Annotated in this window: 90 protein-coding genes and 3 pseudogenes (2 of these 93 cut by a window edge); 63 read left to right on the plus strand and 30 right to left on the minus strand. The window is 57.9% G+C overall.

The features are described from left to right. The 3 genes in view from BLU07_RS01775 to BLU07_RS01785 are tightly spaced (at most 5 nt apart) and all read left to right on the plus strand, a layout consistent with a single transcriptional unit that may run on beyond the window. Positions 1 to 1,582, plus strand: partial view of an HlyD family efflux transporter periplasmic adaptor subunit gene (locus BLU07_RS01775; RefSeq protein WP_231701715.1) — the 3' portion only. 527 nt of this gene lie to the left of the window's left edge; the window shows 1,582 of its 2,109 coding nt (coding positions 528-2,109); its start codon lies off the left edge, out of view; it ends in the stop codon at positions 1,580 to 1,582. Positions 1,583 to 1,587: 5 nt separating this feature from the next. Continuing rightward, positions 1,588 to 3,513: a sensor histidine kinase gene (locus BLU07_RS01780; protein ID WP_231701716.1), complete on the plus strand. Its 1,926-nt coding sequence runs from the start codon at positions 1,588 to 1,590 to the stop codon at positions 3,511 to 3,513. Beyond that, positions 3,506 to 4,195: a response regulator transcription factor gene (locus BLU07_RS01785; RefSeq protein WP_172830083.1), complete on the plus strand. Its 690-nt coding sequence runs from the start codon at positions 3,506 to 3,508 to the stop codon at positions 4,193 to 4,195. The genes BLU07_RS01780 and BLU07_RS01785 overlap by 8 nt, the downstream gene beginning before the upstream one ends. Before the next feature lie 25 nt (positions 4,196 to 4,220). On the opposite strand, the gene BLU07_RS01790 is transcribed toward BLU07_RS01785, so the two are convergent. Beyond that, positions 4,221 to 6,221 carry a peptidase U32 family protein gene (locus BLU07_RS01790; protein WP_092383554.1) on the minus strand — a complete coding sequence of 667 codons (2,001 nt, stop codon included), beginning with the start codon at positions 6,219 to 6,221 and terminating at the stop codon, positions 4,221 to 4,223. 289 nt (positions 6,222 to 6,510) lie between these two features. Here BLU07_RS01790 and BLU07_RS01795 point away from each other — a divergent pair, with 289 nt between their 5' ends. From BLU07_RS01795 to BLU07_RS01810, 4 genes are all read left to right on the plus strand, one after another. Then, on the plus strand, positions 6,511 to 7,926 hold the full coding sequence (locus BLU07_RS01795; protein ID WP_092383556.1) for a hypothetical protein: 1,416 nt from the start codon (positions 6,511 to 6,513) through the stop codon (positions 7,924 to 7,926). Positions 7,927 to 8,356: 430 nt separating this feature from the next. Next, positions 8,357 to 10,522, plus strand: coding sequence for a glycosyl transferase family protein (locus BLU07_RS01800; RefSeq protein WP_092383558.1), 2,166 nt, complete (start codon positions 8,357 to 8,359; stop codon positions 10,520 to 10,522). 29 nt (positions 10,523 to 10,551) lie between these two features. Further along, positions 10,552 to 13,536 carry an NfrA family protein gene (locus tag BLU07_RS01805; protein WP_157719053.1) on the plus strand — a complete coding sequence of 995 codons (2,985 nt, stop codon included), beginning with the start codon at positions 10,552 to 10,554 and terminating at the stop codon, positions 13,534 to 13,536. Then, on the plus strand, positions 13,533 to 14,366 hold the full coding sequence (locus BLU07_RS01810; RefSeq protein ID WP_157719054.1) for a DUF4434 domain-containing protein: 834 nt from the start codon (positions 13,533 to 13,535) through the stop codon (positions 14,364 to 14,366). Before BLU07_RS01805 ends, BLU07_RS01810 begins: the two co-directional genes overlap by 4 nt. 92 nt (positions 14,367 to 14,458) lie before the next feature. Here BLU07_RS01810 and BLU07_RS01815 read toward each other — a convergent pair whose 3' ends face one another. Genes BLU07_RS01815 through BLU07_RS17940 form a run of 3 tightly spaced genes read right to left on the minus strand, consistent with a single transcriptional unit; the run spans position 14,459 to position 16,149 of the window. After that, complete coding sequence (locus BLU07_RS01815) at positions 14,459 to 14,824, minus strand: response regulator (protein WP_092383564.1); 366 nt, start codon at positions 14,822 to 14,824, stop codon at positions 14,459 to 14,461. A gap of 25 nt (positions 14,825 to 14,849) precedes the next feature. Further along, on the minus strand, positions 14,850 to 15,386 hold the full coding sequence (locus tag BLU07_RS01820) for a hypothetical protein (RefSeq protein ID WP_092383566.1): 537 nt from the start codon (positions 15,384 to 15,386) through the stop codon (positions 14,850 to 14,852). After that, complete coding sequence (locus BLU07_RS17940) at positions 15,364 to 16,149, minus strand: methyl-accepting chemotaxis protein (RefSeq protein ID WP_157719055.1); 786 nt, start codon at positions 16,147 to 16,149, stop codon at positions 15,364 to 15,366. The genes BLU07_RS01820 and BLU07_RS17940 overlap by 23 nt, the downstream gene beginning before the upstream one ends. 156 nt (positions 16,150 to 16,305) lie before the next feature. Here BLU07_RS17940 and BLU07_RS01830 point away from each other — a divergent pair, with 156 nt between their 5' ends. Further along, positions 16,306 to 18,327, plus strand: coding sequence for an ATP-binding protein (locus tag BLU07_RS01830; RefSeq protein ID WP_092383568.1), 2,022 nt, complete (start codon positions 16,306 to 16,308; stop codon positions 18,325 to 18,327). Here the strand turns inward: BLU07_RS01830 and BLU07_RS01835 are convergent. From BLU07_RS01835 to BLU07_RS01870, 8 genes are read right to left on the minus strand one after another with little or no spacing between them, the layout of a single operon-like run. Next, entirely contained in the window at positions 18,324 to 19,973 is a 1,650-nt protein-coding gene (locus tag BLU07_RS01835; RefSeq protein WP_092383570.1) for a proton-conducting transporter transmembrane domain-containing protein, read from the minus strand. The two genes, BLU07_RS01830 and BLU07_RS01835, sit on opposite strands and share 4 nt — an antisense overlap. Continuing rightward, complete coding sequence (locus tag BLU07_RS01840) at positions 19,970 to 21,487, minus strand: complex I subunit 5 family protein (RefSeq protein WP_092383572.1); 1,518 nt, start codon at positions 21,485 to 21,487, stop codon at positions 19,970 to 19,972. The genes BLU07_RS01835 and BLU07_RS01840 overlap by 4 nt, the downstream gene beginning before the upstream one ends. Continuing rightward, complete coding sequence (locus BLU07_RS01845; RefSeq protein WP_092383574.1) at positions 21,484 to 22,908, minus strand: complex I subunit 5 family protein; 1,425 nt, start codon at positions 22,906 to 22,908, stop codon at positions 21,484 to 21,486. The genes BLU07_RS01840 and BLU07_RS01845 overlap by 4 nt, the downstream gene beginning before the upstream one ends. Continuing rightward, positions 22,905 to 23,183: an NADH-quinone oxidoreductase subunit K gene (locus BLU07_RS01850; RefSeq protein WP_092383576.1), complete on the minus strand. Its 279-nt coding sequence runs from the start codon at positions 23,181 to 23,183 to the stop codon at positions 22,905 to 22,907. The genes BLU07_RS01845 and BLU07_RS01850 overlap by 4 nt, the downstream gene beginning before the upstream one ends. Further along, positions 23,180 to 24,091, minus strand: a complete 912-nt coding sequence (locus tag BLU07_RS01855; RefSeq protein WP_231701668.1) for a hydrogenase subunit MbhD domain-containing protein — start codon at positions 24,089 to 24,091, stop codon at positions 23,180 to 23,182. The genes BLU07_RS01850 and BLU07_RS01855 overlap by 4 nt, the downstream gene beginning before the upstream one ends. Next, positions 24,078 to 24,383 (minus strand): cation:proton antiporter, encoded by a 306-nt coding sequence (locus BLU07_RS01860; protein WP_092383580.1) that lies wholly within the window; start codon positions 24,381 to 24,383, stop codon positions 24,078 to 24,080. Before BLU07_RS01860 ends, BLU07_RS01855 begins: the two co-directional genes overlap by 14 nt. Next, complete coding sequence (locus tag BLU07_RS01865) at positions 24,376 to 24,624, minus strand: monovalent cation/H+ antiporter complex subunit F (RefSeq protein ID WP_092383582.1); 249 nt, start codon at positions 24,622 to 24,624, stop codon at positions 24,376 to 24,378. The genes BLU07_RS01860 and BLU07_RS01865 overlap by 8 nt, the downstream gene beginning before the upstream one ends. After that, on the minus strand, positions 24,621 to 25,127 hold the full coding sequence (locus BLU07_RS01870; RefSeq protein WP_231701669.1) for a Na+/H+ antiporter subunit E: 507 nt from the start codon (positions 25,125 to 25,127) through the stop codon (positions 24,621 to 24,623). The genes BLU07_RS01865 and BLU07_RS01870 overlap by 4 nt, the downstream gene beginning before the upstream one ends. A gap of 161 nt (positions 25,128 to 25,288) precedes the next feature. Here BLU07_RS01870 and BLU07_RS01875 point away from each other — a divergent pair, with 161 nt between their 5' ends. After that, on the plus strand, positions 25,289 to 26,569 hold the full coding sequence (locus tag BLU07_RS01875; protein WP_092383584.1) for an ABC1 kinase family protein: 1,281 nt from the start codon (positions 25,289 to 25,291) through the stop codon (positions 26,567 to 26,569). Here BLU07_RS01875 and BLU07_RS01880 read toward each other — a convergent pair. Beyond that, positions 26,566 to 28,206 (minus strand): methyl-accepting chemotaxis protein, encoded by a 1,641-nt coding sequence (locus BLU07_RS01880; protein ID WP_092383586.1) that lies wholly within the window; start codon positions 28,204 to 28,206, stop codon positions 26,566 to 26,568. The two genes, BLU07_RS01875 and BLU07_RS01880, sit on opposite strands and share 4 nt — an antisense overlap. 251 nt (positions 28,207 to 28,457) lie before the next feature. Here BLU07_RS01880 and BLU07_RS01885 point away from each other — a divergent pair, with 251 nt between their 5' ends. The 4 genes from BLU07_RS01885 to BLU07_RS01900 all read left to right on the plus strand — a co-directional run bounded on the left by BLU07_RS01885 (position 28,458) and on the right by BLU07_RS01900 (position 35,765). Beyond that, positions 28,458 to 31,103, plus strand: a complete 2,646-nt coding sequence (locus BLU07_RS01885; RefSeq protein WP_092383588.1) for a sensor domain-containing protein — start codon at positions 28,458 to 28,460, stop codon at positions 31,101 to 31,103. Positions 31,104 to 31,283: 180 nt separating this feature from the next. Then, complete coding sequence (locus BLU07_RS01890) at positions 31,284 to 33,317, plus strand: sensor domain-containing diguanylate cyclase (RefSeq protein ID WP_092383590.1); 2,034 nt, start codon at positions 31,284 to 31,286, stop codon at positions 33,315 to 33,317. A 107-nt stretch (positions 33,318 to 33,424) separates the two neighbouring features. Continuing rightward, the gene (locus BLU07_RS01895; protein ID WP_092383592.1) at positions 33,425 to 34,603 is read left to right on the plus strand and encodes an acyl-CoA dehydrogenase family protein; all 1,179 of its coding nucleotides are present in this window, start codon (positions 33,425 to 33,427) and stop codon (positions 34,601 to 34,603) included. 19 nt (positions 34,604 to 34,622) lie between these two features. Further along, positions 34,623 to 35,765 carry an acyl-CoA dehydrogenase family protein gene (locus tag BLU07_RS01900; protein ID WP_092383594.1) on the plus strand — a complete coding sequence of 381 codons (1,143 nt, stop codon included), beginning with the start codon at positions 34,623 to 34,625 and terminating at the stop codon, positions 35,763 to 35,765. 102 nt (positions 35,766 to 35,867) lie between these two features. On the opposite strand, the gene BLU07_RS01905 is transcribed toward BLU07_RS01900, so the two are convergent. Beyond that, positions 35,868 to 38,378, minus strand: coding sequence for a bifunctional diguanylate cyclase/phosphodiesterase (locus tag BLU07_RS01905; protein WP_092383596.1), 2,511 nt, complete (start codon positions 38,376 to 38,378; stop codon positions 35,868 to 35,870). A 162-nt stretch (positions 38,379 to 38,540) separates the two neighbouring features. Between BLU07_RS01905 and BLU07_RS01910 the strand changes: the two genes are divergently transcribed. Together BLU07_RS01910 and BLU07_RS01915 are read left to right on the plus strand one after the other, a co-directional pair. Then, positions 38,541 to 38,906: a CidA/LrgA family protein gene (locus tag BLU07_RS01910; RefSeq protein ID WP_092383598.1), complete on the plus strand. Its 366-nt coding sequence runs from the start codon at positions 38,541 to 38,543 to the stop codon at positions 38,904 to 38,906. Beyond that, positions 38,899 to 39,624, plus strand: a complete 726-nt coding sequence (locus tag BLU07_RS01915) for an LrgB family protein (RefSeq protein WP_092383600.1) — start codon at positions 38,899 to 38,901, stop codon at positions 39,622 to 39,624. The genes BLU07_RS01910 and BLU07_RS01915 overlap by 8 nt, the downstream gene beginning before the upstream one ends. Positions 39,625 to 39,649: 25 nt before the next feature. On the opposite strand, the gene BLU07_RS01920 is transcribed toward BLU07_RS01915, so the two are convergent. Together BLU07_RS01920 and BLU07_RS01925 are read right to left on the minus strand one after the other, a co-directional pair. Then, complete coding sequence (locus BLU07_RS01920) at positions 39,650 to 42,934, minus strand: acetyl-CoA carboxylase family protein (protein WP_092383602.1); 3,285 nt, start codon at positions 42,932 to 42,934, stop codon at positions 39,650 to 39,652. After that, entirely contained in the window at positions 42,934 to 44,625 is a 1,692-nt protein-coding gene (locus tag BLU07_RS01925) for an AMP-binding protein (RefSeq protein ID WP_092383604.1), read from the minus strand. The genes BLU07_RS01920 and BLU07_RS01925 overlap by 1 nt, the downstream gene beginning before the upstream one ends. 170 nt (positions 44,626 to 44,795) lie before the next feature. Between BLU07_RS01925 and BLU07_RS01930 the strand changes: the two genes are divergently transcribed. After that, positions 44,796 to 45,746: a LysR family transcriptional regulator gene (locus BLU07_RS01930; RefSeq protein ID WP_092383606.1), complete on the plus strand. Its 951-nt coding sequence runs from the start codon at positions 44,796 to 44,798 to the stop codon at positions 45,744 to 45,746. Here BLU07_RS01930 and BLU07_RS01935 read toward each other — a convergent pair. After that, on the minus strand, positions 45,704 to 48,103 hold the full coding sequence (locus BLU07_RS01935) for a penicillin-binding protein 1A (protein ID WP_092383608.1): 2,400 nt from the start codon (positions 48,101 to 48,103) through the stop codon (positions 45,704 to 45,706). The two genes, BLU07_RS01930 and BLU07_RS01935, sit on opposite strands and share 43 nt — an antisense overlap. A gap of 184 nt (positions 48,104 to 48,287) precedes the next feature. On the opposite strand from BLU07_RS01935, the gene BLU07_RS01940 reads away from it, so the two are divergent. From BLU07_RS01940 to BLU07_RS01995, 12 genes are all read left to right on the plus strand, one after another. Continuing rightward, positions 48,288 to 49,352, plus strand: coding sequence for a pilus assembly protein PilM (locus BLU07_RS01940; RefSeq protein WP_092383610.1), 1,065 nt, complete (start codon positions 48,288 to 48,290; stop codon positions 49,350 to 49,352). After that, a complete protein-coding gene (locus tag BLU07_RS01945) occupies positions 49,352 to 49,927 on the plus strand; it encodes a PilN domain-containing protein (RefSeq protein WP_092383612.1) in 576 nt (191 codons plus the stop codon). Before BLU07_RS01940 ends, BLU07_RS01945 begins: the two co-directional genes overlap by 1 nt. After that, on the plus strand, positions 49,924 to 50,547 hold the full coding sequence (locus tag BLU07_RS01950; RefSeq protein ID WP_092383614.1) for a type IV pilus inner membrane component PilO: 624 nt from the start codon (positions 49,924 to 49,926) through the stop codon (positions 50,545 to 50,547). The genes BLU07_RS01945 and BLU07_RS01950 overlap by 4 nt, the downstream gene beginning before the upstream one ends. Continuing rightward, positions 50,544 to 51,071, plus strand: coding sequence for a pilus assembly protein PilP (locus BLU07_RS01955; protein ID WP_092383616.1), 528 nt, complete (start codon positions 50,544 to 50,546; stop codon positions 51,069 to 51,071). Before BLU07_RS01950 ends, BLU07_RS01955 begins: the two co-directional genes overlap by 4 nt. Before the next feature lie 56 nt (positions 51,072 to 51,127). After that, complete coding sequence (pilQ, locus tag BLU07_RS01960) at positions 51,128 to 53,290, plus strand: type IV pilus secretin PilQ family protein (RefSeq protein ID WP_092389512.1); 2,163 nt, start codon at positions 51,128 to 51,130, stop codon at positions 53,288 to 53,290. A gap of 5 nt (positions 53,291 to 53,295) precedes the next feature. Continuing rightward, the gene (gene aroK / locus BLU07_RS01965; protein ID WP_092383618.1) at positions 53,296 to 53,814 is read left to right on the plus strand and encodes a shikimate kinase AroK; all 519 of its coding nucleotides are present in this window, start codon (positions 53,296 to 53,298) and stop codon (positions 53,812 to 53,814) included. 73 nt (positions 53,815 to 53,887) lie between these two features. Continuing rightward, complete coding sequence (gene aroB / locus BLU07_RS01970) at positions 53,888 to 54,970, plus strand: 3-dehydroquinate synthase (protein ID WP_092383620.1); 1,083 nt, start codon at positions 53,888 to 53,890, stop codon at positions 54,968 to 54,970. 12 nt (positions 54,971 to 54,982) lie between these two features. After that, entirely contained in the window at positions 54,983 to 56,521 is a 1,539-nt protein-coding gene (locus tag BLU07_RS01975; RefSeq protein ID WP_092383622.1) for an AAA family ATPase, read from the plus strand. Between the two features lie 273 nt (positions 56,522 to 56,794). After that, positions 56,795 to 61,243, plus strand: coding sequence for a glutamate synthase large subunit (gltB, locus tag BLU07_RS01980; RefSeq protein ID WP_092383624.1), 4,449 nt, complete (start codon positions 56,795 to 56,797; stop codon positions 61,241 to 61,243). Between the two features lie 78 nt (positions 61,244 to 61,321). Continuing rightward, positions 61,322 to 62,740 (plus strand): FAD-dependent oxidoreductase, encoded by a 1,419-nt coding sequence (locus tag BLU07_RS01985; RefSeq protein WP_092383626.1) that lies wholly within the window; start codon positions 61,322 to 61,324, stop codon positions 62,738 to 62,740. 539 nt (positions 62,741 to 63,279) lie between these two features. After that, positions 63,280 to 64,362, plus strand: a complete 1,083-nt coding sequence (gene hemE, locus BLU07_RS01990; RefSeq protein ID WP_092383628.1) for a uroporphyrinogen decarboxylase — start codon at positions 63,280 to 63,282, stop codon at positions 64,360 to 64,362. A gap of 27 nt (positions 64,363 to 64,389) precedes the next feature. Beyond that, positions 64,390 to 65,163 (plus strand): ParA family protein, encoded by a 774-nt coding sequence (locus tag BLU07_RS01995; RefSeq protein ID WP_092383630.1) that lies wholly within the window; start codon positions 64,390 to 64,392, stop codon positions 65,161 to 65,163. 22 nt (positions 65,164 to 65,185) lie between these two features. Here the strand turns inward: BLU07_RS01995 and BLU07_RS02000 are convergent, their stop codons facing one another. Beyond that, positions 65,186 to 66,019: a universal stress protein gene (locus BLU07_RS02000; RefSeq protein ID WP_092383632.1), complete on the minus strand. Its 834-nt coding sequence runs from the start codon at positions 66,017 to 66,019 to the stop codon at positions 65,186 to 65,188. Between the two features lie 147 nt (positions 66,020 to 66,166). Here BLU07_RS02000 and BLU07_RS02005 point away from each other — a divergent pair, with 147 nt between their 5' ends. After that, complete coding sequence (locus tag BLU07_RS02005; protein WP_092383634.1) at positions 66,167 to 67,441, plus strand: bifunctional O-acetylhomoserine aminocarboxypropyltransferase/cysteine synthase; 1,275 nt, start codon at positions 66,167 to 66,169, stop codon at positions 67,439 to 67,441. Positions 67,442 to 67,790: 349 nt separating this feature from the next. Here BLU07_RS02005 and BLU07_RS02010 read toward each other — a convergent pair whose 3' ends face one another. Beyond that, positions 67,791 to 69,587: an SLC13 family permease gene (locus BLU07_RS02010; protein WP_092383636.1), complete on the minus strand. Its 1,797-nt coding sequence runs from the start codon at positions 69,585 to 69,587 to the stop codon at positions 67,791 to 67,793. 298 nt (positions 69,588 to 69,885) lie between these two features. Between BLU07_RS02010 and BLU07_RS02015 the strand changes: the two genes are divergently transcribed. Both BLU07_RS02015 and BLU07_RS02020 read left to right on the plus strand, forming a co-directional pair. Next, on the plus strand, positions 69,886 to 71,676 hold the full coding sequence (locus BLU07_RS02015; RefSeq protein ID WP_092383638.1) for an acyl-CoA dehydrogenase C-terminal domain-containing protein: 1,791 nt from the start codon (positions 69,886 to 69,888) through the stop codon (positions 71,674 to 71,676). A gap of 253 nt (positions 71,677 to 71,929) precedes the next feature. Next, a complete protein-coding gene (locus tag BLU07_RS02020; RefSeq protein WP_092383640.1) occupies positions 71,930 to 73,717 on the plus strand; it encodes an acyl-CoA dehydrogenase C-terminal domain-containing protein in 1,788 nt (595 codons plus the stop codon). A gap of 219 nt (positions 73,718 to 73,936) precedes the next feature. Here BLU07_RS02020 and BLU07_RS02025 read toward each other — a convergent pair whose 3' ends face one another. Both BLU07_RS02025 and BLU07_RS02030 read right to left on the minus strand, forming a co-directional pair. After that, a complete protein-coding gene (locus tag BLU07_RS02025) occupies positions 73,937 to 74,845 on the minus strand; it encodes a TauD/TfdA dioxygenase family protein (RefSeq protein WP_092383642.1) in 909 nt (302 codons plus the stop codon). A gap of 57 nt (positions 74,846 to 74,902) precedes the next feature. Then, a complete protein-coding gene (locus BLU07_RS02030; protein WP_157719056.1) occupies positions 74,903 to 75,685 on the minus strand; it encodes a 2-keto-4-pentenoate hydratase in 783 nt (260 codons plus the stop codon). 239 nt (positions 75,686 to 75,924) lie between these two features. Here BLU07_RS02030 and BLU07_RS02035 point away from each other — a divergent pair, with 239 nt between their 5' ends. From BLU07_RS02035 to BLU07_RS02060, 6 genes and pseudogenes are all read left to right on the plus strand, one after another. Further along, entirely contained in the window at positions 75,925 to 76,995 is a 1,071-nt protein-coding gene (locus tag BLU07_RS02035; protein WP_092383646.1) for an AraC family transcriptional regulator, read from the plus strand. An 82-nt stretch (positions 76,996 to 77,077) separates the two neighbouring features. After that, positions 77,078 to 77,656: pseudogene (locus BLU07_RS02040) on the plus strand (ABC transporter ATP-binding protein); the annotation flags it as partial. Further along, positions 77,653 to 80,142: an FtsX-like permease family protein gene (locus BLU07_RS02045; RefSeq protein ID WP_092383650.1), complete on the plus strand. Its 2,490-nt coding sequence runs from the start codon at positions 77,653 to 77,655 to the stop codon at positions 80,140 to 80,142. The pseudogene BLU07_RS02040 and the gene BLU07_RS02045, both read left to right, overlap by 4 nt. Continuing rightward, on the plus strand, positions 80,135 to 81,220 hold the full coding sequence (locus BLU07_RS02050; RefSeq protein ID WP_092383652.1) for a lipocalin-like domain-containing protein: 1,086 nt from the start codon (positions 80,135 to 80,137) through the stop codon (positions 81,218 to 81,220). The genes BLU07_RS02045 and BLU07_RS02050 overlap by 8 nt, the downstream gene beginning before the upstream one ends. Positions 81,221 to 81,307: 87 nt before the next feature. Further along, a complete protein-coding gene (locus BLU07_RS02055; protein ID WP_092383654.1) occupies positions 81,308 to 82,087 on the plus strand; it encodes a DUF2889 domain-containing protein in 780 nt (259 codons plus the stop codon). Beyond that, positions 82,080 to 82,607, plus strand: coding sequence for a CIA30 family protein (locus tag BLU07_RS02060; protein ID WP_157719057.1), 528 nt, complete (start codon positions 82,080 to 82,082; stop codon positions 82,605 to 82,607). The genes BLU07_RS02055 and BLU07_RS02060 overlap by 8 nt, the downstream gene beginning before the upstream one ends. A 161-nt stretch (positions 82,608 to 82,768) precedes the next feature. Here BLU07_RS02060 and BLU07_RS02065 read toward each other — a convergent pair whose 3' ends face one another. Next, a complete protein-coding gene (locus BLU07_RS02065; RefSeq protein ID WP_092383656.1) occupies positions 82,769 to 83,605 on the minus strand; it encodes a CvfB family protein in 837 nt (278 codons plus the stop codon). Positions 83,606 to 83,732: 127 nt separating this feature from the next. Between BLU07_RS02065 and BLU07_RS02070 the strand changes: the two genes are divergently transcribed. Beyond that, positions 83,733 to 84,419 carry a spermine/spermidine synthase domain-containing protein gene (locus tag BLU07_RS02070; protein ID WP_092383658.1) on the plus strand — a complete coding sequence of 229 codons (687 nt, stop codon included), beginning with the start codon at positions 83,733 to 83,735 and terminating at the stop codon, positions 84,417 to 84,419. A gap of 40 nt (positions 84,420 to 84,459) precedes the next feature. After that, the gene (locus tag BLU07_RS02075; RefSeq protein ID WP_231701670.1) at positions 84,460 to 84,789 is read left to right on the plus strand and encodes a YajD family HNH nuclease; all 330 of its coding nucleotides are present in this window, start codon (positions 84,460 to 84,462) and stop codon (positions 84,787 to 84,789) included. Between the two features lie 41 nt (positions 84,790 to 84,830). On the opposite strand, the gene BLU07_RS02080 is transcribed toward BLU07_RS02075, so the two are convergent. Continuing rightward, complete coding sequence (locus BLU07_RS02080; protein ID WP_092383662.1) at positions 84,831 to 85,871, minus strand: M48 family metallopeptidase; 1,041 nt, start codon at positions 85,869 to 85,871, stop codon at positions 84,831 to 84,833. Beyond that, positions 85,849 to 87,261: a YjgN family protein gene (locus BLU07_RS02085; protein WP_092383665.1), complete on the minus strand. Its 1,413-nt coding sequence runs from the start codon at positions 87,259 to 87,261 to the stop codon at positions 85,849 to 85,851. Before BLU07_RS02085 ends, BLU07_RS02080 begins: the two co-directional genes overlap by 23 nt. A gap of 426 nt (positions 87,262 to 87,687) precedes the next feature. On the opposite strand from BLU07_RS02085, the gene BLU07_RS02090 reads away from it, so the two are divergent. Next, positions 87,688 to 88,038: a DUF1801 domain-containing protein gene (locus BLU07_RS02090; protein WP_092383667.1), complete on the plus strand. Its 351-nt coding sequence runs from the start codon at positions 87,688 to 87,690 to the stop codon at positions 88,036 to 88,038. Between the two features lie 16 nt (positions 88,039 to 88,054). Here the strand turns inward: BLU07_RS02090 and BLU07_RS02095 are convergent, their stop codons facing one another. Further along, on the minus strand, positions 88,055 to 88,822 hold the full coding sequence (locus BLU07_RS02095; RefSeq protein WP_092383669.1) for an MBL fold metallo-hydrolase: 768 nt from the start codon (positions 88,820 to 88,822) through the stop codon (positions 88,055 to 88,057). A gap of 99 nt (positions 88,823 to 88,921) precedes the next feature. On the opposite strand from BLU07_RS02095, the gene BLU07_RS02100 reads away from it, so the two are divergent. From BLU07_RS02100 to BLU07_RS02135, 8 genes are all read left to right on the plus strand, one after another. Then, positions 88,922 to 89,857: a GlxA family transcriptional regulator gene (locus BLU07_RS02100; RefSeq protein ID WP_092383671.1), complete on the plus strand. Its 936-nt coding sequence runs from the start codon at positions 88,922 to 88,924 to the stop codon at positions 89,855 to 89,857. 142 nt (positions 89,858 to 89,999) lie between these two features. Further along, a complete protein-coding gene (locus BLU07_RS02105) occupies positions 90,000 to 90,545 on the plus strand; it encodes a hypothetical protein (RefSeq protein ID WP_092383673.1) in 546 nt (181 codons plus the stop codon). Positions 90,546 to 90,653: 108 nt separating this feature from the next. Then, positions 90,654 to 91,034, plus strand: a complete 381-nt coding sequence (locus BLU07_RS02110) for a hypothetical protein (RefSeq protein ID WP_092383675.1) — start codon at positions 90,654 to 90,656, stop codon at positions 91,032 to 91,034. Positions 91,035 to 91,173: 139 nt separating this feature from the next. Beyond that, complete coding sequence (locus BLU07_RS02115; protein WP_092383677.1) at positions 91,174 to 91,884, plus strand: aspartate/glutamate racemase family protein; 711 nt, start codon at positions 91,174 to 91,176, stop codon at positions 91,882 to 91,884. Positions 91,885 to 92,237: 353 nt separating this feature from the next. Then, positions 92,238 to 94,184 (plus strand): CASTOR/POLLUX-related putative ion channel, encoded by a 1,947-nt coding sequence (locus BLU07_RS02120; RefSeq protein ID WP_092383679.1) that lies wholly within the window; start codon positions 92,238 to 92,240, stop codon positions 94,182 to 94,184. 174 nt (positions 94,185 to 94,358) lie between these two features. Beyond that, positions 94,359 to 94,721 (plus strand): hypothetical protein, encoded by a 363-nt coding sequence (locus BLU07_RS02125; protein ID WP_157719059.1) that lies wholly within the window; start codon positions 94,359 to 94,361, stop codon positions 94,719 to 94,721. An 8-nt stretch (positions 94,722 to 94,729) separates the two neighbouring features. After that, positions 94,730 to 95,146: a DUF2784 domain-containing protein gene (locus BLU07_RS02130; protein ID WP_197675044.1), complete on the plus strand. Its 417-nt coding sequence runs from the start codon at positions 94,730 to 94,732 to the stop codon at positions 95,144 to 95,146. Between the two features lie 105 nt (positions 95,147 to 95,251). Further along, the gene (locus BLU07_RS02135; RefSeq protein ID WP_092383685.1) at positions 95,252 to 96,301 is read left to right on the plus strand and encodes a mechanosensitive ion channel family protein; all 1,050 of its coding nucleotides are present in this window, start codon (positions 95,252 to 95,254) and stop codon (positions 96,299 to 96,301) included. A gap of 84 nt (positions 96,302 to 96,385) precedes the next feature. Here BLU07_RS02135 and BLU07_RS17820 read toward each other — a convergent pair whose 3' ends face one another. Both BLU07_RS17820 and BLU07_RS18005 read right to left on the minus strand, forming a co-directional pair. Continuing rightward, the gene (locus BLU07_RS17820; RefSeq protein ID WP_231701717.1) at positions 96,386 to 98,530 is read right to left on the minus strand and encodes a molybdopterin oxidoreductase family protein; all 2,145 of its coding nucleotides are present in this window, start codon (positions 98,528 to 98,530) and stop codon (positions 96,386 to 96,388) included. Positions 98,531 to 100,033: 1,503 nt separating this feature from the next. After that, positions 100,034 to 100,195, minus strand: a pseudogene (locus BLU07_RS18005) (DUF362 domain-containing protein); the annotation flags it as partial. Between the two features lie 115 nt (positions 100,196 to 100,310). Between BLU07_RS18005 and BLU07_RS02145 the strand changes: the two are divergent. From BLU07_RS02145 to BLU07_RS02185, 9 genes are all read left to right on the plus strand, one after another. Continuing rightward, a complete protein-coding gene (locus tag BLU07_RS02145) occupies positions 100,311 to 101,366 on the plus strand; it encodes an AraC family transcriptional regulator (protein ID WP_092383687.1) in 1,056 nt (351 codons plus the stop codon). A gap of 68 nt (positions 101,367 to 101,434) precedes the next feature. Then, positions 101,435 to 101,980, plus strand: a complete 546-nt coding sequence (locus BLU07_RS02150) for a ferritin-like domain-containing protein (protein ID WP_092383689.1) — start codon at positions 101,435 to 101,437, stop codon at positions 101,978 to 101,980. Between the two features lie 181 nt (positions 101,981 to 102,161). After that, positions 102,162 to 102,968: an alpha/beta fold hydrolase gene (locus BLU07_RS02155; RefSeq protein ID WP_092383691.1), complete on the plus strand. Its 807-nt coding sequence runs from the start codon at positions 102,162 to 102,164 to the stop codon at positions 102,966 to 102,968. A gap of 9 nt (positions 102,969 to 102,977) precedes the next feature. Next, on the plus strand, positions 102,978 to 103,901 hold the full coding sequence (locus BLU07_RS02160) for a sensor domain-containing diguanylate cyclase (protein ID WP_092383693.1): 924 nt from the start codon (positions 102,978 to 102,980) through the stop codon (positions 103,899 to 103,901). A 43-nt stretch (positions 103,902 to 103,944) separates the two neighbouring features. Further along, positions 103,945 to 104,481 carry a DUF924 family protein gene (locus BLU07_RS02165; RefSeq protein ID WP_092383695.1) on the plus strand — a complete coding sequence of 179 codons (537 nt, stop codon included), beginning with the start codon at positions 103,945 to 103,947 and terminating at the stop codon, positions 104,479 to 104,481. A gap of 65 nt (positions 104,482 to 104,546) precedes the next feature. Continuing rightward, positions 104,547 to 104,954 carry a GFA family protein gene (locus BLU07_RS02170; protein WP_092383697.1) on the plus strand — a complete coding sequence of 136 codons (408 nt, stop codon included), beginning with the start codon at positions 104,547 to 104,549 and terminating at the stop codon, positions 104,952 to 104,954. 69 nt (positions 104,955 to 105,023) lie between these two features. Next, positions 105,024 to 105,542 (plus strand): YcxB family protein, encoded by a 519-nt coding sequence (locus BLU07_RS02175; RefSeq protein ID WP_092383699.1) that lies wholly within the window; start codon positions 105,024 to 105,026, stop codon positions 105,540 to 105,542. Positions 105,543 to 105,720: 178 nt separating this feature from the next. Then, positions 105,721 to 106,740, plus strand: coding sequence for a sodium:calcium antiporter (locus BLU07_RS02180; RefSeq protein WP_092383701.1), 1,020 nt, complete (start codon positions 105,721 to 105,723; stop codon positions 106,738 to 106,740). An 84-nt stretch (positions 106,741 to 106,824) separates the two neighbouring features. Further along, entirely contained in the window at positions 106,825 to 107,637 is an 813-nt protein-coding gene (locus BLU07_RS02185) for a CHAD domain-containing protein (RefSeq protein WP_092383703.1), read from the plus strand. Here the strand turns inward: BLU07_RS02185 and BLU07_RS02190 are convergent. Beyond that, positions 107,625 to 108,374, minus strand: a complete 750-nt coding sequence (locus BLU07_RS02190) for a MauE/DoxX family redox-associated membrane protein (RefSeq protein WP_092383705.1) — start codon at positions 108,372 to 108,374, stop codon at positions 107,625 to 107,627. The genes BLU07_RS02185 and BLU07_RS02190 overlap by 13 nt on opposite strands. 116 nt (positions 108,375 to 108,490) lie before the next feature. Between BLU07_RS02190 and BLU07_RS02195 the strand changes: the two genes are divergently transcribed. The 6 genes and pseudogenes from BLU07_RS02195 to BLU07_RS02220 all read left to right on the plus strand — a co-directional run bounded on the left by BLU07_RS02195 (position 108,491) and on the right by BLU07_RS02220 (position 113,578). Next, positions 108,491 to 108,853: an MmcQ/YjbR family DNA-binding protein gene (locus BLU07_RS02195; protein ID WP_092383707.1), complete on the plus strand. Its 363-nt coding sequence runs from the start codon at positions 108,491 to 108,493 to the stop codon at positions 108,851 to 108,853. A 68-nt stretch (positions 108,854 to 108,921) separates the two neighbouring features. Then, complete coding sequence (locus BLU07_RS02200) at positions 108,922 to 109,233, plus strand: hypothetical protein (RefSeq protein WP_092383709.1); 312 nt, start codon at positions 108,922 to 108,924, stop codon at positions 109,231 to 109,233. A gap of 73 nt (positions 109,234 to 109,306) precedes the next feature. Continuing rightward, a complete protein-coding gene (locus BLU07_RS02205; protein WP_092383711.1) occupies positions 109,307 to 109,681 on the plus strand; it encodes a hypothetical protein in 375 nt (124 codons plus the stop codon). A gap of 131 nt (positions 109,682 to 109,812) precedes the next feature. After that, positions 109,813 to 111,345, plus strand: a complete 1,533-nt coding sequence (locus BLU07_RS02210; RefSeq protein ID WP_092383713.1) for a glutamate synthase-related protein — start codon at positions 109,813 to 109,815, stop codon at positions 111,343 to 111,345. A gap of 118 nt (positions 111,346 to 111,463) precedes the next feature. Continuing rightward, positions 111,464 to 112,332 (plus strand): annotated as a pseudogene (yghU, locus tag BLU07_RS02215) (glutathione-dependent disulfide-bond oxidoreductase). 109 nt (positions 112,333 to 112,441) lie between these two features. Then, positions 112,442 to 113,578, plus strand: a complete 1,137-nt coding sequence (locus tag BLU07_RS02220; protein ID WP_231701672.1) for a glutathione S-transferase family protein — start codon at positions 112,442 to 112,444, stop codon at positions 113,576 to 113,578. Here BLU07_RS02220 and trmA read toward each other — a convergent pair. Together trmA and BLU07_RS02230 are read right to left on the minus strand one after the other, a co-directional pair. Beyond that, entirely contained in the window at positions 113,575 to 114,660 is a 1,086-nt protein-coding gene (gene trmA, locus BLU07_RS02225) for a tRNA (uridine(54)-C5)-methyltransferase TrmA (RefSeq protein ID WP_092383715.1), read from the minus strand. The two genes, BLU07_RS02220 and trmA, sit on opposite strands and share 4 nt — an antisense overlap. Continuing rightward, positions 114,660 to 115,343 carry the 3' portion of an NCS2 family permease gene (locus BLU07_RS02230; RefSeq protein ID WP_092383717.1) on the minus strand. 609 nt of this gene lie beyond the right edge of the window, so 684 of the gene's 1,293 nt are visible here — the last part of the coding sequence; its start codon lies off the right edge, out of view — the gene reads right to left on this strand; it ends in the stop codon at positions 114,660 to 114,662. Before BLU07_RS02230 ends, trmA begins: the two co-directional genes overlap by 1 nt.

Consider the following 115,343-nt stretch of genomic DNA (forward strand, 5'->3'; position numbering starts at 1 on the left):
GCATTTCTTCAGTTGGCAAGGTCTGCTGGGCTATGGCATCACCCTGGTACTGGTAAAAAGCGCCCATGAGTTGGGTCATGCGCTGGTGGCCAGCCGACTGGGTTGTCGGGTCTCCTCCATGGGGGTGGCCTTTCTGGTCATGTTCCCGGTGCTCTACACCGATACCACCGATGCCTGGCAGCTTCGCTCCCGGGTCGACCGCCTGCGGATTGTCACTGCCGGGGTTCGCACCGAACTGTATCTGGCACTGATTGCGACCCTGCTCTGGAGCTTGTTGCCCGATGGTGTTGTGCGCAGTGCGTGTTTCTTCGTCGCTACTACCAGCTGGGTGACTTCGCTACTGATCAATATCACCCCTTTTATGCGCTTTGATGGTTATTTTGCCCTGTCCGACCTGATGGGAGTGGAAAACCTGCAACCCCGTGCCTTTGCCCTCGGCCGCTGGCAGCTGCGTCGCTGGTTGTGGGGGCTGCAGGACCCCGCGCCTGAGCCGCTGCCCAGACAGCGGGCGCGCTGGATGATTCTGTATGCCTGGGGGACCTGGATTTATCGCTTTTTCCTGTTTATCGGTATTGCCTTGCTGGTTTACCACTTTTTCTTCAAGGTTTTGGGCATACTCCTGTTTGTCGTTGAAATTATCTGGTTTGTTCTTATGCCTGTGGCCAAGGAAATGCGTGTCTGGTGGGAACGGAAGGCGGACTTTTCCTGGTCCTGGCGCCGACGATTCTTGCTGGCAGTGCCGGTTATGCTGCTGCTCTGGCTGGCCCTGCCGTTAGCGGTTGATGTACAGGCGCCGGGCCTGCTGAAAGCGCAGCAACACCAGCGCGTCTTTGCTCCTGAAGCCGCCCAGGTGAGCGGCCTGCAGGTATCTCTGGGGCAGCGGGTTGTTGCGGATCAGGCGCTGCTTGAGTTGACCTCCCCGACGCTGGAAGAGCGTTGGCAGCTGGCCAGCCAGGAGCAGGCGCTGCTCGCGGTCAAATTACAGCGCCAGGCGGCCTCGCTGGAAGAAAAGGCTGCGCAGACGGCTAACCGACAGCGTTATCAGCAGTTGGAAGAGCGTCTGCGGGCGCTGGCGGAACAACGCGAGGGTCTGACTCTGCTTGCTCCCTTTGCCGGGCAGATCAGTTGGCTGGAAAGCCTGCAGCCCGGCCAGTGGGTGATGGCCGATCAGCCCCTGTTCAGCGTCACCCAACAAGGCAGTGCCCAGCTTGAGGCCTTTGTGCCCGAGCGTTATCTGGAGCTGCTGGAACCCGGCCAGCAGGCATTTTTCATTGCCGATCATGGGCAGCTACCCCGACTGCCGGCAGAACTGACGAGCATCGATCTTGGCGCCCTGCATGTGTTGCCCTATGCAGAGCTGTCCTCATTGTCTGGTGGGCCTATTGCGGTGCGGGCCGGGGCGCAGGGTTTGCAGCCACAGGATGCCTATTACCGGGTGCGCTTCGAGTTGCTGGATCCGGCTGTCGATCTCAGTAGCCTGCGCCTTACCGGCGAGCTGCTGATCAAGGGCAAGTCGCGCAGCTGGCTGGGCTTGCAGCTTCGACGTGTGCTCTCGGTATTGGTCAGGGAGGGTGGTTTTTGATCAGAGTGCTTTGCGCCCTGGCATTGCTGGTACTGGTATGGTCTGAAGCAAGCGCCACAGTCACAGTGCTGGATCAGCGTGCGCTGACGCTGGATAGCGGTCAATTGTCAGTGCTTGAAGACCCAGGCAATGCAATGGATCTTGCGGCTGTCATGCAGGCCTATGCTGCCGGTGACTTCATCCCGATTCCCGCTGGGCTGTCGGCCGGTTATAGCGATTCGGCATTCTGGATCAGTGCGAGGGTGCTCAGGCCGGCAGATGCAGCGCCCTTCTGGGCGCTGATGGCACAACCCTCCTACCTTGACCAGGTAGATGCCTACTGGCTGCAGCATGGCCGGCTGGTAGCCCACTGGGCTGCCGGTGACATGCAGCGAGACACGCAACATGACCTGCATCCACGGTTACACCTGGTCGGCGGCGAGTTGCCCACGGGCGAGCTGCAGTTGCTGGTCAGATTAAAGACAACCAGCACCTCTATTCTGTTGTTGCAGTTGATTCCGCAGGAAAAGCTGGCTGCAGTGTTGGACAGCCGGGTGTTTTCCGAGGGCTTTTTTATCGGTTTGCTGGTTGTCATCCTGCTGATCAATCTGCTCAATGGCTTTTGGTTGCGCAAGTCGATATTTCTGTACTTTGTTGCCTATGAGGCAGGCCTGATCAGTGTGGTTTTACTTGCTTCTGGTCTGATTGAGAGCTGGTTTGTATCGGTGGATTCGGTCACAGCCAACAAATGGATGCAGTACGCGCTGGTGATCAATGGATTTCTGGCGTTTGTTTTCTTCTATCGTTTGCTGAGTTTTGTCAGTCGCTACCGACGCCTTATTGCCTCACTGTTCATGTGCGGAATAGGGTTGGTGGCTTTGGCACTTTTTATGGTGCTTCAGGAGCGCTTTACGCAAGGTATGGCCTATGCCAGCTGGGGGCTGATGGTCCTGCCACCCCTGGTTATCTTGCCGCTCGCACTGCAGTGGCGAGTGTTTGATAGCGAGCAGATCGCGCGCGTATCGGGTTTTCTGGTGTTCAGCCTGCTGGTTGTGGCCAATGCTCTCTATGTCAGCGGACTCATTCCAATGTCCCGCTACAGCATCATGATCGCGCCATTGTTGATACTCTCATGTCAGTTAATCCTGCACTTCGTATTGATGTTCAGTGTGCGCAAATCAGAACGGGTGCTTGCCCAGACTCTATTGGAGGCACGTCAGGCGGAAGATCAGGCCAGCCTTGAACGGCAAACACGCAAAATGCACGAAACCTTTACGGCGATGTTTTCCCATGAAGTGCGTACCCCTTTGGCCATTATTGACAGTGCCGCTCAGTCCTTGCTGCGCCTGGAGGACAAGGCGGACGCCAGGCGGCAGCGAGAATTACGTGTGCAGCGTCTGCGTGATGCGGTGAAGCGTATAGGCGATCTTTTGCAGATCAGCATTATGCGCAATCGCTTCGATCCGGCCGGGGATGAGGCAAGTATCGGCCATGATTATGACCTGCTTGCCCTGACAGAAAAATTGATCGACAGCTTCCCGGCTCTTCAGCAGGAACGGATACGCTTCAATACCTCTTTGAGTGAGTTGGAACTGCACACGAGCATTCCCGAAGAGCTGCTGGGTGTAGTGCTGCGCAACCTGCTGGACAATGCCCTGAAATACAGTCCCAGCCTGTTTCCGGTTCAGGTCTATATTGCCCGGGAGGAAGGTGGGGTGTGCTGGGCAGTTCGCGACTTCGGGCCGGGGCTGAGTGAGCATGTGCGCAAGCATATGTTTGATCGCTATTTTCGTGCCAATGAGGGTGCACAGGTACCAGGTCTTGGCCTGGGTTTGTATATTGTCAATGAACTGGTCTGGCGCTATGCATTGAAACTTGACGTTGATAGCGGTACGGAAGGTACCCGGATAGCTTGTTATATCCTTGATGCTGAGGAGGGCGACAATGCATGAAAGCCATCGCATTGCGGTACTGGAGGATAACCCTCCCCTGCGAGAAGAGTTGCTTGATCTGCTGAACGATCAGGACTGGCAAGCGGTGGGCTTCAGTAGAGCAGCCGATTTCATGCAGGCACATCGAGCCAGTGCCTTTGATGTCTTGCTGCTTGACCTTGGTCTGCCAGATGCCGATGGACTTGAGGTGGCACAACAACTGAGTCGGCAACAGGATCCAATCGGGATTATCATTCTCAGTGCCCGTGGCAGCCTGGATGACCGTGTACGCGGACTGATGGATGGTGCTGATGCCTATGTCGGAAAGCCGTTTGAGCATGCAGAGCTCTTGGGTTACATCACTGCCTTGCTACGTCGCAAGAGGCGGCAGCAGACTGAAGGCGCATGGTGTTTACAGCCCTCACGGATGCAGTTGTTGAGCCCGGAAGGGCGTATTGCTGTGGCGCTGACGGTTCAGGAAGTGCGGCTGATCAACGCCCTGGCAGCAGAACACCCCGAATCACTCTCGCGACAACAGATGATCCATGCTTTGGGTGAAGACTATCGCCTGTACGATGAGCGCCGTCTGGAGAAGCTGGTCAGCCGTTTGCGGCAAAAGTTGCTTGAATACTGTGATGACTGTCCGATCAAGGCGGTTCGCGGCAAAGGGTACATTTTTGCTGAACTTATCCGTAGCGAATAGCTGGCAGGTCGCGCTTTTATTTCCGCTATCGCGGCTGCGCTTTGATCGTCTTGCGCAGCTCATCCGGAGTAATCGAGCCCACAATAGTGGCCTGACTGCCGGGTAACGGCTGGCGCAGGATATTGCCCTTGATCTTGCCGATCACATGCATCTCGCAGGGTTTGCAGTCGAACTTCAGCGTCAGGGTTTCGTTGTCGTGCACCAGCTGCATGGGTTTGGCGTTACTGCGTACGCCGGTCACGCCCTTGGCCTGTTTCGGGCACATATTGAAGGAGAAGCGCAGGCAGTGCTTGGTGATCATCACTGGTACTTCGCTGGTTTCTTCATGTGCCTCGAAGGCGGCATCAATCAGCTCGACGCCGAAACGCTGGTAGAAGGCGCGCGCCTTGTGGTTATACACGTTCGCCAGAAAACTCAGGTGTGAATCCGGGTAGATCGGTGGCGGTACGCTGATGGCTTGGCGGCTGCCACGTGGGTGGGCGGCCAGGCGAGCGTTATCCAACTGTTCGATCAGTGCGCGGCGCAGCGCCTTGAGGCGCGACAGCGGCACGAAGGGTATTTCCACCAGTGCCAGTTCAATGCCTGCGCAGTGGTAGTGCGTATTACCCAGTTGGGTCAGCAGATCTTCGATCTGGCTGCGCGCCCGTTCGGTATTCTGCGCCGCTTCGAAGGGGCCTTCCAGCGTCTGGTTGACGGTCACGCCCTCTTCACTGCGTGCGTTGAGTTGCAATGCATTGGCGTCACCACCGAGTAACCAGCGCAGGCCAACGCGGCGTTCAGCGGAGGGTTTTTGCAGTGCCTGCTGCCAGTTGTGGTCAAGATTGCGGTTGAGCGTCTGGCCGGCGCGCGCGCGACGCAGCGCTGCAGGCAGTTCGTTGGGCTCGATGCGGTAATGCCAGCGCGGCTGGCCGCTCTCGTCCTGATGCTGGCTGAGCAGTTCCGCGATGTTGGCGCGAAAGCCCACTACCTCGCGCTTGACCAGCACATTGAGACCATCGCCGTTGTTCAGCGGCTCCTGGCTGCTGACCAGCAGGTCGTGCTTGCGTACCTGTTGCAGTTCACCGACCGGCAGTCCGGTAAAGGTCGGGGTATCGAAGGCGCCGATATCCAGCTTGCGTTCAGTCACGAAGTAGTCGGTGCTGCCACGATGGAAGGTCTTGTCCGGGTCAGGCACAAAGAAGTGCTCACTGCGGCCGCTGGAGGCGCGCGCCAGATGCGGGCGTTCGGCGAGAACGGCATCCAGTTGCTGGCGGTACCAGGCAGTGATGTTCTTCACATAAGCGGCATCCTTGTAACGGCCTTCGATCTTGAACGAGCGGATGCCGGCATCCACCAGAGCACCCAGGTTGGCGGTCTGGTTGTTGTCCTTCATCGACAGCAGGTGTTTTTCATAGGCGACTACGCCGCCATGCTCGTCGGTCAGGGTGTAGGGCAGGCGACAGGCCTGCGAGCAATCACCGCGGTTGGCGCTGCGCCCGGTTTGTGCATGGGAGATATTGCACTGGCCGGAAAAAGCCACGCACAGGGCGCCGTGGACAAAGAACTCCAGCGGGGTGTCGACCGCCTGATGAATGCTGCGGATCTGTTCCAGGCTGAGTTCGCGTGCCAGTACCAGTTGCGAAAAACCGGCCTGGCCAAGAAACTTTGCTTTCTCCAGACTGCGGATGTCGCACTGGGTACTGGCGTGGATCTCGATCGGCGGGATGTCCATCTCCATAATGCCCATGTCCTGCACGATCAGCGCATCCACTCCGGCATCGTATAGCTGGTGGATCAGCTGGCGCGCAGGTTCCAGTTCCTCATCGTGGAGGATGGTGTTGAGGGTGACGAAGACTCGCGCATGGTACTGGTGGGCAAAGGGCACCAGCGCGGCAATGTCGGCCACGCTGTTCGCCGCGTTGTGCCGCGCGCCAAAGCCGGGCCCGCCAATGTACACCGCATCGGCGCCATGCAGGATGGCTTCGCGGGCAATGGCGGCATCACGCGCTGGACTGAGCAATTCGATATGGTGGGCAGGCAGGGACATGGCAGCAACCGTGGACAGATAAAGAGCGCATTGTAGCCGCGCCGCTGATTCACTGCATTACCCGTGCTGCCTTTCGCCGGCTCCGGGGAGCGGTTGGATGAGACTCTGATGCTGTGAAAAGCAGAATAACGGGTTGTGCCGGGACAATAATGCTGTTCGTTCTAAAGGTGGCTGTCTCTTGATTAAGCAGATTAATGAACTAAAGTTCATTGTGTCTCCTGGTCAGGCGTATTCCGTAAGTGTATTGGCTGGCTGGAGAGGAAAAGCATAACAACAACAGGAGTTTACGATGTCCAGGCTGTACGCGTACAACATGCCCAAAGGGCGTTCTTTACCTTCACTGGTGATGCTGGCAGTGTCGGCCCTCACCTTGTCTGGTTGCCTGAGTGGTTCGTCCGGCAGCTCTTCCTCTGACGAACTCGCACCGGCAATGCCTGAGCTGGATGCCGAGCGGGTCCGCCCGCTGGTTTTTGTGCATGGTCTGGCGGGTAGCGGGTCGCAGTACCAGACTCAGGCGCTGCGTTTCGCCAGCAACGGTTATCCCGAAGATCTGGTCCATGCTTTCGAGTACAGTACTGCCAGTCTTCCTGAAGTCATTGCTGCCGCAAGTGGCAGTCAGGCGGCCCCTCTGGACGCCTTTATCGATAATCTGTTGGCAACCCACGACCAGGAACAGGTTTATCTGGCTTGTCACTCGCTGGGTGTTACGGTCTGCAGTAATTATCTGGGCAACCCCGATCACGCGGCCAAAGTTGCCGGTTTTGTCGGTATTGATGGTGCCACTAACGAGACCTGTCCGGGTGATGTGCCCTGTATGGGCGTCTATGTGAATGAGGCTGCCGAGTTGGGAGAGAACAATCTGTACCTGCCGGATGAAACGCATGTGCAGGTAGCTACCTCCGAGGCTTCCTTTGCCGGTCAGTTCGAATTCTTTACCGGAGTAGAGCCGGCTCGGACACAGATTCTGCCGGTTGACGGTGACATCAGCGTGAGTGGCAGGGCAGTGCTGTTTCCGGCCAACAGTGGTGCGGCGGGTACTACCTTGAACGTCTGGTCCATTGATCCGGCCACCGGGGACCGGCAGGGGAGCGATCCACTGGCTACAGCGGACATCGACGCTACTGGTGAGTGGGGACCCTTCAATCTTCAGGCGGGCGATCATTACGAGTTCCAGCTGCTGCGTCCTGGCCGTGCCGAACACCACTTTTATCGCCAGCCATTTTTGCGCAATGCCAATCTGGTGCGTTTCAATACGTCACCAGCCGGTTCGGATATTGAGACCAATACGCATACCGGGTCGGACCATGCCGCTTTGGTCATCAGCCGGGACATGGAGTGGTGGGGTGATCGTGGCGAGGACACGGATCGCCTGGAAATCGCCACCACCAGCGCACTCTGGCCGGATGAAGAGCCTTTTGACGTGCTGACCAATATAGATGTGAACAACGTCATTGGCATTCATGTACATGACGCGGAATCACATCCTGCGATCACCTCTGGTGAGCTGTTGCCCTACTTCCCGGACCAACCCTTTCAGTCCGGGGTGGATGTGAACATGCCGGCAACCTCGCCACCAGACGGGGTGATAACCGTGACCAGCTATCCACGCGGCGACAGCAGCCGGCCACAGGTATTCAATGTACCCAACCGGGCGTCAGCGAGTCATCGCGTGTCGTTGATCTTCAACGATTTTGTGCAGGACTAGCCGAGGCGGTTTGCCAGCACAATCCTTACCTTCACAGCAACATCGCCGATACTTGGCTATGTTGCTGCTTCTAAGGTGTTGCTGGTGTGTAGACGTTCAAGTGACGAAGAAAACAGCAATTCCAGCTTCAATTGCCCGACACAATCAGGAATCGTGCAAGCCCTCGAAGCATACGCCCCGATAGTGTCAAAATAATATTCTTGTGGCATGCTCTCTTCATTTGTGTCAGGATTCAGTCGCATCCTGCGTCAAAAATGCTGAGGAAGTATGCCATACAGTATTCTAGTGGCTTTCGGGGTGAGTCCCGGGATCATTAAGATGGTTTTGCTTGTCCGCCTGTTGGGTCAATGTTGTGCTTTTGGGCCGATATCATCTATTACCCGTCAGTGTATTGAGCATTGCTTGAAGCCCTTTCTCAAGGGCGTAAATCATGAGTCTTGAATGGGTCGAGCTGCTGGCGTATGTCCTGTTCGGCTTTAAATGGCTTGCGTTTATTCTGGCTTGCGCGCTGTTGCTGATGGGGCTGGATGACCTGTTCATTGATCTGTCTTACTGGTTGCGGACATTGTGGCGGCGTTTGCGAATTTATCGGCGCAACCCGTACGCCGATGAGCAACGGTTGTTTGAAGCTCGTGAGCAACCTCTGGCTGTTATGGTTCCTGCCTGGCAGGAAACCGGTGTTATCGGGCAGATGGCGCGGTTGGCTGCCAGTACTCTGGATTATGAGAACTATCAGATTTTTGTTGGCACCTACCCGAATGATCCAGCGACCCAGGCCGAGGTGGATGAAGTCTGTCAGCGCTTCCACAATGTGCATAAAGTCGTCTGTGCCCGTCCCGGTCCGACCAGCAAAGCTGACTGCCTGAACAACATAATTGATGCAATTTTGCGGTTTGAGCAGCAGGCCAGGATAGAGTTTGCAGGTTTTATTCTGCACGACGCGGAAGATGTCATATCGCCGCTGGAACTGAGATTGTTCAACTATCTTCTGCCGCGCAAGGACTTGATTCAGGTCCCCGTTTATCCATTTCCGCCCGCATGGCACGAGTTTACCGGCGGGCACTATATTGATGAGTTTGCTGAACAACATGGCAAGGATGTCGTGGTGCGTGAGGCCATGGTTGGCCAGGTACCCAGTGCGGGTGTTGGTACCTGCTTCAGCCGCAGAGCAATCGCGGCTCTGTTGCAGGAAAAAGACGGTATCGCATTTGATGTGCAAAGCCTTACGGAAGATTACGAAATCGGTATGCGACTTGCCGAAAAAGGCATGTCGGGGATTTTTGCCCGTTTCATGGTCAGCGACCCGCGCTATGCGACTCATCGTGAGCATAAATTCGGGGTAGTGGCTCGCGCCAGTAAAGTGATTTGTGTACGAGAACACTTTCCCCGAACGTTCAGTCAAGCGGTTCGACAGAAATCACGATGGATCATAGGCATTGTATTTCAGGGAATGCGTTCGATGGGGTGGAGTTCTCGTCCGCTGCTTAACTATTTTCTCTGGCGAGATCGTCGCGGCGGGATAACCAACTTGATCGGTTTTCTTGTCAATCTGGTTTTTCTCGTGGTGTTGTTGATGTGGCTTGTCGGCTGGGTGGTCGACGATGCCTGGCAGTTCCTTTCCTTGCTGGGTGGAAGCGACCTGCTGCGGTGGTTACTTATTTGCAACGGCATACTGTTGTTGAACCGGCTCTTTCAACGCTTTTATTTCGTCACTTCCTACTACGGATTGTGGCAGGGCTTGCTATCTGCCCCACGCATGGTCTGGAGTAATGTGGTGAATTTCTTCGCTAACATCCGCGCCATCCGCCAGGTTCTGCTTGAAGGAGACCCACGCCGAGTGGCCTGGGACAAGACGGATCATGAGTTCCCTGAAATTGGCGAGCCAAAACGCATCCCGTTGGGTCAACGGCTGGTGGCTATGGGGGCAATAAGCCAATCTGACCTGCAAGCCGCCTTGCTGGCAGGTGCTGGTCGACGCATTGGACGTGAGCTACTGTCGCGCGGTTTGATTACCAGCACACAATTGGCCAAGGCATTGGCCGATCAGGCGGGGGCTGAATATTCCGAGTTATCGCCATTCAAACTGGATTCCGGCTTGATTGCGAGGTTGCCTGCCAGGTTGGCTCTGCGTTATGCAGTCTTGCCAATGGCTGAAGAGGGAAGAACTCTGGTGCTGGCGTCTGAGCGTGCTTTGAGCGAAGTGTCGATAGGTGCTCTTGCCCGCCAGTTAAGGCGTCCAGTCAGTTATCGCATTGTGCCGCAGGGGCGGGTAACTCTGGGGCTGCGGTATTGGTATGTCCAGCAGGCCAAAAAAGATGAACGGCTTGAAAGGCTGGCACAGCAGAGTTCGGATGAGACCTTGATGGAGGCTGTCTGCCGGCATCAGGTTATGCTGGGTGACCTGGTGCAGGAAATGGGTATGTTGCCATCAACCCTGTTTGCACAGGCGATGTTTGACTTTGACCCACTGCAACAATCGCTGGGTGAGTATCTGAAGCAGCGTGGACTGATCAGTAGTGAGTTGCTTGAGCAGGCGTTGCAGGAGCAAAAGGCTCAGCAGGCGTTGTCATGGCGAGCGCTGGAGGTTTTGCCATGAGGATAATCCTGCTACTGCTGGTGTTGATAATGACTGGCAGCCCACTCACTGCTGCGAGTGATCTGAGTAACTTTCAGCAGTATCTGAGCCACCCTTACATGCATCGTGCCTATCAAGCGGTAGAGCAGAATGACTGGCCTGAAGTTCAGCGTCTTACTGAATATCTGGTTGGCCGTGTACCGGAGCATGAGGAGGCACGCTGGCTTCTGGTTGAGTCATTGCTTCGCCAGGAGCAGATAGATTCTGCCTTGATCGAACTGCAGGGGTTACCTGTCTCCGAACGCAGGCTTGAAACCGAGGTAGAACTGAAAATTCGTCTGGTTGTTCGCGGAAGGGTTGATCAGCCAGAGCTGCTGGCTTGGTTGGCCGAGGCTGATGACAGTGCCCATGTTCGTCTATGGCAGGCAAGAAATCAGTATATACAGCGTGCTGAAGGCAATCAGGCGGCTTTGCAGTGGCTTGCATCTGCGCCGCTGCGTGATGGCCAGGCGTTACGCATGTGGCGTGCCGTTCTCGCAGAGCAGGTTGAAGATCATCAGCAGGTGATCAGTGACTTGTACCCCTTACTTGTTGCAGAGCAGTTGGATGAGGAGCAGTGGCAACGTCTGGGTATGGCGCTGCTGGCGGTGGTTGATTTCGAGGCTGCGACTGAACTGCTTGAAATGGCGCCCAATAGAGCGGTACGCCATGAGTTCGTTGACATGTTGATAGATAGAGCAATTGCTGTGCGTCGACATGAAGTGGCATTGCATTGGTTGTCGCAACGTCAACAGCTCACTGATAGTGAGAGTCAGGTGCTTTGGGAATTGGCTCGAGTCGAGGAGAATGTTGACCTGGTTGTCACTCTGGCCGAGACGCATGAGCAGGATTGTTTTGATACCGTCGAGTGGCTGTCTGTGCGGGCTGTTGATCAGGCTCGACAGGTTTTTCTGCGCTGCCGGGCGCAAGAGCACCCCCAGCGTTGGCTGGTGCTGGGTCTTGCCTTGCAGCTGCATGAGACGATGGCCAGTCGACCTTTGACAGGCCAATGGGAAGGTATTCGCCAGGAAGAATTGGTGCGGCATTGGCTGGCTGCTGATCAATCCTCGCAAGCGTTGACATGGTTGCAAAATCAGCCGGTTGTCAACGGTACCCGTGAGCGTCGCGCGCTGTTGCAGCAGCAGCTTGGCTTGCTTGATCAGGCGTTGGTCTCATGGTTGGCAATTTATCGCCGACAGGCAACTTCACAGGCATTGGAGCAGGCTTCCTGGCTGATGGTGGAGGCTGGTGATCGTGAGGAGGCTCTGGCGTTGCTGCTGGATGCCTTCGAAAATCAACGGCAGAGCATGTCCGAGGCATCGCTGGGCCGTCTTGGCGAGCTGTTGGCTCAGCATCCCGGACCGCTTCCAGATATACAGATGTTGCTCCCGCAGCTGCCGTTGACCAGTCGGTTGCTGTTGCTGGATCGGCTTGCTGACAGTGGTCGTTGCGACGAAGTTATCCCACATATTTCAAAGGTCCAGCGCCAACCAGCTGAATGGCGACTTCTGGGTCAATGTGCGCATCCCGGTCGCCCCGGAGCAGCTGTCGTGTACCTGCGCAAGGCGGTTAATGGTGGTGATGCACTAGCCAAAAGGGCCCTGGCCTATGCGCTGTTCGAGGCTGGCGACGCCGACGAGGCCTGGCGGTTGTGGTTACAGTTGTCGCCGTCTTTAAACGCCCCGGAAGAATACATGGCCATGCTGCGGAGTGGTTTGGCTGCAGGCAACATTCTGCAGGCAGAACATAAATGGCAGCAGCTTGCACTCAATGCCGAGGTTGAATATTGGCGTCTTGGGGCCGCGTTGGCTCTGTCTGCTGGCGAGTATCAATTGGCTCTGGAGCGAGATCGGCGCGCGCTTTCGTTGCAGGAATCTGCCGAGGGTTTGCATGCAGCTGCCGCTTCCGCTCTGGCGGCGGGCGAGGATCGGCAGGCGTTAATCTGGCTGCAGCGAAGTCGCGAGCTTGCCCCCGATCAGCCGGCCTATCTGCTGGAACACGCGTATTTGCTGGCGCGTCAGGCTGAGCACCAGGAGCGTGCGCGCGCAATACCTTTGTTGCAGCGAGCTGTCGAATTCTATCCGGAAGACTTCATGTTGCAGCAAACGCTGGCACAGTTGTTGAACGAACAATCTGAGCCGACGCTGGCCCGCGCCAGCCTGCGGCAAGCGATTGACCTGGTTGAGCCAGAGTTATGGGTGGCTGATCAGGATGGTAGTGAGCTGGCTCAGCGCAAATATGAGCTACGCCGAAGTCACGAGAGTTTGAGCCGCCGCAACAGTTTTACCGTGGCCAGCAGTTGGTCGCCCTTCAGTGTAGCCTCAGCAGGGCAGCCGTTGAGGGGAGAGAACTATCAGCTAGTGCTTTGGGATCATGCGCTCGGAGAAGAGCCCGTCAATAATGGCCGCACCCTGTCCGTTTATGGCAGAGCACTGACAGCAGCGGGACGTCGAGACAGTTATTTTGAAACTGCTGGTCTGGGGGTTGGTATACGCAGCAAGCCGCTGAGTAACCAGAATCTCAACCTGTACGCTGAGCTGTACAATGAGTCCGGGTTGCGGGGGCAAGGTGGACGTGGTTTTGACCTGTTGCTGCGGGCTACCGCTTCGTTGTTCGATCAGGGTGACTATCGCAATGACTGGCGTCCGGCAGAGCAGGGCTGGCATGAACGTTCTTTGTATCTGGACGCAGCCTGGTTCGTCGATGCCGGAGAGCTTCAGCTGTTGGGGCGCTTCCAGCAAGGTTACAACTACAAGCTTGCAAATGACTCACCGCAAACCTTGATGCCCTATGGCTTTGTCCAAGGGGTAATGGATGGAAAGGATGAGGATCTGCGCATCGGTGCCGGCCTGCGCTGGCAGTATTGGTTTGACGATGATCGATACAACGCCTGGCGTGGGCGCTTTGCGGTTCGTGCAGAGTATCATCAGGGCTTGTCTGGCAGTCTGTATGATCGTCGCGGTGGTTGGTTGCTGGGTATGGAGGTGAACTGGTGAGAACACTATTGTTGTTGGCCTTGCTGTTCAGTCTCGAATTGAATGCAGCGCCTGTAATGTTCTATCAGCCGCTGAATCAGGATGCTGAGCTCTCCATATCTCAATGGCAGCAGCTCTGGGTTGCCACGCATGAGGCGGGTGTTGAAACGTTGATCGTCCAATGGACCCGGCATGATGACAGTGAATTTGCCAACGAGGACGGCTGGTTGATACCAGCCTTGCGGCAGGCAAATCAGGCAGGACTGGAGTTGGTGCTTGGGCTGCATTATCGTCCTGATTATTACAGTGTGATCCATCAGGCGGATGACGATCGCTTGAAGTTTGCCTGGCACCGGTGGCTGGCTGAGGCTCTGAGCCGGTATCGGCGTCTGCGAGAGGTTAGCGACTTATCGGTGCATGGCTGGTACTTGCCACTGGAACTGGATGACAGGACCTACGCTAGTCGTCAAGCGCAGATTGAGCTGGTTGCCCAGTTGCAGTCTTTTGTAGGCCATCTCGACGCTCCATTGCACTTGAGCAGCTATAGCAATGCCAGCTTGACGCCTCGAACTCACGCACAATGGCTGGAGCGGTTGTCTGCGGTCGCGCAGGTCTGGTGGCAGGACGGCATGGGCGCTGGTGTTCTGGACGAAGAAATATTACAAGCCTATCGCAAGGCATTGCCGTGCGATATCGGAATTGTCCATGAGGCCTTCAGTCGAGACAGTGGGCTGCACGAATCTTTCTCCGCTTCGCCGCGTGAGCCACAATCAAGTGCTGGCTGTAACCCGGCAGCATTGTTTTCTCTGCGCTATATGCCCTGGAGTAGCAAGATTCTTCGGCTTCCATGATTCGAATGTAACCAGTATATCCGTTCGAGACGACACATGGCGGCAGTGCGCATCATGTGCGCACTGCCGAAGATGAGGTGACTGGTCAGCCTTCAGGCCGTCACCAGCTTCTGGATGGCGCCAATAATCCCGGGGCCGTTGAAAGGTTTGACGATCCAGCCCTTGACGCCGGCCGCCTTGCCGCGCTCTTTCATCTTCGGGCAGCTTTCTGTGGTCAGCATGATTATCGGGACCTTGCTCTGCAGCTCGCTGCGTGATTTTTCGGCCATGGTCAGGCCATCCATATGCGGCATGTTGACGTCGCATATCACCAGTTTGATATGGGTATTGCGCTGCAGTTGTTGCAGACCATCACGGCCATCATTTGCGGTAATAACGGTCAGGTTCTGTTGCCGCAGGAAGCTGGCAACGTCATCGCGTACAGTGGCAGAATCATCAACTACAAGTATGGCAGACATGGGGTAATCCTCGGGGCTGTGGGAGTCAGAACAGTTCCAGTTCGCCGGTGCTTTCCGCATCATCAACGGTTTTAGTCACCAGTTGCAGTTCAAAGTCTTTGGGTAGCAGCAGCCAGCCGGTAATGCTCAGGCCGCGGCTGTCGTGGCAGCCGGCAACCAGCGGCAGGCGGCAACTGTCCAGCAATGTGGGCAGGCACTTGACGGACAAGGCGTGAGGGGTAGACATGCCCAGATTGGGCAAATGCTGGCCCAGTTGGCGTTTCAGGCTGCCGCAAAAGGTGTTGCCCATTTCCAGCAGGTGATCGTCCGTTACTTCGCAAGTCGCCCGAGTACTGTCGGTAATGACCAGCACCAGGCTGTGAAACTGGTAGCTGCTCAAACTGAGCAGGGTCAGGCTGGCGTTGTCGTTCGTCAGGTCGGCTGGCCACGCCTGAGCAGAGAGCGTCTGCGCACGGTGCAGGCTGGTGGTGCTGTCGTCCAGGCTGCGGCAGAGCATGCTGTCCAGTTGCTCCCGGGTTACGGCATCCAGATGGCTGGTTTCAGGCTGCGCGTGCGTGAACATGCTGAGCCTCCAGTTCCCGGGTGGCTTGATCCAGGGATTGGCACTGCAGGCGTAAATCCTGAATGGCAGTGTGAATCATCCGGCTGGATGCCTGAATATCCTGAAAGGTGGTGGTGGTCACGGCTGCACTTTGCAGCAGGCGTTCGGCATAACCGCTATTCAGGGTCTCGGAGCGGTTGGCCAGACTGCGTACTTCTTCGGCGACAATGGCAAAGCCGCGGCCATGTTCACCAGCGCGGGCGGCTTCGATACTGGCGTTCAGCGCCAGCAGAATGGTTTGTTTGGTGATGGCAGCAAAGGCCTGACTTTCTTTCTGCATCGCCTGGTTGTGTTGCAGCATGACATCCAGATTGGCATTCCAGCGCTCGAAGGTATGCACGATCTGCCCCAGTTCATCTATCTCGCTGCTGAGCTGCTGCCAGCGTCGATTCAATGTCTGTATATCCTGCATACCTTGCTGCAGGTTGTTGAGCCGGTATTCATTGTGGCGGTCATCGGCCTGCTGATCATTCTGCAGTCGGCTGCGTTCCTGTTGCCATTGTCGCTGCTGTTGCTCCAGTTGTTGCTGTGCGGCGATCAGTTCGGTCTGCAGGCTGGCTTGCCGTTCCTCGCTGTGGGCACTGTGTTGCAAAGCGGTCTGTTCTGCCTGAGCCAGTCGGGCGATCTGCCCTTGCTGGCCGGTTACCAGCTGATGCTGCCGATACAGGCGCCACAGACTCAGGCCCAGCAGACTGGTCAGAATAATGGAAAGAACAATAAACACGGCAGCCTCCAAAACAGAATGCGTCTAGAGTGGGAATGCTAGCCGGGTATGATGTCGTTTTGATGACGCCATAAATTCAGCGGAATGTCATCAGACAGCAACAGCCGGCTTCTAGATTGAAGGCACTTTCCCATCATTGATACGAGAGCTGCCTTTATGCCTGTTCAAGCCACTACCGCGATGAAACACGCAACTGAACTGCCCCAACCAAATCGGCGTTTTCATGATCCGCATGCCTTGCTGAAGAGCCTTGAGGGGCAGGGTAATCCGAGTATCTGGCGTGGGCTGGAAGTTATTCGTCCGATCCTGGTCAGTACGGATATGCTGCAGGTACTGGAGGTGTTCCGTGACTACCAGCAGGAGCATTTTTTCCCGGTGCTGGATGCGCAAGCGCAGCCTCTTGGGCTGGTTTGCGAGCGCAGCCTGAAAGGTTATGTCTATTCACGCTTCGGCATGGCGCTGTTGGCCAATCGCGGGCAGCCCAAGCTGCTTGAGCATTTTCTCTCGGCATGCCCGACTGCCGAGCTGGATGACAGCACCGAGCAGGTATTGGAGAAGGTACATGCGCAGCCGAATGCCGAAGGCGTCATTATCACCTGGCAGAGCATCTATATTGGATTTCTGCGCGCCCGCGCCCTGGTCGAACTGGCCCATGAGCAGCAGCTGGCGATTGTGCACCAGCACACGGCAACACTGGATGCGCGGAATCGTGAAATTCAGGCCGTTCTGCAAAACATGCAGCAGGGGATCTGTATCATCCAGCCGGACCTGACCCTGCATCAGGACTACTCGGCCCACCTGACCAGTATTCTGGCCCAGGATAACCTGGGTGGGCAGTCAGTCATGTCACTCCTCTTTGCGCGCAGTGCGCTTGGGGCTGATCAGCAGCAACAAATCGAGGCGGCGTTGATGGCTGTACTCGAGCAGGACGCACTGCTTTACGAATGCAATGCCCATTACCTGCCCACCGAACTCAGGGTGGATTTCCCCGCAGAGAGCAAGTTGCTGGAGTTGCATTGGCGGCCGTTGCTGGATGCTGATGAGTGCGTCGAGCGCCTGATGCTGGTGGTTCGGGATGTTACCCGGATGCGGGCGCTGCAGGCTCAGGCCGATGAGCAACAGCGCGAACTGCAGTTGCTGGAAGAGATTCTTGGCGTAGCGCCTGATCGGTTCGCCGCTTTTCTGCAACAGTCCAGTCAGTGCATCGCGGCGCTGTTACAGACGGTTCCGGGCTGGCAGCCTGAAGACAATCAGCCGAAATGGCTGGCGGCCTATCGCGATGTGCATACCATCAAGGGTAACGCCCGCACTCTGGGTCTGTTGGCGGTAACCGACAGCTTGCACGCTGCTGAGCAGGCGTTGCAGGCACAGGACTGTCTGCAATTGCAGGCCGAGCTGGATCAGGTAATACAGGTCCTGGAGCGCTACCGGCGGGTACATGCAGAGCGGTTGTCTGGCTATAACAATGCGTCAACCCATTCGGGCAGGCAGATCGATGCAGTGCTCTGGGATCAGTTGCAATTACTGGCAGCACAGCAGAAAAGCCCGGTATTGAGTGAGTTGCTGGCACAGGCGGGTGTGCCCCTGTTGCAGGACTGGCTACAGGAAATTACAGCGGATTTACCTCGTCTGGCAGATGAGCTGGGCAAGCCGGCTCCGACTGTCCGTTTCTCCGGACGGCTGGACCGCACCCGTTTGCGAGCTGATTGCCTGCCGGCTTTGGCGGGCGCATTGACGCATATCATGCGCAACAGCCTGGATCACGGTATCGAACCTGCCGAAGAACGAGCCGATGCGGGCAAACCGCCTGCCGGTGCGCTGCACTGGCATGGCGATGTGCGGGATCACGGTTTTGTGCTGTCGCTGGCTGATGATGGTCGTGGGCTGAACCTGGCCAGGTTGGCTGACAAGGCGCATGCAGTCGGCATCAAGTCGGCTGGTGATCAGTGGCCGGCAAATGAAGTGGCTGAACTGATTTTTCATCCGGGTCTGAGCACCGCAAACAGTGTCAGTATGACCTCTGGTCGGGGCGTCGGTATGGATGCCGTGCGGGCCAGCCTGGAGGCCATGGGCGGCAGGATTTCCCTCGAATTGCTCAAAGAAGAGCCCCTTGCCGGGGGCTGTCGTCCATTCCGGCTGCACCTGCATTTGCCGCCGGCCCTGTTGCTGGCGGCCTAAAGCAACCACCCCGTCAGTAGCAACACCAGAATCACTGCGATGCTGCTGGCCAGGGTGCGGCTGGCCCAGAAACGGTTCCAGCTGCGCTCGAATTGGCGGTAATGGTTGCGGGTTGGTTTGGGTGCCAATGATGGTTGTGGTGGTTGCAGCGTCAGGCCTTTCAGGCGCAATGACAATAGCAGTGCGGGATTCGGCAGGCGCTGCAGGCGTGGCGGCAGCTGCCATCCGAGTTGTATCAGCAGCACTGCAGCGCCGGCGGCCAACAGCAGTGGCCAGAGCGAACCCCAGATGGCATAGCTGGACAGGCTGGCAAGCAACGCTTGCCGCATGTCTGGCAGAAGCAGGGGCAGCAGCAAGGGTGACAGGCACAGTAGCGCCCAGGGCAGCCACTGTCCGGGGGGCGGTGACTGGCTGTACTCAGCCTGTTGCTGGCGGATGAGCCAGCCGGCACGCAATATCAGTGCACTGGTTGCCACCGAGCCCAGGCTAAGCAGGCCAAGCCAACCGGCTTGTGGGCCATCGGCGAAGGCGGTTTTCAGCAGGGCTTTGACCGTGCCGCCGCTGGTCAGCGGCAAGCCGCACAACGCCAGTGCCGGAATCAGCAGCAGGATCAGACTGGCGAGCGGTAAACGGTAATGTGCCCCGAGCCCGGCGCCCATGAATAATGCGCCTTTGGCCAGACCATGATGGCAAGCATACAGGGTCAGCAACACCGCCATTGCCGGCCGGCTGTCGGGTATGTGCCAGGCCAGCGCCAGAATGATCAGCATATAGCCCATCTGGCTGACCGATGAATAGGCCAGAACGGTTTTGCTTTTGCTCTGAAGCAAACCCAGTACAACCCCCAGGAGGGCGCCGATCAGGCCAATGATGAGTAATGTCGGTGCCCAGCTGTACAGTAGCGGATCGTTTGCCGGCATAAAGCGCCAGAGCCCCAGAATACCCGCCTTGAGCATTACGCCTGAGAGCACTGCACTGGCTGCTGCCGGAGCAGCCGGGTGTGCCAGTGGCAACCAGACATGCAGGGGCCAGAAACCGGCCTTGAGGCCAAAGCCGACCAGCAACAACCCGGCGGTCAGAGGGCCAAGGGGCACCTGTTGCCAGTCAGCGAGCAGCAACAGGCCACCGGCTTCATGCACGCGCAGCATCAGCCCGGCATACAGCAGCATTTCGCCCAGAACCGCCAGTTGCAGATAAATTCGACCGGCCTGACGGGGTTTGGGGCCTCCCAGGTGAATCACCAGGCCGTAGGCGGCCAGACTCATCAAGGTGAAACCGATGTAAAAGCTGGCGGCATCCGCCGCAATAATCAACAGCAGGTTGCCGCTAAGCGCCAGCAGCCAGCAGGTCCAGAAGCGTCGGGCATGGGGATCGTTCTGCAAGTCGAAGCTGGCAAAACGGCTGGCGAGTAGCCACAGCAGGGCGCTGAAACCCAGCCAGGTCTGCCCGAGAGTGTCTGTCACCCCCCATTGCGCGCCGGGCCAGAGGAGGGGCAGAGTCAGGCTTGGTACAGGATGCAGGCTGAGCAACAAGGCAGGTAGCGCACTCAGCCACAGCCAGCCGCCAGCATGGCTGGGCAGGCGCCATATACTGGCGGCGGCGAGCAATGGCATCAGCGGTACCAGTATCCACAACAGCGTACTCACAGGCCAAACTCCCGGTTGATGATCAGTTGGCTCCAGGCCAGCGGGCTGATGCTGCTGGCAGCAAAAATACCCACCAGAACCGACAGGGTGGCGGTAAACAACATGGGCCAGAGCAGCATCCAGTGCGTTTCACCCAGCCCGGGGTGGCCATTACCGCGCTTGCTGTTGATCGTCCAGTTGTCTGCCGGGGAGGCAAACCAGCCGCGCCAGAGCGGTGGCAGAAAATAGGCTGCATTCAGCAGGCCGGAGAACACCAGTATCAACAGCACCCAGTTCTGTCCGGCTTCCAGCGCCCCCAGGCCGAGATACCATTTGCTGATAAAACCGGCGATCGGTGGCACGCCGATCATGCCCAGGGCGCCGATGGTAAAGGCCAGCATGGTCAGGGGCATGCGTCGGCCGACCCCGTTCATGTCGCGTATATCATGGATGCCCAGGGTCTCGGCAAAATTGCCGGCACAATAGAACAGGGTGACTTTCATCAAACCCTGATGGACCAGGTGCACCAGGGCGCCAACGGCAGCAATCGGCCCCATCAGGGCCACGCCCAGAGTGATATAGGACACCTGGCTGATGGTCGAATAGGCCAGACGCTTTTTCAGTTTGGTTTGTTGCAGAGCGCGCAGCGAGCCATAAATGATGGTCGCAGCTGCCAGTGCCAGCAGGGGTATATTCAGGCCCAGCGCCTGCACCGGCTCTACGCCGTAAACATCATAGACCACGCGGACAATACCGAAGGCCCCAGCCTTGACCACGGCAACCGCGTGCAACAGGGCGCTGACCGGCGCCGGGGCAACCATGGCCTGCGGCAGCCAGCCGTGCAGTGGCAATAAGGCGGCCTTGACGCCCAGCCCGGCAATCAGCAGGCCAAAGGCCAGGATCAGGCTGGGATCATGCTCGCCGAGCAAGGGGCCAAGATAGCCACCGGGAACAAAGTCCGGGCTGCCGGTCAGGCTGTGCAACAGCGCCACGCCCATCAACAGTAGCGCACCACCGCCAAGGGTGTAGGCCAGATAGACGCGCCCGGCCCGCAGCGCCGCCTGGGTGCCGCGATGCACCACGAGTGGAAAGGTGGCCAGTGTCAGCAGTTCATAAAACAACAGGAAACTGACCAGGTTGCCGGCCAGCGCCAGGCCAACGGTGGCGCTGACGCAGAGGCTGAAATAGCCAAAGAATCGGGAGCGCAGGGGTGAGTCTTCCAGATAGCCGATGGCATAAATGGTGGTTGCCATCCAGAGTACGGTGGACAGGCTGACAAATTGCAGGGACAGCGCATCGCCCTGCAGAATGAGTCCGCCAGCAGGAAGGAAGGGCAAGGTAAAGCGGAAGCTCAGTCCCTGATTGACGCCCCACAGCATGAGCAGTACCAGACCAAGCTTGAGTACTACACCGAAGAGATTGAGAGCAATGCGCAGGCGTACCTGATCTTCACGCAGGGTAAAGATCAGCAGCCCCGGAATCAGTGAGCTGAGCAAGATAGCCAGGGGCAGCCAGCTGGTCCAGTTCGCAGTCATGGCTGCATCCCCGACAGCCACTGGATCAGGGGCTCGGCGATCAGAGCCATACCCCAGACCAGTAACGCCGGCAACAGGGCCAGCCACTGGGCAAAATGATCCGGGTTGTAGTCCGGCGGGGTCGGGTCGGCGCGATTGAATGACAATGCCACCACGCGAAAGACATAGGCAGCGCTGACCAGAGTACCGAGCAAGACGGCAAAGGCCCATGGCCAGTGCCAGGGATTATCAAACAGCGGCATCAGCAGAATCCATTTGGCCAGAAACCCGCCGCTGGGTGGCAGTCCAATCAGACTGCCACCGGCTACTGCAAAGGCAAACATGGCAACCGGCATCGTCTGCGTTGCACCTTTGAGGGCGCTGACCCGCCGGCTGCCGAGGGTCGCCTGCATTTCACCCGCGGCAAGAAACATGGATGCCTTGGCCAGCCCATGAGCCAGTACGAAAAACCACAGCGCGGCACTCAGACGACTGTCCTGCCACTGTAGCAACAGGCCAAGGGCGAGCAGTGCATAGCCCAACTGAGCCACGGTGGAGTAGGCAACCAGGGTTTTCAGATAGGGCGTGCGCAGCGCCGACCAGCCACCGGCAATCAACGCAACCACGCCAGCCAGCGCAAACAGCATGCCTGCCTGACGCGCCAGTTCGTTATCTGCCAGGCTGATCCACAGCCACCAGAGAATAAACAGTGGCCCCTTGACCACCAGCGCCGACAATAGTGCACTCACCGCTGTGGGTGCGCTGGCGTGCGCGGCCGGGAGCCATTGATGCAGGGGCCAGAGAGCCGCTTTCAGCATCAGTCCAAGGGTCATCAGCAGCAGTGCCAGCCGGGTCGTGTGGCTGCCGTCGGCCAGCTCTGCCAGCAGACGGATATCCAGCACGCCGTATTGCCCGTAAAGCAGCGCTACGCCAAGCAGGTAGCACAGCGAGGCAGCCAGTGACAGCAGCAGATAACGCAGCGCCGGACCATAGGCTTTGGGCCCGGAGATGACGACCAGGGCCACCGCAACCAGACCCAGCAGTTCCAGGGTGACGTACCAGTTGAACAGGTCGGTGGATAGCCAGAGCGCACACAGGCTGGTGTGCAACAAGGTCGACAATGGCCAGAAGTCGGTATCCCGTGTCTGGCTATGCCGGCTGCGTGCGGCATAGACGGATACCAGCAAATGAATCAGGGCAGTGAATACCAACAGCAGCGCGCTGAGAGGATTGAGTTCAAAGCGGATCCCCAGCGGACTGTCCCAGCCAGCCAGTGCAAGGGATTGTGTGCCCGATTGCATGACTGACAAAAGGGCCGCGCCAGCAGCGAGCAAGCTGACAGCGTTGCTGACGATAACCAGGCTGGCCAGCCGGGCGCGCAACAATAACAGCAGCAAACTGGTAGCCAGGGGTAGCAGCAAGCTGAGCAGTGCTGCATTCATTGTTTGCGCTCCCGGTCGGCCAGGGCGCTGGCAAGGCGCAGAGCAAAAGCGGTGGCACTGGCGGCGACGACCAGCCCGGTCACCACCAGCGCTTGCAGCACTGGATCAATCGGTTGCACTCGACTGGCCAGGGCGACCATGACCATGAAAACGCCAGCGCCCATGATATTGACGGCCATGATGCGTCTGAGCGGATGGCTTTGCCGGAGCAAGCCATGCAGGCCGAGCACCCAGAGCGTAATGCCGGCCAGCAGATACAGGAGCAGACTGCTCATGGCTCCACCTCATTACCTTCGCCAACAACCAGCAGAGTCAGGCTGGCGGCAATCGACAAGGTGGCGGCAATTTCGATCAGTATTATCAGGGTGCTGTTCCAGCCGGCGGGATAGACCAGCCAGCCCTGGCCCAGCCAGGCGGTTGTTGCAGCAACCATGACAAATACGCCGGCGCCCATCAGTACCAGCACTCGCATACTTGCCCGCTGCCATCCGAGGGCCGGCAACAAGCCGGCCAGGCGCAGCACAACAGCACCCGCAGCGAGTACTGCCCCGGCCTGAAAAGCGCCGCCCGGGGCGTGACTGCCGCGCCATAACAGGTAACCGGCGAGCACTACCGCAATGGGGACCAGTACACGGCTCCAGGCACTGAGCAATGGCCAGGGCGTTGCGTACTGACGTCGGACGACGTGTAGCTGGCGCAGACCCAGCAGCGCGAGCAATACCACCACAAGTTCCAGCAAGGTATCCCAGGCGCGATAGTTCAGCAGTACGGCAGTCACTGGATGGCTGACGCCGGTAGTATCCAGCTGTGCCATGACCTGTTCAGGTAACGGCTGCGATCCTGACAGCAAAGGCAATGCGCCGCGCATTAACAAGGCCAGTACCAGCAGACCGAGTAGCAGGCTGCCGGCGCTGGCAAGCCGGTGCGATTCGGACCTGTGTTCAGTAGCAGCTCCAGCCAGTGCCGCAAGCAACATGACGCCAATCAGGCCAGCGCCGATGGCGGCTTCGGCCAGCGCCAGATCCATTGCTCCCAGTCGTGCCCAGGTCAATGCAAGCATCAGCCCGAAGACGATAAACAGCACCACTCCGGTATAGAGCCGGGCACTGTGCATGGCACTACAAGCCAGACCGATCAACAGTCCGATCAGGCTGAGGTCAAACAGCAGTTCAGTCGTCGCCACTGACATCCTCCTCCTGATCCTGCTGATAGCGGGCCAGCAACTGGCAGGCGGTTGCCCCCGAGGCCATCACCAGTAACCAGATCAGCAACATCAGGCCAACTGCCTGGAGGTTGTCACTGCGCAATGACAGGCCGATAAACAACAACCCCAGCCCCAGAGTGTCGGCTTTGGTCACCGCATGCAGGCGGCAGTAGATATCCGGAAAGCGCAGCAGGCCGACAGTACCGGCGACAAAGAAAAACACGCTGGCGCCGAGAAACGGCCAGCTCAACCAGAGCAGCCAGTCAGTCATTGTGCCTCCGCAGCAGCTGCACCAAGGCAATCGACAGTACCGCCGCCAACAGGGCAAGTATCAGAGCGGCATCCAGCAGCGGTGGCTGGCGCTGAATATGGGCCAGGAGCATGAGCACGGCAGCGCCACTGGTGCCAAAAAGTTGCACGGCGAGCAGACGATCAGCCCGCGTCGGTCCTCGCCAGATGCGCCAGAGACCGGCGGTTATGCTCAGCAGCAGGATAGCGGCAAAAAGCATCATCGCGAGCTCACCTCAGGCAGCATTGCAGCCAGCAAGTCTTCCATGCGCGCCACAGTTTTTTGCCAGGGTTGCTGTTGGTCCAATACATGCAGCTGCAAGTAACCGTCGCTGAATCGTGACGACAGGGTGCCCGGCATCAGTCCGACGATGGCTGATAGCAACAGGTGAACCTGAGGGTTGGTGGATTGCAATTCATGGCGCACCCAGGCCGGATCAACCGGTAAGCGCGGGTGCAATGCCCGGCGTGCAACATCCCAGCCACCGAGTAGCAGTTCGGTGAGGAAAAAAACCAGCAGGCTGGGCAATCGGGTCAGGCGCAAATACCAGGGTGTGGCTTGCAACCAGCAGGACAACAAGGTCGCCGCGGCAATGACCGGTAAACCCAGGTACCAGCCACTGCCACCGCTGAGCAGTATCCACAGTGTGGCGTGCAGCAATAGCCAGAAAGGGCTGTTGCGCAGTTTCAGGCTGAATGGAGGGCGTGGTTCGGCGGCGAGAGTCACGGTGCTTCCTGTTGCGCACTAGGCTGACCATAGTAGGTAAAAGCCTGCGTCGACTCAATTGCTGGCACCAGCGCGGTCGTCATTTTTTCTTACCATTGGCATTTGTCGTCTGCGTCAGGGCTACGCATGCTGTGTGTCACCAAATCCTGAGCCTGACAAGCATGCCTGTATCGCGCAAGACACCCCGTCGTTCGGCCCTTGGCCGTTTCTGGCAGCTTGGCACCACCAGTGCACGGGTGGCCGGTGGTGTGTTGCGCCAGCGCATCTTGCCGGGGCATAAGGCGATGGACTGGCAGCCGACTGCTGATCTGTTGCGTGATGCCTTGGGGGATATGAAGGGGCCGGTACTCAAGCTGGGGCAGATGGCGGCGCAGTGGGAGTCAGTCTTGCCGGCACCGATTTGTCAGGCCCTCAGTCATCTGCAATCGCAGGTGCCGTCCTTGCCATTTACGGCGTTCGAGCAGGTGCTGGATGACGCCTATGCTGGCGGCTGGTGCGAGCATTTTTCCCGGATAGCCCCCGAGCCCTTCGCCGCTGCATCACTGGGGCAGGTACATCGGGCGCAAACAGCTGATGGCCAGGCGGTCATCATCAAGCTGCAATACCCGGGCATGGCAGATATCTGCCGGGCTGATCTGCAACAGTTACGCCGGCTGTTGCCATTGGGTCGCTTGCTGCGCGCGCCGGCGAAGGCGCTGGAGCAGGTCTACCAGGAGCTGGCGCGGGCGGTGCGCGCCGAGCTGGATTATGCCCGCGAGCTGGAGACCCTGCAGCGTTATGCGCAGCACTTTCAGGCTGCGCCCGGTGTGCTTATTCCCCAGCCGGTATCGGCGCTTTGCCGGCCGGGTATTCTGGTTATGCAGGAAGTCCGTGGTGCGCCGCTGGCAACCAGTGGTTCGGCACCCTTGCCAGTGCGTCAGTTGCTCGCAGAGCGTCTGATCGACTGGCTTTGTTCGCAAGTTGTCGAGCTGGGGCTGCTGCATGTCGATCCGCATCCGGGCAATTTTGCCTGGACGCCCGAGGGCGAGCTGATTGTCTACGACTTCGGTGCCGTCCATGCGCTCCCGGCCCGCTTGTTGAATGCCTATGTGGCCAGTTTCCGGGCCTTGCAGGCGGGTGACCCCCATCGACTGGAAGCGGCCTTTCAGCAACTGGGCGCGCGCCAGGCCACGAGCCCGGTGCCCTGGTCCTTTTATCGTGAGCTGTCGGCCCTGTTGCAGCCGCAGCTGCAGCCAGGCGCAACCTGGGATTTCGCTGCAGCGCCGCTGCACCAGCAACTGACGCGCATCATTCCGGAAGGTTTTGCCGCTCTGGGCAGTTTGCAGCCGGCGGCTGACACCTTGCTGGTCAATCGCGCGCTGGAAGGGCATTACTGGAACCTGCAGCGCCTGGCAGTGCCGGTCAGGCTGGCTGACCGGCTGGATGCTGCGCTGGCTGACTAGCTGATTTTGAAAAAGTTGACCTTGTGTTCCAGTTGATCAGCCAGGGTGCTCAGTTCACGGCTGGAAGCGGCAACCTGATCGGAGCCGGCCGAGCTTTCCAGCGTGGATTGATGTATCCGGCTGATATTGCGATTGACCTCTTCGGCCACCGCACTTTGTTCTTCTGCCGCGCTGGCAATTTGTGCGTTGAGGTCGTTGATGGCGCCTACTTCACGGCGAATGGTATCCAGCGCGGTTTCGGCTTCCCGTGTCTTGGTCACGGTTTGCTGGGCCAGTTCACGGCTGGTATGCATTACTTCGCTGGCGGCACTGGAGCCGGTTTGCAGGCGACCGATCATCTGCTGGATTTCGCTGGTTGACTGCTGTGTGCGAGTGGCCAGCGAGCGCACCTCGTCAGCAACCACGGCAAAGCCTCGGCCATGTTCGCCAGCACGGGCAGCTTCAATCGCAGCGTTCAATGCCAGCAAGTTGGTCTGTTCGGCGATGGCGTTGATCACATCAATGATCTTGCCGATTTCGACGCTATCCGCCGAGACTTTCTGCACCGATTCAGTGGCTTGTTCGAGAGTATCGGCCAATTGCTGGATAGCCAGAGCGGTATCCTGTACGACCCGGTTGCCGTTGCCGGCTTCGCTATCGGCATTGCGTGTGGCGCTGGCGGCATTGGCGGCGTAGCCGGCAACTTCATTGACGGTGGCGGCCATTTGTTCGACGGCGGTAGCCATTTGCTCTGCTTCACGGGATTGCAAGCGAATTTGCTGGTTGTTGTTGTCAGAGGTACTGCTCAACTCCAGTGATGCCTGGTTCAACCCGCGTACTGCCTGGTTGACTTCGCGGATGGTGCCGGACAGGTGTTTGTTCAGGCTTTGCAATTCGGCCATTACGCTTTTGTGGTAACGGGTATCGATGCGCTGGTCCAGCTCACCGTCTGCCAGGCGACGGATGATGTCGGCAACCGCATCCGGTTCGGCGCCCAGTACCGACTTCAGCCAGCGAATGATCAACACGCAGACGATAACACTGACAATAATGGCCAGCAGGGTAATGCCGAGCATGAACCATTGAAATCCGGAGGCTGTCTCCTGTACAGCTTGAATATCAGTACTGATCAGCGCTTCCTGATGATCAATATAGGCGTTGATGCGTTGCAGCCATTCGCTGTAAGCGGGTGAAACTTCTTCCAGCAACAGCGCCTGTGCCGCTGCCAGCTGACCGCGAGCCTGGAGCTGGATGACCTCGTCGGTCAATGGCAAGGTGCGAGCCTCCGTTTGCTGGATGGCGCTCAACAAACGCCGTTCTTCGGCGCTCGGGCTGTTGCGATCCAGCATCTCTTGCAGGGCGTTACCCGACTCCTGATAAAAGCCGGCCAATTGCTCAATCAGCTGCAATTGCTGGCGCACGCCGCGCGGCTCGTTGAGAAGGACCACGTCCCGAATGGCAATCGCCCGATCATGCACGCTGCCGCGAAAGTTGATCGCGTAGCGCTGTTTCTGGCTGGCGGACTGATTGACTTCCTGCAGGGTTCTATCGATAAAGTCGACGCGGTTTATGCCGATAAGGGTAATGATCAACAGCAGTGTGAGTACCAGGCTGAAACCCAGGGCAAGGCGTTGAGCGACGGTCAGACGAGTGCGCATAGGGGTGTCCTTGTAATTGCAAAATGATTGCATATATTTGTACTAAAACTATACATGAATATATTATTTGTACAAGGCGGAAATTTGTCGCCTGTTTTACGGCGCGAATTTTCTTTATTTATTGCTCTGCTGCGCTATGCTGCAATACTGACTTAACATCACGTGACAAGTAGTGGCTCAGCGATATCACTTGCCGTCTTTGTCCCATCATTGCACGCTGCGGGCAGGTCTGCTCGCTAACGGAGAAATGGATGCCGCTTCTGGTCAGTCCTGAAGAAGGCTTCAGACAATTGGCTGCCGGTGTCGCCAGCGCGCGTGGTGATGCCGCCTTCAGTCAATTGTTGCGCGCCCTGGACAGTATCCTGCCGGCCTGTCACTGGATGATTGCCGAGTGTCAGCCGGACTATCGGCAAGCACGAAGTCTGGCTGTATTGAGCGGTGGGGAATTGCTGGACAATCGGCTGTTTGCAATTACTGCGGAACCCTATCGCCAAGCGCTGGCGCGTGGCTTTTTTCATGCTCCTGACGGTCTGCAGGAGAGCCTGCCGGACGATCCATTGCGCCAAGACTTTGCTGCTTGCAGTTGCGTTGCCCTGGCTCTGGGCAGTGACGGCCATAAGGGCGCCGGCCTGTTGGTCGGCTGGCACGATCAGCCCATGACGCTTGGTGCGCTTGAGCGTGAAGCTTTGCAGATTGCCGTCAGCCAGGCCAGTGTGGAGCTGTCACGGCGTCAGGCCGTCAGTGTCGCGCAGCATAATGAACACCGATTGCACGCCTTGATGAGTCATCTTCCGGGAATGGTGTATCGCTGTCAGCATGATGCTGACTGGACCATGGATTTTGTCAGTCAGGGCGCTTATCAGTTGACGGGCTACCCGGTGGAACAATTGCTGCAGGATACTCGCCTGGCATTTGGCCGTCTGATCCATCCGGACGACCGGGCTCGGGCCTTTGCCTGTGTCGACGAGGCAATTGCCGTACGTGCTCCCTATCAGTTGACCTATCGTTTGTTGACGGCTGATCGCGGCTACCGCTGGATGTGGGAGCAGGGGCAGGCGGTTGAGGATGCCGAGGGCGGTATTGCTTATCTCGAAGGCTTTATCTCGGATGTTACCGAACAACAGCAGGCGCAGCGCATTCAGCGTGCAGTCCTGCAGATTGCTACCGCCGTCACAGCGGCAGGCACCGATGATTATCTGCAGCGTCTGGTCGAAAAGCTGTGCGCGGTCCTGGCGTCGGATATCTGTTACATCGCTCGCCTGGTGCCGACCGGGCGTATGCAAGTACTGGCAGGGGTTGCCGAAGGTCAGGCAATGCCAATGTTTGATTATGACCCGTCTGGCCGTGCCTGCGAGCAAATTCTCAAGCAAGGCGAATTGGCCCTGAGCAGTGAGCAAGCGCTGGATCTGGACGACTTTCCCGAAGGCGCACATTTTCCCGTACATCACCTGATCGGTCGCCGGCTGGACAATGCGGCGGGCGACACGGTAGGCGTGCTGATAAGCATGCAGCGATCAACGCCTGAAGATCCCGAGTTTGCGACGTCGGTCTGTCGCATTCTGGCCAGTGGAGCGGCGGCGGAACTGGAGCGTCAGGGACATGACGTGCATATGCAGCGCCTGGCCTTCGTTGATGAGTTGACCGGGTTGCCGAACCGGGTGCGCTTTATCAACGAACTGGACAAGTACAGCGAGCAGGTGCCCAGGCCGCCCCTGGGGTTGCTGTTGATCGACCTGGCCCGGTTCAAGGAAATCAATGACAGTCTGGGGCATGAGATGGGTGACCACCTGTTGCAGGCGGTCAGTCGACGATTGCAGCAGTCCTGTTTTGCCGATGTATTTCTTGCCCGCCTGGGGGGCGATGAGTTTGCCATGCTGTTGCCGCGAAGCAGCGAGGCAAATCTGCAGCGCCAGGTCAGTGAGTTGCGTCGTCAACTGGAGCTTCCGGTACGCTTGCACGGGCATGAATTCAGTCTGGAAGCCAACCTTGGCGCGGTGCTTTGTCGAGGTGACAGTAACTGGCAGCAGGGGCTATTGCAGCAGGCAAGCATTGCCCTGCATCACGCGAAAACCAGTGGCAACGGTTTTTGCCTGTTCAGTCGAGAACTGGGCGACCTGGTCAATCGCAAACATCGGATGCTGGAAAAGCTCCTTGAGGCACTGGCGCAGAATCGCCTGCAACTGTTTTTCCAGCCGCAAATTGATTTGCAGAACGGCCGTCTGTGTGGTGCAGAAGCCTTGTGCCGGTGGCAAGACGCAGAATGGGGTTGGGTCAGTCCGGCGGAGTTTATCGTGCTTGCCGAAGAGCGCGGCCTGATGCGCCAGTTAGGCGACTGGGTACTGCGAGCGGCCTGCCGGCAATTGCTGGCGTGGCAGCAGGCCGGCCAAGTGCTCCCTGGGCGCTTGTCTCTCAACCTGTCAGCGCAACAGCTGGAAACGCCTGATCTGGCCAGCCATATTCGCAGTTGTTGTCATCCGCTGGATCCCTCTTTGCTGAATCTGGAGCTGACCGAAAGTGCGCTGGTGCGTGATCCTGATCAGGCAGTGTTGATTACCCGATCGCTGCGCGAAGCAGGTTTCCAGTTGGCAATTGATGACTTTGGCACTGGCTATTCGTCGCTCAGCTATCTCAAGCGCTTCGCCGCCGATACGCTGAAGATTGATATGTCCTTTGTGCGCGACATGCTGGTCGACAGTCATGATCGGGCAATTGTCGAGACCATTATTGCCATGGCTCGTGCACTGGGAATGCGTACTACTGCCGAAGGGGTCGAGCAGGCCGAGCAGGCTACGCTGTTGAAAAGCATGGGCTGCGATGAGGCCCAGGGCTATTATTACGGTCATGCTCTCGATGCAGACGACTTTACCCGGCAATGGTTGGACACTTCGACGGTCTGACAATGTCAGGCGCTATGGGAATTGCGTCGTGGCCCACCTGGAATCATCTACACTCTACCTTGTATTCGCTGCTGAGCGTCTGCCTGTGCAGGTGCAGGGACAAGTTGTCGAAAGAGATATCCGCTATAGCGGTATCCACCGAGTGTGATCACGGTTGCTCAGGCAACCAGAGGAAGCGCAATGCCGCTCATTACCGACCCGTCCTGGCAGTCTGACGAGGTGCCCGCCATCCAGCCGGTAGGCTGGGCGCTGGTGCTGGACAATGAGGCGCGCCAGGTCTTGCAGGTCAGCGCCAATTTACCCGAGTTTTTACCATTTAGCGTCGATCAGGCCCTGCTGTCAGGTGCGGAGGCTTTGCTTGGCCGTGGTCTGCTGCGCCGTGTGCACTCCGGTTTGCAGGGCCGTCCGCGCCTGGCCAGTGCGCTGAAATCCAGCCGTCAGGCGCAGGGTCGTACCGTGCGCTTCCAGGTCATGGCCTATCGCAGTGGTGACAATATCGTTGTTGAGTTCGAACCCTTGCCTCAGGTGGGAGGGCGGCGGTTGCTTTCCGAGGTCAATCATTGTCTGTTGCGTTTGGCTGCGGCTGATCAGCCAGGTCAGTTACTTGAAGAACTGGTCGCCAGCATGCAGTCGCTGACCGGCTATGCACGGGTACTGGTCTATCAGTTTGGCGATGACTGGCATGGTCAGGTCGTGGCTGAAGCGGGTGATGGACAAATGCCCAGCGTACGGGGCTTTCGCTTTCCTGCTGAGGAAATTCCGGAGCAGGCCCGGCGGCGCTATTGGCGTCATCCGCTGCGCACCATTCATGATGAGGCTGCTACGGCTGTGCCATTGGTCAGCCAGGTTACGGCGCTGACGCCTGTCGATTTGTCACTGGGCAATTTGCGCGCCCTGGCGCCATCGCACCGGCGCTATATGCGAGGCCTGGGCGTGCGCGCCTCGCTGTCGGTGGGTATTCTGGGCGAGCAAGCCTTGTGGGGCCTGGTGTCCTGTCACAACCCGCAGCCACTGTACCTGTCGCCAGCCATCCGCGATGCGGCAAGGGCGCTGGTGCAAATGGCCACGCAACGGATGTTCTTGCTGCAGGCGCGCACGGAGTCACGTTACCTGCAGCGCGTGATTGACAGTCGGCAACTGATTTCAAAGGAACACGGTGGTTTGGTGGAGCCAGCGCAGTTGTTGCGCCGGCATGGGGCGGAATGGCTGGAACTCTTCCGGGCCGAAGGCTGTGCTCTGGTCATTCAGCAGCAAGCCCTGCGTCTGGGGCAGTTACCCGGCCAGGTGGCACTCTTGCACCTGACCCGCTGGCTGGAAACCGAGCATCCACAAGCCAGTGCCTGGAGTACCAGCAGTCTGGGGCTCGAGGGGCCGCAGGGTGTTGATTGCTGTCCCGGGTACTCCGGCTTGTTGGCGGTCAAGGTCCCCTTGTCGCGACAGCCGGGCTGGTTGCTGCTGTTTCGTGCCGAACGGATTGACCGCCAGCACTGGGCTGGTCCGCAGGAACTGGTGCCGGTGCAGGACGCCGTCACCGATATTCAGCCCTTGCCTGAGGGCCCTTTTGTTGCCTGGCAAGTCGAGTTGCGTCAACACAGTCTGCGCTGGTTGGCGATCGAGGAGCAGGCGGCCCAAGACCTGGCGGAAGATCTGGCCGTATCGGTCTCGGTGCAGGAAGTGGAGCAGTTGATGACCCAGTTGCAGCGTGCCAACGAGCAACTGGAAACCCTGGCGCATACGGACCCCTTGACCAGAATATGGAACCGCTACCGTATCGAGCAGGCCATCGATGCTGAGATCAGTGCCGGCGAGCGTTATGGGCGGGCCTTCTCGTTGCTGCTGTTTGATATTGATAACTTCAAGGCGGTGAATGATACCCATGGCCATGAACTGGGTGATCAGGTGTTGGCGAAAATGGCTGAAGTGGTCATGGGGGCCTTGCGCAGCTCCGATCTCTTTGGTCGTTGGGGTGGCGAGGAATTTATTGTGCTGGCGGTTGAAACCGGAGCTGCCGATGCCGGGCTGCTGGCTGAACGCCTGCGAGTCGCGGTGGCCGAGACGTCTTTTCCGCCATTGGCGCAGGTAACCATCAGTGTTGGCGCGGCGCGTTGGCAGTCGGGGGAAACCCGCAAGCAGCTGATTGCACGTGCGGATCAGGCGATGTATCAGGCCAAGCAGGCGGGCCGCAACCAGACGGTATTGGCCCGCGCTGACTGACCATACCGCTGACTAATGGGTCATCATTTGTCATATTAAACTCGCTGCCGTCAGGACGCAGAGCAGGTATCTTGATTGCCTGACATGCCCCTGATGGAGGATTTTGTGTGAGTGATCTGACTGCTTTTCGCCAGGACGTACGGGCCTGGCTGGAAGACAACTGTCCATTGAGTATGCGTGAGCCGGCTACCAGTGATGCCGATTTCTGCTGGGGTGGGCGCAACTTCCAGTTCCAGAGTGCCGATCAGAAGTTGTGGCTTGAACGCATGGCCGAGCGCGGCTGGACCGCACCGGACTGGCCGACCGAGTACGGCGGTGGTGGCTTGAGCCGGGCGGAAACCAAGGTGTTGCAGGAAGAAATGGCGCGCATCAAGGCACGTGCGCCGTTGTCCAGCTTTGGTGTCTGGATGATCGGCCCGGCGATTCTCAAGTTCGGCTCGGAGGAGCTCAAGCGTCAGCATCTGCCTCCGATCATTCGCGGTGAGATTCGCTGGTGTCAGGGCTATAGCGAACCCGGTGCCGGTTCTGACCTGGCCGGCCTGCAGACCAAGGCCGAAGATCAGGGCGATCACTTTATCGTCAATGGCCAGAAAATCTGGACCTCCTATGCCGACAAAGCTGACTGGATGTTCTGTCTGGTGCGCACCAATACCGAAGCCAAGAAGCAACTGGGTATCAGTCTGGTGCTCTTTGACATGACCACGCCAGGTGTCTCGACCCGCCCGATCAAGCTGATTTCCGGCAGCTCGCCCTTCTGCGAGACCTTCCTCGATAACGTCAAGGTCGAGAAAAGCCAGGTGGTCGGTGAGATCAACGCCGGCTGGACCATCGCCAAGTATCTGCTGACCCATGAGCGGGAAATGATTGGTGGCATGGGCCGCACGGCGGCTGGTCAGAAAACCCTGTCACAGATTGCCGTCGAAGCCGTCGGGTTGGAGCAGGGCAGGTTGGCAGATGGCTATCTGCGCAGCGAATTGACGCGCTGGGATCTTGATTCAGAAGCCTTTGCCCTGACCGCGGAGCGCGTGCTGGACGAGGCCAAGGCCGGGCAGGGCGTTGGTGCGGCCTCGGCGGTGCTCAAGTATTACGGTACCGAGCTGAACAAGCGCCGCCAGGAGCTGTTGATTGCCCTGCATGGTAGCGATGCCATGATCTGGGACGGTGAAGCCAGCAACAACGGCGCCATGCCGCGTGCCTGGCTGCGCTCCAAGGGCAACTCGATCGAGGGCGGCACCTCGGAAATCCAGCTCAACGTTATCGCCCGCAATATTCTCGGGCTGCAGTGAACCGAATCGAGGACAGACCATGAGCGCTTTGGTACTCAACGATGAACAACAGATGCTCAAGGATGCCGCCAAGGGCTTCCTGAGCGAACAGGCACCGGTCAGCCAGTTGCGCCAACTGCGCGACAGTCAGGACGAGACCGGTTTTTCCCGTGACCTGTGGCAGCAGATGGTAGAGATGGGCCTGGTGGGCACCCTGATTCCGGAGGCCTTCGGTGGTTCACAGTTTGGCCAGGTAGGTATGGGCCAGATCAGCGAACAGGCGGGGCGCAATCTCAGCGTGTCGCCCCTGCTGTCGACCGCGATTGTCGGTGTCAGCAGCCTGTTGCTGGCCGGCTCCGAACAGCAGCAAGCAGCGGTGCTACCGGACATTGCCGCCGGCAAACTGATCACTGCCTTGGCGATGGATGAAGTCGCCCGGCACAATCCGCGTCAGGTCGGCACCCGGCTGGAGCAAGACGGTGATGGCTGGTTGCTCAACGGCTGCAAGAAATGTGTCGTCGACGGCCATGTGGCGGATCATTTCATTGTGACGGCGCGCAGCAGTGGTGACACCGATGCGGCCGAGGGCATCAGCCTGTTGTTGGTGGATGCCAGCCTGCCGGGGATTCAGGTTGAACGCACCAGCATGGTGGATAGCCGCAATGCCGCCTCAGTCAGTTTTGATCAGGTCAAACTGCCGGCGACTGTCTTGCTGGGCAGGGTGGGTGAAGGCTTTGCCGCGCTGGAGCTGATTCTTGATGTAGCTAATGCGCAACTGGCCGCCGAACTGCTGGGCATCGCGGAAGAGTCCTTCAGCCGCACGGTCAGTTATCTGCAGGAACGCAAACAGTTCGGCGTGACGCTGGGCTCCTTCCAGGCGCTGCAGCATCGCTGTGCGCACCTGTTCAGTGAGATTGAACTGGTCAAATCAGTCGTACTCAAGGCGCTGCAATCGTTGGATGAGGGCGCCGAGGATGCTGCTCAACGGGTCAGTCTGGCCAAGGCCAAGGCCTGTGAAGTCGCTGAGCTGGCAACCAATGAAGGCGTCCAGCTGCACGGCGGTATGGGCATGACCGATGAGTTTGATATTGGCCTGTTCATGAAACGTGCGCGTATGGCGCAGCAATTGTTCGGCGATTATCGCTATCATGCCGACCGCTTTGCCCGCTTGCGCGGCTACTGACGCCTGGCTTCTCTTCGGCCGGGGTGGCATTCGTCTCCTGGCCAGAGAGAAGCAAGCCTTGCTGCAAGCCGCGGCAGAACGCAAGCCTGACTGGCTTTCGCCTTATGCCATTTGCTGCAGATACCTTGTGCAGGCATCAGCTGGCTGCGGCTTGCCCCAGATAAATCCCTGTATCTGGCCACATCCTAGCTCGCTGAGAACCTTCAGCTGACTGGGCGTCTCTACCCCTTCTGCCAGCGTGTCGACGGACAGGTTGTGCGCCAGCTGGATAATGCTGCGCAACATCTCCAGGCTGCTGTTGTCGGTGTCCACATATTCAATGAAACTGCGGTCAATCTTCAGGGTATCCACCGGGAAATGTCGCAGCTGAGCCAGTGAAGAGAAGCCGGTACCAAAGTCATCAATAGCCAGCCGTACTCCCAGATCATGCAGGACCTTCAGTTGCTGGCTGGCATGGACGGGGTTTTCCATGGCAACTCCTTCGGTCAGTTCAAGCTCCAGACAGCCTGGTTGGAGCTGATGGGCATGCAATGCAGCCGCCAGCCGGACGACGAGTTCCATCCTGCGGAACTGAACAGCAGAAATATTGATGGCCAGGCGTAAATCGCTGTGCCCATCCTGCTGCCAGCTAGCCAGTTGCTGCAAGCCGGTAGCAATGACCCACTCACCGAGCTGAATGATTTGCCCGCTACTTTCCGCGATGGGAATGAATTCGCTGGGCGAAATTGTGCCCAACTCCGGATGTTGCCAGCGCAGCAGGGCCTCAAAGCCGACCAGGCGTTGCTCGGGCAGCAGCCACTGTGGCTGATAATGCAGGCTCAGTTCGTTACGCTCAATGGCTCCACGCAAGGCATTTTCCAGCGTCAGTGAGCGGCTCATGCGTTCTTGCAGGTTGCTGGTGAAAAAATGCATCTCATTGCGCCCCAGAGCCTTGGCCTGGTACATCGCTGCATCAGCATGCTGCATCAGGTTGCCCAGCGCTACGCCATCCATCGGGTAGATTGCAATACCGATGGATGCTGTAATGGTGGTGGTGTTATCGGCAAACTGGATTGGTTGTGCCATGCTGTCCAACAGGCGTTGGGCTACATGGGCAGCTCCGGCGGCATCGGCACCGGGCAAGGCCAGCACAAACTCGTCGCCGCCCTGGCGCGACAGGGTGTCTTCATCTCGCAGGTTGTTGCCCAGGCGCTCCGCGACGGCACATAACAGCGCATCGCCGGCAGTATGGCCGAGGGTGTCATTGATATGTTTGAAGTGGTCCAGATCGATGAACAGTATGGCCAGCGAGCTGTTTTGTCGCTGGGCCAGATGGATGGACAGGTTGACCCGCTCTTCAAACAGGGTGCGGTTGGGCAGTCCGGTCAGGCTGTCGAAATGTGCCAGTTGAATGATGCGCTCTTCCTGCGCCTTGAGCTCAGTGACATCGCGAACCAGTACTACGTGCCCGTCAGTACGCCCGTTGATCATGCGGGCAGCTGCACTCAGTTGTAGCCAAAGGCGCCGTTTTTCGCCCTGCCAGACAAAGGGCGGACTTTGGGCAAAGCCGGCTTTGCTGGCCTGCTCCAGGGCAAGTTTGCTGACATGGAGCGCCTGTGCGGGCAAGAGCGCCGCAGGTGTTTTGCCGAGCAGGCTTTCCGGGCTGAGCTGCAAGCGGCTATCGGCTGCCGGATGAAAGTTGACCACCCGCTGCTGCTGATCGAGCTCAAACAGCATATCGGGTATCGCGTCAAAGGTTGCCTGAAGTTTGGCCCGCGACTGCGCCAGTTCATTGAACGGCTTGTCTACCCCTTCAATAAAGATGCCCCGAAACAGTAACCCATAGGCAATCACCTTGAAGACATGTCCGAGCAGGTTGAAGTGATCGGTTACTGAGGCGTAAAGGGTAAAGCAGAAGCCCCCCATGGCCATGGCCAGGGAGGCAGCAAACAGCGCTGAGGCGTTGAATTTTTGCGCTAGTCGCATCAGTTGCCACAGCCGCCAGGCGGTCAGAATATGGATGCCGATCAACGCATATTCCATGCCGACTTTCAAAGGCGTCAGGCCCTGGCCCTGAATAAAGAGAGCGGGCAGGTGCTGGGGGAGACCGAGTATCAGCCCATGGACTGCCATAGTGAGCAAGAGTCCGAGGGATAACAACGTCCAGCGCCAATGGCGCTGACTGAGGGTTTGCCAGGAGGCAAAAGCCACCCAGAGCAGGCTGAGGGCCGCCACTGCGCGTGCGGCCAGCCAGAACGCAATGGCTTTTTCCGGGTCTGCCGGGGTTACGAAGTCAGGCATGCCCTGATAGGACAGCATGTGGCTGAAGTCGAGCAGGGCGACAACCAGAAAGCCGCAAGCGAGGATCAGCAGGTTATGTGTTCCCAGGCGTTTGTGGGTTGCCCAACTGACGGCAAAGATACAGGCCGCTGCCACAATAGCCAGGGTTTCCAGCAGCATGTGCAGGGGCAGATAATTGGCCTGCCCCTGGAGCCAGAGTGGTGGAGGCATCAGCATGAACAGCAGCAATACCAGCAACATGCCTGTGAGCAATAGCAGGAGTGGCAGCAGGGTTTGCCGATGGCTGATATGAACGCGTGTCAGAAGGGTGCGCGAGATGGGGGTGTGGGTCATAGCAGCAAAATGCTCGGCATGCCTTTCAGGTTGGGCCAGTTAGAAGCTTCAGTATAGTCGTGGGGGTATATGCATGACTAGCCACCTTGCGTGAGAGCCGGCAATGAGCGCCAGCTCGTGCAGTGGTATGCTTGCACTTTTGCTGTGCCGAGAGCGTGCGCCATGCTATTACGCGGTCTGACCTGGTTGATCCTGTTCCAGTTGCTGGGCACCGGATTGAATATCCTGCTATTGCCCTTTTTACCGGGTCCGATTATCGGAATGGTTCTGTTGCTGGGGTTTTTGCTGGTTCGTGGCGAGGTGCCGGTACCGGTTGAGCAGGCTGCGGGTAGCCTGCTGAGATACCTGCCCTTGATACTGGTGCCACCGGCTGTCGGGGTCATGGCCTATGGCGCTGAAATGCGCACCTTCGGTCTGGGCATCCTGCTGACTCTGGTGATTTCCTTTGCTTTGGCTCTGCCGCTCTGCGGCTGGTTGCTGCAGCGCTTTCTGGCTCGCCGAGTGGCAGCGGAGAACAGCCATGACTGAGCTGGCGCTGGCCTGGCAGGCGATTATCGAGCACCCCTGGTTCTGGCTGGGCGTGACGCTGGCGGCCTACCAGTTCGGCGTGGCCTTGTATGAGCGCAGCAAGCTGGCGATTCTGCATCCGGTACTGCTGTCGATTACCCTGATTATTGCCTTGCTCTGGTTTCTCGGGGTGAACTTTGAGTATTACCGGGCTGCGGTCAACCCGTTGCTTATCCTGCTCGGGCCGGCAACCGTGGCACTGGCCGTGCCGCTGTACCTGAACCTGCGTCGCATCCGCCAGTTTTTCTGGCCGGTGATGCTGACGCTGTTGCTGGGTGGTGGTTTTGCCACGGTCAGTACCTTGCTGCTGGCCTGGTTGTTTGGCCTCAATCCTATGCTGATTCTGACCCTGGCCCCGAAATCGGTAACTTCGCCGATTGCCATGCTGGTGGCTGAACAGATTGGTGGTGTGGCGGCACTGGCCGCGGTGTTTGTCATGCTTACCGCGATTATCGCCACCCTGATCGGACCGGGGTTGCTCAAGCTGTGCCGGATTACCCACCCGGCGGCCTGGGGCCTGGCCATGGGCATGTGCGCGCATGCAGTAGGCACGGCGCGGGCAATGGAAGAAAGTGAAGAGGCGGGGGCCTTTGCCGCCCTGGGTATGAGCCTGATGGGTATTCTGACCGCGCTGCTGTTGCCGCTCGGCGTGACGCTCTGGTTGCTCTGGGTGGGGTGAGCCCTTGCGGGCTCACCGGTCAGCTTTACCAGGTATCGACAAAGGGCCGTAGCCCGGCTTGCAGCGACTCCGGCGGTGCCGAACTCAGGCCGCGCAGTAGCCAGTCGCGGGTTTCGAGCGGATCGATCACCGCATCGATTTCCAGGAAGCTGGCCATGCTCAAGCCCTTGCCGCGCTGGTACAGCTCGGCCACCAGTTTGTCGAACAGCGCCTGCTGTTCAGCGGGGTCCTCAATGGCTGCCAGCTCCTTGGCATAACCCAGCCGCACCGCACCTTCCAGCCCCATGGCGCCAAACTCACTGCTGGGCCAGCCGATGGTGAACATGGGCGCATGAAAGCTGCCTGCGGCCATGGCCTGAGCACCCAGACCGTAGCCCTTGCGCAGCACAATGGTAAAGAATGGAATCTGCAGACTGGCGGCGGTAACGAACATCCGCGATACATGCCGTACCGTCGCTTGCTGCTCGGAATCCGGGCCGACCATGAAACCGGGCGTATCACACAGGGATACCATCGGCAGACCATGGGCCTGACACAGTTGCATAAAGCGCGCAGCCTTGTCACCGCTGACGGCATCAATGGCGCCGCCCAGGTGCATCGGGTTATTGGCGATCAGGCCGAAGGCCTTGCCCTGAATGCGGATCAACGCGGTGATCAGGCCGGGGGCAAACTCGCGGCGCAACTCCAGCACCGAGCCGGTATCGGCCAGAGTCTCGATCACCTCACGAATGTCGTACACGCGCAGGCGGTTTTCCGGAATCAGGTGGCGCAGGGTGCGTTGGTCGACACACTCGCCGCCGGGCAAGTCGCCCTGGAAGTAGGACAGATATTGCTTGGCGACGCGGGTGGCTTCGGCTTCATCCTTGACCAGTACATCAATCACCCCGTTGGCGCTGTGCATGCTGGTCGGGCCGACCTGTTCGGGGGTGAAACGGCCTAGGCCGCCGCCTTCGATCATCGCCGGGCCGGCCATGCCGACGGTGGCATTGTCGGTGGCAATAATCACATCACAGCAACCCAGCAGGGCTGCATTGCCGGCAAAGCAACGCCCGGACGCCACGCCCACCAGCGGTACCTGACCACTCAATCGGGCCATGCGCATGAAGGTGGTGCAATCCAGCCCGGCAACCCCGACCTTGTCGATATCACCGGGGCGTCCGCCGCCACCTTCGGTAAAGAACACCAATGGCAAGCGCCATTGCTCAGCCAGCTCCAGCATGCGGTCGGTTTTCTTGTGGTTGGTCACGCCCTGGGTGCCGGCAAATACCGTGTAGTCGTAACTCATGGCCATGCAGCGGGCATTTTCTGCGCCGAAGTGCGCGGCATTGACGGTGCCGATGCCGGTAATCAGGCCGTCCGCCGGGCTCATTTTCAGCAAATCTTCATGGCTGCGGCGCGAGCGCTGCGCCGCCAGGGCAAAGCCGCCGTATTCCATAAAGCTGCCGTCATCCAGCAGATCGGCGAGGTTTTCGCGGGCAGTGCGCTGGCCGGTTTTGCGCCGCTTGGCAACCGCGTCCGGGCGGCGTTCGTCGGTCAGGTCGGCCTGGCGTTCCAGCACTTCGCGCAGGTCATTGCGGATATGCTCAAGATCGATGGATTCCTCCGTAACCAGGCCGTCAGCGCTGACGTCGGCTGGCTCCAGAAACAGCAAGGGGCTGCCTTCAAACAGGTTGTCACCGGGTGCAACGGCCAGGGCGCGAACCATACCGCTCTGGGTTGCCTTGACCACAAACTCCATTTTCATCGCTTCCATCACTGCAACCTGCTGGCCAACAGCAATGGCATCGCCGATTTGCACATCCAGGCTGACCAGTACACCTTGTACCGGTGCGTTGAGCGGCTCGGTACCCGCTGGAGCGTCGACATCGGTATGCTGTTGCACGGTGCTGCGGGCACTGCCTTTTACGTACAAATGCGGGTGTGCCTGAGTGCCGGCGCCAACCAGCGCCGCAGCGTGCGTTTCGATAAAAGCGGTACTGACCGAGTTGGCTTGTACCTCAGGGTGCTGCAGCAGGTTCTGTAAAAAATGCAGGTTGCTGACGACGCCGTCGAGGCGGAATTCGCACAGGGCGCGGTAAGCGCGCTTGAGTACGCTGGCATAGTCGGCATCGGCATGTACGATGACCTTGGCCAGCAGGGAATCAAAGCTGGGGCTGGTGGTGTACCCGGTATAGCCATAGCCATCGACGCGGATACCCGGGCCGCTGGGTGGCTCGTAGGCGCTCAGGGTGCCACCGGCCGGGCGTGCACTGCCATCGCTTGCCATGCTTTCCAGGTTGATGCGCAGCTGCACGGCGTGGCCACGCGGTTGTGGGATATTTGCCTGGATCAGGCCAAGTTCGGCCAGGGTGGCACCGGCAGCCAGGTGCAGTTGAATCTGCGCCAGATCCAGCCCGGTTACCGCTTCAGTCACGGTATGTTCAACCTGGATGCGCGGGTTGGCTTCCATAAAGACAAAGTCGCCCTTGTCTTCATCGAGCAGGAATTCGACCGTGCACAGGCCGCGATAGCCGACGGCGGCCGTCAGTTCGAGTGCGGCAGCTAGCAGCTGTTCGCGTATCTGTGGATCAAGCCCGGGGGCGGGTGCGACTTCCAGGAGCTTCTGGTTGCGCCGTTGCAGGGTGCAATCGCGCTCCCACAGGTGGACCACCTGCTCACCGTCACCAATGATCTGCACTTCGATATGCCGCGCGTGGCGAATCAGGCGCTCGATGTACAGGTCGCCATTACCAAAGGCGGCCCTGGCTTCGGACTGGCAGCGGTTATAGGCGTCTTCCAGTTCGGCCGGGTCGAGTACCGCACGCATGCCGCGTCCACCGCCGCCGGCCAGTGCTTTGAGCATCACCGCGGCATCGGCTCCGAGGTCGGCCATAAAGGCGCGTGCCTGTTCCAGGCTGGTCGGCTGATTGGTGCCCTGCACCAGAGGCACACCCAACTCCAGTGCCAGCGCGCGGGCGCTGGCCTTGTCGCCGAAACGCTGCAATACCTTTGTGTCGGGCCCGATAAAGCGGATACCGGCTTCTTCGCATTGCTGGGCAAAGGCGGCGTTCTCGCTGAGAAATCCATAACCGGGATGGATGGCATCGCAGCCTTCTTCGTAGGCAATGCGCAACAACTGATTGGCATCCAGATAGGCGCTGGCACCGCGTCCTTTGAGGGCAATGGCCTGGTCGGCCTTGTGCCGGTGAAGTGACGCGGCGTCATCTTCGGCAAATACGGCGAGGCTGGGGATGTCCAGCTCGGCGGCCGCGCGGGCCAATCGAATGGCGATTTCGCCACGATTGGCGATCAGCAGTTTATTGAACAACATCAGAGCCAGTCCTTGAGTTCGTTTTTCTTGACCTTGCCAGTGGCCGTCATGGGAAGAGATTCTACCAGGCGAAACTCGGGTATCTTGTAGCTCGCCATGGCCTGTTTGCACCAGTCGATCAGGGCGTCAGCGTCCAGCGCGCTACCGGGTTTGGCAACGACAAAAGCCACCGGCACCTCGCCCTTTTTCTCGTCGGCACGGCCAATGACCGCTGAGGCCAGGAGTTTGGGATGCTGGCCGAGCATGGCTTCCAGTTCGCTGGGGAATACACTCATGCCGTTGACCTTGAGCATTTCCTTGCGCCGTCCGAGGTAACGGATAAAGCCCTGCTCGGTAATCACGCCGCTGTCACCCGTATGCAGCCAGCCATCACGCAGGGCTTCGACACTGGCTTCCGGCTTGTTCCAGTAGCCCTTGAGCAGGGACGGGCTGCGCAGGCATAGCTCACCCTCGCTGCCTAATGGCAGCAGTTCACCGGTCTCGAAGCTGCAGACCTTGAACTCGGTGCCGGGTACTGGCAGGCCGACAAAGGTCGGGGCGGATTTCAGGTCGAAGTCGTCATCCTGCAGGCCGGCGGTAAAGGTGTCGCAGGTGTGGGTTTCGGTCATGCCGAAGCTGGTCTCGAACAGGGTGCAGCCGGTCCGTTCACGCCAGCGGCGACGGTATTCCGGGGTCAGTTTCTTGATAAAGGAAACACAGCTGGTGATCGCCAGCGAGCTGAAATCAAAATCAGCGACCTGAGGGTGGTCGAGAATCTCGGCAGCGCTGTCAACCAGCAAACCGGTTTGGTTGACGCGGTAATGTTGTACTGCCTGCATAAAGGCCAGCGCATCCCAGCGGGCCAGCAATACCATGGTAGTGCCGGTGAACGCCGGGAAGAGCACGCCGGCATTTTCGCCGGCAATCCAGAACTCCGGCATGAAATTCAGACTTACGCGTTCGCTGTCCAGCCCCATGGCCGCGGGTACAAAGCTGGCGCAGGTATAGAGCATGTCGCCGTGGGTGTGGATGCAGCCCTTGGGCAGGCCAGTGGTGCCGCCGGTGTAGTTGAGCGCGGCAATATCATCGAGCATGGGCTCGGGCAGCTCATCCGGCAATGCAGTGCGCGCCAGTTCCGGCAGCAGATCCAGGCTGTCGGTGATCTCCAGTTTGGGTGCCAGTAACAAGTCGGGTACTTGCAGCGGTGGGTTGGCCGGACAGACTTCGGACAGGCTGGTGCTGATCAGCAGTCGCAGGTCGGTGTTGTCGCGTACCTGGCGTACCGCTGGCAGCAGTTGATCAAAGCAGACGATCACGCTGGCGCCACAGTCCTTGAGTTGATATTCCAGCTCCATCCCCACTGCCATCGGGCTGACCGGGCAATGAATGGCACCGGCCTTGAGGATGCCGAAGAAGACGATATGAAATTGCGGGCAGTTGGGCAGGTAGACCGCGACCCGGTCGCCGGGCTGCACGCCCTGGGACAGTAGCAAGCTGGCAAAGCGGTCAGACAGGTCATCGAGTTCGGCAAAGCTGGTGCTGTGGCCGTAGAAGGCAATAGCCAGCTTGTCAGGGCATGTCTTTGCCCAATGGTGCAGGTAGCTGGTCAGCGGTTTCTCACCAAGCGGGTACTCAGGTTCGCGGGCATGCCCTGCGGGCCAGTTTCGGGCATGCAGCTGCTTGAGTCGGGTCAGATACTCTTGTTCGTGCATTAGCGCTCACCTTTGTTGTTGTCGGCACTTTTCGGCTAGTCGATGCAGCATAGTGCGCCGGACCAGCGCATGAAAGCGACGAATATTCATTACAGCTAATGAACTGTATTCATGGATTAGCCTTGATCATGCAGTTATGATGCGAATACAGGGTAAAAAAAGGTGTTGCCATGAATAAAAGCCATGATTTGCCCGCTCTAGGTCGGATGGATCTGAATCTGTTCAGGGTTTTCGAGGTCATCTATCGTGAGCGCAGCCTGACCCGTGCCGCAGCGGTGTTGCACGTTAGTCAGTCGGCCGTCAGTCATGCTCTGGCCAGGCTGCGTACGCATTTTGGTGACCCACTGTTTCAGCGGGAGGGGCGAGGAGTGTCGCCGACTGCTCTGGCCATGCGCTTGGCTCCGGGCATTCTCGACAGCCTTGCGCGCTTGCAGCAGAGCCTGGGGCAACTTCAGGATTTTGATCCCGAGCAAGCGCAGCGCAGCTTTACGTTGAATTTGCCGGAACAGTTGGAACCCACCATTCTTCCGCCTTTATTGCAGCAGTTGCGCCCTTATGGGCCGGGAATCCGGTTGCGCACGGCCAGTGTTCGCTGGAGTGAGCTGAAGCTGGAGTTGGCTGCCGGGCGCGTGGATATGGCAATTGAAATTGCGCGGCCGGTGGATGCAACGTTGCGTCAGTTACAACTGCTGGAAGAGTCGTTGTGTGTAGTGGTTCCGGCTGAATTCGAAGGCGAGCTTACGGCTCACCGTTACCTGGCTGCAGAACATATTGCGGTTGCATCCTGGCGGCGTGGGCTGAGCTTTGAAGATCTGGCCCTGGCCCGTCTCGGCCATTCACGTCAGGTTGTCCAGCGCTGCCAGAATTACCAGGCAGCGAGCCTGGTGGTGGCCCAGGGCAGTGGCTGCCTGCTAACCATGGCACGTCAGCATGCCGAGCTGATCAATGCTCCCTTGGGCAACCGTTTAATGGCACTGCCCTTGCCCTTGCCGCGAATGGGGCTGAATCTGTATTGGCATGAGGATGCCGAATTGGATCCGGCAAACCAATGGCTTCGCGGGCAGTTGCTCGGCCTGGCTCAGAACAGCTCCAATGGTGTGCTGGCGCCCTCACCTGTATAACCGCCGGCTTCGAGCTCGCTGAAGGGCGGCGGAGCATCTTCTTCCTTGAAAACTTCGAAGTAGCCGTCGCTGCTGCCGGGTCTGGCGGTGCGTCCGGTGGTTGGGTCGATGCGCACATTGACCATGCCATCTGGCATCGCCTGGCTGTGTTCTGGTTGCTCGTCAAGGACGGCACCGACAAAGTCGATCCAGATCGGCAAGGCAACGGTGCTGCCGTATTCGCGTCGACCAAGACTGGCTGGTTGGTCATAACCGGCCCATACAGTGGTTACCAGGTCCGCGTTGTAGCCTGAAAACCAGGCATCGCGCTGTTCATTGGTGGTACCGGTTTTGCCGGCCAGGTCGCTGCGCCCCAATACTCTGGCGCGTCCACCGGTGCCCCGGGTTATCACGTCTTTGAGAATGCTGTTGATCTGGTAGGCGGTACGCGGATCAAGCACCTGCGGGGCCAGCTCGGGCTCCTGGGTAACCTGACTGCTGGACAGGCGCGGGTAATAGGCCAGTTGGCGCTCGCGCTCAGCCTCAAGGCGTGCGGGGGTAATCTTGGGGCGAGCATAATCAAGCAATTGACCGTGACGATCTTCAATGCGCTCGATCAGCCAGGGATCAACCAGATAGCCACCGTTGGCGAACACGGCATAAGCACGGGTAACCTGCAGCGGGGTCAGTTCGAGGCTGCCCAGCGACGAGGACAGGTGGCGTGGCAGCTCGTCGCGAGAAAAACCGAAGCGCTCGATGTAGGTCAGTGACTCATCAATGCCAAGATCCTGCATCAGGCGAATCGACACCAGGTTGCGGGAGCGATACAGCGACTCACGCAAACGAATCGGTCCGAGAAAGTCCCCACCTGAGTTTTGCGGGCGCCAGATGTTATCCAGGTGTTCATCTGCAAACACCAGCGGCGCATCGTTGACCAGGCTGGCGGGCGTATAGCCATGATCCAGCGCAGCAGCGTACAGAAAGGGTTTGAAACTGGATCCGGATTGACGTTTGGCCTGCACGGCGCGGTTGTAATTGCTCTGGGAAAAAGAAAAGCCGCCTACCACTGCTTCAATGCGACCATCAGCAGGCGACAAGGCAATCAGCGTGCTTTGCGCAGCAGGAACCTGCTGCAAGGCGAAGTCGCCATCATCCTGTGGACTGACACGAATAACATCGCCGGGCAACATTATATCGGCTGGGCGCGTGGGGTTTGGCCCCATGCTGTTGATGCTGAGAAAAGGGCGTGCCCACTGCATGCCGGACCACGGGATGCGTACATCCTCGCCATTTTCCAAACGGGCGATCGCATAGTCGTCGGCTACTTCAATCACCAGTGCTGGCAGCAATCCGTTGAGAGTCTGGTATGCGGCGAGCAGAGTGCCCGCTTGCTCCGGAGCGGCCTCCGGGTGCCGTGCTTCGGGCCCACGGTAGCCATGTCGGCGATCGTAAGCCATCAAGCCTTCACGGAGAGAGGCCTGTGCTTGTATCTGGCGTTCGCTGTGCACGCTGGTATAGACATGGTAGCCGTCAGTGTAGAGCGCATCGCCAAAACGTTCGTACAGCTCCTGGCGTACCATTTCTGCTACCCAGGGTGCCTCGAAATCCGGATTGGCGCGGTGCAGACGTGCGCGATCGGGGCTGTTGATCGCGTTGTCGAAGGCCTCCTGATCAATCATGCCGAGACCCAGCATACGCTGCAGTATCCAGTCGCGCCGCACCGTTGCGCGCTCCAGGTTGCTCAGCGGGTTGTAGCGCGACGGTGCTTTTGGCAGGCCAGCTATCATGGCCATTTCAGCCAGGCTGAGCTCATTGATGGAGCGGCCGTAATAGACCTGTGCAGCAGCTTCAATACCGTAGGCCCGGTGACCCAGATAAATTTTATTGATGTAAAGCTCGAAAATTTGTTGTTTGTCGAGATGGCGCTCGATTTGCAATGCCAGCAGTATTTCGTTTAACTTGCGCGAAAACACGCGATCGCTGGTCAGAAAAACATTTTTCGCCACTTGCATGGTGATGGTGCTGCCGCCGGTTTGTATGTGCCCGGACTGGGCCAATTCGGCAGCAGCTCGCAGCAAACCTTTGGGGTCGACCCCGTGATGACGCAGAAAATTGTCATCCTCCGCTGCCAGAAAAGCATTGATGAAGTCTTCCGGCACCTGGTCAAAACTCACGGGGACCCTGCGCATTTCACCATATTCGGCAATCAGCTGATTATCTGTGCTATATATTCGTAGTGGCGTCTGCAATTGCAGCTCGCGAAGGCTTTCAACATCTGGCAAGGCGGGGCTAAGATAGAGCGCAGTACCGCTGAGCGCCAGAAACAGGCCGCAAATCAGTGCCAACAGTGACCAAAGAAGAAATTTTATAAAACGCATGAGGGATGAAGAATTCCCTGTTGAATGAATCGGTTAGCGGTTGTGCTGATTGGAAACGGGGTAACAGTTTGCATTATAAGCGCATTTTTTTCTAATAAGCCATTTGCGCTTGTGCAATACCTGTTATTTAATGTAGGAAAACATAAACCGTCCGTAAGTGTCGGATGCTGATAGGAAATTGGCTGTGCTAGGGCTCATAAAGAAAAAAGCGAACACGCTGCTGGGCGTCGACATCAGTTCCACTACGGTGAAGCTGCTTGAGCTCAGTCGGCATGGCAACCGGTATAAAGTCGAATCATACGCGGTTGAACCTTTGCCACCCGGTGCGGTGGTAGAGAAAAATATTGTCGAACTGGAAGGTGTCGGCCAAGCACTGGAAAAGGTGCTTTCCCGTTCCAAGACATCCCTCAAACAGGCCGCAGTCGCGGTTGCCGGTTCCGCCGTCATTACCAAGACCATCGAAATGGATGCTGATCTTGATCCAGACGAGATGGAAGAGCAGATCAAGCTCGAGGCGGATCAATACATTCCCTATCCTCTGGATGAAGTCGCCATCGACTTTGAAGCGCAAGGCCCGTCGCCGCGCAATCCTGACAGAGTGGAAGTGTTGCTGGCAGCCTGCCGCCGCGAAAATGTCGATATCCGCGAAGCCGCATTGGCCCTTGCCGGGTTGGATGCGAAAGTGGTTGAGGTCGAAGCCTACGCCATGGAGCGAGCCTGCGAGCTGGTGATTGATCAGCTGGATGGCGACCGTGACGAAATGACCATCGCTGTCATCGATATCGGCGCAACCATGATGACGCTCAGCGTGCTCAGCAAGGGGCGTACCATCTACACCCGCGAGCAGTTGTTTGGCGGCAAGCAGTTGACTGACGAGATTCAGCGTCGTTATGGCCTGTCGCAGGATGAAGCCGGTCTGGCCAAGAAGCAGGGCGGCTTGCCGGATGACTACGAAAGCGAAGTCCTCAGCCCCTTCAAGGATGCGGTCGTGCAGCAGGTCTCACGCTCACTGCAGTTCTTCTTTGCCGGCGGCCAGTACAACGATGTGGATTATATTCTGCTGGCTGGGGGCACCGCCTCGATTCCCGGGCTGGACCAACTGGTGCAGCAAAAGATTGGCACCACGACCCTGGTTGCCAACCCCTTTGCAAACATGACGCTATCCAACAAGGTCAATGCCGTTGCGCTCAGCAACGATGCGCCAGCCTTGATGATTGCGTGTGGTCTGGCAATGAGGAGTTTTGACTAATGGCTCGCATTAACCTGTTGCCCTGGCGCGAGCAGCTCAGGGAAGAGCGCAAGAAACAGTTTCTGACTGTTCTGGTGCTGATTGTGATTGTTGCCGCCTGTCTGGTGTTTGCAGGTGATCGCTACTTCACGGGCAAGATTGATCATCAGAATGCACGCAACGAATATCTGCGTAGTGAAATTCGAGTCCTTGAAGAGCGTATCCGCGAAATCGAACAGTTACAGGCGCGGCGCACCCAGTTGCTGGATCGCATGCGCATTATTCAGGACTTGCAAGGAAATCGGCCAATCATCGTGCGGGTATTCGACGAATTGGCTCGCAGCCTGCCGGATGGCCTCTACTTCACGTCGCTGGAGATGAAAGGTTCGACCATTTCCATTCGTGGGGGTGCCGAATCCAACAGCCGGGTGTCCAATCTCATGCGCCAGCTGGATGCGTCAGAATGGCTGACTGCTCCCAACCTGACCGCTGTGCGTGCCGTCACCCAGGGTGAGTTGCAGCAGGCCAATGTCTTCGAGCTCTCGGTGCGTCAGACTGAGCCCAGAAACAGTGCTCAGGGAGGGCAGCAACAATGAGCTTCAGCCAATCCTTGGAAAGTCTGAAAAAGCTCGAAATGAGCGATCTGGACTTCAACAATCTTGGTGCCTGGCCGGCTGCCCTGAAAGTCATCTTTGGCGCAATCATCTTTGCTGCGCTGGTGTTTCTCGGCTACCACTTCCACCTCAAGGAGTTGCAAGCTGACCTTGACCGGGTTGAGGCCCAGGAGGTTGCTCTGCGTCAGGAGTTCCGTGACAAGTCAGAGCGTGCAGCGAATCTGGACGCCTACCGCGCACAACTTGAAGAAATAGAAGAGCGCTTTGGCACCCTGCTCAAGCAGTTGCCAACGGATACTGAAGTTCCCGGGCTGCTGGAAGACATTACGCAGCTGGGTCTCGGTAGCGGCCTTGAGTTCGAGTCGATCACTCTGCAGCCCGAAGCGGCGAAGCAGTTCTATATCGAGTTGCCCATTCGCATCGTAGTACAAGGCACTTATCACGATCTGGCCACGTTTGTCAGCGGGGTTGCCGGCTTGCCGCGCATCGTAACCCTGCATGACTTCAATATTGTGCCGGTTACTGAAGGCAACCCGAATCTGTTGAAAATGAATATCCTGGCCCGGACCTATCGGTACAACGAGCAGGGAGACAACCAATGAAGCCTTTACATATGGCCCCTTTGGCCCTGCTTCTCAGTGTGACCTTGTCCGGTTGTGGTGGTAACGAGTTCAATGACCTGCAGGTTTTCATGGATGAAACCCGGGCACGCCCCAGTGGTGATATTGAGCCACTGCCGCGGTTCAGTCCCTACGAAGCTTTTACTTACAGCGCGACATCCATGCGCAGCCCGTTTCAACCGCCGGTACGTATCGACCTGACGCAGCGGCAGCGTGGAAATGATGACGTGCGACCGGATGAAGATCGTGTCCGTCAATTCCTTGAAGGATTCAATATTGAAGGATTTGATATGGTGGGTACGCTTAGCAATGAAGACGGCATGCAAGCTTTGATTCGTGGTGCCGGGAGTGTTCATCGCGTCACAATCGGGGACTACCTCGGACGCAATCATGGTCGGATTACCAGTATCGATGAAGGCCGGGTCGAAGTGGTAGAAATTGTTCCGGACGGCGAAGGTGGTTGGTTGGAGCGCCCGCGTACCCTCAGCTTGTCTGAGCGCGGATAGGTCAACCAGGGAGAGAATTTATGAACTGCAAACAGTCACGCGTGGAACGCAAGCACATGCCTCTAACCAGAAAAATAACCATGGCAGCCATGCTGCTTCTGCTAACACCTGCAGCGCTGGCGGCCAACCTGAAAAACCTGGACGTAGCCTCATTGCCAGGTGAGCGAATCGAGCTCAAGTTGACCTTTGATGAGCAGGTGTCCGATCCAACGGGCTATACCATCGAGCAGCCGGCACGCATTGCTCTCGATTTTCCAGGTGTCAGCAACCAGCTGAGTGAGCGCAATCGCGAGCTGGGATTGGGGAATGCGCGTAGCTTGACCGTGGTTGAAGCGGGTGATCGAACCCGTCTGATTGTCAATCTGACTGACCTGGTACCTTACAGTACCCGCACTGAAGGCAATAACCTGTTCATACTTATTGGTGATGAGGACGGTCAGCGCAGCTCGACTGCTGCTGCAAGCTCACGCCCGCAGGCTGCGCCAGGTGCCAGCTGGCGCGAAGGCAACCAACCGGCGCTGAGTGCTGCAGCCAATGGTCGTCGTGGTATTACCAGTCTGGACTTCAATCGAGGTGAGCAGGGCGAAGGCAACGTTGTGGTTGACCTGTCTGACCCGGGTGTTCGGGTGGATATCGAAGAGCGTGGTGGTCGCGTTCGCCTTGAGTTCCCTGAAGCCCATTTGCCCGACGAATTGCGCGTGCGGCTTGACGTCAAAGACTTCGCCACTCCGGTAAATTTCATCAACGCATCTACCAGTGGTGATGGCGCAGTTGTTACTATTGAACCGACTGGTCACTATGAGCATTTGACCTATCAAACCGACAATCGCCTGATTGTCAGCTTCAAGCCATTGACCCGGGCCGAAGAAGAACAGCGCCGTGCCGATGATTTTGCCTATACCGGCGAACGTCTGTCGTTGAACTTTCAGGACATTGAAGTCCGTTCGGTATTGCAGTTGATTGCCGACTTTACCGACCTCAACCTGGTGGCCAGTGACACGGTTTCCGGCAGTATTACTCTGCGTCTGCAGAATGTGCCCTGGGATCAGGCACTGGATCTGGTACTCAAAACCAAGGGTCTGGATCAGCGTCGCATCGGGAATGTCCTGCTGGTCGCGCCGGCTGAAGAGATTGCTGCTCGTGAGCGTCAGGAACTGGAATCACAACAGCAGATTGCTGAGCTGGCTCCGCTGCGTCGTGAACTTATTCAGGTCAACTATGCCCGTGCAGCGGACATTGCCAGCCTGTTTGCTTCGGTAACCAACGGGAGCGGTGGTGAGCAGCGTGGTTCCATTACGGTCGATGAGCGTACCAACAGCATTATCGCCCTGGAAACCCAGAACAAGCTGGATGAGCTGCGCCGTATTGTCACCCAACTGGATATTCCGGTCCGTCAGGTAATGATCGAAGCACGCATTGTTGAAGCCGAAGTCGGTTTTGACCGTGCTCTGGGTGTTCGCTGGGGTGGCAACCTGAGAATGGGTGACCGGTTTGACCTGTTTGGTAAAGATGGCCAGACAAATGTTGTAGATGATCCCAATGCGCGTGGTAACCCTGGAGATCCTGACTATATTCCCTCCAGAACAACTGGTGGGTTTATCGGTATTCCGGAACGTCCAGTGAACTCTCCGTTTATTGACCTGGGAGTGCTTGGAGCGACTTCAGGTATCGGTATTGGCTTTATCAGCAACAATGCCATTCTTGATCTGCAGTTGTCGGCCATGGAAAGTACGGGTAATGGTGAAATCATTTCCCAACCCAAGGTCGTCACCTCCGACAAGGAAACTGCGAAGATTCTCAAGGGCTCGGAAATTCCTTATCAGGAAGCCGCTTCGAGTGGTGCAACGACTACTGCCTTTGCCGAAGCCGTACTCTCGCTTGAAGTGACGCCGCAGATCACCCCGGATAACCAGGTGATCATGGACGTTATCGTGACCAAGGATGAGCCGGACTTCACCAATACGGTTAATGGCATACCGACCATTCGTAAAAATGAAGTTACTGCGAAGATCCTGGTTGCTGATGGAGAGACCATTGTGATTGGTGGAGTGTTCTCCAGTGAGTCCACTAAAGGCACACAAAAGGTTCCTTTTCTGGGGGATCTCCCAGTCCTTGGCCGGGCATTCCGTCGCGATATCACTGCCGAGACGAAGAATGAATTGCTGATTTTCCTGACGCCGCGCATTATCAATGCAGGTACCATTTCCCAGGTCAGGTAAATCTGTTGCGTAATGTCTTTCTGGTAGGCCCGATGGGTGCTGGTAAAAGCACCATCGGGCGCCTGCTTGCCAAGGAACTCAGGGTTCCATTCAAGGACTCAGACCGCGAAATTGAAGCCCGTACCGGGGCCGATATTCCGTGGATTTTTGACGTTGAAGGCGAGGAAGGGTTTCGTCAGCGTGAAGAAGCCATGATTGCTGAGCTGGTTGCCGAGCAAGGCATTGTTCTGGCGACTGGCGGTGGCGTGGTAATGCGCATAGCCAACCGTCAGGCACTCCAGAACAATGGTTTTGTGGTTTATCTGTGTACCAGTGTCGACCAGCAGTTGCAGCGTACTGCCAAAGATCGCCAGCGTCCCTTGTTGCAAACAGCTGACCCTGAACAGGTGCTGCGTGATCTTATGGCCAAGCGTGATCCGCTGTACCGTGAAATTGCCGATATGGTGGTGGAAACAGATCAGCGAGGCCCAAAAGGGGTGGTGAGTGCCATCGTGCGGCAATTGGAAGATGTTGATTGTGGCTGACTATGTAGCGCTTGTGGGTGCCCTGTAGAGTGGCTCTGATGTATGCTTCTCGCAAGATTTGGAGAGGTGCTACATGCAGCAATTGAATGTTGATCTTGGCGACCGTAGTTATCCCATCATTATCGGCGCCGGCCTTCTGGACCGGGCCGACTGCTTTACCCCCTACATTGCAGGCAAACAGGTCTGCATCGTCACTGATGATACCGTCGCCCCCCTTTACCTTGAGCGTTTGCGTACGACCTTGACCGGCTTGCAGGTTGAGAGTGTTGTATTGCCAACCGGTGAAGCTTTCAAGAACTGGCTGACCCTGCAGCAGATTTTTGATGCCTTGTTGTCCGCACGGCACGATCGGCGTACCACATTGATTGCTCTGGGTGGTGGCGTCATTGGTGATATGACCGGTTTCGCTGCGGCTTGCTATCAGCGTGGTGTCAATTTTATTCAGGTCCCAACAACCTTGTTGTCACAGGTGGATTCCTCCGTGGGCGGCAAAACCGGTATCAATCATCCGGCAGGCAAGAATATGTTGGGTGCTTTTTACCAGCCGCAGGCGGTTGTGATTGATACCGACAGCCTGACCACTTTGCCACGCCGTGAAGTCAGTGCCGGCCTGGCGGAAATCATCAAGTATGGCTTGATTCGCGATCTGGATTTTCTCGCTTGGCTTGAGCAGCGAATGCCAGCCCTGCTGGAGCTGGATGCGCAAGCCGTTACCGAGGCCATCAGCCGCTCCTGCCGCATCAAGGCTGCTGTCGTGGCCGAGGACGAGCGCGAAGGCGGTGTGCGGGCCATTCTCAACCTGGGGCATACCTTTGGCCATGCCATTGAAACACATCAGGGCTATGGCCAATGGCTGCATGGTGAGGCCGTCGGCGCGGGCATGGCAATGGCATTGCAGATGTCGGCGCGACAGCAGTGGATTACAGCTGCCGATGCCAGGCGAGGAATTCAACTGATTGCTGCCGCAGGATTACCGACAGCACCCCCAGCGGCGATGCAGCCAGATGATTTCATACGCCTGATGGCGGTCGACAAAAAAGTTCTGGATGGACAGCTGCGCCTGGTGTTGTTGCAACAACTGGGGCATGCCGTAGTCACGGCTGATTACGATCATGCTGCACTTGACGCAACACTAGGGCAGGCCAATAGCCAATAACAGGAAAGATACATGACAGTCTTGACTGGGGTAGAAGATTATCTAGCGCACTATCAGTTGGCGCATGATCCCTTTGCACCGCGGACACCAGGTTTCAAATTCTTTACTCCGCAGCGCAAGCCGGTGTTGGCGGAACTGCATCATCTGGCTCGTTACGGCAAGCAGATGTTGGCGGTTGTGGCTCCGGAAGGTGGTGGCAAGACCTTGCTGCGACAGGCTCTGGTGGCCAGCAGTAACAAGGATTCGGTTCAAGCTGTGGTGGCTTCGGCCAGGGAGTACGCCGAGACTGAAGCTTTGATCGGATTTTTCTGTCAGGCCGTTGGAGCCGAATCGCGTGATGCAACCGCGTTGATGTTGCGCAGCGAGCAATTGGCAGACACCGGTATGCAGCTGTATCTGGTCATCGACGACGCCGAGTTGCTTGGCACTGACGCCCTGCAGATGCTGGCCGATTTGCGGGCAGCGGGTGATCAGGCTCCACGTATCTTCCTTTTTGCTGACGACGGCCTGGTGCCGACTCTGGAAGGGTTGGACAGTAGCGAAATGCCTGATGAGTTGCCGGCTGTCCATCTGACTATGCTGCAGCCGCTGAGCCCCGATGAGGTGCGTGAGTATTTGCATCAGCGCCTGGAAGGAGCGGGACAGGGGATCGAGTTGCTCAATGATGAGCAAATTGCCAGCATTGTGATGAAGAGCGGGGGATGGCCAGGGCGGATCAATCAGGCTGCTCGCGATCTGATGATACAAGCGGCAGCACCTTCAGTAATACACCATCGGCGCAAGGGATCAGGCCCGCTGATCCCGCGAAAATCAATTATTGCTCTGGTGCTGGTTGGGCTAGGCGTGCTGCTGGCCTGGTTTATGGGTGGCAGCGAGCAGGAGCCGACATCAACGGTGTTGCAATTGCCCGAATCCGTACCCGTGGTTCCCGCAGAGGTTGAAGAGACAGGCAGTGATCGGCTGCAGCTTGATCCGTCTGACAGAATCGAGCTGCCGCCGGCTGTCGAGCCTGAAGTAGTGACCGATGAACGCAGTTGGGATCCCTTGCCATTGTCCGATACCGAGGAGCGTGCTTCTGTACCACCGCCAGTTTCTTCCGTTGACGATCAGCCTGAACCCGTAGTTGATCCTGAGCCCACCGAACCGCAAGTGGCGGAAAATCCGGCAGAGGCACCGCAGCCAACCGAACAGGCGCAGGCAGTACCAGAACCAGTAGAACCGGAGCCGGAATCATCTGCTGTTGCTGCGACCGGTCCAGGTATCCACGGCCCTGAATGGTATCGACAGCGTCAGGGCAATGAATTTGTTCTGCAATTGTTGGGTAGTCGCTCGGAAGACGCAGCAAGAGCCTTTATTCAGCGGCACTCGGGCTTGAGTGATCTGGGATTGTTTGAAACCCGGCATCAGGGGCAGCCCTGGTTTGTGGTTACACACGGCATTTACCCTAACGGCAGGGCAGCCCGCCAGGCTATTGCACAATTACCTGAGGGTTTGCGTGAACAAAGCCCTTGGGCACGCGATATTTCGGGTATTCAGCAAAGCCTCGAGTAAGTAATGGGCTGCTGGACGACACCAAACCCGCCAATGGCTTCGTCAGGCGGGTTTGGTGCATCAGACCTCAGGCGATAAATCAGGATTTCTGGTTTGATCGTAAAATCTTTCGATTTTACGACATAACAATATGCTTTTGCGGCCAATTAAATTGTTCGGCTATTGGCTGCTGTGTACAATCAGTATTCCCCATTTCTTCCTGGTGCCAGCATGCATTGCGTTCAATGCAAAATTGCAAGCACTTGAATACATGAGTTTTTCGAGGGTTTGCCGATGAAGGCAGGACTGTTTCAGCCAGATGAGTTCAGGGATAACTGCGGTTTCGGTCTGATCGCCCACATGGAGGGCGAGCCCAGCCACCACCTGTTGCAGACAGCCATTGAAGCGCTGACCTGCATGACCCATCGTGGCGGTATCAATGCCGATGGTCGCACTGGTGACGGCTGTGGGCTGTTAATCCAGAAACCGGATGCCTTTCTGCGCGCAGTGGCGCAGTCGGATCTTGGTACAAGCCTGCCGGCCCAGTACGCGGTGGGTATGGTGTTTATGGGGACCTCGGACGCCTCCCGAGAAGCGGTTCACAGCGCCTTTGCCGAGGCGCTCGGCGAGCAGGAACTGACGCTGGTGGGTTGGCGCGTTGTGCCGGTCGACAGTAGCGTGTTGGGCCCACTGGCCCTGAGCAGTTTGCCGCAGATCGAGCAGGTATTTGTCAGTGCCGAGAACCTGGATGAGCAGCAGTTTGCCATCCGCCTGTTTTACGCCCGGCGCCGCGTGGAAATGGCCCTGCAGGCTGACAGCGACTTTTATGTCTGCAGCCTGTCATCCAAGGTGATCTCCTACAAAGGCCTGATGATGCCGGCTGATCTGGGCAAGTTCTATCCCGACCTCAGCGACCCGCGCATGGCTACCGCAATCAGCGTTTTCCATCAGCGCTTCTCGACCAATACCCTGCCGAAATGGCCACTGGCGCAACCATTCCGCCTGCTCGCGCACAACGGTGAAATCAATACCATTACCGCCAATCGCAACTGGGCACTGGCCCGGCGGCATCTGTTCAGTAACGAACTGCTGCCTGAGCTGGAGAGCATCTCACCGGTGGTGAACGTGACGGGCTCTGACTCCTCGAGCATGGACAACATGCTTGAGCTGCTGATCAGTGGCGGTATGGACCTGTTCCGCGCGGTGCGCATGGTAGTGCCGCCAGCCTGGCAGAACGTCGAGACCATGGATGCCGATCTGCGCGCCTTCTACGAATTCAACTCCATGCATATGGAGGCCTGGGACGGCCCGGCGGGGATCGTGCTGACCGAAGGGCGGCATGCCGTGTGCCTGCTGGATCGCAATGGCTTGCGACCAGCACGCTATGTGGTAACCAAAAACGGCTACATCACCCTGGCCTCGGAGATAGGGGTGTGGGATTACCAACCGGAAGATGTCATCAGCAAAGGGCGCGTGGGTCCGGGTCAGATTCTGGCCGTGGATACGGTCACGGGTGAAGTACTGCACACCGATGATATTGCCAATCGTCTGAAGTCGCGCCATCCCTACCGCAAATGGCTGAAGGAAAACGCCTTGCGTATCCAGGCTACCCTGGAGGACCGCGATCATGGCGCTGACTTCATGAGCGAAGAGCGCCTCAAGCAGTACATGAAGATGTTCCAGGTCACCTTTGAGGAGCGTGACCAGGTACTGCGCCCACTGGCGGAAAACGGCCAGGAAGCAGTCGGCTCCATGGGTGACGATACTCCCATGGCCGTGTTGTCCGGGCGCGTGCGTTCGGTCTATGACTATTTCCGTCAGCAGTTTGCCCAGGTCACCAATCCGGCCATTGATCCGCTGCGGGAAGCGATCGTCATGTCGCTGGAAACCTGCCTGGGGCGTGAACGCAATATCTTTGATGAAACCCCGGACCATGCCAACCGGGCGATTCTAAGCACACCGGTGGTTTCCCCCGCCAAATGGCGGACCCTGATGAACCTGGAGCGGCCCGGCTTCGAGCGCGCGCATATCCAGTTGAACCGCCCCCAGGCGCAGTCACTGGAGGCGGCGCTGGCCGATATCGCTGCCGAGGCTGAAGCTGCAGTGCGTGAAGGCAAGGTGCTGCTGGTACTCAGTGATCGCGGCATCGAACCTGGCCAGTTACCGGTCCATGCGGCCCTGGCAGTGGGCGCAGTGCATCACCATCTGGTTGCCAGCGGTTTGCGTTGCCATGCCAATATTCTGGTGGAAACCGCCACGGCGCGTGATCCGCATCACTACGCAGTGCTGATCGGTTTTGGCGCCAGTGCCGTCTATCCCTACCTGGCCTATGAAGTGCTGGGTGACCTGATCCGCACCGGGGAAGTGATCGGCGATCTGTATGAAGTGTTCAAGAGCTATCGCAAGGGCATTTCCAAGGGCTTGCTGAAAATTCTCTCGAAAATGGGCATTTCCACGGTTGCCTCCTACCGCGGCGCCCAGTTGTTTGAAGCCGTGGGCCTGGCTGATGAAGTGGTGGATATCTGTTTCAAAGGTGTGGCCAGTCGCATCCAGGGTGCCCGTTTTGTCGATTTGCAGGCCGAGCAGGTTCTGCTGGCGCAGGAGGCCTGGAGCCCGCGCAAGCCGATCCAGCAGGGTGGCTTGCTCAAGTTCGTTTTCGGTGGCGAGTTTCACGCCTATAACCCGGATGTGGTGTATGCCTTGCAGGCGGCCGTGCAGGGCGACAGTTACGACAAGTATCTGGAGTACGCCGCGCTGGTCAATAGTCGCCCGGTCGCTTCGCTGCGTGACCTGATGCAGCTGCGTACCGACGTGACGCCGATAGCGCTGGACGAGGTCGAACCGCTGGAAGCCATTTTCAAGCGCTTCGATTCGGCAGGGATTTCCCTTGGCGCTCTGTCGCCCGAAGCCCACGAAGGAATCGCCGAAGCCATGAATCGCCTCGGTGCCCGCTCCAACTCCGGTGAGGGCGGCGAAGATCCGGCCCGTTACGGCACCGAGCGCACCTCCAAGATCAAACAGATTGCCTCCGGACGCTTTGGCGTTACCCCGGAGTACCTGGTCAATGCCGATGTACTGCAGATCAAGGTGGCCCAGGGCGCCAAGCCGGGCGAAGGCGGGCAGCTGCCCGGCGGCAAGGTCAATGAACTGATTGCCCGCCTGCGCTATGCCGTGCCCGGGGTAACCCTGATTTCACCGCCGCCGCACCATGATATCTACTCGATTGAAGACCTGGCGCAGCTGATTTTTGACCTCAAGCAGGTCAACCCGGATGCCCTGGTCTCGGTCAAGCTGGTTGCCGAGCCGGGTGTGGGGACCATCGCTGCCGGCGTGGCCAAGGCCTATGCGGACCTGATCACCATTTCCGGTTATGACGGTGGTACCGGTGCCTCGCCGCTGACCTCGATCAAGTATGCCGGCTCGCCCTGGGAGCTGGGTCTGTCCGAAGCACATCAGACCCTGCGCGGCAACGACCTGCGTGGTCGTGTGCGGGTGCAGACCGATGGCGGCCTGAAAACCGGGTTGGATGTGGTCAAGGCCGCCATCCTGGGTGCGGAAAGCTTTGGCTTCGGTACCGCGCCCATGATTGCCCTGGGCTGCAAATACCTGCGCATCTGCCACCTGAACAACTGTGCTACCGGGGTGGCTACCCAAAACAAGCACCTGCGCGACAACCACTACATCGGCACCGTCGAAATGGTGATGAACTTCTTCACCTACCTGGCCATGGAAACCCGGGAATGGCTTGCTCGGCTTGGCGTGCACAGCCTGCAGGACCTGATCGGGCGGACCGACCTGCTCGAGATCCTGCCGGGGGCTACCGGAAAACAACAGAACCTGGATCTGACCCCGCTGCTGGGCAGCGACCTGATCCCGGCTGACAAGCCGCATTACTGCCAGACCAGCCGCAATGCACCTTTCGACCAGGGCAAAACAGCCGAAACCATGGTCGCCATGGCCCGCGAGGCTATCGATGGGCGCACTGGCGGTGAGTTCAGCATGCGCCTGACCAATTGCGACCGCAGTATCGGTGCGCGGGTGTCTGGTGAAATCGCCAAGGTACACGGCAACCAGGGCATGGCTTCGGCACCCATTACCTTCCGCTTCACCGGTACTGCCGGTCAGAGCTTTGGTGTCTGGAATGCCGGCGGCCTGCACATGTACCTGGAAGGCGATGCCAATGATTACGTCGGCAAGGGCATGACCGGCGGCACCTTGACCATAGTGCCGCCCAAGGGCAGCCCCTTCCGCAGCGAACAGACCGCGATTATCGGCAATACCTGCCTCTACGGCGCTACCGGCGGCAAACTGTTCGCCGCCGGCACCGCCGGTGAACGCTTTGCCGTACGCAACTCCGGTGCCCATGCGGTAATCGAAGGCGCCGGCGACCACTGCTGCGAATACATGACCGGTGGCATGGTCTGCGTGTTGGGCAAGACCGGGCATAATTTCGGCGCCGGCATGACTGGTGGCTTTGCCTTTGTGCTCGACCAGGAAAACACCTTTTTCGACAAGCTCAACCACGAGCTGGTCGAACTGCAGCGCATCAGCGGCGAATCAATGGAAGCCTATCGCAGCTACCTGGAGCAGGTGCTCAACGACTACGTGGCGGAAACCGACAGTGCCTGGGGACGGGAAGTACTCGAGGATCTGGATAATTACATCCGCCGTTTCTGGCTGGTCAAACCCAAGGCCGCCAGCCTGCGCGGACTGATGGCAACGACCCGGGCCAACCCGCAATAAATCTGGCGCAGTGGCTGCGGCCACTGTTCACTGAATGTGTTCGCCCGGCATTGGCCGGCGACAAAGAGGTGTAGAAACATGGCTGACCGTCAGAGCAACGACTTCCAGTTCATCGATGTGGGTCGCAAGGACCCGAAAAAGCGCCCGCTGCGTCAGCGCAAGACCGAGTACGTGGAAATCCACGAGCAGTTCAAGCCCGACGAAGCAGCCGACCAGTCCGAGCGTTGCCTGGAGTGCGGCAACCCCTATTGCGAATGGAAGTGCCCGGTGCACAACTACATTCCCAACTGGCTCAAGCTGATCAGCGAGGGCAACATCCTCGAAGCCGCCGAACTCTCGCACCAGACCAACACCCTGCCCGAAGTATGCGGTCGCGTCTGCCCGCAAGACCGCCTGTGTGAAGGCGCCTGCACCCTGAATGATGGTTTTGGCGCCGTCACTATCGGCGCCGTGGAGAAATACATCACCGACACCGCCTTTGCCATGGGCTGGCGGCCCGACCTGTCTGCGGTCAAACCCACCGGCAAGCGCGTCGCCATCATCGGTGCCGGCCCGGCCGGTCTGGGCTGCGCCGACGTGCTCACCCGCGCCGGTGTCAAAGCCGTGGTCTTTGACCGCTACCCGGAAATCGGCGGGCTACTGACCTTTGGTATCCCCGAATTCAAGCTGGAAAAGCCGGTCATGTCACGCCGGCGGGAAATCTTCGAAGGCATGGGCATCGAATTTCGCCTGAATACCGAGATTGGCACCGATGTCAGCATGGATGAGCTGATGCGCGATTACGACGCCGTGTTCATGGGCATGGGTACCTACACCTACATGAAAGGCGGCTTCCCCGGTGAAGACCTGCCTGGCGTCCACGACGCCCTCGATTTCCTGATTGCCAACGTCAACCGCAACCTCGGCTTCGAGCAATCCCCGGATGACTTTATCGACCTCAAGGGCAAGCGCGTGGTTGTGCTCGGCGGTGGCGACACCGCCATGGATTGCAACCGCACCTCCATCCGCCAGGGCGCCAAATCCGTTACCTGCGCCTATCGCCGCGATGAAGAGAATATGCCCGGCTCGCGCAAGGAAGTGAAAAACGCCAAGGACGAAGGGGTCAAATTCCTCTTCAACCGCCAGCCGGTAGCCATTGTCGGTGAAGACAAGGTGGAAGGCGTCAAGGTGGTGGAAACCCGGCTCGGTGAACCCGATGCCCGTGGCCGGCGCAGTCCGGAACCCGTCCCGGGCTCCGAAGAAGTGCTGGAGGCCGATGCCGTCATTATCGCCTTCGGCTTCCGCCCCAGTCCGGCTGACTGGTTCCCCACTCAGGAGATCGACACCGACAACCAAGGCCGCGTCGTGGCGCTGGAAGAGGCCAAACACCCCTTCCAGACCAGCAACCCGAAAATCTTTGCCGGTGGCGATATGGTCCGTGGTTCCGATCTGGTGGTGACGGCCATCTGGGAGGGCAGGCAGGCGGCTGAGGGGATTTTGGGGTATTTGGAGTTGTAGGTGTTTTTTGGTTCCTCGGCGGCGGTACAAAACGGGATAGCGCTGCTGGGGCGAGGCCTACCGAAGACCGTCTGTGGCAGGGAAGCCACAGACGAGCTACAGGGACGTACTTGCTGCGTGTCTTCGGTAGGCCTTGTCCCAGTAGCGCTCAGGCACGGTCTTGAGAGATATTCAGCAAGCAACTTAGTTTAAACCAGTCCTGTGTGCCCGCCTGATTGTCGCTGACCAGTTCAGGACACGCCGTGAACCCGTCCATGGGGGCTCGTAGATGCTCGCAGAAAATTGCTCCTGCATTTTCTGCGCTTCCGCCCTCCTTGGCGGTCGCCTGGCATCTAACGGTCCTGAACTGGTCAGCGACAATCAGGCTGTTATCGACCGTGCAGTTGATCGGTGTTTCATTAATGGGCTGTGACGGGATGGCTTTTCAACTTGAACTTGATGCAAAGCAGCTTTACTGCGCCCCATTGCCGCACCAGGCCTGATTTTTCCCGCTGATTACCGGTACAATGGCGCTGAATTCTGCTAGCGGATACCTTTTCATGACCGAACTCAAGAACGATCGCTTTCTGCGCGCACTGATGCGCCAACCCGTTGATGTCACTCCCGTGTGGATGATGCGGCAGGCCGGGCGTTATCTCCCCGAATACCGGGAAAGCCGCGCGCGTGCCGGCGACTTCATGGGACTGTGCATGAACCCCGAGATGGCCTGCGAAGTCACCATGCAGCCATTGGCCCGCTATCCGCTGGATGCCGCCATCCTGTTCTCCGACATTCTCACCATCCCCGACGCCATGGGCCAGGGCCTGTATTTCGAGACCGGCGAAGGTCCACGCTTTCGCAAGCGCATCGACACCCCTGCTGATGTCGACGCCCTGCCGATCCCCGATCCGGAAGCCGATCTGGGGTATGTCATGAATGCCGTGCGCACCATCCGCAAAGAGCTGAATGGCAGCGTACCGCTGATCGGTTTCTCCGGGAGCCCCTGGACCCTGGCCACCTACATGGTCGAAGGGGGTTCCTCGAAAGACTTCCGCAAAACCAAAGCCATGCTCTATGATCAACCGGAAGCCATGCACCGCCTGCTCGACAAGCTGGCACAATCGGTGACCAGTTACCTGAATGGCCAGATCAAGGCCGGTGCCCAGGCAGTACAGATTTTTGATACCTGGGGCGGCAACCTGTCATCCGATGCCTACCAGACGTTCTCGCTGGCCTATATGCGCAAGATTGTCAGTGGGCTGATCCGCGAGAATGAGGGCCGTCACGTACCGGTCATCCTGTTCACCAAGAACGGTGGCCTGTGGCTGGAAAGCATTGCCGAGTCGGGTGCCGATGCGTTGGGCCTGGACTGGACCATGGATATGGGCGTCGCGCGTTCGCGGGTCGGTGCCAAGGTGGCGCTGCAGGGCAATATGGACCCCTCGGTGCTGTACGCCAGCCCGAGTGCGATCCGTGCCGAAGTCGCACGTATTCTCGCCAGTTACGGCAAGGGCAACGGCCATGTGTTCAACCTCGGGCACGGCATTACTCCCGAGGTCGACCCGGCCCATGCCGGCGCCTTTATCGAGGCAGTACACGAGCTCTCGGCGGTCTATCATGACCCCGAAGCCATTGTTGGTTAATCAGCGTCCCCAAGACAAGGAGTGGCCATGCGTCGGGTAGTGTTCAATCAGAAAGGTGGGGTAGGCAAGTCCAGCATTGCCTGCAACCTGGCAGCGGTCAGCGCTGCTGCCGGCTACAAGACGCTGGTCATTGATCTTGATCCGCAGGCCAACTCCAGTCATTACCTGATGGGTGACGGCCTGGCGGATGTTGATTTGACCATCGCCGACTTTTTCACCTCGACTTTGAGCAGCAGTCTGTTCGCCAAGAAAGCGGAACAGTATGTCACCGAAACCCCGTTCGAGAACCTCTGGCTGATGCCGGCCAGTGCCGAGCTGAGCGAGCTGCAGCACAAGCTGGAATCACGCTACAAGATCCTCAAACTGCGCAAGTTGCTCAAGGATCTCAAGGGCAGCTATGAGCGGATCTATATCGATACCGCCCCGGCATTCAACTTCTACACCATTTCTGCATTGATCGCCGCTGATCGCTGTCTGATTCCCTTCGACTGTGACGCTTTCTCGCGCAAGGCGCTGTACGGCCTGCTTGAAGAGCTGGAAGAAATCCGTGACGAGCACAATGAAGACCTGGCGGTCGAAGGCATTATCGTCAACCAGTACCAGTCGCGGGCGGCCTTGCCGCAACAGATGCTGGCCGAGCTGGTTGAGGAAGGCCTGCCAGTGCTACCGGTCTATTTGCAGGCCTCAGTACGTATGCGCGAGTCGCATCAGGTCAGTACACCGCTGATCTTCCTGGATGGCCGGCACAAGCTGACCCAGCAATTCATTGCCTTGCACGACCATCTGGAAAATAACGGCTAAAAACCGGGCTTTCATCGGGAGCCTAGCGTGCTACCAGCACATCACAGGGCGGCTGGCGCAACAGTTCCAGCGCCAGGCCGCCCAGCAGTGCTTCACCCAAACCACTACGACCATGACTGCCGAGGGCAAGAAAGCCGGGCTTGCGGATGCTGACGGCGCGCTGCAGCTCGGCGAGGACGCCGCCGTTGGTGACGTCCAGGCTGAACTCGGGGCGGGGAATGTCCATCAGTTCCAGGGTTTCCAGTTCATCCTCCAGCAAATTGTCCAGCGTTTCCTGCTGTTCGGCCGTGTATTTGACCAGGGCGCTGTGACCACCCCAACGGGTGCTCATGGGCGGATGACAGATATGCATGGCATGCAGGTGTCCACCGTTGACCAGCATGGCAGCGGTGCGCAGGCCCTGACTGGCACAGGCTGAAGCGTCCAGTGCTACCAGGCCTTGCCGGTAATCGGCCTGTTCGCTGACGACCAGCAACACCGGCACTGAAGCCAGGCGGCTGACGCGTTCCAGGGTGGTGCCGACAAAGAGCTCGGGGCTGGACTGATGGTGCTGGCCAAGAATGATCAGGCTGACATCTTCTTCCACTGCGTTGCGCAGAATGGTTTCGGCAATGCGCCCGGCTTCAATCACCAGTTTTACATCCAGCTCCGGGTCGGGGCTGCAGCGACCAAGCTGCTCCTGCACCAGGGTTTCCGCTTCGCTGCGGCGTTTGTCGCGGGTACGCAGAGGCAGGGCCGCATCTACACTGTGCAACACCACCAGGCGTGCCTGGTGCTGAGCGGCAAGTTGGCAGGCACGCTTGAGGGCAAGATCGGATTCGGGACTGAAATCAGTCGCCATCAACAAGGTGGTCATGGGGTGTCTCCCGGTGGCAAGATTTCCCTGAGTATGTCACGCCAGTGAGACACTTGTCTTGACCTGGCGCAGTGTCCACCAATTGACCACATCCAAGGAGTTCGGCATTCTCGCTGTCATACACCCCAACAGAGCAAGGACACCAGAATGAAGCTCGAAACTCTCGCTATTCACGCAGGCTTTTCTCCGGACCCGACCACCAAGGCGGTCGCAGTGCCGATTTATCAGACCACTTCCTATGCCTTTGACAACACCCAGCACGGGGCTGATCTGTTCGATCTCAAAGTGCCGGGCAATATCTATACGCGCATCATGAATCCGACCAATGATGTGCTCGAACAGCGCGTAGCAGCGATGGAAAGCGGTGTTGCCGGCCTGGCCTTTGCTTCGGGGATGGCGGCCATTACCGCTGCGATCCAGACACTGGCCGAAGCGGGCGACAATATTGTCTCGGTGGCCAAGCTCTATGGTGGTACTTATAACCTGTTTGCGCACACTTTGCCGCGGCAGGGGATTGAGGTACGTTTTGCCGATCATGCGGATATTGGCGCGCTGGAAGCCTTGATTGACGATCGTACCAAGGCGGTCTTCTGCGAATCCATTGGCAACCCGTCAGGTAACGTGATTGATCTGGCAGCGCTGGCTGAAGCCGCCCATCGCAAAGGGGTGCCCTTGATTGTCGATAACACGGTGGCAACGCCAGCTCTCTGCCGACCGATCGAGCATGGGGCGGATATCGTGGTGCATTCCCTGACCAAGTACATTGGCGGGCATGGCACCACTGTGGGCGGTCTGGTCGTCGATGGCGGTACTTTTCCCTGGGCTGACCATGCTGATCGCTTTCCGTTGCTGAATACGCCCGATCCGTCTTACCACGGCGTGGTCTATACCGAGGCCTTTGGGCCGGCTGCATTTATTGGCCGTTGCCGGGTGGTGCCTTTGCGCAATATGGGTGCGGCGCTGTCACCACTCAATGCCTTCCAGCTGCTGATGGGGCTGGAGACGCTGTCGCTGCGCATGGAGCGGCATTGCGAGAATGCGCAAAAAGTTGCGCAATATCTGCAGGCGCATGAGCAGGTGGAGTGGGTGCAGTACGCGGGTTTGCCGGATCATCCTGAGCATGGTTTGGCACAGCGCTACATGGGTGGTACGCCGGCGTCGATTCTGTCCTTCGGGATCAAGGGTGGCGAGGCTGCCGGTGCGCGCTTTATCGATGCGTTGGAGTTGATTGTGCGACTGGTGAATATCGGTGATGCCAAGTCACTGGCGTGTCATCCGGCGTCGACCACCCATCGGCAGTTGAATGATGCGGAGCTGGCGCGAGCCGGTGTCAGTCGCGAGATGGTGCGTCTGTCGATCGGTATCGAGCATATTGACGATATTCTGGCTGATCTGGAGCAAGCGTTAATGTCAGCTAAGTAGGAAGCTTGTGTTGCACTGATTAAATCAGGCTTGTGCATCAGGGGTTGTCAGCCACCTATCCCAGACACGCTACGAGCCGTCCCTGGGGCTCGTCGATGCACGTCCCTGTGCATCGACGGTCTGGGATAGGTAACTGACAACCCCTTTTCTTAAGTATTGTGCAATTAATCTGTGCTTCCCTGCACCGTGTGTGATGCCAGCTTTTCGTTAAGAGTGCACGCTGCTGAAAGGGGGCGTCGGGGTGCGCCTTGGCTGGACCGTCTGCGGCAGGGACGCCGCAGACGAGCTACAGGGACGTATTTACCGCGTGTCCAGCCAAGGCGCACCCCGACGACCACTCCGCACACAATTACTCTGGAAACAACGGCCAAATCAGCGGAATGATCAGCGTGGCGGTGCCCCACATAATCAGGTTGAGGGGTACGCCGATGCGCAGGAAATCGCTGAAGCGATAACCACCGGCGCTGTAGACGAAGGTGTTGGTCTGGTAGCCGATGGGAGTGGCGAAGCTGGCGCTGGCAGCGAACATGACGGCGACCACGAAAGGGCGCGGGTCGGCGCCGAGTTGCAGGGCGACGCCGATGGCAATCGGCGTGACCAGGACGGCCACGGCGTTGTTGCTGACCATTTCGGTGAGCACCGAGGTCAGAAGGTAGATAAATGACAGCATGAACAGCGGACCGAGGATGGGCGACAGGGCCATCATCTGGTTGACTATGCTGTCGACCAGGCCAACCTTGTTCATGGCGATACTGATCGCCAGCATGCCGAAGATGATCATCAGGATGCGCCAGTCGATGGCCTTGTAGGCATCTTCGGTGTCCAGGCAACCGGTGGCGATAACGACGGCAGCGGCAATCATGGCCAGGCCTTCGATGGGCATGACCTTGAAAGCGGCCAACAACATGACGCCAACCACGGCGGCAATGGCGATGGGGGCCTTGTTGCGGCGGTAGGCGCGTTCCTGCACGGTGTTCAGGCTGATCAACTCACCATTGTCGGCAAATTTCTTGATCTGCGCCGGGCTGCCTTCGACCAGCATCACGTCACCGAACTGCAGTTGAAAGTCGTCCAGATTATCCTGAATGTTTTCATTGTGACGGTGCACGGCGAGTACGTGGATACCATAGCGCGCAGTCAGGTTGAGATCCCGCATGGGTCGGTGGCTGTAGCGTGAATTGCGTCCGACGATGGCTTCCGCGAGTACCACGTCGCGGGTCGAAATGGTTTCGAACTGCGCGCTCTGTTCGTGGTTGAAGGCAAGCAGCCCTTGCTGCCGCAGTTCGACAAAATCCTGCATGTTGGCGTGCAATACCAGGCGATCACCGGCCTGCAGCACGGTATTTTTGTCGGGTGCAGGAATTTCGTCATCGTCCCGGAACAGACGAATGACCTGAATGCCGCTACCGCCATTGAGCTTGGCTTCACTGATGCTGCGGCCGATGACACTGGAGTCCTGCGGTACCAGCAACTCGGTCATGAAAGGCCGGCTCTGATCAGGACGCAATTGTTTGGACAAGCTCTCGCGGTCGGGCAGCAAACGGTGGCCAAACAGCAAGATGAAAGCCAGGCCAATCACTGCCATGATCAGCCCTGGCAGCGTTATCTCGAACATGCCGAAGGGTTCCATGCCGTGCTGGCGCGCGACGCCATCCACCAGAATATTGGTTGAAGTGCCGATCATGGTCATGCTGCCGCCGAGAATGGTGGCGTACGAGAGTGGAATCAGCATTTTCGATGGTTTGCTGCCGACCTGATTGGCCAGCGCAATGGCGACCGGGGTGAGAATGGCGACCACCGGGGTATTGTTGATGAAGGTCGACAACAACAGGCCGGTGATCATCAGAGTAAACAGGGTGCGCAGCGGATTGCCACCACCCAGCCGTGACAGGCCGTTGCCGAGCCGCTCGACGCACCCAGTACGTTCCAGCGCCGCAGAGAGTACAAACAAGCAAGCGATAGTGATGGGGGCGCTGTTGGACATAACGCTGAGTACATCCGCCGGCGTCAGCAGAGTACTGACCAGCAGCACGGCGACAGCAATGCCCACCACCACGTCAGGGCTGAATTTCTCCCGCGCAAAAGCATAGATCACCCAGATAAGCAGGGCGGCTACACCGAACATTGGCAGGGAATCCCAGGTCATCAGGCATCTCAAGCAGGAAATGGGTGGGTATTACGAGCGGCCAAGATAATGGGGCGCTATCAAAGTGTCCAAGTACAAAAAGCGCTTTTTATATTACTTTTAGGTATATAGTGATTGATTAGAGCCTGTGCATGGTCCCCGCTGAATGGTGTGTCAGGCAGATTGCCTTATGACTTTGTATCAGCCGGTGTAATGAGTGTCTGCTGTCCTTGACCCAATGCCTGGTGCGCCTTACTGTTCAAACGACCGTATGAACTCGGCCTGCCGGTATGCTCTGGAGGCCCACTGGAGAGCGAAAATGCCTGACTACAATGCCCCTTTGCGCGACATGCGCTTTGTGATCAATGAAGTATTCGATTTCAACGCTGGTTACCAGGCCTTTGGTCTGGAAGATGTCAGCCCTGACCTGGTCAGCGCGGTATTGGATGAAGCGGCCAAGTTCGCCGGTGGTGTGCTGGCACCGCTGAACCGTACCGGTGACGAAGAAGGTTGTCACATCGAAGATGGTGTAGTCACCACGCCGAAAGGCTTCAAGGAAGCCTATCAGCAGTATGTCGACAATGGCTGGGGTTCCATGACCGGGCCGGTCGAGTACGGCGGCCAGGGTCTGCCGGCATCACTGGGTCTGATCGTCGGTGAAATGGTTGCTTCGGCCAATTATTCTTTCAGCATGTACCCGGGCTTGTCCCATGGCTGTCTGGCTGCTATCCGTGCCCACGGCAACGACGAACAGAAAGATCTGTATCTGAACAAGCTGACTCCCGGCACCTGGACCGGCACCATGTGCCTGACCGAGCCGCATTGTGGTACTGACCTGGGTCTGGTCAAGACCCGCGCCTTGCCCCAAGCTGATGGCAGCTACAAGGTCACGGGGACCAAGATCTTCATTTCCTGTGGCGAGCACGACATGGCGGAGAATATTGTCCACCTGGTGCTGGCCAAGCTGCCTGACGCGCCAGCGGGTACCAAGGGCATTTCCATGTTTATCGTGCCCAAGTTCCTGCCTGACGCCAACGGCGAAGTGGGTGAACGCAATAGCCTGAAGTGTGGCTCTCTGGAGCACAAGATGGGTATCAAGGCCTCCGCCACCTGCGTGATGAACTTTGATGACGCGACCGGCTTCCTGGTTGGCGAAGCCAACAAGGGTCTGAACTATATGTTCACCATGATGAACCATGCGCGTCTGGGTACCGGTATGCAGGGCATGTGTCACGGTGAAGCGTCCTACCAGACCGCTCTGGAATATGCCAAGGACCGGCTGCAGATGCGTGCACTGAATGGTGCTGCCGAGCCCGACAAGCCGGCGGATCCGATCATTGTGCACCCTGACGTGCGTCGCATGTTGCTGACCATGAAAGCCTTCAATGAAGGTAACCGAGCCCTGACCTATTACACCGCGCAGCTGTTGGACAAGGCCCACTACTCCAAGGACGAGGCCGAGCGTGCCGATGCTGAAGAGCAGCTGGCATTCCTGACGCCGATCTGCAAAGCCTTTATGACCGAGACTGGTCTGGAAGTAACCAACCTGGGTATGCAGGTACTCGGTGGCCATGGGTATATTCGTGAGTGGGGACAGGAGCAGCAGGTACGTGACTGCCGGATCGCTCCGATCTATGAAGGTACCAACGGCATCCAGGCCCTTGATCTGCTGGGTCGCAAGGTACTGATGACCCAAGGCAAGATGATGCGTGCCTTTACCAAACAGGTGCACAAGTTCTGCCAGGCCAATGAAGGCCACGCGCAGCTGGGTGAGTACGTCAATCAGCTGAGCGCTCTGAATGTACAGTGGGGCGAACAAGTGCAGAAAATTGGCATGAAAGCCATGCAGAACCGTGATGAGATCGGTGCAGCGTCGATGGACTTCCTGATGTACTCCGGCTATGTCACCCAGGCTTTCCTCTGGCTGAAAATGGCCGCATCTGCCCAGGCGGAACTGGATGCCGGTACCAGCGAGAAGGACTTCTACCAGGCCAAGCTGGCCACTCAGGCGTTCTACTTCAAGCGCTTGCTGCCGCGTGCTCAGGCTCACCTGTCTGCGCTGGAGTCCGGTGCCGATAATCTGATGGATATTGCCGTCAGTCAGTTCTGAAGCTGGTTGCAGTAAAAAAGGCCCCGCTCGTCGGGGCTTTTTTATGCCTGTCGATCAGGTTGTCAGCCAGCATCGACCAGTCAGGCCTTTCATTTTTAACGACTTGAATCAAGTTGCGACAAAAACGCCCTTTCTGTGACTAATTTTTATATTAAAGTCACAATCAGACGCTATCTAACTATTCGTTGTAGCGCTACAATTGAGGAATGTCCCGGTATGTTCCGGGCGCAACGACTGCTAGAGGAGTTTCCCCATGGCTGACTACAAGGCCCCGCTGCGCGATATCCGTTTTGTTCTCAATGATGTGTTTGATGCCGGTACTCTGTGGCAGAACCTGCCCGGGTTGAACGGCGCCGCAGATATGGAAATCGCCGATGCCATGCTGGAAGAAGCCGGCAAAATGGCCAGTCAGACCATCGCCCCGATCAACCGCAGTGGCGATGAAGAAGGCGCCCAGTGGAAGGACGGTGTGGTCACTACCCCGACCGGCTTCAAGGAAGCCTACAAGGTCTATGCTGAAGGCGGCTGGGTCGGCCTCGGCGGTAACCCGGAATTTGGTGGCATGGGCATGCCGAAAGCCCTTGGTGTGCAGGTCGAGGAAATCGTTTACGGTGCCAACAACAGCTTTGCCCTGTACCCGGCGCTGTCTGCGGGTTGCTGCCTGGCGCTGGATGCTCACGGCAGTGAGGAACTGAAGCAAGCCTACCTGCCTAATATGTATGCCGGAACATGGTCTGGCACCATGTGCCTGACCGAGCCGCATTGTGGTACCGATCTGGGCATTATTCGTACCAAGGCTGTACCTGCCGCCGATGGCAGTTATGAGCTTACCGGTACCAAGATTTTCATCACCGGCGGTGAGCATGACCTGACCGACAACATCATTCACATGGTGCTGGCCAAGTTGCCTGATGCGCCGGCAGGCCCCAAAGGGATCTCATTGTTCCTGGTTCCCAAGTTTCTGGTCAATGAAGATGGCAGCCTGGGCGAGCGCAACCCGGTGACCTGTGGCTCGATCGAACACAAGATGGGCATCAAGGCCTCTGCGACCTGTGTCATGAACTTCGATGGTGCCAAGGGCTATCTGGTGGGTGAGGTCAACAAGGGCCTCAACGCCATGTTCACCATGATGAACTACGAGCGTCTGTCGATCGGTATTCAGGGCATCGGCTGCTCCGAAGCCTCTTACCAGAGTGCGGTTGACTATGCGCGTGAGCGTATTCAGAGCCGAGCCCCGACCGGTGCCCAGCAGCCCGACAAGGCCGCTGACCCGATCATCGTGCATCCGGATGTGCGACGCATGCTGCTGAATATCAAGTCATTGACTGAAGCCAGCCGTGCTTTCTCCACCTATGTGGGGATTCAGCTGGACACCAGCAAGTTTACCGACAACGCCGAAGACCGGAAGAAAGGCGAGGCGCTGGTTGCCCTGCTGACGCCGGTTGCCAAAGCCTTCTTTACCGATATCGGCCTGGCCAACACCATCGATGGTCAGCAGGTATTTGGTGGCCACGGCTATGTACGTGAGTGGGGGCAGGAGCAATTGGTGCGTGATGCGCGGATTGCCCAGATCTACGAAGGCACCAACGGTATCCAGGCGCTCGATCTGATGGGGCGCAAAACGGTGGCCAACAAGGGCGCTTACTACAAGGTGTTTGCCGAAGAAGTCCGCAGTTTTGTGGCCGACAACAGCGATGCTGCCATGGCCGAGTTCGTCAAACCGCTGGCCAAGGCGATCGACAATCTGGATGAGCTGACGGAATTGGTCATCGACCGCAGCCAGAGCAACCCGAACGAAGTGGGTGCTGCCTCGGTTGAGTATCTGCATGTGTTTGGTTACACGGCCTACGCCTATATGTGGGCAAAAATGGCCAAGGCTGCACTGGCCAGGCTGGATAGCGACAGCGATGGTTTCCATCAGGCCAAGTTGAGTACTGGCCGCTACTACGTCAAGCGTATCCTGCCGCGCATCCACTCGTTGAGTGAGTCGGTTCGTGCTGGCAGCGAACCGCTGTTTGAACTGGATGCGGCGCAGTTCTGATCTGCTGGCCTACTGCCTGTAAGTGAATGCCTACAGGCAGTGGTGCCATTGGCTGATGGGCAGGTCCCGGTAACCTGATTATGATGTGTCCTGCTTGGAGCAATGCAGGAAGCATCAAAAAATAACAGGGATCAGGGACTCTGCCTGGAGGCAGCCCGTTAGGGATGATCAGGACACCATTCTGCAAAACCTCGTCTCGGCGAGGTTTTTTCTTGCCCGTCAATCAGCCCCTGCAGCTACCGGCGCCTCGCCCACGATAGTCACCCGGAACATTTCCCGCCGCTTGCCAAAATAATCCGAAATCGGCTGATGCCATACACAGCGGTTATCCCAGATCGCCAGAGTGCCCGGCGTCCAGCGCATACGACAGGTAAAGGCCGGCGCCGCAGCGACGCTGAACAGGTAATCCAGCAGCGGACGTGACTCTTCCGGTTTCATGCCCTCAATCCCCAGTGTGTAGGCCGGATTGGCAAAGAGCACCGCACGACCGGTTTCCGGGTGGCGGGTAATCATCGGATGGCTGCGCACATCGTGGTCTACCGGCTGGCCATAATTGATCTGCATGCTTTCAATGCCGGCATTGTGCTGCGCATTGGGCCCGTAACCGAACTCCGGGGTATGGATGCCGTGCAGCCCATGCAGGACCTGGCGCAATGTCGGTGACAGCCATTCGCAAGCCAGGTACATATTGTTGAACAGGGTATCGCCACCGCACTCAGGCACATCATGGCCATAGAGCAGGGTTAAAGCCGGCGGGCGCTCCTGGAATGACCAGTCGGAATGCCAGGCACCACCGAACACAAAAGGACTGCCCTCGTTGGCTTCCTTGCGCACATGCACAATATGCGGGTGCTCTTTCATCGGCGTGACATAGGGCTCGGTGCCGAAGTCACCAAAGCGCCGCGCTACCGCATCCAGCGTCGCAACATCCAGATTCTGATCACGAATAAACAACACCTGATGATCCAGCAAAGCCTGACGCAAAGCCGCCTGACCGTCATCGGTCAGCGTGGTCAGATCCACATCATGCACATCCGCTCCCAGTGAACCGGCCACCGGGCTGACCCGGAAATGGGGTGTCTCGCGGGCCCGGTTGTTGGCAGCGGTGGTATAGAAAAATTCGGGCATGGTTCTGTCCTCTTGTTATGGGGTTTTTCATGACTCAAGGGTGACGTAGGGGAGCTGTCAATGAATTGCACATTCAAGCGTGCCAAGATCGCCCATATCCACTGACAGGTAGTCTCCCGCTGTGATGGGTAGCATGGGGGCCAGTGCACCGGACAGTAGAATGTCGCCGGCCTGTACCGGTGTTCCGGCCAGTGCGCGTTGGCTCACCAGCCAGCGGCAGGCGTCAAGCGGGCTGCCCATGCATTGGCTGCCTGCGCCTTCTGCTACCAGTTCACCACGATTCATCAGCCGAGCGGTCAGATTGGCCAGCGACGCCGGGTCTGCGGGGTGCAGGGTGTCAGCCAGCATAAAGCGTCCGAACGACAGGTTGTCAGCGACGGCCTCAGCCAGTGAGTGCGGCCAGCCAGCATAGGCAGAGTCACAGAATTCAAAGGCACAGGTTACGCCGGCCAATGCCGCGAGCAGGGTCGCGTCGTCGACATCAGGCTGTAAAACTGGGCGGGAAAACACGAATGCCACTTCAATTTCCACACGTGGCTCAATGAACTCGCGGCTATCCAGTGTCGGGTTTTTGATTTGCCAGTCGGCCATAAGCGGGCCAGCCAGGGGCTGATCCAGTCCCAGCGCGGCCTGCATGCGAACATCGGTTAGGCCAAGCTTGAAGCCAACGGGTTTATGCCCCTCGGCAATATAGCGGTCAATCAGGTGCTGCTGCACGACTTTGGCCTGCTGAATGTTCTCCGGGCTGATGCGTGGAGCGCCGCTACCGAGTGGCAGGTGCTGGCGGCGCGCGTTATGGATCGCCAACGCTATAGTTTGTGCATCAGTCGTCGTCTTCACACATGCCTCGCCATTATAAGTTGACCGGGAAAGTCCGGCTTCGCAGAGCCCATCTGAGTCCTCATATGACAACCGGGCTGGATCCTTCAACCGGCGTGGTACTGTCATCTGGTTATGCTTTGTAACGTCTCAAGGTTGCCGCAAGCGGATGTGGTCGGCCATGATTAAGGCTGCCAACTCATGACAGTTCCTGCCATCTGGGTCGGCAGATCCTGTTCTTCAACGGCCAGCGGTGTCCTATGGATTGGCGTGAAAGGCGTGACAGTACCAATATCAATTACCTGCTGCAGTTGGCGGCCGAGGAAGGGCTGAGCACGGCTGATTGCCTGCAGGGTAGCGCTATCGACGCGGCTGGCCTGGCCGGGAACGCGCCCTTGCAGTTGTGGCAGGAGCTGGCGGTGATTCGCAATCTGGTCGCTGCGGTTGGCCGGCCCGGTCTGGGTTTACGCCTGGGCCAGTGTTATCACCTGACCAGTCTCGGCCTGCTCGGTTACACCATGTTGGCCAGCCGCACGCTGGCGGATGCCATTGCGGTCAGTCACCAGTTTCGCCCCTTGTCGCTGTCTATCTGTCCGGTCACTCTGGTTGAACTGCCGGAGGGGTTGGAAATGCGTCTGGATGCCAGTGTGTTGCCGGCTGATGCCCGCTCAATGGTGATCGAGCGGGGTTTGGCGGCCTGGTGCGGAGTGTTTGCCGAATTGCTGCAGCGGCCTTTTGTGCCAGCCCGCATCACCCTGGCGCTGCCCGATCCGTTGGCGCAGGCGCTTTATCAAGGGTATTTTTCCTGCCCGGTCAGTGCGGCTGAGCATAACAGCTTGCTGATTGCCCGGGCTGACCTGACCAGTCCTTTGCCATTGGCCAATGCCGCAACTCAGCAGACCTGCGCCGAGTTGTGCGCACGTTTGTGTGCCGGACTCGACGAGGTGCAAACGCCCCTGGCACGCCAGGTGTTGCAGGTGTTGATGCGACAGTCGGCGCAGTTGTTGCCGGCTGCGGTGGTGGCCGAGCAGTTGGGGTTGTCCGAGCGCAGCCTGCACCGGCGTTTGGCGGGGGAAAGGCAGAGTTATCGCGCTCTTGACGAGCGCGTACGCAGACGGCTGGCAGAGCGCTTGTTGCGTGACAGCCGGTTACGCCTGGACAGCATCGCCCAGCAGCTGGGGTATGCCGAGGCAGCGAGTTTTTCCCGTGCCTTCAAGCGCTGGACCGGGCAGGCGCCGGCGCACTGGCGACAGGTCCAGGCCGTTGATGCGCTGGACCCCTTGCTCTCCGTATTCACTCCTTCGATCACAGCGAGTCACCGGCATGCTTGATGTCCGTCAGATTACCAAAGCCTATTCAACCCCGCAGGGCCCGGTTCCGGTACTCAGAGGTGTCGACCTGCAACTGGCCGCCGGGCAGACGCTGGCACTGATGGGCGAGTCCGGCAGCGGCAAGAGTACTTTGCTGCACCTGATTGCCGGGCTGGACCAGCCGGACAGCGGCAGCATTGTGGTTGCCGGTGAATCCCTTGCCGGCCTGAATGAAGCGGCGCGAGCTGCGCACAGACGCGAGCGGGTTGCCTTGATCTTCCAGCAGTTCAATCTGCTGCCCGCCTTGCGCGTGGCCGACAACCTGGCTTTTCAGGCGCGACTGGCCGGACGTGACGACCCTGACTGGCAAGCCTGGCTGAGTGAGCGGTTGGGGCTGACGGATCTGTTGCAGCGCTATCCGGAGCAATTGTCCGGTGGGCAGCAGCAGCGGGTGGCCATTGGTCGTGCCCTGGCAGCGCGAACACCGTTGATACTGGCTGACGAGCCAACGGGTAATCTGGATGAAACCACGGCCAACGAGGTGATTGCCCTGTTGCTTGAGCTGGTCGCCGAGGCGGGCAGCAGCCTGTTGATGGTGACCCACAGTCAGCAGTTGGCGCTGCGTCTGGATCAGCAGGTGCTGTTGCGTTTGGGTCAGGTACAGGGAGCCGTGCCCGCATGATGCGCTGGGTGTTGCAGGCGTTGCTCAGCCATTGGCGGCGTCACCCGGTGCAGGCGATCTGTTTGCTGGTGGGTATCTGGTTGGCCAGTGCCCTGTGGACCGGGGTGCAGGCGCTGAACACCCAGGCGCGCAGCAGTTACGACCGCGCCGCGCAACTCTTTACCGAAGGTAGTCAGCCGATGCTGGTCAGCCCCGGTGGACAGCTGTTCAGTGAACAGGACTTTGTTCGTTTGCGGCGGGCCGGCTGGCCGGTGTCACCGGTATTGCAGGGTTCGGTGCTGCTGCCGCTGGGCGATGGCGAGCGACGTTACCAGGTGATGGGTATTGATCCGATCAGTCTGCCCAGCGAGGGTTCTCTGGCTGGTCAGGTCAGCAGTACCGACAGCTTGCTGGATTTTGTTCTGGCGCCGGGACGCACGCTCTTGGCCAGTGATACCTTGCAGGAGTTGGGCCTGGAGCAGGGAGCCGTGGTGACTGTGGTGGACGGAGACAGCCTGCCACCGTTGCAGGCTGCGCCCGGTTTGCCGCCCGGTGTGTTGATTATGGATATGGCCTACGCCCAGCAGTTGTTGCAGCAGCCGGGGAAGATAAGTCAGCTGCTGGTGCCCGCCGATTTTGCGGCCATGGCGCCGGCATTGCCGGAGGGGATAACCCTGTCCTGGGAAGAGCGCAGTGAAGACGACCTGGTGCGCCTGACCAACAGTTTTCATCTCAACCTGACGGCACTGGGTTTGCTGGCCTTTGTGGTGGGGCTGTTTATTGTGCATGCCGCTGCCGGGCTGGCGCTGGAGCAGCGGCGGGGCATGTTGCAGAGCCTGCGTGCCTGTGGCGTCAGCTTGCGCTTGTTGGCGGTGGCGCTGATCAGTGAATTGCTTTTGCTGGCCTTGCTCGGTGGCAGCCTGGGGATTATTACCGGTTACCTGTTGGCCAATGCGTTGGTGGGTGATCTGGTCGCCAGCCTGCGCGGCCTGTATGGCGCTCAGGTGGCGGGCGTGCTTGCGTTGCAACCCAGTTGGTGGTTGGCCGGGCTGGGCATGAGTGTGCTGGGCACCCTGCTGGCCGGGGCCAGTAGTCTGTGGCTGGCGTTGCGTTTGCCGGTGCTGGCCTGGGCGCGGCCGCAAGCCTGGCATGAAGCGCAAGCGAAAAGCCTGCGCCGCCTCGGCGCACTGGCGATTGTGCTCTTGCTGGTGGCGGGCGCTTTGCTGATCTGGGGCGATGGTTTGCTCTCGGGTCTCTTGCTCCTGGCCTGCCTGCTGCTGGGCGCCGCCTGGCTATTACCCTGGTGCCTGCATGCCCTGTTGCGGCTTGGCCAGCGCAGTGCGCGCGGCCCGGTCAGCCAATGGTTCTGGGGAGATGCGCAACAGCAAATGGGTGGCTTGAGCCTGGCGCTGATGGCCTTGCTGCTGGCGCTGTCGGCAAATATCGGCGTTGGCAGTATGACCGAAGGTTTTCGCATGACCTTTATCGGTTGGCTGGACCAGCGTCTGGCGGCAGATGTGTATGTGCGCCCGGAGAACCCGCAGCAAGCAGAAGAGATTGCTGCCTGGCTGGACCAGCGTGACGAGGTCCGCGCCCAGTTACCCAGTTGGCAGTTGCCACTGCGGGTCGGTGGTTGGCCGAGTGAGATCAGCGGTATTATTGAGCACCCCTTGTACGCCGACACCTGGCCGCTGCTGGATACTGAGCCGCGCGTCTGGGAGCGCCTGGCCAGTGGCGAGGGCGCCCTGATCAGTGAGCAACTGGCCTACCGTCTGGAACTGCAACCCGGCGATAGTCTGGAACTGAATACCCCGGCCGGCCCCTGGCAACTGCGGGTGCTGGGCCGTTATGCCGATTACGGCAATCCGCGCGGACAGGTGCTGGTGGCTGCTGAGGGTTTGCAGCAACGCTGGCCGGACCAGCCACTCAGCAGTGTTGGCGTCTTGATCTCGCCAAACAGCGATGACAGCCAGCGCGCCGAACAGGTGGCAACCCTGGTGGCTGACTTGCAACAGGCTTTCGGTCTGGCCAGCAACCGGGTGATTGATCAGGCTGCGCTCAAGCGTTATTCGCGTCAGGTGTTCGAGCAAACCTTTGCCGCCACCGGCGCGCTGAATATTCTCACTTTAGGTGTGGCCGCCATTGCCTTGCTGACCAGTCTGCTGACCCTGGCGGATAGCCGGCTGACCCAACTGGCTCCACTCTGGGCCATGGGGCTGCGCCCGGGGCAACTGGCGCGACTGAGTATGTGGCAGATGTTGCTGTTGGCGACGCTGACCTGTCTGTTGGCGACTCCTCTGGGTCTGGCGCTGGCGTGGTGCCTGGTCAATGTGGTCAATGTGCAGGCCTTCGGCTGGCGTTTGCCCTGGCACTGGTTCCCGTTGCAATGGCTGCAACTGATCGCCCTGGCGCTGTTGGCAGTTGTGCTCGCCAGCCTGGGACCGCTCTGGCGGCTGGCGCGCAGTGGCCCGCAAACCCTGTTGCGGAGGTTTACCCAGGATGCGTGAGCTTGACGGTTTAATTGGCTTGGCAGCGTGTGCTCTGCTGGTCGCCTGTGAGCAACCGGTCTCCACCGAGCCAGCCAGCTTTGCCGGGCTGGGCGAGAGTGGTGAGGGCTTTGCCGAGGTGCGCCCGGGGACCGAATTGAGCTTTCCCGCCGATCACGGGGCGCACCCGGATTACCGCATCGAATGGTGGTATCTGACGGCCAATTTGGAGGATGTCGAGGGACGCGACTGGGGCATTCAGTGGACCCTGTTCCGTCAGGCTCTGCGCCCGCAGGATCAGGCGGGTGCCGAGGATGGCTGGCACAGCCAGCAGGTCTGGCTCGGCCATGCCGCAGTAACGAACGCTGACAGTCACGCTTTCGCGGAACGGCTGGCGCGCGGCGGGGTCGGTCATGCCGGCGTTACCGCTGAGCCTTTTGCTGCCTGGATTGATGACTGGCAACTGCAGGGCGAGGGTAATGAGCGCCTGAGCCCGTTGAGCCTGGAGGCGAGTGGTGATGACTTTGCCTACCGCCTGCGATTTTCCAGCGACCAGCCGATGGTGCCGCAAGGGGAGCAGGGCTACAGCGTCAAATCCACCGCCGGCCAGGCGTCGATCTATGTCAGTCAGCCGTTTTATCAGGTCAGTGGTGAGATTGACTGGCAGGGTGAAACCATTGCCGTCACCGGTCAGGGTTGGCTGGATCGCGAGTGGAGCAGCCAGCCGCTGGCCGCCGGTCAGGATGGCTGGGATTGGTTCTCGCTGCATCTGGACAGCGGCGAAAAATTGATGCTGTTCCGGCTGCGCCACAGTGATGGCGAGCATTACTACTCCGGTACCTGGATTCAGGCCGACGGCCAGCCGCAACCGCTGCAACCCGAACAGATCAGCATGCAGCCCCTGCGCACCACCCGCGTCGCCGGCCAGGACACCCCCACCAGCTGGCAGCTACAGGTGCCGGATATCGGGCTGGAGATAACCACCGATGCCATGAACCCGCACAGCTGGATGGGGACGCAGATTTCCTATTGGGAGGGGCCGATCCGTTTCAGCGGTTCACACACAGGCGTTGGCTATCTGGAAATGACCGGGTATTAGTCAGAGGGGATTGGCGGGGATGCAGCTAGCGATTAGGCTGGAGGTTCAGGCATTTGGGACAGCAGCCAACAGCTGCCGCAGTGACATATGACAAGTACAACACGAGACAAGCCCATGCAGCAGCCGGAATCCGAGCACGTGTTCTATCGACGAGTGCTCTTTGATGTCAGCGCTACGGAGTGCCGCATTGCCATGGAGGACGAGCATCATTATTTCGTCATCCATCTGGGGCACGACGGTGAGCATATTACCTCCTTGACCAGCGCCGCCCTGCGCACGCCCTGGTCCATCTGCCCGCAGGCCGAACGGCGTTTGCAGGACTTTGTCGGCCAGCCGCTGCGCGAGCGTATCGCGGTCAGCCTGGATGCTATCGACGGCAAGCAGCAGTGCACCCACCAGTACGACCTGTTGATGGTTGCCCTGTCACAGGCCCGGCGCCCCGGGCGACGCGAGTATCTGTGCAAGGTCACCGGCGCCATGTATGAATACCGCCATGCGCAGCTCTGGCTGAATGGCGAGCAACTGCTCGACTGGCATCTGAAAGCCACGCAGATCGACAGTGAAGATGTGTTTGACCAGCGCGATCTGCGCACTGTCATGGGCTGGGCCGATGAGGCGCTGGATGACCAGACCCTGGAAGCACTTTACGTCATGCGCCGTGCGGTGATGGTTGCCGCTGCCAAGGGCGTCAACCTGGACCTGATCAGTGATGCCGGCAAACTGATGAAGCGGCAGGCAGGTGCTTGTTTTGCCTTCCAGCCGGAGCGCGCGGACAGCGCCATGCGCATGATCGGCAGCACGCGTACCGATGTGCGTCACCCGGGTAACTTACTCGCCGAATACGGCCCGCCGGTGGTCAATGTCTGAGATTCCTTTGCATATGCCTGAAGGCATTACGGAGCAGCATGCCCTGGGCCAGGTTCAGCTGGACCAGCCGCATGACTGGCAGCTGGTCAGCGATCAGGTCATGGGCGGGCGTTCGCAGGGGCGCCTTGAGTTGCAGGAGCGCAACGGTCAGCCCTGCGTCTGCCTGGGTGGCGTGATCAGCCTGGATAACAATGGCGGCTTTGTGCAGATCAAGACACTGCTGCCGTCAGGGGTCAATGCCGGCAGGTATCGCGGGATCTATATCCAGATGCTGGGCAGCGGTCACGCCGTTGACCTGCGTCTGAAGACGACCGCACTGCAGCACCCCTGGCAGTCGTTTCGCATGGCCATTCAGCCGCGGGAGCAGTGGCAGACCTGGTGGTTGCCCTTCAGTGATTTTCAGCCGCATCGCACTGACGCCAGGTTTGACCCGGCGCAGCTACGCAGTCTGGGCGTTGTCGCCATCGGCGAAGAGATGCGCGTGGATGTGTGTGTGGCGGCCTGGGGGCTGTATCGCTAGGAGCCTCTGAAAAACTACCTGCGTTGTCGCAGCGGCGTTAAAAACATCCTCGTGCGCGAGTCCGATCAAAATGCTCATTTACAACGCGTAAACTGCGCTTGTTCGGCTGTTTTTGCCTTGCTGCGCCTGCCTCGCCTACGTTTTTTAGAGGCTCCCTAATTTCAGGTGCGTTCGATACGATCCGGCAGAATGCGAATCTGGCCCTGCTTCATCAGCCCGCCAATGGCTTTCTTGAAGTTGCTCTTGCTGACCCCGAACTGGCGGCTGATCGCTTCCGGCGGGCTCTTGTCACTCAGGCCGAGTACCCCGGCATTGGCGTCCAGATGCTGCAGGATTTGCGCTTGCAAGGCATCGGCTGCCGCCTCGCCAATGGGTTGCAGGGTCAGGTTGATCTTGCCGTCCGGGCGTAATTCACGAATATAGCCCTGCTCGTGCTTGCCCTTGCGCAGAAACTTGAACGCTTCGTTCTTGTGGATCAGGCCCCAGTGCTGGCCATTGATGATGGCCTTGAAGCCCAGATCGGTCTGTTCCACGACCAGCAAATCCACCGCCTCTCCGACCTTGTAGGTAGCGGGCTGGTGATCCAGGTGGCGGTCCAGCTTGGCGGTTGCGGTAATCCGCCGCGTGTGCCGGTCCAGATAGAGAAAGACCACCACATAATCGCCAGTGCTCAGCGGTTTTTTGGATTCGGAGTAGGGCAGTAGCAAATCTTTCGGCAGGCCCCAGTCGAGGAAAATACCCGCCTGGTTGCTGTCGATGACTTTCAGGCTGGCAAACTCGCCGACCATGGCCTTGGGCGTTTCCGTGGTGGCGATCAGCTTGTCGCTGCTGTCCAGGTAGATAAACACATTCAGCCAGTCGCCGGCTTCGGTGGGCGTATCTTTGGGGATGTAGCGGTTGGGCAACAGAATCTCGCCATCAGTACCGCCATCCAGATAGAGACCGAAGTCGGTATGTTTAAGGACTTCAAGACTGTTGTAACGCCCAATGGCTGCCATGCGATAAACCCTGTGATTACGATGACGGCCATTGTAGCAGCAGTCTTGCCTGCTGCCGCTGCCCACAGTGGCAACACTCGCCCCGAGTCCGGCATACTGCCGGTCCCTATCTGCCGGTTGCCTTGCCATGAAACGCCATATCCTGCTCGATACCGCCCCGATTCCTGATCAGGCTGAAGCCCTGTGCCTGTTCGAGTATGGCGAGGACTTTGTGATCAAGCTGCAGAGTGGCAAGGGTGGGCAGTTGATGAACAGCCGCATGCATGGTTCGGAAGATGCGCTGGCGGCGATACCTTGCAGCAAGGTCGCTGGCCGGCCTGCTGCGCGGGTGCTGATCGGTGGATTGGGTATGGGCTTTACCCTGGCGGCGGCACTGAAAGCGCTGGGGCCGGATGCCGAGGTGCTGGTGGCCGAGCTGGTGCCCGGCGTGATCGAGTGGAACCGGGGCGCCCTGGGTGCCAAGGCCGGATTCCCGTTGCAGGACAAGCGCACGCAGGTGCATAACGACGATGTTGCCAGGCTGCTGCAAAGTGACGCTCAAGGTTTCGATGCCATCATGCTGGATGTGGATAACGGCCCCGAGGGTCTGACGCACAGCAACAACAACTGGCTCTACTCGCTGCCCGGGTTGACCGCCTGCGCCCGCGCCTTGCGGCCCAAGGGGCAGCTGGCCATCTGGTCCGCCACGGCTGATCGTCCGTTTACCAATCGCCTGGCCAAAGCGGGCTTTGCCGTCAAAGAGGAGCAGGTGTATGCCCATGGCAACCGAGGCGCCCGGCATACTATCTGGATGTGTACCCTGACCGGGGGCTGAAGCGCTACACTCTGGGTAATCGACACGCGCGGAGATGGCTATGGGCAACAATGACAACCGGCAGGCCAGGGAGCAGGGCTACCGCGAGAAAGCACTGAAAATGTACCCCTGGATTTGTGGACGTTGCGCCCGCGAGTTCAGTGGCAAGCGATTGAGCGAGCTGACTGTGCACCACCGCGACCACAATCACGACAACAATCCGGAAGACGGCTCCAACTGGGAGCTGTTATGCCTGTATTGTCACGATAACGAGCACTCGCGCTATACCGATCAGCAGTACTTCACCGACGCATCCACCGCCAGCCCCAAAAGCAAGCAAGCGACACACAAGGGGCTGGAAGGGTTGGCAGCGTTGTTGGGCAAGGAATAAGGGGCGAGGAGTAGTACGACGCCTTCGGAGTCCTGCTCCAGCTACTGCTCGAAAGCGCGGATACGCTCCTTGGTTGGCGGGTGTGTGGAAAGAAAGTCGGTTATCGAGCCGTCCTCAGGTGCTTCACTGTCCAGCCGCCGCATGATATTGGCAAAATGCACTGGCGCCAGTTCCTGCTCCTGCATGAACGCCAAGGCAAAGGCATCTGCTTCACGCTCCATAGCCCGTGAATAGCTCAGGTTGGCGATTAACGCAGGCAGACCAGTGGACAGATCGGAAGCAGATGACAGGTCGCCACTGATCGCAAACATCAACCACAGGGCCATCGAGCTCTGTATCGCACTGCGCAGACCGTCTCGATGCACCACATGAGCCACCTCATGGGCGAGAATGGCGATCAGCTCTTCATCCTCTTCGGCCAGTTCGATCAAGTCGTCGGTGAACACCATGATGCCACCGGGCAGCGCAAAGGCATTGGCGCCCAGGCTTTCACTTTTCCGGAACAGCAGCGTCAGGGGCCGATCCGGGTAGCGCTCTGCGAAGGCGTCAAGATAGGGCTGGAAAGCAGTGCGAACCGCCATGAGACGTGCCTCACCCAGCTCACTTGGCGAGGTATAGACACGCTCAAGGGTGGCCAGTGTCTGCTCGCCCATTTTTGCCTCAATACCCGCCGGCACCTGATGGGCAATCACGCCGGAGATCCATGGAATTCCATAGACCAGGCTGCCCGCGATCATGGCCAGTATTACTACGGTACTGACCAGAATAAGTCGCAGGCTACCTTCCAGACGCCTTACCGGGTTGCCGGATCCACGCACCTTGAGATCAGTCGCCAGGCGCATCAGTCCAGCCTGGTCAGGCGTTTCAAACACGCCGCCATCGTCGAGATTCAGGTAGCTGCGCGCCTGACCCACCTGGACACCCAGGTTCAGCTCAGAGATGCTCAAGGTCCGGGCCTGATCGGCATAGGAGAGGCACAGGGCCTCTCCTTGGCGACTTAAGCGGGCGGCTTGACCCCGGCTGCTTTGACCATCGAAAAACAGTCCTGTCAGTTCTACCTCAGACGAATGAGATACCGACATCGAAGGCCTCTCCAAGCTCCTGGCCCATGGCACCGGTGCTTTTTGTTTGGGCAGCAATGAAATGGTCAAGATCACCGTTGATTTCAAGTTGGGTACAGCTGGCCTTGTAGCGCGCCATGCGTACCTTGGCCCAGGGTGTGAAGAGTCCCAGCGTCAGCACAATCAAAAGGCTGTTGCTCAAGAAAATCCAGACGATCCGACGCTTGCCCAAATTCGAACTCAACGCATGCGATTCCAGCCTGGTCGCGCTGAGAACCAGATTGGTCAGCCCGGCCATGAAATAACCGAACAACACCAGATAACCAACCATCAAGATCGGAAAAGACAGCCACACAGCTACGAGGCCGGACAGCATACTGAGAACCGCAAAGCCGACACCAATAAGCACCAGCTTGATAAAAAACAGGAATAAATCGCTCACCTTGGCATCAAAATGAAAGGGCGTAGTGCCGAAATAAGCATTATTGATGCGCCAGGATTGAGACTTGTACACACTCAGCGGCGCAGCCAGGAACAAGGTCAGCAAACTTACCAGAGGCCAGACAAAGAGCACCATGCATGCGCCTCCGTAGCTACCCTTGAAGTCAAATCGAATATTGCGCCATGCGCTGTTGATGGCGTGAAATTTGAGGCTGCGTGTCACGATCCAGGGCAAGACTGGAATAAACAACAATGCCAGAATTATGCTGAAAACCTCGAAGAAAGAGGAAACAATAAGCCAGACAATGACCGCAGCGACTGCCACCAGACGGCCACGGAAAATAACCCAGGGGTCCGCCAGATACTGAAAGCTGCTGCCATCCAGTTCCGTATGCCCATAAAAATATTGAGCATTTCGGACCTTGGCCCAGGGCGCATACAAGCCGAGCGTGACTACCATAAGCAGGATGTTGACGATCCAGATGCCGAAATATTCGGCACCGTTACCGGTAAACCTGAATGGCTCGAGCCTGCGATCAGCTACTGCGGCACTCTGTTGTTGCTCGCTGGTATCGTGCGCACTTACGCGATCAGACTCGTCAGCTGTAGCGCTGCTGTCGACTGCAGCAGGGACGGAAGCGGCTTCAGGCTGAGTGTGCCAGGTGCCGGGGGACTCGTCCTGTTTGGCTACTTTGGCCGCCTGCGTCAGATCCTGATCATCCTCTGCAGGCGTCAGTGACAACGCCAGCTCAATATCGACTTCCAACCCGGCTTCGTGCAAGCGCTGTTGATATCGAACTGCCTGCTCGCGGCTCAGTTTGCTCTTGATGGTCGCTGGTTTCTGATCTGCAAGCCTGCGCGCTTGGGCTTCGCTCATACCCAGCTTGACCAGGTTGGCGTATACATTGTCAGCCGTCGAGCCCTCAACGAGGTGCCCGGAGAAGTAAACTCGGTAATTATCGGTGCTCATTCGTTACCATCCGTTGGATTAGGTTACTGCTCACCTGTCCCTGTGATGACCCTTATAAGCTATCAGGATAAGCGCGCAGCCGATTATTCAAACAGCGCAGACAGACAATTTCAACTGAATATTTCCGCCAGGTTCATTTGCGGGGCTATTGTCGGTATTGCTGCCAGCCTCTCGGCCATTCCAGCGCATCCAGGTGGTGCCGGGGGCGCGCAAATGCGCACAGGCAACATTCAGGTCTGCCTGAGAGCTGCTCGGTAAACTCTGCGTTTTGGCACACTGGAAGGTGATGAGGTCATTAACGGGAAGAGGATGGCTCAAGCCTTGAGGCTACAATGTCCGCATCAAAAGGCGGCTTTCCGTGGGTGAAATCGATTCGATAAGCCCCAATGAGGATCAGGTCGCTTGTTCTCAACAGAGGAAATGACTATGCCATGTGAGCGAGTCGAGACGTTGCTGGAAGATATTCGTCAGTTGAGCGAGGAACGCTACGCCATCGCTCATACAGTCCGTGAGCTGGTCATGTCAGTTGACCCCGGTGTTTCCGAGGAGGTCAAGTATGGCGGTATTCTTTTCTCTGTCGGTTCACCATTCTGCGGGGTTTTTTCCTATGCTCAGCACGTCTCGCTCGAGCTGAGCGAAGGAGCGAGATTGACCGATCCTTTCGGAGTCCTGGAAGGCGGCGGCAAGCATCGTCGACACATCAAGTTGCGGGCGGCGACGGATATAACCGACAAGCATGTGTTCGAGTATATCTCCGCCGCCTATGCCGTAGCCTAGCTTCCCAATCCTTCAACTAAAGCACCAGAGTCTCTCCGTCATCTGGAACCAGCAAGCGCTCTCCTATGGCCTGATTTTGCTGTAAAGCCATCAATTGCTCACGAGTAACTGGGCAGTGATCAAGCGCTTCCAGGTGATTGGCAACAATCAGACCATTACTGATGGCGGCTACGGCCTGTACATCGTTAACACCCATTATTACCTCATCGCCGAGATCAAAGCGTGCACCCCCGGCTGGCAACACACAAATATCAGGTTGCTGTTCAGCGATGAAATCCTTTATGTGACTCGTCAATATGGTATCCCCCGCGAGGTAGAGCGATGGCTCTCCCGGAAATTGCAAATAATAGCCATGGCCGTGGGCCATTAATGTTCCAACCAGGCCGGTACCATGCTGACAGGGAATGGGTGTGACCTGCCCTGACAGAAATCCTTGCCGAGTTGTTGTCAGTGGTTGCACCACCAACCCTTTCTTTTGGAGAAAATCGGCATCTTCGGGCATGCAGAAAACCGGCGTTTTTCGCTCTCTCAGCCATTTGGTTCCCGCGCGGTCCAGATGGTCGAAATGACCTTTCTGACAGTGGGTAATCAAGGCGTGGGTGGCTGTCGATAGTATTGATTCGCTATTGACGGGCATGCTGACCAGCGGGTTTCTTCGCCGGGTTCTGGTCGCGTATTTCAGAGGTGGAATAGAGCCTTTGGCAGCCAGCATCGGATCGACCAGGATGCGGTAGTCACCGACGGCAACCAGTATCGTGGCGTTTCGTAATTGGGTAATTTTCATAGCATTCTCCTCTCGGCGAGGTTGCTATTGTGCGGACGCTTGCCAATCGCTACAGTGGCGTATATTGACATTATTAGTGCAATTTACGCCAAGGAGCCGATGAATATTGGTCTAGTGGTTTATCCAGACTGTTTGCTGGCGGGCCTGCTTGCGTTCTCGGACTTGCTGTTGGCAGCCAACTTGCGCGCGGACCGTCGACACTTCTCATTTTCCTGGTTGAGTGAGCAGGGAGGAGATGTCGACACTGCCAAGGGTATAAGTCTGCAGACTGAAAAACTGGCAGAAGCTTCAGTTGACGCTGTGCTGGTCCCCGGAGCCTGGCGCGACGGGGAAGCAGCGCTTGCGCCAAGTGACAAGGATCTGGTGCAAGCGCTCAGAAGCCTGCCGCGGACGACGCGCTACTGGAGTTACTGCACGGGCGTGATTCTGGTCGCTAGTGCAGGGCGCCTGGATGGATCGCCAGCAACAACCACCTGGTGGTTGCGTGAACTGGCAGGCCAACAGTTTCCAGCGGTTCAATGGAAACCGCATGAAACCCTGGTGTATTCCAGCGAAAATGCGACAGCTTCGGGTGTAAACGGATACTTGCCGCTGGCACTCGCGATTCTGGAGGCCGAGTGTGGTGCCTCAATGGTAGAGGATATCCGCCGGTATATGGTGCTACCACGACCGGAAGGCAGGCAGACACCCTTGCAGGATATTCCTGCTTTGATTCAGCGTGGCGGATGGTTGAGATCCTTGATCCGGCATATTGAAGCTACACCTGCGAGCGACCTTGCTACCCTGCGTCTTGCCGCTGCGATGAATACCTCAGCCCGTACTCTGCAGCGTCGGGTTCTTGTAGAAAGCGGTTATTCATGTGGAAAACTGATGCGGTTGGTAAAGCTGAATCAGGTCGGTGAGCAATTGATCACCAGCGCCCGCTCGGTTGCCGGTATAGCCCATGAGCTTGGTTTTGCCGACGAGTCAAGCCTTCGACGATCATTTCGTCAGGTATCCGGGATGACACCCGGGCAATATCGCAAGGGTTTGTGACGAGGTATTGTGGGCTCTGGGTTGATGAATCTAACAGCATTGATGTATCAAGACATCATCGGGGATAAGGCATTGGGTGTCTTGCCCTGGGCCACTATTTCGCCGAGGCTGAGCCCGGATGCTCAACGTCAAAGGAGAGATCATGACAAACGCAGCTGTTAAAAAACTGTACTCGGGTAATGTGGGGATCGAATACGGTCAGTTTTATATTGATGTACCTGAGGCTGACGATGAAGACGAGTACCTTGATCCCGACGCGGCGTTTGAGCGTCAGGCCAATGGCATTTGTGGTGGGGCACAAACCGGGAAAGTGTTTTTCGTAGCAGGTATTCAGAACGGAACCATCGACCTGGGTGTGGAGTTGCATAGCTCCGAGCCACCTTTGGACCAGTCCTATGAAGAGGTCGTTGAGGTTTCCTTTGAGCGCGGGGAGTCACCGGTTTCGCTGTGCGAGTGGGCGTGTGAAAGTGCCTACGATCTTGAGCTGGAACAGGGCTCATACCGGATCCGGTATCATATTATCGGCATGGATAAAGACTACGATGATGATGACGATGGCGAATCAGTTGTTCCGGGCCAGCGATATCTTATTCAAATCTGGCGCGCTCCTGTTGAAACGGACGCCATCATCAAGCAGACGTCTGAGAGTGCCGCTTATTGGCACGGTGAGTGGGGTGGGGGTGCTTGATTCGAGTTTGCAGCTCGAGTCAGCTCGCCATTGCGATATGGCTTTTACGGGCTACTCTGTATCTGGCGTCGGCCGAAACCCTGACTTTCGACCTAAGGACATGACACCTTGAGAAAAGCGCTAACCGTTGAGCTTTATGTAAAAGTTGCGACGGATACTTTCAGGATTTCTTTGCTGTCTGAGCCGGGTCGTGAGCAGAGCTTCAGATCTACCGAGGTTTTCACAACCAGGCGACTTTTGGTCGGCGAGTTTTCCATCGCCGAGAATTGTCTGAAAAAAGCCATTGCGTCAGTGGTCGGTAAAAGCCTGATCCCCAAATCTGTGGCAGTTGTCATCCACCCGGAAGAAATGGTTGATGGTGGTCTCAGCCAGGTTGAAGAGCGGATTTACAGGGAACTGTGTTACGGCGCTGGCGCTCGCAAAGTTGCGCTTTGGGTTGGTAAAGACCTGAGCCCGTCCGAGCTGAGAAAACTGCTCGACAAAGTCTGATCAATTAAGGTCGTCGCGCATCGTTCGCTTGGGCAATACCGCTCAAGCTCAATCGAGACCGGCTCGATGTCGGGCTGGTCAGCCAGAACTCACAATGCAAACTCGGCGTTGACGGTATGGAACAGCAAGGAGGTTCCAGATGAAAACAATAGGCCTGATTGGTGGCATGAGCTGGGAATCAACCCAGACCTATTACAAACTGATCAATCAGAAGGTAAGAGACAAGCTGGGCGGGCTTCATTCGGCCAGACTTGTTCTCTACAGCGTTGATTTTGCCGAGATTGAATCGCTGCAGCATCAGGGTGACTGGGAGGCAACCGCGAAAATTCTGGGGGCAGCCGGTTCGGCGCTGGAAGCCGCAGGGGCCGATTTTCTGGTGCTTTGTACGAATACAATGCACAAAGTGGCTGAGCAAATCGAGCAGGCGGTAAACATTCCTTTGCTGCATATTGCGGAGGCTACAGTCAACGCACTGCAGCGAGACGACGTGTCCTGCGTAGGGCTACTGGGTACGAAATTCACCATGGAACAGGCATTTTACCGCGAGCGTCTTCAGGCTCATGGCATCCGGGTTGTGGTGCCGGAAGATTTCCAGCGAGAACTTGTCCATACTGTGATTTATAGTGAACTGTGTCGCGGTGTGGTCAGGCCGGAATCAAAGAACGCGTATCTGGATGTGGTCGCGTCATTGGCTCAGCGTGGGGCTCAAGGGGTAATTCTGGGGTGTACGGAGATAGGCCTGCTTATTCAGCGCCTGGATACGGATGTTCGGCTATACGACACAACGGAGATACATGCCGAGCAGGCTGTTGAGCGCGCCTTGCGTCGCCATTTGGCACAGAGTTCCTGAAACAGCGGCTTTATGATGAATCCCGGGAAGGCGGCAATGAAGCTGCGGATGTTCCGGGTTGATGCCTTTGCCGAGCGAGTATTTGCGCGCAATCCGGTTGCGGTTTGTCCTCTGGAAGCCTTGTCTATACCTGACGGGGATATGCCAAACTTGAAATGATGTCTCTCGTGTGCAGCAGGTTTCTTGTTATCACGCGAAATGAGTAGGGGTTGTGCGTGGATTTTCCGGCAACGTCGCTGGATGTTACTGAAGCGCCCCCGGCGCTTGTTGCAAAGTGGATTTCCATGAGTATGGACTATTCTGTCGTCCTTCAAGCGCTCGATTACCAACTGCAGGAAACGGGGTAGTTCACGATGTTGCCATTGCGATTTGTCGATCGGTTGCGGTTTTTCATTGAGAGGCAGTTCGTCAAGGGTGCCTTTTTCCAGCTGTTGGTTGTGGCCGTGGTAGTAGGGCTGATTTCCTTGACCGGTGGTTTGCTGGTGGCACCTTTTGAGGGTCCGTTTGAAACGCTTGGGCAGGCGGTCTGGTGGGCCTTTCTGCGACTGACGGATCCTGGCTACCTCGGGGATGATGAGGGTACCTGGCAGCGCTTTGTGTCGACCATGTTGACCGTCAGTGGCTACGTTGTATTTCTGGGCGCCCTGGTAGCCATTATGACCAGTTGGCTGATCACCGTGATGCGTGACCTTGAGCGGGGACTAACACCGGTAGCCTTGAAAAATCATGTGGCCATTCTGGGTTGGACCAGTCAGACCGCTTTACTGGCGGCAGAGCTGATGAGTTCCAGTGGTCGCATGAAGCGTTTTCTGGAAAAGAACGATACGCAAAAATTGAAACTGGTGATTCTTGCCGAGGATGTTTCCGCCGAGCAGGCCCTGGAACTGCGCAATGAACCGGGTATAAGCGGACGTTTCCGGGAAATCATCATGCGCTCGGGGTTGCCGATCCAGTCAGAGGCCTTGCATCGGGTGGCCTGTCTTCAGGCTGCTGCAATCATTATCCCCAGTGCCGAACACGCCCCTGGTGAGCTGGTAACCTCCGATGCCCAGACGGTCAAGGCGCTGCTTTCCATAGCCTCCCAGGCCAGGTATTTTGATCTCCCGTTGCCTTTTTGCGTTGCTGAACTTCAGGATATGCGCAAACTGCCGGTACTCGAGCGGGCCTATCCCGGAGCGGTTGAAGTGGTAGCTGGTGATGCAACCATCAGCCGCCTGATTGCCCAGAACCTGATACACCCTGGGCTTTCTGACGTGTATAACGAGCTGCTGTCTGATACTGACGGCAACGATATTTATGTGCGCAGTGGCGAGACAATGGTCGGTCAAACGCTGCAAGCGTTAGCCGCTGCGCGACCCCTGGCGATTGTTATGGGGCTGCTTTCACCTGCCGAGAGGGGTGGCTGGAAGGTTATGCTCCCGGCGCCTGGCGACTATCAGGTGGCCGCAGAGGACCAGGTTGTCATGTTGGCTCGAGATTATGCGGAGACTGAGCCCGACAAGGCTGGTGGGCTGTTGCCTGAGGTCAATCTTGTGTTGCCGTCGGCACCTGTTGCACAGGTAACCTGCTCGCGTCGAGTGCTGGTTTTCGGTTGGAACCGTCGCGTACCTGCTTTGCTGCAGGAAATGGGCAGCTATCCGGCTGTTGATTATACAGTTGACCTGATTTCCGTGGTGCCGGCCGATGAGCGGGAGCAGGCTATCAATGGCTACCTGGCCGATGGTGGCGAGGTATCCTGTCGACATATTGAGGCGGACTTCATGGTTGAGTCCGAAATCAGTCGTCTGAATCCGTCAGAATACGACAGTATTGTTTTTCTCAGCAGCGATCGCGTGGATTCCGGTGAAGAGGCCGATGCCAGGGTGATGGTTGGCTACTTGCAGCTGGAAGATGTGCTTGAGCGCTCCTCCCGTCGTCCCCAGCTGATAATGGAGCTGAGCGATCCTGGCAATCGCCACCTGCTGACCGATAATTCAAGTGAAATGCTGATCAGTCCGATGATCCTCAGCCATGTATTGGCTCAGGTGGCTCTGCGCAGAGAGTTGCGCGTGGTGCTGGATGATCTCTTCATGGCCGGGGGAGGCGAGATCCAGTTCCGCAATCCTGATGACTATCCGCTGCCGGCCAGTTCTGATTTTCAACGCCTGGAGAAGACGCTGGCAGAAACCGGTGAAGTTGCCCTGGGTATCTGGCGTGCGGTGCCTGACGATCTGGGTCGCCACGCAGTGCTCAATCCATCCCGCAGTATGCGGCTGGCGTTGCAGTCGGGCGACCGGTTGATTGTTCTGGCCCGGGGATAAGCGCTACAGGAAAGGCGCAGACAGGCTCATGCCGGCTCTGGCACCATTGACTGGGCGGAGATGCGGGACGCAACCAATGCTCAGTCTGATCCAGGATATTCGGGTGGGTGAAATGCATTTCAACAACAAGCAAAAGGTTGACGTTTGAAGGTGTTGGCAAGGTTTTTTGCCGTTATGCTATTGCCGCCAATGTTGGGTTTGCTGGTTATGCTGATTCTTTTTGGCCTGGATGATGGCAGCCTGGCCGAATCGCTGGATGATGCTGTGGCCGAGCTGCCATTCATACTGGGTGCTGCATTCGTGTTAACTCTCATCCCTTCTCTGCTGGCCTTCGTCGCGTTTGAGTTGGCCCTGAGCAAAGTACTGAAATCCAGAGCCAGCTATGTGCTTGTTGCGGCTGCCTTTGGATATCTGTCTGGCCTTGCCATGCTGTATGCGATCAACCAGGCCTTGTGGTTATTGCACCCGGTCAACTTTATTGGCCTGTTTGTGGGAGGATGCTCAGGCTATGTACTCCATCTTCTGTACAGGAGTTGAATAGCGACGTGACCAGACAGTTACTTTTTCTCTGGCTGGCCGACTTCATTCTGGTTGTTCACGTGCTCTTTGTGCTCTTTGTGGTGTGTGGGCTGCTGGCGATTTATCTCGGCTATGCACTGCAATGGCAGTGGGTGAGAAACCGGTTTTTCCGCCTGGCGCATCTGGTTGCCATTGCCATCGTTGTGTTACAGGCCTGGCTGGGCGTGATCTGCCCACTGACTGGTTGGGAAATGGCGCTGCGTGCCAAGGCAGGGGAGGCGGCTTATTCGGGGTCCTTTATCCAGCACTGGTTGCAGCAGCTACTTTATTACAGTGCGCCAGACTGGGTGTTTGTGCTGTTGTATACAGTGTTTGGCAGCCTGGTGCTCGCCAGCTGGTGGCTGGTGCGCCCCCATTCGCGATCAAGACAGCCGGATAATTAACTCTGACAAAAGATCTGACTGCTATAGTGTTTTTACAGTAAAGCAGTCAGCACACTATATGCTTGACCTGCTACTTGCTGTCAGGCTTGTGTTTGTGGAGGGCTGATGCTGGAAGCGTTTGAAGCGAAGGTTCAAGCATGGTTGTGGCCCGGCGGCTCGGCAATCTTTGCTGTGCTGGCCACTTATGTAATTTTTCGGATTTCGCTGGCTGTTTTTCGGCATTTCTCTGAATCGCGCACGGTGCTGCGGCTTTTTCTGGATGCCGCGGCTCGAGCCCTCGGCGTTGCCGTATGCCTGCTGGCATTCACGGTTTCTTTGAAAACCGCTCCAGAAGACCTTCCTTTTATAGCAGCCGTTCAACAAGTTACCACCTTGTTGCTCATTCTTACCCTAACCTGGACCGCGGTTCGTTTGGCTTCCGCCATTGCTGACGTGATAGTGGCACTGAATCCAGTGCAGGAGGGGCGGTGGAAGAGAGCGCGTAAGGTTGAAACACAAACCCGGTTTCTGGTTCGGGCCTTGAATATTCTTGTTGTAATCATCGGCTTTGGCGCGGCTCTTATGACCTTTGAGTCTGTCCAGCACATGGGCGCCAGTCTCCTGGCTTCTGCGGGTGTCGGCGGCCTGGTTCTCGGGTTTGCTGCGCGCCCGGTACTCAGCAATTTGTTGGCAGGCATGCAGATTGCTCTGACCCAGCCTTTTCGTATCGACGATGTGCTGCATGTACAAGGCGAGTGGTGCTGGGTGGAAGAGGTGACGTCAACCTATGTGGTCTTGAGGGTCTGGGACCTGCGCAGGCTGGTGGTGCCTTTACAATGGTTTATCGAAAACCCGTTCCAGAACTGGTCAAGGAATACCTCTGATTTGCTGGGCAGTGTTTTTGTATGGGTGGATTACACCATGCCAGTGGAGCCTTTGCGGCAGGAGTTCAACCGCTTGCTTGCCGAGTCGCCCCTCTGGGACGGTCAGTTGGCCACGGTGCAGGTTACTGACTCCAGTGACCAGGCATTACAGGTCCGGTTTCTGATGAGCGCTGCGAACTCGAGCAACAACTGGGACCTCAGATGCGCCATCCGAGAAGGGTTGGTTACCTTTATTCAGGAAAATTACCCGGCCCAATTGCCACGGGTACGCGCACGGTTGGTTGAAAAATAACCAGATTATAAAAGTCACAGCCCCGCAAAATTGTTCATTTTGCGGGGCTGGATGTTCACGGCGATTCGGTGAGACGTTAGCGGCTTATGCCGCGACGACCGATACTGGAATACCGTTAAGCACTGCGTTGCCAGATAGCACATCAACCACTTGATCATCGGTGATGTCATTGACGTTGATGCCGGGATTGCTTTCGGCAATACGCATGCTGACGCCTTCGCGATCATGGCCCCAACCATGCGGCAGGCAGACCACCCCAGGCATGATGTCATCCGTTACCTGCACACTGACCATCAGCTCACCGGTGCGCGACATGATGCGCGCCTGTTTGCCATGGGTGAGGCTCAAGCGCTCGGCATCCGCCGGATTGATCAACAGGTTGCAGCGGTCACCACCTTTGACCAGGCGCTGACTGTTGTGCATCCAGGAGTTATTGGTACGCAGGTCACGTCGACCGATCAGCATCAGCTCACCATTTTCATCCCCGCGCAATTCGGCCATGGCGCGGCCCAGGTCTGTGACCAGCTCTGGTGGTGTCAGATGCAACTTGTTGTCTGAAGTAAACAGGTAGCCGGGGAAAGATTCACGCATTGGCCCCAGATCCAGACCATGCGGGTAACGCTTGAGCACGTCGACGCTCAGCGGCTCGTCGTGTTTAACCGGCTCGCCGCTGTTGTATTCATTGAATCCTTCGGCGTAAGGGCCGGTTTTCAGGCCATGGTCGAGAATCTGTTCCGGGCTGGGCATTTTACGTGGTGGAGCGCCATCCGGGTCCTTCAGCGCCATGATGCGTTCAGTCAGGCCCTGCATGATATCCCAGTCACAGCGGGTGCCTTCCGGTGCCTCGAATACCGGGTCGCTGTAGCGCGCCAGGTTACGCACTGCGAGCATGTTGAACACAATATCGTATTGCTCGTGTTCCAGCGGCCCGGTGGGTGGCAGGATGATATCGGCATGGCGTGAGGTTTCGTTCAGGTAGAAATCGAGCGAAACCATGAACTCGAGTTGTTCCAGCGCTTCGTCCATCTGCCGCCCGTTGGGCGTTGACAGCACCGGATTGCCGGCGACACAGATAAAACCACGCACCTGGCCTTCACCGGGCGTAAGCATTTCCTCCGCGAGGGTCACCGCCGGGAAGTAGCTGTCGAACTCGGGCAAGCCGCGTGCACGGCTCTGATATCGATTGAAGCTACCCATGGGGCGACTCTGCGCCTTGTTGAAAGCGGGCGTGGTAAACATCATGCCGCCGGGGCTGTCGAGGTTGCCGGTGAGAATGTTGAGGACCAGCATCAGCCAGTGGTTGAGCGCGCCATAGCTTTGGGTGGATACGCCCATACGGCCGTAGCAGACCGCACATTCGGCGGCGGCAAAGTCTTCGGCAATGCGTTTGATCTCGTTGACGGCAATCCCGCAGCGGGCACTGACCTGTTCCAGGGTGATTCCCTCGAACAGTGGCGCCAGGGCATCCCAGTTATCCGCCAGTTCCTGCAGGCGGCTTGGCTTGGTCAGGCCCTTGTCCAGTACATGGCGAATCAGACCAAGCAGGAAGAAGGCATCAGTACCGGGTTTGATAAACAGGTGCTGATCGACATAGCGTGCTGACTCGGTGCGGCGCGGGTCCACCAGTACGACCTTGCCGCCGCGCTCACGAATTCGCTCCAGTCGCTTGAGAATATCACCGGCGGTCATCAGGCTGCCGTTGGACGCAGCCGGGTTGGCACCCAGCATCAGCATGTATTGGGTGCGGTCGATATCCGGAATGGTGAACAGCTGGCTGTGACCAAACATCAGGTAGGACACCAACTGGTGTGGCATCTGGTCGAGTGAAGCAGCTGAGGAGATATTCCGCGTTTTGATCGCCTTGCGCAGGGCACCGGAAGCCAGCATCAGCCCCAGATTGTGCGAGGACGGGTTGCCCCAGTAACCGGCAATGGAATCGTTGCCATGGCGTTGCTGGATATCCACGATCCTGGCGGCGACTTTATCCAGGGCACTGTCCCAATCAATTGGCAGCCACTCGCCGTTGACCTTTTCCAGTGGTGTGCGCAGGCGGTCAGGATCGTTGTGCAGATCCTGCAGGGCATACCCCTTCGGACAGATATGGCCTTCGCTATGCGGATCATCCGGATCGCCATTGATCGACAGGATCTGCTCTCCGCGGGTTTCGATGATCACGCCGCACATGGCCTCGCACAGTGTGCAGGCGCGGAAGTGGGTTTTCACCGGCATTCTGGCCTGCTCGGCCTCGCGGGCGCGGGCGTCGTGGATCACGCCGAGCATCTCGGTGACATTGACGATCTTGCTCCGGGTACGGCCTTCGGCGCGGCCCCGGGCCTGTTCGTGTTGATCCAGCAGGCGCCAGTCAGCCAGGCTGACGGTATCGATCTTGCGTGCGCTCAACAGGGTGTCGATCTCTTCCCCGCTGAGGCTCGGCAGGCTGTCCCCCAGGTCATCCAGCAGGCGCTGCACGCTTTCCGTGGCACACTGACGGTTGCTGCCGATCACGCCGCTGGCGCCGCGCTTGATCCAGCCAGCAACATAATCACGGCTGTCCGGGTTACCACTGATACGGCCCTGCTCATGCTGGATAACACCGCGCCCGGTATCAAAGGGCAGTTCGTCGATGGCCGAGCCCTGATAACCAATGGCATGCACCACCAGGCTGGCGGGTATATCAAGAGTCTTGTCAGAGGGGCGGGCAACCAGTTCACCCTGATCATTGCGCACCAGTTCAGTACGTTGCGCATGTACGGTGCTGACCTGGCCGTTATCGGCACTGAAACCAGTCGGGCTGGTATAGAACATAAAGCGGATACGCTTGCCTTCGGCCTGGGGCCGGGCGGCGATTTCACGCAGGAGGCTGAGGTTTTGCCGAGCTTCAGCGAACTCGGGTTGTTCCAGCTGTTTTTCCGTGGTGTCATCCAGCTCCAGATCGGCCGGATCAACCAGCAGCTGCAGGCCTTCTATGGCCATCAACTGTTCCAGTTCTTTCGGAGTGAAGGCAGCCTGCGCTGGTCCACGACGGGCCAGCAGTTGTACTTCCTCGATGCCGCTGCTGGCCAGGGCCTGCAAGGCGTCATCGGCAATATCTGTCTTGGCCAGTTGCTCGTTCGGCAGCACCAGCAGACGGGCGATATCCAGTGCCACGTTGCCGATGCCGATGATCACGGCAGTGGGGCCAGCGAGAGCTGGTGCCAGTGCGACTTCATCCGGATGACCGTTGTACCAGCCAACGAAATTCGAGGAGCCGAAGATATTGCCGGCTTCCGCGCCGGGCAGGCTCAGCGGCCGGCTTTGTGATCCACCGGTGGCGTAGATCACGCCATGGTAGTGTTGGCGCAGATCGGCGCTGGAGAGGTCCCGGCCAATCTGGACGTTGCCGAAGAAACGGAAATTCTGCGACTCGGCAATGCGCTCGAACCCGGCAGTGACCGACTTGATGCGCGGGTGATCCGGGGCCACGCCGTAGCGCACCAAACCAAAAGGTGTCGGCAAACGCTCGAACATATCAATGCGTGCTGCCGGCATCTGCTTCATCAGGGCTTCAGCCGCGTAGAAGCCACTGGGGCCGGAGCCGACAATGGCAAAACGCCCAGGCAGGCGTGCCAGCGGGCTGGCGGCATGCTGACCGGCCTGAATGCTTTCGCGGATGATCGGGAGAGTTTTCGCCCCCTCGGCATTTCGCGCGATAAAGATGTGCTGGTCCTCTGGCACCATGCTTTGCGGGAAAATAGCCCCCTCGGGGCAGGCCGAGACGCAGGCATTGCAGTCGATACACACATCCGGATCGATAAACAGCATCTCAGGCGCTTCACGGAACGCCTCAACTGGACAGACATCAACGCAACTGGTGTGTTTGTTGCCAATACAGCTCTGGGTGACTACGTAGGCCATGATCTACTCCGGGCAGGGACAGCAAAAGCCCGTATTGTATGTCCGGGCTTGGCGGTGCGTATTGGCAACAAGTGCCTGATTGACATTTTGTGCCAGTGTACCGATAGTGCCAGTCATGAGCAAAACTGACTTCATCCCTTCCGGTTTTATCGAGACCCTGCAAGGCTATGTGCGCGAACGCGGGCTGCCTGCTGACGCATTGCTGGTCGAGATGGCCACCGCGCTGGAATCGCCCAGTGTTTCAGCGCAGCAATTCTGTGAGTTGCTTGAGTCGGTCTGGCAGCTGGACCCGGTCGATGCTCTGGGTATTCGTTTGGGGCTGTCTGGCCAACCCAGGCAATTTGGCGTTGTGGGTTACATGGTGTCGTCCTGCGGCACTCTGGGGCAGGCACTGGCGAGGTATCACCGTTACCAGGGTTTGCTGCAGGGTGGCCTGACATCGCGCGCCTGGCTGAAGGAAAACGTGCTTTACATGCGCTGGACTCAGGCGGTGGCCAATACGCCCCTGGCGACTGAGTTCAGCCTGGCGGTTTTTGTCAGTTTGTGCCAATCCCTGGTTGGCCGGCCGATAACGCCACTGCATGCCGGTTTACCCTTTACCCGCCCGGCTGATACAGGTGTGTATCAGGCTTTGCTGGGTTGTCCGGTCGAATTTGACTGCAGCGGTATTGAATTGGCGATACCGGCACATCTACTGGCGCTACCGATTTCCAGCAAGGACCCATATTTGTTGCGGTTACTGGAACAACAGGCCCGGGCGCTTCTCAATCAGCCACCACGGCTCGAAGGTGGGCAGGCAACGGGTGCTTTTTTTGCGCAGGTGCAGGAACAGATTGTCGAGTCGATGAAAAATGGCGATGTCAGTGCTGAAACGGTCGCTCAGGCATTGGACTGCTCTCTACGCACCTTTTATCGTCAATTGAGCAGCGCCGGCTACAGCTATCGCGGCCTGCTCGCGCATACCCGACATACCCTCGCCAGGCAGTATCTGGCCGATCCGGCGCTGGCACAGACCGACGTGGCGCTGTTGCTCGGCTATTCCGAGCAAAGCTCGTTTATCCGCGCCTTTCGCAGCTGGACCGGGATGACGCCGGGGGAGTATCGGTCGCACCTTCCGCAATCCCCGGTAACGGGATTGTCCGCCACGTCGGCTGGAAAAACCGCGTCTTAGAACCCATAGTAAATGTAACGGGCTTGTACGAACTGCCTGAAATCCGAGAATTGCAACGGAGGACCAGCATGACCGACAAACCATTTCTGACTGACGTGAAAACCCTGCGCGAACGTGCACGCAAGCATATTGAAGATGGTGCGGTTACCGAAGGCTATACCGCGAACCGGGAAAATGTCATCAATATCCTCAATGAAGCGCTGGCGACCGAGATCGTCTGTACCTTGCGCTACAAAAGTCATTATTTCCGTGCCGACGGCATCAAGGCCAACGTGGCGGCGAAAGAGTTTCTGGAGCACGCGGATCAGGAGCAGCAGCATGCTGACTGGCTGGCCGAACGTATTGTTCAGTTGGGTGGTAAACCGAACTTTTCCCCTGAGGGGTTGCTGAGTCGCTCGCATGCTGAATTCGTCGAGGGCAATACGTTGCGTGAAATGATTCTGGAAGATCTGGTGGCCGAGCGGATTGCTATCGACAGTTATCGTGAAATAGCCCGTTATCTGGGGGATCAGGATCCGACCTCACGGCGCATCATCGAAGAAATTCTGGCTCAGGAAGAAGAACATGCTGAAGATATGGCGGGCCTGCTCAAAGATCTGCCTTCGGATGCGTAAAACAGTCACCGTAAGCCGAGCAAACTTCCACTATACTGGATGAAAGTTAGCCCCTGCGCATAGGTGCCAGCGTTGCCTTGGCGACGCTGGCGGCGCTTCTGGTGGGATTACAGAGGTCATTGTCCAGGCTCTTTCTGGCTGCGTCGGTTGCGTTCAGGCACCGGGTTTACGGAGACGTCGTATGAGTCAGCAGGATATTGCTGAGCGCAACAATGTGCGGTTTATGGGTGAGGGCAAGCGGGTGCTCATGCTGGCGCACGGCTTTGGTTGTGATCAGAATGTATGGCGATTCATGACGCCTGAATTCTCTGCGACCTACCGGTTGCTGCTGTTCGACTATGTCGGTAGTGGCCATTCGCGGTTGAGCGCTTTCAGTGTCGACCGTTACAGTCGTCTCGAGGGCTACGCTCAGGACGTACTGGATATCTGTGAGGCTTATGATCTTCGCGACATCAGTTTTGTGGGCCACTCGGTCAGCGGTGTGATCGGGCTGTTGGCTGCGCTGGAGCAGCCGGAACGATTCCGTGATCTGATCATGCTGGGCCCTTCACCCTGTTACCTGAATGTACCACCGGATTACCAGGGCGGCTTCTCGCGTGAGGATCTGGAACAACTACTGGATCTGATGGACAAGAATTACATTGGCTGGGCCAATTACCTGGCCCCCATGGCCATGGGCGAGGAGGTCTCCGACGAGCTGACCGGTGAGCTGTCGGGGAGTTTCTGTTCAACGGATCCCCTGGTCGCCAGGACTTTCGCCAATGCTACCTTCTTTTCCGATTATCGTCATATTCTGTCTGCGGTTCGCCATCCGACGCTGTTGCTGCAAGGACAGTCCGATGTCCTGGCCAACCCGGCAGTGGGCGAATATATGCATCAACAGATGCCGGGAAGCACGCTGGTGACTCTGGATACCGAGGGGCACTGTTTCCACATGAGTTACCCACAAAAGGTGAGCACCGAGGTGCTTGCCTTTCTGTCTCGCTAGGGTGCTGCCATGCCGCAACAGAAACACTGGGGGCCGGATGATTTTCCCTGTGCCTGCCTGGTAACCGCCAGTCCGGATAAACAGGGAGGCCAGCAGTTGCTGTTTGCCAATGCCGGTGCCGCAAAATTACTTGGCATAGCCAGCGAGGCTTTGGTCGGACGCAAGCTGACAGAGCTGCTGACGCCCGCTTCGAACATCATGCTCGATACATACTTGCTACCCCTGTTGCTGCATGAGGGGGAGTGTGATGAAGTCATGCTGGACATCAAAACGGCTGAAGGCCAAACGATTCCTGTGGTCATCAATGCCTCCTTGACCGCTGGTGATCAGGGACATATCTGCTGGAGCCTGTTCGGCGCGACCCGCCGTAATCAATTGGATCAGGAGCTTGTCAAGGCTCGACGACAGCTGGAATCATACAGTGAACAGCTATATCAGCTGTCGGTGACGGATGAATTGACCGGCCTGGTCAACCGTCGGCAACTGAAGCGTCGGGCGGAACAGTTGCTCGCTCAGGCAAAGCGCAGCAAAAGTCCGATCTCCGTGGTTGTGCTTGATATTGACAAGTTCAAGCAGGTCAATGACACCCAGGGGCATCTGGCGGGTGATGAGATACTGAAACGCCTGGCCGCTGTGCTGCGTGCGCATGCGCGGGAGTCGGATGTGGTGGGTCGTTACGGTGGTGAGGAGTTTTCCTTTGTGCTGCCGGATACCTGCGAGGCGGACGCTGTGATTCTTGCTCGACGTTTACATGCGCTGGTTGGCGAGATTCAGGTTGCCGGGCAACCCCTGACCATCAGCATCGGGGTGGCGTCATCGGAGCGCCTGGAAGAAGAAGTGAACGCCTACGAAACGCTGTTTGAATTGGCTGACCGGGCAATGTACGAGGCGAAAATGGCAGGGCGCAATCAAACGCTGGTGGCTCGATACTGACACTGATTCAATTTTCATCATGCAGCCTGTCTGGAGGCGACGAATGCATACAGAGGTTCTCTCGTTCTGGTTTGAGGACATTGATTCGAAACGCTGGTTCGCGTCGGACAGCCAGTTTGATGAGCTGATTCGTCAGCGTTTTATGGGGGTGATGGAGCAAGCTGCTGTCGGGGAATTGTATGAGTGGCGAGAGGCTGCAGAAGGTCGATTGGCCGAAATCATCGTGCTGGATCAGTTCTTCCGCAATGTGTACCGCAATACCCCGCAAGCGTTCGCCCAGGATACGATTGCGCTGGTCCTGGCGCAGGAAGCTGTTTCGGCCGGCGCGTTGAACGTGTTGAGCCCGGTGCAGGGAAGCTTTCTGTTGATGCCATACATGCACAGTGAATCGAAACAGATACACGTATTGGCAGAAGCCCTCTTCAAGGAGTATGCGCCGGCCAGTAATCACCATTACGAGCTGCGTCATAAAGCAATTATTGACCGTTTTGGTCGCTATCCGCACAGAAATAAAATCCTCGGTCGCAGTTCTACGCCAGAGGAAGTAGAGTTTCTCAAACAGCCAGGGTCGAGCTTTTGAGTGCTCATGGTCAGCTAGTTGGTCGCAAGACTCTGGAGCAGGTTTTTTCAGGTTAAGGAGTAACCATGGTTAGCGGTCGTTGTCTGTGTGGCGGTGTGAAGTTTGAGATTGAAGGTGAACTTGAACCTGTTCAGGTCTGCCATTGTTCCCAGTGCCGCAAGGCTCAAGGTTCGGCGTTTGCCACGAATATTCCGGTATCTGTATCCGCCTACAGGCTATTGGAAGGTTCGGACTTGCTGACCGAGTTCGAATCATCGCCGGGCAAACAGCGTGTGTTCTGCAAGGTGTGCGGTTCTCCGCTTTTCAGCAAACGCACCGACTTGCCCCACGTATTGCGCGTCAGGGCAGGCACGCTGGATGGTGATCTGGCGACCAGGCCAGTGGCGCATTTTTACTATGCATCGAAGGCAAACTGGTTTGAGCTGAATGATGATGTGGCCAAATTCCCTGAAGCCTATGTGCCGCCCGAATAAACATGACTATCCGGGTGCCGGGAACCGACAGCCAGCTGATGTATTGACGCGCTATATGCAAGGAATGGCATGCAAGTAACTACGAATATCCGCAAAATGGACCTGATCCGCCTGAACCTGCTTGTCTTGCCCAGGCAAAGATCAACCTATATCGGCATGCTGGTGTTGGCGTTGTTTGCTTTCGCTGTCATTTGCTGGATGAGTGGTTTCCCTCAAACCACAGTCAACTGGGTGGCTGCGCTGGTTGGTTCACTTGCTGGCGGTATTGTCGGTACCCTGGTAGGGGTCGTGTTTTCGATTGTCTCGATTCTGCTTATGTCGTCGGTCGGCAACGGCATACTGGGTGAGCATGTCTACACCCTGTCTGCAGATGGGTTGCATGAACAAACAGTGGCTAATGAGGGCTTGAGCAAATGGTCAGGCATCAGACAGGTTGAAATGGCTGGGCAATACCTGATATTCCAGATATCGGGTTATCTGTTCCATATTGTTCCACAGCGTAGCTTTGCTTCCCGTGCCGGCTTTGAAGCATTTGCGGCTGCATCGATCGAGCATTGGGAAAAAGCACATCGCAAACCCGCCGGTTAGGGCGGGCAATCTTCGTTGCTCTATCGCCTGTCTTGATGGCGGCCGGTAGGGTTCTGTCTGAGCCGGGATCAAATGGGCATAAGTCGGTTGGCAAGTGCTTGAATAATGGCACTGGCTTTAACCCGGACGGGATTAGTGGTACCAAGGTCAGAACCGTCACCCCGGTCAGAGGACACGTATGTTTTCATCCCTGATTCCCAGCAGTATTGCCTTTGGTATTGCCGCTCTGACTATCATCATCGCCGGCAGTCGATTGGCCAGACTGGCCGATGAACTGGCTGATCGCACCGGTATGGGTGAAGCCTTGTTCGGCATTGTGCTGCTGGCGGGGGTGACGTCGCTGCCTGATTTTGCAGCGACCCTGAGTGCGGCAATGGATGCCCGACCCAATCTGGCCATGAGTAATGTCATGGGCAGTATGGCAGTCAATCTGGCATTTCTGGGTATTGCCGATATGTTCTATCGCAAAGCCAATCTGGAACATGCCGCTGCCTCATCAGCGAATCTGATGCTGGCGGGTTTGTTGATCGTATTATTGACCCTGCCGTTGCTTGCCATTGTCACCCCGTCGATAGCCGACTGGCGAGTACACCCGGTTACCCTGGTCATCGTGGCTGCCTATCTGTTCGGGCTGCGTCTGGTTCACCTGACTCAGGAAAAACCCATGTGGTTTCCGCGGGTGACGGTTCAGACGGTCCCCGACAAGCCGGTAGAGACATACCACGGCAGCTTGTCAGCCGCCTGGTTGAGCTTTATTGCTCTGGCTGCGGTGACATGCGTCACTGGCTGGGTATTGATGGAGGCGGCCAAAGGCATCGCTGATCAGACCGGGCTTTCCGATACCCTGGTCGGTGGCCTGTTGACTGCTTTGGCAACCTCGACGCCCGAGTTGGTGACCACCATCGCAGCGATTCGCTATGGGGCCCTGACGCTGGCAGTCAGTAATATTTTCGGCACCAATTGCTTCAATATGCTTGTTGTGGCGGCTGCCGACCTGGGCTACCCCCACGGCTCCATCTACCATGACATGGCTCCGGTTCAGATGACCTGGGGGCTGGTCAGTATTCTGATGACCGCCATATTGCTGATGGGGCTGGTCAGGCGTGAAACCTACGGGATTGGCCGCATTGGATTCGAAAGCACCTTGATGCTGACTGTTTACGCCGTTGCGATCGGTATTGTCGTGGTGAGTGGCTGACCGGGTGTAAGGGGCAAGAACCGATTCAGCGGCCAGCTGACTACTGAACTCAAGGGTTACCAGAAAAAATACCGGGGATGATGTATGCCGGGCAACAGCACAAAACCACTGATCCGTCGCGCTGAAGCACTGCATAGGCAGTGTGCGCTGGTATTTGCCAACCGGCTGCAGCTCACGCCTTCCGATGTTCATTGCCTGCGTGTGTCGATTAAAGAGTTGCGTGCGCTGTGGCAAGTACTGAAACCCTTTATGGCCAAAGGGCAGGCTGATACAGCCAGCCGCGAGATTGGCCGGGCCGCCAAGCAACTGGCGAAGGCTCGTGATCAGCATGTTCAGCTCAAAACGCTGGATAAACGTATTCGCAAGGCCCAAGGAGCCGAGCTGGCTTCTCTCAGGTGTGCGCGTGATCAACTGGCCGCTCAGCAACCTGAGGTGCCTGAGCAAGCTTTGCTGAAGGCCGAGATTGTTTCTGGCTTTATTCACGACCGGCAGCGTTGGCATGACCTGAAGCTGTCATGCGGTAAGCGCGAATTGATGCATGACGGGTACGGGCGGCTTTATCGCAAAGCCCGCAAGTGCTTTCACCGTGCTGCTGCCAGCGGCAATAATGCAGAGGACTGGCATCGTTTGCGCCGCTGGGTCAAATATCTCGCCCTCGCGTTGCCGGTGCTTGCCGACGACAACAAGGCCCGGGCTTTAGCCGGTCGCTACGCCAGGCTTGCCCGGCAACTGGGTGACCTGAATGACCTGGATGTACTGGCAACCAGCTTGAAGCAGTTGCCGGACAAAAATGACATGTCCACATATCAGGCTATTGCTCTGGTGGAGCAACGGGCGGATGTGCTGCAGAGCAAATGCCATAAAAAATCCAGGCGACTTTTCGGTCAAAAGAAATAGCTCAGCATCCATAGCCCCATTGCCATCATCATCAGGTTCTCGGTCAGTGAGGTAAAGCCCAGGGGCACGTTGCTGTTGCCGCCGACGCACGCGCATTTGAGTTCGCGCTTGTCGATATATACCGCCTTGGCTACCGACACCGCACCGATGGTACCGATGAAAAGGGCGACAGGAATGGCCAGCCACAGCAGGGCACCAGCGACCATGAGCACCCCGGCCAGTAACTCGGCATAGGGATACACATAGGCATAGGGCACCTGCCGGCGGGCAAGCAGGTCGTAATTGAGAAACATGCTGGAGAAGCTTTCAACGTCCTGCAGCTTCAACAGCGCAAGAATGCTCATGCTGAAAGCGATAAACAACTCGCCGCTGCGTATGGTCAGGAGCTCGCCGTCGAGCATCCAGCTGACTGCCAGGGCGAGCAAGGCCGCGACACAGAATACGGCGATCACCGGTCGGTAGCTGGTTTCGTCAGCCGATTTGACCTTCTTGCCGAAATGTTTGCGCAGTTCCTCGTATCCGCCAATATGCCTGTCGCCGATATAGACCTGCGGGGTTGTGTCTACGTTGTGTTCTTTCTTGAAAGCATCAACGTCCTCCCGCGAGGTCAGCGGATGGTCGGCTACCTGGTAGCCCTGGCGCTTCAGAAGATCGAGCGACTTCAAGCCGAAGGGGCAACGATGTTTTTCCATGACCATACGATAAAGCGTGGCCTGTTTGGCTGAGTCTGACGACATGGTGACTCCTGTTTCAGGAAGGTTACTCGCTATTACAGCAACCGTTTTTTCCGCTACTGTTCCAGTAAGAGTAGCAAACGCCTGTTTTCAGCTTCAGGAGCACGAGGAGTAGCCGGGTGAATTACGATGAGTTCAATGCCTTTTGTGCTGCGTTGCCCGCGACGACCCATTGTGTGCAATGGGGCGGTTCGCATGTCTGGAAGGTGGGCGGCAAGGTATTTGCCATCGGTGGATGGAGTCAGGGTGATGAGCCTGCATTCACCTTCAAGGCTTCGGAGCTGAATTTCAATTTTCTCCTGGAACAGCCGGGTTTCAGGCCCGCGCCCTATCTGGCAAGTCGCGGTATGAAGTGGATACAGCGCTACACGGCGGCGGGGAGTTCAACTGATGAGCTCGAGTACTATCTGGAACAATCCTACCGTATCGTGTCGTCGGGCCTGAGCAAGAAAAAGCAAAGAGAGCTCGGCCTCAATCAGTAACGGTTTCTGATTCACCGTTGCGTTTGGCGACACTCCATAAGCGGACGTCGTAACAAGGAGGATCTGCAGTGAGCAAGGCTGCCAGGCTTTTTTTCAATGGGCTGGGAATACTGGGTGTACTGCTGCTTGGCCTGTTTTTATTTCTCAACACGTTCGCAACTGCGGGCAATCCGCTACATGAATACCGGTTGAAGCTGGTCCTGGCTTTTCTGTTGGTGATTTTGCTGCATGGTTGCTACCTGGTCAGTGATGCTGCCAGCAGGAAAAAATACGTATGGGTGGCTTTGCTGGTCATCGCTCCGGTTCCGGTTTACTGGGTGTATTACATTTACCACAGTGTACTTGTCGCGCAGGTGCGGCTGGCGAGGCGGAACCGATGAAGAGTGTGTGAGAAGCCGAATCGTTACTTGTTGACTATGCTGAAAGCAACACACATTCACAGACAGGTGATGCATGTCAGTACTGGTAATCGTATTGGGTATCTTGGTTTTGCTCCTCGGGCTGGCGGTACTGGTGCTTCCGGAGCGAGTGTTCGCGCTGCTGGATGACAACGCAGGAACGCAATCGCTCTTCTATGCCTCGGTCATTGGTCGGGTATTTCTTGGTCTGGTGCTTTTGCTGGCCGCTTTTGAATCGGCTTTTCCGGGTGTTCTGCAGGTACTCGGGGTAATTGCGGTAGTTCTGGGTACGGTAACTGCCTTGATGGGGCGTGAGAAGGTGGCAAAGGTAGCCCATCGGGTGGACGGTCTGCCGGTTTGGGTCAAGCGGACCATTGGTGCTTTCTGGGTGTTCATCGGTGTGCTGCTGATCTGGCTGGGCTGGAGCTGAATAGACTTTTCCGCGAATGCGAGCAACTTTTTGTAGCACTCTGCGAGCCGTGCTGGACGGCGTGTTTTCGCTCATGCTGCTAACGTGTTGACAGAATAATCAGTTGATCAGCCAGATAAGAGGCGCATGTTATGGCCAAACCAGTCATTGCCGACAACCAGCCAGTCAAGAAAAAACTTACCGAGGGTGAGGAGTATTTTTTCTGCACCTGCGGCCGCTCGAAGGACCAGCCATTCTGCGATGGCTCGCATGCCGATACCGGCTTTACCCCGAAAAGCTTTGTGGCCGATGAATCCGGTGATGCCTGGCTGTGCCAGTGCAAACATACGGGTGATGCGCCTTTTTGTGATGGCACGCACAAAGACTTTGCTGACGAGCAGGTGGGTGAAGAGGGGCCTGGCAAGGACGATGACAAGCTGATTGCCAAAGCTACCGCGGAAGAACCCACCGTCGAGTTCATTCATCAGTTGGCTCGTGAGGGACTGAAAGGGGTTGGCCCGCATGGGCCGGTGGCAGCCATGGGTGTGCCGCGCCACAGCTTGCCGGACTGGAATGATTTGCAGCTGATGGTGGCGCAGTTGGCTACGCGTCCGCTGATGGAAGATGAGCCAGTGGCGACCGAGCTGGTGATCGGACCGGAAGCGAAGAAACCGCTGACGCTGGATATTCCGCTGCTGGTGTCGGATATGTCCTTTGGCGCCTTGTCACAGGAAGCCAAGATAGCCCTGGCCAAAGGGGCGGAGATGGCAGGTACCGGTATCTGCTCGGGTGAGGGTGGCATGCTGCCGGAAGAGCAAGAAGCGAATTCCCGCTATTTTTATGAACTGGGCAGCGCCCAGTATGGTTACAACGAATCCCAGTTGACCAAGGTACAGGCGTTCCATTTCAAGGGCGGGCAAGCTGCCAAGACCGGAACCGGTGGTCATCTGCCGGCGAACAAGAATGTCGGCAAGATTGCCGAGGTGCGTAACCTCAAGGAGGGCACGTCAGCAGTATCACCGCCGACTTTCAAGGACTTGAGTTCAGTGGCCGATTTCAAGCGTTTTGCCGATCGGGTGCGTGAGGTCACCGGCGGCATTCCGATCGGTTTCAAATTGAGTGCCAACCATATCGAACAGGATATTCAATTTGCCCTGGATGCCGGTGCTGACTACATCATTCTGGACGGGCGCGGTGGCGGTACGGGTGCGTCACCGGAGATGTTCCGTGACCACATCAGTGTGCCGACCATTCCGGCGCTGGCCCGCGCCCGGCGCTATCTGGACAAGCAGAAAGTCAGTGGCCGTGTCACCCTGATCGTGACCGGGGGCTTGCGGGTTCCGATGGATTTCGTCAAGGCGCTGGCCTTGGGTGCGGATGGCGTGGCCCTGGCCAACAGTGCCATCCAGGCGGTTGGCTGCGTGGGTGCGCGCATGTGCCATACCAATAACTGCCCGGCGGGAGTCGCCACCCAGCGGGAAGATTTGCGCAAGCGTCTGGATGTGGACAAGTCGGCTGGCCAGCTGCAAACCTTTTTGCAGTCATCCACTGAATTGATGCAGGTGATGGCAAGGGCCTGCGGGCATCATGCCTTGAGCGATTTCAATCCGCGTGATCTGGCCACCTGGCAGCGTGAGATGGCCTTGTTGTCCGGGGTGGAGTATGCCGGGCTGACCAAGCTCTGAGTCGCGGCTTGCCGGACTGAAAGACCCGGCAATGAATTCCCTGTGAGCTCTGTCGCCGCACGGTCACCTACCTGTGGCATGCTGTCGGGTATCAGAAGCAACACCAAAGGACATGCCAATGAGTGATAACACCTACCAGCCGCCCAGAGTCTGGACCTGGGAGCCGGGGAGCGGCGGCAAGTTTGCCAACATCAACCGGCCCATTGCCGGCGCCACCCACGAGCAGGAGTTGCCGGTCGGTGAGCACCCATTGCAGCTGTATTCTCTGGCTACCCCGAACGGCGTGAAGGTCACCATCCTGCTCGAAGAACTGCTTGAGCGGGGCTACACCGAAGCAGAATATGACGCTCATCTGATCAAGATCATGGAAGGTGAGCAGTTTGGCAGCGGTTTTGTCGGGATAAATCCCAATTCAAAAATCCCGGCCTTGCTGGATATCAGCGTTGACCCACCGCAGCGCGTGTTCGAGTCCGGAGCCATTCTGCTGTATCTGGCGGAGAAGTTCGGCGCCTTTTTGCCAAAAGATCACCGTGGGCGGACCGAATGTCTGTCCTGGTTGTTCTGGCAGATGAGTAGTGGGCCAATTCTGGGGGGGGGTTTGGCCATTTCTACGCTTATGCGCCGGAAAAATATGAGTACCCGATCAACCGTTACACCATGGAGGTGAAGCGGCAGCTGGATGTGCTCGACCGCCACCTGGCCGAACATGATTACATGGCGGGCAGTGAATACAGTATTGCCGATATGGCGATCTGGCCGTGGTATGGCGCACTGGTCACCAACAAGGTCTATGAGGCCGCCGAGTTTCTCGATGCCGCCAGCTATGTCCATTTGCAGCGGTGGACTCATATGATTGCCGAGCGGCCGGCGGTACAGCGAGGGCGTATGGTCAATCGCACCTGGGGCAAACCGGAAGAGCAGTTGCCCGAGCGTCACCATGCCAGCGATTTTCGCCTGCGCACCCAGGACAAGCTGGATCAGAAGTAAGCTGCAAAGTGGCATCATGGCCGGCACGGGGTATGGCGGCCGGGTCTGCCCGCGTTTATGCTGGCAGGCCTGATTCATTACCTGCCTGTCGGGCAGAAAGGATGCCTGCGTGATAAATGATAACCCCGTGCATGAACTCTTCGGCATGCCGCATTCGCTGTATACCGGGATTGCCCGGTCCTACTTGCGTACTCAGGGTATTGCCTACCGTGAACTGGGAACTCGCCACCCGAGCTTTGCCAGTGAAATATTGCCGGTTACGCGACGCAGCATCATTCCGGTGCTGCGCACCATCGACGGCGAGATCATTCAGGATAGCCTGGATATCATTGATCATTTCGAAGTACTTGGAGTGCCGTACTCGGCTTATCCGCAGGGCCCCCTGCAGCGCATTCTGGCCATTGTCTTGCAGTACTACGGCTGCCAGAGCATGTTGCGCCATGCCATGCATTATCGCTGGTCATTTCTGGATCAGCAGGAAGCCTTTATTCGTCATGCTTTCGCCAGCGCATTGGGGGCGGAGCTGGCAGAAGATGTGATGCAGCGCATGCAATCCTACCTGCCGGGTCTGGGTGTGACGCCGGAGACAGCGCCGCTGATCGAGGCGTCCTACCATGATCTGCTGCAATTGCTGAATGCCCATCTGGCCCAACATCCCTATCTGCTGGGTGGTCGCCCGTCGATTGCCGACTATGGGCTGATAGGCCCGTTGTATGCACACCTGGGCCGCGATCCGGTACCGGCCGGGATCATGAAAACAACGGCGCCCTGGGTCTATCGCTGGGTGGAACGCATGCTGGCGCCAGGTCTGGATGTTGTCGAGTTTGCTGATTACGGGACTGATTTCATCGCTGATGATGCGATTCCGGATACGCTGGCACCGCTTCTGGCTCATGTCGCTGCAGACATATTTCCTGAGCTGACCGACAAGCTGGCCTTTATGGATGCCTGGGTAGCTGAAAAGCAGCCTGCGGATGGCCAACCGGTTGGCGCCAAGCCGCATCAGCGGCACATTGGACAGGTGCAGACACAGTTTCGTGGGCTGCCGATTCAAGCCGGGGTTGAGCCTTACTTGCTGTATCTGTTGCAGCGTGCCGGCGACGTGTTGCATCGCCTGCCGCCTGTTGAGCAGGAAAGGGTGCACGCAGCTCTGGAAGGTTACGGATTGCTGGCTGCCGTGCCGGCCCCACGAGATTATCGCGTTGGCCGGGCAGGGCAGCTGGAAGTCTGGCAGACGGTGTCTTAGCGGCGCTCCAGCAGTACGCCGGACTCCATATGATGGGTGTAGGGGAACTGGTCGAACAGGGCGCAGCGCACCAGGCGGTGGGTGGTGTTCAGTTCGGTCAGGTTGGCGGCCAGGGTTTCCGGGTTGCAGGAGATATACAGGATGCGGTCATAGCCCTTGACCAGCTCCAGCGTGGCGGGGTCTAGGCCGGCGCGCGGCGGGTCGACAAAGACGGTGGAAAAATCAAAGCCGTCCAGGTCAATGCCCTGCAAACGGCGGAATTCACGCACGCCAGTCAGCGCCTGAGTGACTTCCTCACTGGCCAGTCGCACCAGGGTGACGTTGTCCACGCCGTTGTGGGCCAGGTTATCCAGCGCGGCATACACCGAGCGTTTCGCCAGCTCGGTCGCCAGTACCCGGCGGAAGCGGGTCGACAGGGGCAGGGTGAAGTTGCCATTGCCGCAATACAGCTCCAGCAGATCGCGTTGATCATGCCCGGCAGCGTCCAGTGCCCAGCCCAGCATTTTCTGGTTGACTGCGCCGTTGGGTTGGGTAAAGCCGCCTTCGATCTGCTGGTAGTGCCAGTCACGGCCATCGACCTGCAGGCACTCGGTAATGTAATCCTTGTCCAGTACCCGTTTGCGGCCACGACTGCGGCCGATCAGCTGAATATCCAGCCGGGCTGCCAGTTCGCGCGCCGGCGCGTCCCAGTTTTCATCCAGTGGCCGGTGATAGCAGAGGGTGACCAGGGCTTCTCCGGACAGAGTGGTAAGAAACTCGACCTGAAAAAGCTTGCGCCCGAGGACGGGGTCGGCCTTGCAGGCTTCCAGCAAGGGGCCCATCAGTTGATTGATACGCTGGCTGGCAATCGGCAGCTGGGTCAACAGAATGGGCTGGCGTTTGTCACCGCGTTCGAACATGGCGTAATGCGGGGTGCCGTTTTCATACCAGAGGCGAAATTCGGCGCGTAAACGAAAGTGCTCCGGCGGTGAATCAAACACCTCGGGCTCTGGCGCGGCAAAGGGTTGCAGCAGCTCGATCAGGCGCTGGCGCTTGGCCTCGAGCTGGGCGGCATATTGGTTGGGGTCGAATGCAGTACTCATCAGTTGAAGAACGCCAGTTTGATGATAAACAGGGCCGACAGCGCGTACAGGCTGGGGTTGAGTTCGCGCCAACGCCCGGACAGCAGCTTGATCGCGGTCCAGGTAATAAAGCCGATGGCGATCCCGTGGGCAATCGAGAAGGTCAGCGGCATCATGATGGCGGTGACGACCACAGGTGCGGCTTCGGTCAGGTCTTCCCAGTTCACCTGTACCAGGCCGCCGGTCATCAGCACGGCCACAAACAAGAGCGCCGGTGCGGTGGCGAAAGCGGGTACTGCCGTGGCCAGCGGTGACAGGAACAGGCACAGCAGAAAGAGTATGGCCACCACGCAGGCGGTCAGGCCGGTGCGCCCGCCAGCAGCGGTGCCGGCGGCGGATTCAATGTAGCTGGTTGTGGTCGAGGTGCCCATCAGCGAGCCGGCCATGGTCGCTGTGCTGTCAGCCATCAGGGCGCGACCGAGGCGTGGCATGCGGCCGTTCTCATCCAGCAGGTTGGCGCGCTGGGCAACGCCGATCAGGGTGCCCGAGGTATCGAACAGGTCGACAAACAGAAAAGCAAACACCACGCTGAGCAGGCCGATTTCAAAAGCCCCGCGCAAATCCAGTTGCAAAAAAGTGGGTGCCAGGCTGGGTGGCGCCGAGACTACACCCGTAGCCTGACTCAGTCCCAGCAGCAGGCTGAT

It is taken from the genome of Halopseudomonas salegens (genome assembly GCF_900105655.1).
Taxonomy (GTDB): domain Bacteria; phylum Pseudomonadota; class Gammaproteobacteria; order Pseudomonadales; family Pseudomonadaceae; genus Halopseudomonas; species Halopseudomonas salegens.

Excerpts from the sequence above, each read along its gene's own strand:
- BLU07_RS01785 (WP_172830083.1), top strand. The coding sequence starts at position 3,506 with ATGCATGAAAGCCATCGCATTGCGGTACTGGAGGATAACCCTCCCCTG.
- BLU07_RS01790 (WP_092383554.1), bottom strand. The coding sequence starts at position 6,221 with ATGTCCCTGCCTGCCCACCATATCGAATTGCTCAGTCCAGCGCGTGAT.
- BLU07_RS01795 (WP_092383556.1), top strand. The coding sequence starts at position 6,511 with ATGTCCAGGCTGTACGCGTACAACATGCCCAAAGGGCGTTCTTTACCT.
- BLU07_RS01800 (WP_092383558.1), top strand. The coding sequence starts at position 8,357 with ATGAGTCTTGAATGGGTCGAGCTGCTGGCGTATGTCCTGTTCGGCTTT.
- BLU07_RS01805 (WP_157719053.1), top strand. The coding sequence starts at position 10,552 with ATGACTGGCAGCCCACTCACTGCTGCGAGTGATCTGAGTAACTTTCAG.
- BLU07_RS01815 (WP_092383564.1), bottom strand. The coding sequence starts at position 14,824 with ATGTCTGCCATACTTGTAGTTGATGATTCTGCCACTGTACGCGATGAC.
- BLU07_RS01820 (WP_092383566.1), bottom strand. The coding sequence starts at position 15,386 with ATGTTCACGCACGCGCAGCCTGAAACCAGCCATCTGGATGCCGTAACC.
- BLU07_RS01830 (WP_092383568.1), top strand. The coding sequence starts at position 16,306 with ATGCCTGTTCAAGCCACTACCGCGATGAAACACGCAACTGAACTGCCC.
- BLU07_RS01840 (WP_092383572.1), bottom strand. The coding sequence starts at position 21,487 with ATGACTGCGAACTGGACCAGCTGGCTGCCCCTGGCTATCTTGCTCAGC.
- BLU07_RS01845 (WP_092383574.1), bottom strand. The coding sequence starts at position 22,908 with ATGAATGCAGCACTGCTCAGCTTGCTGCTACCCCTGGCTACCAGTTTG.
- BLU07_RS01850 (WP_092383576.1), bottom strand. The coding sequence starts at position 23,183 with ATGAGCAGTCTGCTCCTGTATCTGCTGGCCGGCATTACGCTCTGGGTG.
- BLU07_RS01860 (WP_092383580.1), bottom strand. The coding sequence starts at position 24,383 with ATGACTGACTGGCTGCTCTGGTTGAGCTGGCCGTTTCTCGGCGCCAGC.
- BLU07_RS01865 (WP_092383582.1), bottom strand. The coding sequence starts at position 24,624 with ATGATGCTTTTTGCCGCTATCCTGCTGCTGAGCATAACCGCCGGTCTC.
- BLU07_RS01875 (WP_092383584.1), top strand. The coding sequence starts at position 25,289 with ATGCCTGTATCGCGCAAGACACCCCGTCGTTCGGCCCTTGGCCGTTTC.
- BLU07_RS01880 (WP_092383586.1), bottom strand. The coding sequence starts at position 28,206 with ATGCGCACTCGTCTGACCGTCGCTCAACGCCTTGCCCTGGGTTTCAGC.
- BLU07_RS01885 (WP_092383588.1), top strand. The coding sequence starts at position 28,458 with ATGCCGCTTCTGGTCAGTCCTGAAGAAGGCTTCAGACAATTGGCTGCC.
- BLU07_RS01890 (WP_092383590.1), top strand. The coding sequence starts at position 31,284 with ATGCCGCTCATTACCGACCCGTCCTGGCAGTCTGACGAGGTGCCCGCC.
- BLU07_RS01900 (WP_092383594.1), top strand. The coding sequence starts at position 34,623 with ATGAGCGCTTTGGTACTCAACGATGAACAACAGATGCTCAAGGATGCC.
- BLU07_RS01905 (WP_092383596.1), bottom strand. The coding sequence starts at position 38,378 with ATGACCCACACCCCCATCTCGCGCACCCTTCTGACACGCGTTCATATC.
- BLU07_RS01910 (WP_092383598.1), top strand. The coding sequence starts at position 38,541 with ATGCTATTACGCGGTCTGACCTGGTTGATCCTGTTCCAGTTGCTGGGC.
- BLU07_RS01915 (WP_092383600.1), top strand. The coding sequence starts at position 38,899 with ATGACTGAGCTGGCGCTGGCCTGGCAGGCGATTATCGAGCACCCCTGG.
- BLU07_RS01920 (WP_092383602.1), bottom strand. The coding sequence starts at position 42,934 with ATGTTGTTCAATAAACTGCTGATCGCCAATCGTGGCGAAATCGCCATT.
- BLU07_RS01925 (WP_092383604.1), bottom strand. The coding sequence starts at position 44,625 with ATGCACGAACAAGAGTATCTGACCCGACTCAAGCAGCTGCATGCCCGA.
- BLU07_RS01930 (WP_092383606.1), top strand. The coding sequence starts at position 44,796 with ATGAATAAAAGCCATGATTTGCCCGCTCTAGGTCGGATGGATCTGAAT.
- BLU07_RS01935 (WP_092383608.1), bottom strand. The coding sequence starts at position 48,103 with ATGCGTTTTATAAAATTTCTTCTTTGGTCACTGTTGGCACTGATTTGC.
- BLU07_RS01945 (WP_092383612.1), top strand. The coding sequence starts at position 49,352 with ATGGCTCGCATTAACCTGTTGCCCTGGCGCGAGCAGCTCAGGGAAGAG.
- BLU07_RS01950 (WP_092383614.1), top strand. The coding sequence starts at position 49,924 with ATGAGCTTCAGCCAATCCTTGGAAAGTCTGAAAAAGCTCGAAATGAGC.
- BLU07_RS01955 (WP_092383616.1), top strand. The coding sequence starts at position 50,544 with ATGAAGCCTTTACATATGGCCCCTTTGGCCCTGCTTCTCAGTGTGACC.
- pilQ (WP_092389512.1), top strand. The coding sequence starts at position 51,128 with ATGCCTCTAACCAGAAAAATAACCATGGCAGCCATGCTGCTTCTGCTA.
- aroB (WP_092383620.1), top strand. The coding sequence starts at position 53,888 with ATGCAGCAATTGAATGTTGATCTTGGCGACCGTAGTTATCCCATCATT.
- BLU07_RS01975 (WP_092383622.1), top strand. The coding sequence starts at position 54,983 with ATGACAGTCTTGACTGGGGTAGAAGATTATCTAGCGCACTATCAGTTG.
- gltB (WP_092383624.1), top strand. The coding sequence starts at position 56,795 with ATGAAGGCAGGACTGTTTCAGCCAGATGAGTTCAGGGATAACTGCGGT.
- BLU07_RS01985 (WP_092383626.1), top strand. The coding sequence starts at position 61,322 with ATGGCTGACCGTCAGAGCAACGACTTCCAGTTCATCGATGTGGGTCGC.
- hemE (WP_092383628.1), top strand. The coding sequence starts at position 63,280 with ATGACCGAACTCAAGAACGATCGCTTTCTGCGCGCACTGATGCGCCAA.
- BLU07_RS01995 (WP_092383630.1), top strand. The coding sequence starts at position 64,390 with ATGCGTCGGGTAGTGTTCAATCAGAAAGGTGGGGTAGGCAAGTCCAGC.
- BLU07_RS02000 (WP_092383632.1), bottom strand. The coding sequence starts at position 66,019 with ATGACCACCTTGTTGATGGCGACTGATTTCAGTCCCGAATCCGATCTT.
- BLU07_RS02005 (WP_092383634.1), top strand. The coding sequence starts at position 66,167 with ATGAAGCTCGAAACTCTCGCTATTCACGCAGGCTTTTCTCCGGACCCG.
- BLU07_RS02010 (WP_092383636.1), bottom strand. The coding sequence starts at position 69,587 with ATGACCTGGGATTCCCTGCCAATGTTCGGTGTAGCCGCCCTGCTTATC.
- BLU07_RS02015 (WP_092383638.1), top strand. The coding sequence starts at position 69,886 with ATGCCTGACTACAATGCCCCTTTGCGCGACATGCGCTTTGTGATCAAT.
- BLU07_RS02020 (WP_092383640.1), top strand. The coding sequence starts at position 71,930 with ATGGCTGACTACAAGGCCCCGCTGCGCGATATCCGTTTTGTTCTCAAT.
- BLU07_RS02025 (WP_092383642.1), bottom strand. The coding sequence starts at position 74,845 with ATGCCCGAATTTTTCTATACCACCGCTGCCAACAACCGGGCCCGCGAG.
- BLU07_RS02035 (WP_092383646.1), top strand. The coding sequence starts at position 75,925 with ATGGATTGGCGTGAAAGGCGTGACAGTACCAATATCAATTACCTGCTG.
- BLU07_RS02045 (WP_092383650.1), top strand. The coding sequence starts at position 77,653 with ATGATGCGCTGGGTGTTGCAGGCGTTGCTCAGCCATTGGCGGCGTCAC.
- BLU07_RS02050 (WP_092383652.1), top strand. The coding sequence starts at position 80,135 with ATGCGTGAGCTTGACGGTTTAATTGGCTTGGCAGCGTGTGCTCTGCTG.
- BLU07_RS02055 (WP_092383654.1), top strand. The coding sequence starts at position 81,308 with ATGACAAGTACAACACGAGACAAGCCCATGCAGCAGCCGGAATCCGAG.
- BLU07_RS02060 (WP_157719057.1), top strand. The coding sequence starts at position 82,080 with ATGTCTGAGATTCCTTTGCATATGCCTGAAGGCATTACGGAGCAGCAT.
- BLU07_RS02065 (WP_092383656.1), bottom strand. The coding sequence starts at position 83,605 with ATGGCAGCCATTGGGCGTTACAACAGTCTTGAAGTCCTTAAACATACC.
- BLU07_RS02070 (WP_092383658.1), top strand. The coding sequence starts at position 83,733 with ATGAAACGCCATATCCTGCTCGATACCGCCCCGATTCCTGATCAGGCT.
- BLU07_RS02075 (WP_231701670.1), top strand. The coding sequence starts at position 84,460 with ATGGGCAACAATGACAACCGGCAGGCCAGGGAGCAGGGCTACCGCGAG.
- BLU07_RS02080 (WP_092383662.1), bottom strand. The coding sequence starts at position 85,871 with ATGTCGGTATCTCATTCGTCTGAGGTAGAACTGACAGGACTGTTTTTC.
- BLU07_RS02085 (WP_092383665.1), bottom strand. The coding sequence starts at position 87,261 with ATGAGCACCGATAATTACCGAGTTTACTTCTCCGGGCACCTCGTTGAG.
- BLU07_RS02090 (WP_092383667.1), top strand. The coding sequence starts at position 87,688 with ATGCCATGTGAGCGAGTCGAGACGTTGCTGGAAGATATTCGTCAGTTG.
- BLU07_RS02095 (WP_092383669.1), bottom strand. The coding sequence starts at position 88,822 with ATGAAAATTACCCAATTACGAAACGCCACGATACTGGTTGCCGTCGGT.
- BLU07_RS02100 (WP_092383671.1), top strand. The coding sequence starts at position 88,922 with ATGAATATTGGTCTAGTGGTTTATCCAGACTGTTTGCTGGCGGGCCTG.
- BLU07_RS02105 (WP_092383673.1), top strand. The coding sequence starts at position 90,000 with ATGACAAACGCAGCTGTTAAAAAACTGTACTCGGGTAATGTGGGGATC.
- BLU07_RS02115 (WP_092383677.1), top strand. The coding sequence starts at position 91,174 with ATGAAAACAATAGGCCTGATTGGTGGCATGAGCTGGGAATCAACCCAG.
- BLU07_RS02120 (WP_092383679.1), top strand. The coding sequence starts at position 92,238 with ATGTTGCCATTGCGATTTGTCGATCGGTTGCGGTTTTTCATTGAGAGG.
- BLU07_RS02125 (WP_157719059.1), top strand. The coding sequence starts at position 94,359 with ATGCTATTGCCGCCAATGTTGGGTTTGCTGGTTATGCTGATTCTTTTT.
- BLU07_RS02135 (WP_092383685.1), top strand. The coding sequence starts at position 95,252 with ATGCTGGAAGCGTTTGAAGCGAAGGTTCAAGCATGGTTGTGGCCCGGC.
- BLU07_RS17820 (WP_231701717.1), bottom strand. The coding sequence starts at position 98,530 with ATGCCGGTGAAAACCCACTTCCGCGCCTGCACACTGTGCGAGGCCATG.
- BLU07_RS02145 (WP_092383687.1), top strand. The coding sequence starts at position 100,311 with ATGAGCAAAACTGACTTCATCCCTTCCGGTTTTATCGAGACCCTGCAA.
- BLU07_RS02150 (WP_092383689.1), top strand. The coding sequence starts at position 101,435 with ATGACCGACAAACCATTTCTGACTGACGTGAAAACCCTGCGCGAACGT.
- BLU07_RS02155 (WP_092383691.1), top strand. The coding sequence starts at position 102,162 with ATGAGTCAGCAGGATATTGCTGAGCGCAACAATGTGCGGTTTATGGGT.
- BLU07_RS02160 (WP_092383693.1), top strand. The coding sequence starts at position 102,978 with ATGCCGCAACAGAAACACTGGGGGCCGGATGATTTTCCCTGTGCCTGC.
- BLU07_RS02165 (WP_092383695.1), top strand. The coding sequence starts at position 103,945 with ATGCATACAGAGGTTCTCTCGTTCTGGTTTGAGGACATTGATTCGAAA.
- BLU07_RS02170 (WP_092383697.1), top strand. The coding sequence starts at position 104,547 with ATGGTTAGCGGTCGTTGTCTGTGTGGCGGTGTGAAGTTTGAGATTGAA.
- BLU07_RS02175 (WP_092383699.1), top strand. The coding sequence starts at position 105,024 with ATGCAAGTAACTACGAATATCCGCAAAATGGACCTGATCCGCCTGAAC.
- BLU07_RS02180 (WP_092383701.1), top strand. The coding sequence starts at position 105,721 with ATGTTTTCATCCCTGATTCCCAGCAGTATTGCCTTTGGTATTGCCGCT.
- BLU07_RS02185 (WP_092383703.1), top strand. The coding sequence starts at position 106,825 with ATGCCGGGCAACAGCACAAAACCACTGATCCGTCGCGCTGAAGCACTG.
- BLU07_RS02190 (WP_092383705.1), bottom strand. The coding sequence starts at position 108,374 with ATGTCGTCAGACTCAGCCAAACAGGCCACGCTTTATCGTATGGTCATG.
- BLU07_RS02205 (WP_092383711.1), top strand. The coding sequence starts at position 109,307 with ATGTCAGTACTGGTAATCGTATTGGGTATCTTGGTTTTGCTCCTCGGG.
- BLU07_RS02210 (WP_092383713.1), top strand. The coding sequence starts at position 109,813 with ATGGCCAAACCAGTCATTGCCGACAACCAGCCAGTCAAGAAAAAACTT.
- trmA (WP_092383715.1), bottom strand. The coding sequence starts at position 114,660 with ATGAGTACTGCATTCGACCCCAACCAATATGCCGCCCAGCTCGAGGCC.